96 protein-coding genes and 1 pseudogene (2 of these 97 cut by a window edge) are annotated in these 115343 nt (G+C 58.4%); 43 read left to right on the top strand and 54 right to left on the bottom strand.

All coding sequences use genetic code 11. The features are described from left to right. The 4 genes from WM40_RS07365 to WM40_RS07350 all read left to right on the top strand — a co-directional run. Window positions 1–536: the end of an FUSC family protein gene (locus WM40_RS07365; protein WP_024904430.1), read on the top strand. 1684 nt of this gene lie to the left of the window's left edge; the window shows 536 of its 2220 coding nt (coding positions 1685–2220); its start codon lies beyond the left edge, outside the window; it ends in the stop codon at window positions 534–536. Continuing rightward, on the top strand, window positions 533–745 hold the full coding sequence (locus tag WM40_RS07360; RefSeq protein WP_024904431.1) for a DUF1656 domain-containing protein: 213 nt from the start codon (window positions 533–535) through the stop codon (window positions 743–745). Before WM40_RS07365 ends, WM40_RS07360 begins: the two co-directional genes overlap by 4 nt. Before the next feature lie 48 nt (window positions 746–793). Continuing rightward, on the top strand, window positions 794–1933 hold the full coding sequence (locus tag WM40_RS07355) for an efflux RND transporter periplasmic adaptor subunit (protein WP_082102490.1): 1140 nt from the start codon (window positions 794–796) through the stop codon (window positions 1931–1933). Window positions 1934–2016: 83 nt separating this feature from the next. Then, window positions 2017–3582, top strand: a complete 1566-nt coding sequence (locus tag WM40_RS07350; RefSeq protein WP_046152534.1) for an efflux transporter outer membrane subunit — start codon at window positions 2017–2019, stop codon at window positions 3580–3582. Window positions 3583–3617: 35 nt separating this feature from the next. On the opposite strand, the gene WM40_RS07345 is transcribed toward WM40_RS07350, so the two are convergent. Then, window positions 3618–5189 carry a hypothetical protein gene (locus WM40_RS07345; protein ID WP_157685745.1) on the bottom strand — a complete coding sequence of 524 codons (1572 nt, stop codon included), beginning with the start codon at window positions 5187–5189 and terminating at the stop codon, window positions 3618–3620. Between the two features lie 356 nt (window positions 5190–5545). After that, window positions 5546–7687 (bottom strand): phosphocholine-specific phospholipase C, encoded by a 2142-nt coding sequence (locus WM40_RS07335; protein ID WP_046152590.1) that lies wholly within the window; start codon window positions 7685–7687, stop codon window positions 5546–5548. Between the two features lie 224 nt (window positions 7688–7911). Here WM40_RS07335 and sugE point away from each other — a divergent pair, with 224 nt between their 5' ends. Next, window positions 7912–8226 (top strand): quaternary ammonium compound efflux SMR transporter SugE, encoded by a 315-nt coding sequence (gene sugE / locus WM40_RS07330; protein ID WP_024904437.1) that lies wholly within the window; start codon window positions 7912–7914, stop codon window positions 8224–8226. 77 nt (window positions 8227–8303) lie between these two features. On the opposite strand, the gene WM40_RS27760 is transcribed toward sugE, so the two are convergent. The 3 genes and pseudogenes from WM40_RS27760 to WM40_RS07315 all read right to left on the bottom strand — a co-directional run bounded on the left by WM40_RS27760 (window position 8304) and on the right by WM40_RS07315 (window position 10883). After that, window positions 8304–9314 carry a LysO family transporter gene (locus WM40_RS27760; RefSeq protein WP_052738215.1) on the bottom strand — a complete coding sequence of 337 codons (1011 nt, stop codon included), beginning with the start codon at window positions 9312–9314 and terminating at the stop codon, window positions 8304–8306. Between the two features lie 89 nt (window positions 9315–9403). Beyond that, a pseudogene (locus tag WM40_RS07320) lies at window positions 9404–9817 on the bottom strand (PGDYG domain-containing protein); the annotation flags it as partial. Between the two features lie 352 nt (window positions 9818–10169). Next, window positions 10170–10883, bottom strand: a complete 714-nt coding sequence (locus WM40_RS07315) for a DUF1345 domain-containing protein (protein WP_024904440.1) — start codon at window positions 10881–10883, stop codon at window positions 10170–10172. Between the two features lie 458 nt (window positions 10884–11341). On the opposite strand from WM40_RS07315, the gene WM40_RS07310 reads away from it, so the two are divergent. Both WM40_RS07310 and WM40_RS07305 read left to right on the top strand, forming a co-directional pair. Then, window positions 11342–12211, top strand: a complete 870-nt coding sequence (locus tag WM40_RS07310; protein WP_082102487.1) for a response regulator — start codon at window positions 11342–11344, stop codon at window positions 12209–12211. Between the two features lie 356 nt (window positions 12212–12567). Next, window positions 12568–13134 (top strand): hypothetical protein, encoded by a 567-nt coding sequence (locus WM40_RS07305; RefSeq protein WP_052738213.1) that lies wholly within the window; start codon window positions 12568–12570, stop codon window positions 13132–13134. A gap of 20 nt (window positions 13135–13154) precedes the next feature. On the opposite strand, the gene ugpQ is transcribed toward WM40_RS07305, so the two are convergent. The 5 genes from ugpQ to ugpB form a co-directional block, all read right to left on the bottom strand. Beyond that, entirely contained in the window at window positions 13155–13955 is an 801-nt protein-coding gene (gene ugpQ, locus WM40_RS07300) for a glycerophosphodiester phosphodiesterase (RefSeq protein WP_081764994.1), read from the bottom strand. Window positions 13956–14014: 59 nt separating this feature from the next. Then, window positions 14015–15196: a sn-glycerol-3-phosphate import ATP-binding protein UgpC gene (locus WM40_RS07295; protein WP_046152531.1), complete on the bottom strand. Its 1182-nt coding sequence runs from the start codon at window positions 15194–15196 to the stop codon at window positions 14015–14017. A gap of 30 nt (window positions 15197–15226) precedes the next feature. After that, window positions 15227–16072, bottom strand: a complete 846-nt coding sequence (ugpE, locus tag WM40_RS07290; protein ID WP_024904159.1) for a sn-glycerol-3-phosphate ABC transporter permease UgpE — start codon at window positions 16070–16072, stop codon at window positions 15227–15229. Continuing rightward, window positions 16069–16956 (bottom strand): sn-glycerol-3-phosphate ABC transporter permease UgpA, encoded by an 888-nt coding sequence (gene ugpA / locus WM40_RS07285; RefSeq protein ID WP_036010844.1) that lies wholly within the window; start codon window positions 16954–16956, stop codon window positions 16069–16071. The genes ugpE and ugpA overlap by 4 nt, the downstream gene beginning before the upstream one ends. Before the next feature lie 106 nt (window positions 16957–17062). After that, a complete protein-coding gene (gene ugpB, locus WM40_RS07280; protein ID WP_024904157.1) occupies window positions 17063–18403 on the bottom strand; it encodes a sn-glycerol-3-phosphate ABC transporter substrate-binding protein UgpB in 1341 nt (446 codons plus the stop codon). Window positions 18404–18662: 259 nt separating this feature from the next. Here ugpB and imuA point away from each other — a divergent pair, with 259 nt between their 5' ends. The 3 genes from imuA (at window position 18663) to WM40_RS07265 (ending at window position 24627) form a co-directional block, all read left to right on the top strand. Next, window positions 18663–19373: a translesion DNA synthesis-associated protein ImuA gene (gene imuA, locus WM40_RS07275; protein ID WP_024904156.1), complete on the top strand. Its 711-nt coding sequence runs from the start codon at window positions 18663–18665 to the stop codon at window positions 19371–19373. Next, complete coding sequence (locus tag WM40_RS07270; protein WP_236693418.1) at window positions 19303–21306, top strand: Y-family DNA polymerase; 2004 nt, start codon at window positions 19303–19305, stop codon at window positions 21304–21306. The genes imuA and WM40_RS07270 overlap by 71 nt, the downstream gene beginning before the upstream one ends. 69 nt (window positions 21307–21375) lie before the next feature. Continuing rightward, entirely contained in the window at window positions 21376–24627 is a 3252-nt protein-coding gene (locus tag WM40_RS07265) for an error-prone DNA polymerase (protein ID WP_046152585.1), read from the top strand. 80 nt (window positions 24628–24707) lie between these two features. On the opposite strand, the gene WM40_RS07260 is transcribed toward WM40_RS07265, so the two are convergent. Beyond that, window positions 24708–25190 (bottom strand): hypothetical protein, encoded by a 483-nt coding sequence (locus WM40_RS07260; protein WP_024904153.1) that lies wholly within the window; start codon window positions 25188–25190, stop codon window positions 24708–24710. 423 nt (window positions 25191–25613) lie between these two features. On the opposite strand from WM40_RS07260, the gene WM40_RS07255 reads away from it, so the two are divergent. The 3 genes from WM40_RS07255 to yghU all read left to right on the top strand — a co-directional run bounded on the left by WM40_RS07255 (window position 25614) and on the right by yghU (window position 28945). Continuing rightward, the gene (locus WM40_RS07255; RefSeq protein ID WP_157685744.1) at window positions 25614–26186 is read left to right on the top strand and encodes a phosphatase PAP2 family protein; all 573 of its coding nucleotides are present in this window, start codon (window positions 25614–25616) and stop codon (window positions 26184–26186) included. A gap of 539 nt (window positions 26187–26725) precedes the next feature. Continuing rightward, a complete protein-coding gene (locus WM40_RS07250) occupies window positions 26726–27826 on the top strand; it encodes a porin (RefSeq protein WP_024904151.1) in 1101 nt (366 codons plus the stop codon). Between the two features lie 279 nt (window positions 27827–28105). Further along, the gene (gene yghU, locus WM40_RS07245; protein ID WP_024904150.1) at window positions 28106–28945 is read left to right on the top strand and encodes a glutathione-dependent disulfide-bond oxidoreductase; all 840 of its coding nucleotides are present in this window, start codon (window positions 28106–28108) and stop codon (window positions 28943–28945) included. A gap of 115 nt (window positions 28946–29060) precedes the next feature. On the opposite strand, the gene WM40_RS07240 is transcribed toward yghU, so the two are convergent. The 6 genes from WM40_RS07240 to WM40_RS07215 all read right to left on the bottom strand — a co-directional run bounded on the left by WM40_RS07240 (window position 29061) and on the right by WM40_RS07215 (window position 35267). Next, window positions 29061–29891, bottom strand: a complete 831-nt coding sequence (locus WM40_RS07240) for an SDR family oxidoreductase (RefSeq protein ID WP_024904149.1) — start codon at window positions 29889–29891, stop codon at window positions 29061–29063. A gap of 172 nt (window positions 29892–30063) precedes the next feature. Beyond that, complete coding sequence (gene hydA / locus WM40_RS07235; RefSeq protein ID WP_024904148.1) at window positions 30064–31566, bottom strand: dihydropyrimidinase; 1503 nt, start codon at window positions 31564–31566, stop codon at window positions 30064–30066. Next, window positions 31563–32291, bottom strand: a complete 729-nt coding sequence (locus WM40_RS07230; protein WP_024904147.1) for a maleate cis-trans isomerase family protein — start codon at window positions 32289–32291, stop codon at window positions 31563–31565. The genes hydA and WM40_RS07230 overlap by 4 nt, the downstream gene beginning before the upstream one ends. A gap of 18 nt (window positions 32292–32309) precedes the next feature. Continuing rightward, complete coding sequence (locus WM40_RS07225; protein WP_024904146.1) at window positions 32310–33155, bottom strand: ABC transporter ATP-binding protein; 846 nt, start codon at window positions 33153–33155, stop codon at window positions 32310–32312. Between the two features lie 169 nt (window positions 33156–33324). After that, window positions 33325–34221: an ABC transporter permease gene (locus WM40_RS07220; protein WP_082102500.1), complete on the bottom strand. Its 897-nt coding sequence runs from the start codon at window positions 34219–34221 to the stop codon at window positions 33325–33327. A gap of 26 nt (window positions 34222–34247) precedes the next feature. Further along, complete coding sequence (locus tag WM40_RS07215) at window positions 34248–35267, bottom strand: ABC transporter substrate-binding protein (protein ID WP_036010826.1); 1020 nt, start codon at window positions 35265–35267, stop codon at window positions 34248–34250. Window positions 35268–35549: 282 nt separating this feature from the next. Between WM40_RS07215 and WM40_RS07210 the strand changes: the two genes are divergently transcribed. Next, window positions 35550–36272, top strand: coding sequence for a GntR family transcriptional regulator (locus WM40_RS07210; RefSeq protein ID WP_046152529.1), 723 nt, complete (start codon window positions 35550–35552; stop codon window positions 36270–36272). Window positions 36273–36301: 29 nt separating this feature from the next. Here WM40_RS07210 and WM40_RS07205 read toward each other — a convergent pair whose 3' ends face one another. Further along, window positions 36302–38623, bottom strand: coding sequence for an FdhF/YdeP family oxidoreductase (locus WM40_RS07205; protein WP_046152580.1), 2322 nt, complete (start codon window positions 38621–38623; stop codon window positions 36302–36304). Between the two features lie 112 nt (window positions 38624–38735). Next, window positions 38736–39002, bottom strand: a complete 267-nt coding sequence (locus WM40_RS07200) for a catalase family protein (protein WP_024904141.1) — start codon at window positions 39000–39002, stop codon at window positions 38736–38738. Window positions 39003–39242: 240 nt separating this feature from the next. Between WM40_RS07200 and WM40_RS07195 the strand changes: the two genes are divergently transcribed. Continuing rightward, entirely contained in the window at window positions 39243–40589 is a 1347-nt protein-coding gene (locus WM40_RS07195; protein ID WP_046152528.1) for a putative DNA modification/repair radical SAM protein, read from the top strand. Window positions 40590–40596: 7 nt separating this feature from the next. Then, window positions 40597–42153 carry a UdgX family uracil-DNA binding protein gene (locus tag WM40_RS07190; RefSeq protein ID WP_046152527.1) on the top strand — a complete coding sequence of 519 codons (1557 nt, stop codon included), beginning with the start codon at window positions 40597–40599 and terminating at the stop codon, window positions 42151–42153. On the opposite strand, the gene WM40_RS07185 is transcribed toward WM40_RS07190, so the two are convergent. The 7 genes from WM40_RS07185 to WM40_RS07155 all read right to left on the bottom strand — a co-directional run bounded on the left by WM40_RS07185 (window position 42150) and on the right by WM40_RS07155 (window position 50368). Continuing rightward, the gene (locus WM40_RS07185) at window positions 42150–43817 is read right to left on the bottom strand and encodes a rhodanese-related sulfurtransferase (protein WP_046152526.1); all 1668 of its coding nucleotides are present in this window, start codon (window positions 43815–43817) and stop codon (window positions 42150–42152) included. The genes WM40_RS07190 and WM40_RS07185 overlap by 4 nt on opposite strands. 90 nt (window positions 43818–43907) lie before the next feature. Continuing rightward, complete coding sequence (locus tag WM40_RS07180; protein WP_024904137.1) at window positions 43908–45152, bottom strand: acyl-CoA dehydrogenase family protein; 1245 nt, start codon at window positions 45150–45152, stop codon at window positions 43908–43910. Window positions 45153–45203: 51 nt separating this feature from the next. Continuing rightward, window positions 45204–46583 (bottom strand): NtaA/DmoA family FMN-dependent monooxygenase, encoded by a 1380-nt coding sequence (locus tag WM40_RS07175; RefSeq protein WP_046152525.1) that lies wholly within the window; start codon window positions 46581–46583, stop codon window positions 45204–45206. Between the two features lie 55 nt (window positions 46584–46638). After that, entirely contained in the window at window positions 46639–47664 is a 1026-nt protein-coding gene (locus tag WM40_RS07170; RefSeq protein WP_024904135.1) for an NrtA/SsuA/CpmA family ABC transporter substrate-binding protein, read from the bottom strand. 52 nt (window positions 47665–47716) lie between these two features. Continuing rightward, a complete protein-coding gene (locus WM40_RS07165; RefSeq protein ID WP_036010815.1) occupies window positions 47717–48484 on the bottom strand; it encodes an ABC transporter ATP-binding protein in 768 nt (255 codons plus the stop codon). A 56-nt stretch (window positions 48485–48540) separates the two neighbouring features. Then, window positions 48541–49380, bottom strand: a complete 840-nt coding sequence (locus tag WM40_RS07160) for an ABC transporter permease subunit (RefSeq protein ID WP_024904133.1) — start codon at window positions 49378–49380, stop codon at window positions 48541–48543. Between the two features lie 268 nt (window positions 49381–49648). Then, the gene (locus WM40_RS07155) at window positions 49649–50368 is read right to left on the bottom strand and encodes an RBBP9/YdeN family alpha/beta hydrolase (protein ID WP_082102486.1); all 720 of its coding nucleotides are present in this window, start codon (window positions 50366–50368) and stop codon (window positions 49649–49651) included. A 204-nt stretch (window positions 50369–50572) separates the two neighbouring features. Here WM40_RS07155 and WM40_RS07145 point away from each other — a divergent pair, with 204 nt between their 5' ends. The 4 genes from WM40_RS07145 to WM40_RS07130 are packed head-to-tail and all read left to right on the top strand — an operon-like array spanning window position 50573 to window position 53935. Continuing rightward, window positions 50573–51721 (top strand): acyl-CoA dehydrogenase family protein, encoded by a 1149-nt coding sequence (locus WM40_RS07145; RefSeq protein WP_052738211.1) that lies wholly within the window; start codon window positions 50573–50575, stop codon window positions 51719–51721. Beyond that, window positions 51709–52350: a class I SAM-dependent DNA methyltransferase gene (locus tag WM40_RS07140; protein WP_024904130.1), complete on the top strand. Its 642-nt coding sequence runs from the start codon at window positions 51709–51711 to the stop codon at window positions 52348–52350. The genes WM40_RS07145 and WM40_RS07140 overlap by 13 nt, the downstream gene beginning before the upstream one ends. Continuing rightward, window positions 52350–53132, top strand: coding sequence for a glycosyltransferase family 2 protein (locus WM40_RS07135; protein WP_024904129.1), 783 nt, complete (start codon window positions 52350–52352; stop codon window positions 53130–53132). Before WM40_RS07140 ends, WM40_RS07135 begins: the two co-directional genes overlap by 1 nt. Then, the gene (locus WM40_RS07130; RefSeq protein ID WP_024904128.1) at window positions 53132–53935 is read left to right on the top strand and encodes a PIG-L deacetylase family protein; all 804 of its coding nucleotides are present in this window, start codon (window positions 53132–53134) and stop codon (window positions 53933–53935) included. Before WM40_RS07135 ends, WM40_RS07130 begins: the two co-directional genes overlap by 1 nt. Before the next feature lie 5 nt (window positions 53936–53940). Here WM40_RS07130 and WM40_RS07125 read toward each other — a convergent pair whose 3' ends face one another. The 3 genes from WM40_RS07125 to WM40_RS07115 all read right to left on the bottom strand — a co-directional run bounded on the left by WM40_RS07125 (window position 53941) and on the right by WM40_RS07115 (window position 57084). After that, on the bottom strand, window positions 53941–55008 hold the full coding sequence (locus WM40_RS07125) for an SDR family oxidoreductase (protein WP_024904127.1): 1068 nt from the start codon (window positions 55006–55008) through the stop codon (window positions 53941–53943). Window positions 55009–55148: 140 nt separating this feature from the next. Continuing rightward, window positions 55149–55715, bottom strand: a complete 567-nt coding sequence (locus WM40_RS07120; RefSeq protein WP_201779127.1) for a DsbA family protein — start codon at window positions 55713–55715, stop codon at window positions 55149–55151. 139 nt (window positions 55716–55854) lie between these two features. After that, window positions 55855–57084, bottom strand: a complete 1230-nt coding sequence (locus WM40_RS07115) for a GGDEF domain-containing protein (protein WP_024904125.1) — start codon at window positions 57082–57084, stop codon at window positions 55855–55857. A 631-nt stretch (window positions 57085–57715) separates the two neighbouring features. On the opposite strand from WM40_RS07115, the gene WM40_RS07110 reads away from it, so the two are divergent. After that, window positions 57716–58924, top strand: coding sequence for a DUF2252 family protein (locus WM40_RS07110; protein ID WP_024904124.1), 1209 nt, complete (start codon window positions 57716–57718; stop codon window positions 58922–58924). 45 nt (window positions 58925–58969) lie between these two features. Here WM40_RS07110 and WM40_RS07105 read toward each other — a convergent pair whose 3' ends face one another. Beyond that, the gene (locus WM40_RS07105; protein ID WP_046152522.1) at window positions 58970–60139 is read right to left on the bottom strand and encodes a GAF domain-containing protein; all 1170 of its coding nucleotides are present in this window, start codon (window positions 60137–60139) and stop codon (window positions 58970–58972) included. Here WM40_RS07105 and WM40_RS07100 point away from each other — a divergent pair. Beyond that, window positions 60138–60317, top strand: coding sequence for a hypothetical protein (locus tag WM40_RS07100; protein ID WP_024904122.1), 180 nt, complete (start codon window positions 60138–60140; stop codon window positions 60315–60317). The genes WM40_RS07105 and WM40_RS07100 overlap by 2 nt on opposite strands. A gap of 86 nt (window positions 60318–60403) precedes the next feature. Here the strand turns inward: WM40_RS07100 and WM40_RS07095 are convergent, their stop codons facing one another. Both WM40_RS07095 and WM40_RS07090 read right to left on the bottom strand, forming a co-directional pair. After that, the gene (locus tag WM40_RS07095; protein WP_162199046.1) at window positions 60404–62899 is read right to left on the bottom strand and encodes a polysaccharide biosynthesis/export family protein; all 2496 of its coding nucleotides are present in this window, start codon (window positions 62897–62899) and stop codon (window positions 60404–60406) included. 654 nt (window positions 62900–63553) lie between these two features. Beyond that, window positions 63554–63979 (bottom strand): hypothetical protein, encoded by a 426-nt coding sequence (locus WM40_RS07090; protein ID WP_024904120.1) that lies wholly within the window; start codon window positions 63977–63979, stop codon window positions 63554–63556. Between the two features lie 517 nt (window positions 63980–64496). On the opposite strand from WM40_RS07090, the gene WM40_RS07080 reads away from it, so the two are divergent. Together WM40_RS07080 and WM40_RS07075 are read left to right on the top strand one after the other, a co-directional pair. Beyond that, window positions 64497–65222, top strand: coding sequence for a class II aldolase/adducin family protein (locus WM40_RS07080; RefSeq protein ID WP_024904118.1), 726 nt, complete (start codon window positions 64497–64499; stop codon window positions 65220–65222). A 56-nt stretch (window positions 65223–65278) separates the two neighbouring features. Further along, complete coding sequence (locus WM40_RS07075; RefSeq protein WP_024904117.1) at window positions 65279–66205, top strand: LysR family transcriptional regulator; 927 nt, start codon at window positions 65279–65281, stop codon at window positions 66203–66205. 122 nt (window positions 66206–66327) lie between these two features. On the opposite strand, the gene WM40_RS07070 is transcribed toward WM40_RS07075, so the two are convergent. The 5 genes from WM40_RS07070 to WM40_RS07045 all read right to left on the bottom strand — a co-directional run bounded on the left by WM40_RS07070 (window position 66328) and on the right by WM40_RS07045 (window position 72240). Further along, a complete protein-coding gene (locus WM40_RS07070; protein ID WP_046152520.1) occupies window positions 66328–67005 on the bottom strand; it encodes a DUF1028 domain-containing protein in 678 nt (225 codons plus the stop codon). Window positions 67006–67014: 9 nt separating this feature from the next. After that, complete coding sequence (locus tag WM40_RS07065) at window positions 67015–67452, bottom strand: RidA family protein (RefSeq protein ID WP_046152519.1); 438 nt, start codon at window positions 67450–67452, stop codon at window positions 67015–67017. 111 nt (window positions 67453–67563) lie between these two features. Then, window positions 67564–68853, bottom strand: coding sequence for a flavin-containing monooxygenase (locus WM40_RS07060; protein ID WP_036010753.1), 1290 nt, complete (start codon window positions 68851–68853; stop codon window positions 67564–67566). Window positions 68854–69110: 257 nt separating this feature from the next. Further along, the gene (locus tag WM40_RS07055) at window positions 69111–70733 is read right to left on the bottom strand and encodes a methyl-accepting chemotaxis protein (protein WP_024904114.1); all 1623 of its coding nucleotides are present in this window, start codon (window positions 70731–70733) and stop codon (window positions 69111–69113) included. A 277-nt stretch (window positions 70734–71010) separates the two neighbouring features. After that, window positions 71011–72240 (bottom strand): ROK family protein, encoded by a 1230-nt coding sequence (locus tag WM40_RS07045; RefSeq protein WP_036010792.1) that lies wholly within the window; start codon window positions 72238–72240, stop codon window positions 71011–71013. Between the two features lie 139 nt (window positions 72241–72379). Here WM40_RS07045 and WM40_RS07040 point away from each other — a divergent pair, with 139 nt between their 5' ends. From WM40_RS07040 to WM40_RS07030, 3 genes are all read left to right on the top strand, one after another. Further along, on the top strand, window positions 72380–73252 hold the full coding sequence (locus WM40_RS07040) for a sugar phosphate isomerase/epimerase family protein (protein ID WP_024904111.1): 873 nt from the start codon (window positions 72380–72382) through the stop codon (window positions 73250–73252). A gap of 163 nt (window positions 73253–73415) precedes the next feature. After that, window positions 73416–75113, top strand: a complete 1698-nt coding sequence (locus WM40_RS07035; RefSeq protein ID WP_024904110.1) for a sodium:solute symporter family protein — start codon at window positions 73416–73418, stop codon at window positions 75111–75113. Next, a complete protein-coding gene (locus WM40_RS07030) occupies window positions 75110–75385 on the top strand; it encodes a hypothetical protein (RefSeq protein ID WP_024904109.1) in 276 nt (91 codons plus the stop codon). The genes WM40_RS07035 and WM40_RS07030 overlap by 4 nt, the downstream gene beginning before the upstream one ends. 169 nt (window positions 75386–75554) lie before the next feature. Here WM40_RS07030 and WM40_RS07025 read toward each other — a convergent pair whose 3' ends face one another. The 6 genes from WM40_RS07025 to WM40_RS07000 form a co-directional block, all read right to left on the bottom strand. Beyond that, window positions 75555–76409, bottom strand: coding sequence for a PA4780 family RIO1-like protein kinase (locus WM40_RS07025; protein ID WP_024904108.1), 855 nt, complete (start codon window positions 76407–76409; stop codon window positions 75555–75557). Between the two features lie 383 nt (window positions 76410–76792). Then, the gene (locus WM40_RS07020) at window positions 76793–77008 is read right to left on the bottom strand and encodes a hypothetical protein (protein WP_024904107.1); all 216 of its coding nucleotides are present in this window, start codon (window positions 77006–77008) and stop codon (window positions 76793–76795) included. A 246-nt stretch (window positions 77009–77254) separates the two neighbouring features. Then, entirely contained in the window at window positions 77255–77836 is a 582-nt protein-coding gene (locus tag WM40_RS07015) for a PqiC family protein (RefSeq protein WP_036010747.1), read from the bottom strand. Continuing rightward, window positions 77833–79485: a PqiB family protein gene (locus WM40_RS07010; protein WP_046152518.1), complete on the bottom strand. Its 1653-nt coding sequence runs from the start codon at window positions 79483–79485 to the stop codon at window positions 77833–77835. Before WM40_RS07010 ends, WM40_RS07015 begins: the two co-directional genes overlap by 4 nt. Continuing rightward, entirely contained in the window at window positions 79478–80101 is a 624-nt protein-coding gene (locus tag WM40_RS07005; protein ID WP_413783796.1) for a paraquat-inducible protein A, read from the bottom strand. The genes WM40_RS07010 and WM40_RS07005 overlap by 8 nt, the downstream gene beginning before the upstream one ends. 2 nt (window positions 80102–80103) lie before the next feature. Next, window positions 80104–80733 carry a paraquat-inducible protein A gene (locus tag WM40_RS07000; RefSeq protein WP_024904104.1) on the bottom strand — a complete coding sequence of 210 codons (630 nt, stop codon included), beginning with the start codon at window positions 80731–80733 and terminating at the stop codon, window positions 80104–80106. Between the two features lie 289 nt (window positions 80734–81022). On the opposite strand from WM40_RS07000, the gene WM40_RS06995 reads away from it, so the two are divergent. Next, a complete protein-coding gene (locus WM40_RS06995) occupies window positions 81023–81700 on the top strand; it encodes a TetR/AcrR family transcriptional regulator (protein ID WP_024904103.1) in 678 nt (225 codons plus the stop codon). 106 nt (window positions 81701–81806) lie between these two features. On the opposite strand, the gene WM40_RS06990 is transcribed toward WM40_RS06995, so the two are convergent. From WM40_RS06990 to WM40_RS06980, 3 genes are all read right to left on the bottom strand, one after another. After that, complete coding sequence (locus WM40_RS06990; protein ID WP_024904102.1) at window positions 81807–82010, bottom strand: hypothetical protein; 204 nt, start codon at window positions 82008–82010, stop codon at window positions 81807–81809. Between the two features lie 104 nt (window positions 82011–82114). Next, a complete protein-coding gene (cydB, locus tag WM40_RS06985; protein ID WP_024904101.1) occupies window positions 82115–83116 on the bottom strand; it encodes a cytochrome d ubiquinol oxidase subunit II in 1002 nt (333 codons plus the stop codon). A gap of 30 nt (window positions 83117–83146) precedes the next feature. Beyond that, the gene (locus WM40_RS06980; RefSeq protein WP_024904100.1) at window positions 83147–84577 is read right to left on the bottom strand and encodes a cytochrome ubiquinol oxidase subunit I; all 1431 of its coding nucleotides are present in this window, start codon (window positions 84575–84577) and stop codon (window positions 83147–83149) included. A 653-nt stretch (window positions 84578–85230) separates the two neighbouring features. Between WM40_RS06980 and epsC the strand changes: the two genes are divergently transcribed. Continuing rightward, on the top strand, window positions 85231–86238 hold the full coding sequence (gene epsC, locus WM40_RS06975) for a serine O-acetyltransferase EpsC (RefSeq protein ID WP_082102485.1): 1008 nt from the start codon (window positions 85231–85233) through the stop codon (window positions 86236–86238). Continuing rightward, a complete protein-coding gene (locus tag WM40_RS06970; protein ID WP_082102484.1) occupies window positions 86231–87130 on the top strand; it encodes an NAD-dependent protein deacetylase in 900 nt (299 codons plus the stop codon). Before epsC ends, WM40_RS06970 begins: the two co-directional genes overlap by 8 nt. On the opposite strand, the gene WM40_RS06965 is transcribed toward WM40_RS06970, so the two are convergent. The 5 genes from WM40_RS06965 to WM40_RS06945 all read right to left on the bottom strand — a co-directional run bounded on the left by WM40_RS06965 (window position 87114) and on the right by WM40_RS06945 (window position 91016). Beyond that, the gene (locus WM40_RS06965) at window positions 87114–88298 is read right to left on the bottom strand and encodes an SAM-dependent methyltransferase (RefSeq protein ID WP_046152572.1); all 1185 of its coding nucleotides are present in this window, start codon (window positions 88296–88298) and stop codon (window positions 87114–87116) included. The two genes, WM40_RS06970 and WM40_RS06965, sit on opposite strands and share 17 nt — an antisense overlap. Window positions 88299–88431: 133 nt before the next feature. Continuing rightward, window positions 88432–89265 (bottom strand): DUF1295 domain-containing protein, encoded by an 834-nt coding sequence (locus WM40_RS06960; RefSeq protein ID WP_036010743.1) that lies wholly within the window; start codon window positions 89263–89265, stop codon window positions 88432–88434. Between the two features lie 62 nt (window positions 89266–89327). Continuing rightward, window positions 89328–90086: a ChrR family anti-sigma-E factor gene (locus WM40_RS06955; RefSeq protein ID WP_157685743.1), complete on the bottom strand. Its 759-nt coding sequence runs from the start codon at window positions 90084–90086 to the stop codon at window positions 89328–89330. Window positions 90087–90222: 136 nt separating this feature from the next. Continuing rightward, window positions 90223–90831 carry a sigma-70 family RNA polymerase sigma factor gene (locus WM40_RS06950; RefSeq protein ID WP_024904094.1) on the bottom strand — a complete coding sequence of 203 codons (609 nt, stop codon included), beginning with the start codon at window positions 90829–90831 and terminating at the stop codon, window positions 90223–90225. After that, complete coding sequence (locus WM40_RS06945; RefSeq protein WP_046152516.1) at window positions 90828–91016, bottom strand: hypothetical protein; 189 nt, start codon at window positions 91014–91016, stop codon at window positions 90828–90830. The genes WM40_RS06950 and WM40_RS06945 overlap by 4 nt, the downstream gene beginning before the upstream one ends. Before the next feature lie 346 nt (window positions 91017–91362). Between WM40_RS06945 and WM40_RS06940 the strand changes: the two genes are divergently transcribed. From WM40_RS06940 to WM40_RS06930, 3 genes are read left to right on the top strand one after another with little or no spacing between them, the layout of a single operon-like run. Next, complete coding sequence (locus tag WM40_RS06940; RefSeq protein ID WP_082102482.1) at window positions 91363–92877, top strand: NAD(P)/FAD-dependent oxidoreductase; 1515 nt, start codon at window positions 91363–91365, stop codon at window positions 92875–92877. After that, window positions 92874–93722 (top strand): DUF1365 domain-containing protein, encoded by an 849-nt coding sequence (locus WM40_RS06935; protein WP_024904091.1) that lies wholly within the window; start codon window positions 92874–92876, stop codon window positions 93720–93722. The genes WM40_RS06940 and WM40_RS06935 overlap by 4 nt, the downstream gene beginning before the upstream one ends. A 16-nt stretch (window positions 93723–93738) precedes the next feature. Further along, entirely contained in the window at window positions 93739–95151 is a 1413-nt protein-coding gene (locus WM40_RS06930) for an SAM-dependent methyltransferase (protein WP_082102481.1), read from the top strand. Window positions 95152–95167: 16 nt separating this feature from the next. On the opposite strand, the gene WM40_RS06925 is transcribed toward WM40_RS06930, so the two are convergent. Next, complete coding sequence (locus WM40_RS06925) at window positions 95168–97648, bottom strand: sensor domain-containing phosphodiesterase (protein ID WP_024904089.1); 2481 nt, start codon at window positions 97646–97648, stop codon at window positions 95168–95170. Between the two features lie 502 nt (window positions 97649–98150). Between WM40_RS06925 and WM40_RS06920 the strand changes: the two genes are divergently transcribed. The 6 genes from WM40_RS06920 (at window position 98151) to WM40_RS06895 (ending at window position 107552) form a co-directional block, all read left to right on the top strand. Beyond that, window positions 98151–100715, top strand: coding sequence for an amylo-alpha-1,6-glucosidase (locus WM40_RS06920; protein WP_024904088.1), 2565 nt, complete (start codon window positions 98151–98153; stop codon window positions 100713–100715). Window positions 100716–100748: 33 nt separating this feature from the next. Next, window positions 100749–103433 (top strand): MGH1-like glycoside hydrolase domain-containing protein, encoded by a 2685-nt coding sequence (locus tag WM40_RS06915; protein ID WP_024904087.1) that lies wholly within the window; start codon window positions 100749–100751, stop codon window positions 103431–103433. Between the two features lie 95 nt (window positions 103434–103528). Beyond that, window positions 103529–103969 carry a type III secretion system chaperone gene (locus tag WM40_RS06910; RefSeq protein WP_046152515.1) on the top strand — a complete coding sequence of 147 codons (441 nt, stop codon included), beginning with the start codon at window positions 103529–103531 and terminating at the stop codon, window positions 103967–103969. A gap of 10 nt (window positions 103970–103979) precedes the next feature. Beyond that, window positions 103980–104441, top strand: a complete 462-nt coding sequence (locus WM40_RS06905; protein ID WP_024904085.1) for a type III secretion system chaperone — start codon at window positions 103980–103982, stop codon at window positions 104439–104441. Continuing rightward, the gene (locus WM40_RS06900) at window positions 104438–104866 is read left to right on the top strand and encodes a type III secretion system chaperone (protein WP_046152514.1); all 429 of its coding nucleotides are present in this window, start codon (window positions 104438–104440) and stop codon (window positions 104864–104866) included. Before WM40_RS06905 ends, WM40_RS06900 begins: the two co-directional genes overlap by 4 nt. A 10-nt stretch (window positions 104867–104876) precedes the next feature. Continuing rightward, window positions 104877–107552 carry a hypothetical protein gene (locus WM40_RS06895; RefSeq protein ID WP_157685742.1) on the top strand — a complete coding sequence of 892 codons (2676 nt, stop codon included), beginning with the start codon at window positions 104877–104879 and terminating at the stop codon, window positions 107550–107552. A 107-nt stretch (window positions 107553–107659) separates the two neighbouring features. Here the strand turns inward: WM40_RS06895 and WM40_RS06890 are convergent, their stop codons facing one another. Then, window positions 107660–109717 (bottom strand): tetratricopeptide repeat-containing glycosyltransferase family protein, encoded by a 2058-nt coding sequence (locus tag WM40_RS06890; protein WP_046152512.1) that lies wholly within the window; start codon window positions 109715–109717, stop codon window positions 107660–107662. A gap of 768 nt (window positions 109718–110485) precedes the next feature. Between WM40_RS06890 and WM40_RS27755 the strand changes: the two genes are divergently transcribed. The 3 genes from WM40_RS27755 (at window position 110486) to WM40_RS06875 (ending at window position 114349) form a co-directional block, all read left to right on the top strand. Beyond that, window positions 110486–111376, top strand: coding sequence for a sensor histidine kinase (locus WM40_RS27755; RefSeq protein ID WP_157685083.1), 891 nt, complete (start codon window positions 110486–110488; stop codon window positions 111374–111376). A 280-nt stretch (window positions 111377–111656) separates the two neighbouring features. Continuing rightward, entirely contained in the window at window positions 111657–112316 is a 660-nt protein-coding gene (locus WM40_RS06880; RefSeq protein ID WP_024904080.1) for a response regulator, read from the top strand. A gap of 569 nt (window positions 112317–112885) precedes the next feature. Beyond that, window positions 112886–114349 carry a flagellin N-terminal helical domain-containing protein gene (locus WM40_RS06875; protein ID WP_024904079.1) on the top strand — a complete coding sequence of 488 codons (1464 nt, stop codon included), beginning with the start codon at window positions 112886–112888 and terminating at the stop codon, window positions 114347–114349. Here WM40_RS06875 and WM40_RS30615 read toward each other — a convergent pair. Beyond that, window positions 114339–114713, bottom strand: coding sequence for a hypothetical protein (locus WM40_RS30615; protein WP_052738207.1), 375 nt, complete (start codon window positions 114711–114713; stop codon window positions 114339–114341). The two genes, WM40_RS06875 and WM40_RS30615, sit on opposite strands and share 11 nt — an antisense overlap. On the opposite strand from WM40_RS30615, the gene fliD reads away from it, so the two are divergent. Continuing rightward, window positions 114712–115343, top strand: the 5' end (the start) of a protein-coding gene (gene fliD, locus WM40_RS06870) for a flagellar filament capping protein FliD (RefSeq protein WP_260843849.1). It continues 1426 nt past the right edge of the window; the window shows 632 of its 2058 coding nt (coding positions 1–632); it begins with the start codon at window positions 114712–114714; the stop codon falls past the right edge of the window. The two genes, WM40_RS30615 and fliD, sit on opposite strands and share 2 nt — an antisense overlap.

Raw genomic sequence — 115343 nt, 5'->3', positions numbered from 1 at the left:
GCGCCGAGTTGGCGGCCGCACGACTTACGCGCTCCGGATGGGCGGACGTGGTCATTGCCGCCTCTCCCCATGCGATCGTGGCGCAGAACAACATGGCATCCCGGATGCTGGATCGTTTGATGCAATTGCTGCCGCGGTTGAGCGCGACCGACGATGATCACCATCCGTCGATCGAGAGTTTCCGTGACCTGCGTGTGGGTTTGAATACGCTGGACCTGCAACAGATTCGCCGGACTTTGCGCGACGAATGGCGGCAGCCGATCGATGGCGTGCTGTCCGGTGTTCGTCAGTATTTTCAGGAATGTATCCAACAGCGTCGGCGTCTCCCGCCGCCTCCCGAACTGGCCGCGCGGATCGACGCGGCATTGGCGGCCAACCCGAACGTGTCGACACGCGCGAACGCCTTGGACACTGCCCATTTGAGCGATGCGGAGCAAACGCTCGGTGCATTGCACGCGCTGGTGGGGCTGCGCTTGTCACTGTTTCCGGCCGCGCTGGCACCGCGGGCGGCGATTACCATCGAGAAATCCGCATGATCGGCGAATTCGATATCTACGGGGTGTTCATCCCGGAATTGCTGGTGTGGATGCTGCTCGCCTATGGCCTGTTGCGCCTTGTCACGATGGGATTCGCGCGATGGCGCTTCTATCGCCATGTATGGCATCGCTCGATGTTCGATTTGGGAATCTACGTGATTCTGCTCGGGCTCGTCGTCTTTGTTTCGTATCTGTTTCGAACCGGTTGATCAATTGAAACTCAAACTCGCTACCGTCGGTCGGGGGTCCTGACCATCATGGTTGTCGTCATCGCCGCCTTGGTGATCTGGCGTCTGGTCCGCTATTACATGTTCGCGCCGTGGACGCGGGACGGCCACGTGCAAGCCGACATCGTTCAAGTCGCACCGGACGTCACGGGCCTGATCGACAAGGTCACGGTGACCGACAACCAGACGGTTCGTAAGGGTCAAGTCTTGTTCGTCATCGACCAGGCCCGCTTCAAGCTGGCATTGGCGCAAGCAGAATCGGCCGTCGCGCAGCAACGCGCCGCGGTGGCTGAGCGGAACGCGACATTGACGCAGCTTCGCAGGGAGTCGAGTCGAAACCGCGCGCTGGGTGATTTGGTGTCCCGGGAAGTGTACGAAGAAAGCCAATCGAAGGTCCAGGCCGCGGATGCCGCGTTGCAAGCGGCGCAAGCGGCCCTCTCCGCGGCAGAAGTCGCCGTTCGAACGGCGCGATTGAACCTGGAACGCACCGTCATCGTCAGTCCGGTCGACGGTTTTATGAATGATCGCGCACCACGTGCCGGCGAATTTGTCACGGCCGGGCATGCGGTTCTATCTCTCGTCGATGCCCATTCGTATCATGTAGACGGATATTTCGAAGAAACCAAGATGCCGAGCATTGCCATCGGCCAGCCGGTGACCATTCACCTGATGGGCCAGAGCACACGCCTGCACGGTCACGTGACCAGTATCGCCGCCGCCATAGCGGACCGGGACCGCTCGGTAGGGGCGAATCTGCTGCCGAACGTCAACCCGTCGTTCAGTTGGGTTCGACTGGCGCAGCGGATTCCGGTCCGGATACAGATCGATGACGTGCCGGCGAACGTCCGGCTGATTGCAGGACGCACCGCCACGGTTTCAATTGATGCAGCCGATATCGGCCATAATTCACCGCAGCCCCCGTCGGCGGCTTCATCCGTTGGGGCATCGCCTTCCGGCCAGTGGACTGTCGCCCCCGAAACCGGCGTGGCCCGCGCGCAAACAACGGCAGCCGCCTCCGATGATGTGGTTCTGCCGCCAGGGTCGCTGCGTTCCGACATGTCGGTGCTGCCCACGCCGACGCGCGCCGGCACGGATGCCAACGCGCTTGCCGGCAATGAGGAAACGGGGGCGGGCAGCACAGGCAATGCGGCACGGACAGGTGCCCGATGAGATCGCAAGCGCACCATACGCACCAGGTGGGACGCACCAATGCGAGTGCTTCGGAGCGGGAGGTAGGACGTTGGGCGCGGCGCATGGGGTCCGCAGCCTTGACCATGGCGGTACTCGGGGCCTGTACGGTCGGCCCGAATTACCGCGTGCCCGACACGGCGTTGATCAAGCAGCCGGTGGCGAATCGGACCCTGGTGGAAACGGAGCACGATATCCATGCGTCGGGCAGCGTCGCGCGCGCGGCCAATGCGGACCCGGTCCCAGACCAGTGGTGGAAACTGTACGACGATCCCGTATTGAACGGATTGATCGAAGAAGCATTGCGGCGTAATGTCGATTTGCGCGTGGCTACCGCCAATCTGGCAAGAGCCGGCGCGGTGCTCGACGTGGCGCAAGCGCAGGGCGGTTTTGGCGGCAATCTCGAACTCTCAGCGAAACGCGCACAGGAATCCGCCCAACAGTTCTTGTTGACGGACAAACTTCCCGTCACGAACGAAAGCAATTTCGGGCTTTCGGTCTCCTATCAGTTCGACTTGTTCGGTGTATTGAAACGCGGCGTGGAAGCGGCGAGCGCAAACTTTGATGCGGTACGCGCCGCTGGCGATACCGCGCGGATCACCGTGGTCTCGCAAGTCGTGCAAGCCTATCTGGCATCATGCGATGCGGCCGAACAAGAAGACATCGCGCTGAAATCGCTGGATCTCCAGGATCAGTCTACCCAGCTCGCCCGTCGGCTACGCGATGCGGGACGCGGTGCACAACCCAATGTGACGCAGTCGGTCACGCAACAGGAAACACTGCGGGCACAGTTGCCGAAATTAGCGGCGCAACGGCGGATTGCGCACTATACCTTGGCCGCCCTCCTGGGGGAGTCCCCCGACGCTTTGCCGAAGGCGATCGATGCGTGTCATGAAACGCCCCGTATCCTGACGCCGTTACCGGTGGGCGACGGTGCCGCGCTGCTGCGCCGTCGCCCCGATGTGCGTCGTGCCGAACGTGAACTGGCTGCCGCAACCGCAAAGATAGGGGTGGCGATCGGCGGTCTGTATCCAAACATTTCCTTTGGTGCGAGCGCAGGTGTTACAGGCATCCTCGAGGACTCGTTCCGCTCACCGACGCAGCGGTGGGGCTTCGGACCATTGATAAGTTGGGAATTACCAGCGAATGGCGCGCGCGCACGTATCCGGGAAGCCCGTGCCGGTGCGGATGTCGCCTTGGCCGAATTCGATAAAGTCGTGCTGAACGCATTGCGCGAAACGCAAACCAGACTTGCAACCTATGCGGGCGACCTCGGCCGTCTGCAAGCGCTGGAGGACGCACTGGCATCGGCACGCCAGTCGCGAGACCAGACGCACCGCTTCTATCTCGCCGGCCGGGGATCGTTCCTGTCTGACCTGGACGCCACGCGGACGCTGACATCCGTCGAATCGCAAGTAGCGGCCGCGCGAGGCAAGGTCGCACAAGACCAGGTGGCGGTATTCCTGGCACTCGGTGGAGGCTGGCAAGCAAATCAAGGCATGCCGTTGGCAGGCCAAGAGGTTCAAACGCCACCGACGTCGCAGACAGCGCCAACGAAGGGGGCCGCTACCGCGGGCGTGACAGCCACGCCGGTCTCCGCGATATCGTCGGCCATCGCGACCGCGCCGTGACATCGTGTGCAGCTGACGAGCGTCACACCCCGTTTTCAAGCTTGAACCGACACTTCGAAGCCGAAATCTTTCACGCCGGATTCCGGGATGTTTTCGGCAACCCAGAGCCTGTTTTTGATGCGTCTAAATAGCGCATGCGGTTTAGCGGAAGAAAGCGCCCTAGTGAGGGGGCTCGGATGATCGAACGCATCGAAATTCAACTCAGGCGAGTCGATGGCTGTTTTCGCTTTCAGCATATCGACGCCTCCTTCCGCCACGCTGGAAATGATACTGCCGGGTATCCTTATGGAAACCGGAATGGGTACCAGCGTTGGTGCGGGCACGACGACGCTGGATGGATCGACTGGTCTCGAAGGCGCCAGTATGCCCGAAGCGGAAACATTCATGACGTTCGTAATCCACAGTGCAATCGCGCCATATCCCTGCTTTGTCATGGCGTTGTAAAAGCTAGGGGGAAAGGCGTGATACCCAAGAGTCAGCGTTTCCCAACTGGGTTGCTCCGCGTGTTGCTCTGAAAAAGCATATTCGGCCCCCCACAAATACCGCGAGATTGCCTTCGCCGCCGGGGTTGTCAACAACGCCGCGCCGGAATCGACGATTGAATCCACTATAGTTTCGATCATGCCTTTTAGATAATCGGGCTTTGACTGAATCCACGATAGTAATACACCTTTTTTTAGAAAATGCTTCAGCTCGGCTTTACTGAATGATTCGCTCGACGAAATGGAAAAATCGGTGAGCAATGTCGTCCAATCCGACTCCTTCACGGAGAACTTCGTCGTCAACGCGGGAAACGTTGCCTCGAAAGTGCTTTTCACTAGTGCATAGATCCGTTTCGGAAGCCCTGGTGCCGGGTCAAACCCCGCCACCACGCCGACAGCCAAAGCACCGATGATGATAAACGCTTTCGCTTTGTATCCTAGCGAATCATCGGCCTTGAGACCACCAAGTCTGCGACAGGCGTCGTGCAGTGCCCAGCCCGCTTCCAGGGCGGCTAGGACGCCATCGGCCGTCCTAGCCGCCGGATGGTTCCACAACGATCTGTACGCCGTATTCACGGAGCCCACGGCCGTACCGAAGAGTGTGGTTACGGAATGATAAATCGCATTCTGCTTCATAAATGCGCTATATTTTTCCCACTCGCCCATCTTTTCCCAGTCAGTACGGTTGTCCAGTGCAATCACCGTCGCATCTCCATACGCCGGCTTCGCCGGTGTGCTCGGTGATGCCATAGCGGCGATAGGGGGATCTTCGTACATGGCCTCCATTGCCTCGAAAGCGCTACCGTTATCCACCGCCGGGTGCAGCTTATTACCTGGGCCCCTGCGCTCCCCCCTCCGGTACCACGCTGATCGATCAAAGTGACTGGCCGTCGGCTGCAGACCAGAAGACGTTACTCTCAATGCCTCCAAGGCAGCATAAACATGATTCGTATCACTTATAATTTCATTACCCTCTTCATTCAGGGTATTTACGTCAGCACCGGAATACGACGCAGCGACCGAATGATCTACGGCATCGCGCGTCATAACCACGATGGCACTACTATGTTGATGCGTCTGCATTGAATGCTCCAAAACGAGATAGTCACCAGTGCCAATGGTCATCCTTATCCTCAGGCATGCATGAAATCACGCCGACATCGGGAAATGAGCGAATAGACCATCAAGCACCGTCTTAGCATTGCATCGCTTAGTGACCGGCGACATGCGACAAATCGACAACCAAACGCCTAAAAAGTGGAATCAACACGTCTTGGCTGATTGGTAGAAGTTCACCCATCCCTTTACAACGGCATAATGCATGCGGTGCATTATGGCCATTGTTAATGGGATGCAATGTCGAAGACTTTATGGAGCAATAAGATGACTTGCAATTGGACGCATCTTGCAGGAACATTGCGCCACCGCCGTCGACGATGGCGCGACATGGCACCTCGGGCCACGCCTTCATGCATGGCCGCTTAGCTTAGTGAGCGTATCGGCGTCGTGGCAGCGGGGTCCGTTACGGTATGATGACCCGTCTCGACGTGCCCGGCCACGCGGCGCAGGAAACTGGATTCGTCGCGATCAGTAACGCTCAGGTCGTACCAGTGGTGACTGTCCGACAGATCCCATGGTACGGCCGTCATCGCGCCAGGCGGCAACTCGAGGCTACGCGACCGTGCGCCGTAGGCGTTGTCCGTGACAAAGAGTCGTGCCACGCCTCCCCCTGTATTGCACAGCCGCAGAATCACGCTGCCTTCACGATTGTCATATTCTACCTGTAGTGCGATGTGGCCTAGCCCCCAAACATGACCTCGGGCGGCCGATGTCGCCGACCCCAATGCCAGCCCGTTGAATTGCCGTACGAAGCCATTGGGACCATACACCATGAAGTGATAGGCGCCGCCAGTCACGCTCAAGTCAAATGTCTCGCTAAGCGATTTCCCTGCTTCCACCGTGTAACGCCACGGACCGTCGCTACGATTCGGCGCATAGACATAGAAATGCGCGCCCACTTTGCCAGTGTTGACGAACTGTAATGTCAGGTGATTGTCCCGTGCCGACACGTCGCCATGCACGTGTAGTTCGTACGGCAGCGCACGGGCGTAACGCACGCCCGGTTCTTGCGGGTCGATCGCGCCCGCCGTCGTCGGTACCGTCGGCGCCGGTTGCGAAGCGCACTGCTGATCGGCCATCGTCATGTATTGGCTGGTATCGGGCAATGACGGGATTGACGCATCCGGTGTACGGAAGTCGAACGCCGACGTCAGGTCGCCGCAGACCGCACGACGCCACGGCGTGATATTCGGTTCGCGTACGCCAAAGCGTTGTTCAATAAAACGGATTACGGAGGTGTGATCGAACACCTCGGAACAGACGAAACCGCCCTTGGTCCAAGGTGAAACGATCGTCATCGGCACGCGCGGCCCCAGCCCGTAAGGCAGACCATCGGCGGTGAAACCACTGCCGCGTCCTGGATTGACGACCGTATGCAATTCTCCGTCAGTGCTCACCGTCGACAACCCTTGCGCGCGCGACGTCGGTGGCTGTGGCGGCACGATATGATCGAAGAAACCGTCGTTCTCGTCATACATGATGAACAGAACCGTCTTGCTCCAGACGTCTGGATTCGACGTGAGCGCATCCAGCACCTTCGATGTATATTCGGCGCCGTATGCTGGCGTGTATTTCGGGTGCTCGGAGTAGGCGGCCGGCGGCAGCAGCCAGGACACTTGTGGCAGCTTGCCTGCCTGCACGTCGGCTTTCAGATCGTCCAAGGTCCGCACGCTGTTCGCACGCTGCTGTAATGACGAGCCTTGCGGCGCATTGATGACGTTGGCGAAGTTTTGCAGAATGTTGGTGCCGTAATTACCGTTTAACGGATCGTTACCGGTCAGCCCTTGCTGGTAGATTTGCCAGTTGATTCCCGCTGCCTCAAGTCGCTCAGGATACGTCGTCCACGACAGCAATTGATACTGCGGTGGAACGTCGCCATCGACGTAGTCGTTGTTGTTCAACAGCGGGCCGCCGTACTTCCCTGTCGGATCGACGGTCCCACTCATCAGATAGGCACGATTGGGATGGGTCGGCCCGGGCAGCGAGCAAAAATACGCATCGCAGACAGTAAAGGCATCGGCAAGGGCGTAATGGAACGGTATGTCCGAACGCAAGTGATAGCCCATGGTCATGTCGGTCTTGTTGGCCGGCCACTGGTCATACTTTCCGCCATCGATCGCATAATGGGTCTTGTACCAGCTGTGATCGAGATCGCCAACGCACTGCGCGCTGGTGGTATGCGTATTCAGGTGAAACGGCAATACCGGCTGCGTCGAATCCGATTGCGACGGCTGGTACCAGACCGGCTTGCCATTCGGCAAGGGAATGGGAAAGCGATCGTTGTAACCCCGGACGCCGCGCAGATGGCCGAAGTAATGGTCAAACGATCTGTTCTCCTGCATGAAGACGACGATATGTTCGACGTCTTTGATCGTCCCGGTATGCGAGGCCGCAGGAATCGCCAATGCATTACGGATTGATTCGGGAAATACGGAAAGGGCCGCAGCGGCGCTCGCGGAACCCGCAAGCGATTGTAGAAAGCGGCGACGGCTGTTACCTGACATCGGGGAGGTCGTCATCGTAATGTCTGCCATTTTTTTGAAGGAGGCCAGAAAGGGGATGAAAGATCTGGCGCGGCTGAGTGTGCCGCTGTAAAAAGGCATTTCGATGAAAGGCATGCTACTTGTCTCGACGGCTTCACATTTGCCGCGTTTTGTCTTTCGTTTTCATTACGATATAATGCGTTTTCGCCGTGAAAACGGTCCAAATCGGTAGTGAAGACGCGGTCATGAATTGGTTGATCCTACTTTGCGCGGGCGTGCTCGAGATGGCCTGGGCCATCGGACTGAAATACACGGAAGGCTTCAGTCGCTTATGGCCAAGCGTCGGTACGGGCATCGCTGCGATCGGAAGTTTCTATCTACTGAGCGTGGCACTGAAAACGCTACCGGTTGGGACGGCCTATGCGATATGGGTGGGCATTGGCGCGGTGGGAACGGCCGTGCTTGGTATCCTGCTATTCAATGAGGCAGTGACAGCAGGCCGGATTCTCAGCCTTGCCCTGCTTGTCGCTGGCATCATTGGGCTCAAGCTCGCATCGTAAAAGTCGGTCCTGCGATTGCCCCCAATAAGGTGTACCCGCGGCGTCGATAGGCAGCGGAAGACCGCACACCGAAAAGGTCACCACAAAAATACCGTCATTAACAACGGCGCCGCTAGGCTGAGGACAAACCCGCTGACCAGCGCCGTTGGCCAATGCGCCGGAGCGCAGTTTTGTTTAATGATCGGCAATGTCGAGTCCAACGCAGTGGCTGCGCTCGCGCCAATGCACGCGCGCGCGAAACGGCGACCGAACAGATAAAGCAACACGACGGACATCAATTCGCGAAACAGGTCGGTCAACAAAGCGATCGCGCCCCACTGCGCCCCCAGATGTCGACCGATCATCACGCCGGACAACGTAAACCAGCCAAAGCCGCTAGATAGTGCCCACGCGATCGGCAGCGGCATCCGGGCAAGTGCACCGGCAATCGTTCCGCCGATCAATGAACCGATGATGACCAATAAAGGTATGGCCAAAACGCGCCTCGACCACCATCGTGCATCTATCGCTAGGCCCGCCAACTCCATGCCGACAATGCTTACAAGTACAAGCAGCAACGCACCGGTCAAGCCAGTGGGTATCGGAATGCCATATCGGCTACACAGTCCATTCCCCAGCGTACCCAAGACCACCATCACCAATGCGATCAAGCATTCCTTCGCTGGCCCCCACCACCCTGAGCCGCCAGACGTCGCGGCAAGATGTGCGGACGATGTCGTTGGTGCAAGAAACGGTTGGGGAAAGGATGTGAATGAAGAAGGTGTCGGGCGCAAGAGCGGCTCGGGCGCAAGCGGTGGAATGGCGGGACGTATGCGCCGGGCGATCATGATCGAGAGCGTGATGAGCGCCCATGATGCCATGGTGGTCCATATCGCAAGCCATATCGCGGTACCCAACACCGCACGTGCGTGACTGCCGGAGCGCAGCACGGCCCCGAAGGTCAGTCCGATGGAAAAAAGCAGCGCCAAGACCAACGGCCCGAGCAATGCGCCTACTCGTCGCCGCCAGGCGGAGGGCATCAAGCGCCCTGCGCCGTAGCCTAAGATCAGGACCAGCAGAATGGGCGCGATCGCCACGACACCGCTCATGTGGCGCTGCCACAATCGCCTTCGCGGGGCGGCTGCGCATCATTAACTACTATGCCTGACGGGTCGGGTGACAGCGAAACGGACACCGGCCGATAAACTCTCGCAAATCGCGCCTGTTGCACCACGCCATAGTCGGACGGTGCGTATTGGAGAAGCCAATCTCCGGCGCCGCCTTGCAGACGATCGCCGCCGGCACTGCGTGCAATGGTAAAAGGCGCGTCCATGCGTCTGGCCAACACCGGCGTGGGCAGGTTGCGATACGCACCATCGGCGCCATGTATGAGCACTGGATCTGCTGGCACGTATTTGGGATCGAAACGCGCGCGCGAGACGACCCAACGCTCACCGGTGGCCGCCTCTATCAAGGCATCGTTGACCTGGTAGGCATTCGGACCTTCCAAGCTGAGCAATGCGCCGGAATGAGTGGCGAAAACGACGCTGACTACCTCGTCCTTCACATACACGGCGGCTTGCGGATCGATGCGCAGATCGACATCCGTCAGGTGAACGTGTGACACATGACTCGACGATACTGCCGCGTTGTCGCGGCGAGCATCCGCAGGCGTCGGGGATACAACGTCGATTTTGGAACGAGGCAAGTCAGCAGAGGCCATTGCGATCAGCGGAAAATTGGAGAGCAGTTCGCATTCTAACTGCCTGCGCGATCACGCGTTGCCATGACGTCGCGCAGCATGCCGTGCGTGGACCACGAACATGACGAAGATGGCCTGCCCTTGGCGAAGCAACACGCAGCCTTGATGATGCCGACTGGCGCATCCAGTCGCAAGAATTGATCCTATTATCACGCGCCAGAGGCTTTTTTTCAGTCTTTGTATGGGCATGGCATCGAGCGGTTCAATTGAATAAACTCGCGGCGATATTGACGGAAAGTCCAAGAATAGCAAGGTTAAAAAAGAACGCTAAAACCGACTGAATCAGCGTAAAGCGCCGTGTGGCGGAGTCCGCGACCGCGACGTCGGAAGTTTGTGCCGCTACAGCGATCGTGAAAGCAAAGTAGGCAAAATCAACATAATCGGGATGCAGTTTGTCATCTGGAAAACGCAGCGGCAGTGACGATTTCGCAAGCGAAGCGACACGATCGTCTGATCTTGGCATTGGTGCATCAGTCCAACTATGATGCATGTAGAACAAGCGGGCGTAGTACACGGTGAAAACCGTTGGCAGCAGAGTCCATGCGCCGATCAATGCAAAACCCGAGAGGAGCAGATGCAATGCCTTCTGACTACTGCTTCCCGCGGCATGTGCGGTACCCAGTTCAAAAACAATGGCGGCGATACTGGCCAATGCAGCCACACAGGTGGTGATCAGAATGGTAGAGGCGCTTTCGTCTTCACTGTCGAGCGCGACGCGCCAACGGGCGGACTCCGCACGATACATCATCGTCCATAACAGGATCAGATAAAGCCATAGACCGACATTCCAGCCGAATAAAAACCTCTCGAATACGTGCCATTTCGAAGGTGCCAGCGCAGCGGCAATGACACCTATGACAAGCGCCCCGTAAAGGCGGTGATGAAAGCGTATCAGGCTACGAATGTAGGTCTGCATGAAAAATATGCCTAGTAGGAAGCGGCAAGGCGTTAGGGTTCCCGGCCAATAAGGGAGGGTCTCGCTTTTTGATGACCTGACGTTTCATACCCTATCACAGGCTGGTGCAACGCATGTGTGGCCGCATAAGGAAACTCGGCGTAAGCGATTGTTCCTTGGGTCGATTGCGGGACCGGTGGTACTCGCGATGTTAAGCAACAGGGTTGGTCCCGCAACGGCAAGCATCCGCACAGGTATTGAGACCAGTCACGTTTCGGCATCTTCGCAAAATGGGCACCATGCCGTAATTGAGACATTCCCCAAAGCCCGTGTTGCATGACAAAAATCGGGATGATCTATTTTGCCGACGGTGCCTTTCACTTGTTGCCCTGTCGCCGTTGTGATCATCAACGACGCAGGTCCTGTTTTTACGCGGGTTTTCCGCGCTCTTCGAGCGCCTTTTCCATGATGGAGCAGTCATGACTTGTCGAGTGATAGTAGCTGACGACCACCCGTTTTTCCTTAGTGGCGTGGAGCACGTCTGCGCCACGATGCCGAACATCGATATCATAGGGACAGCCACCAGCTGCGATGAATTGATGGCCTGCCTGAAAACGCAGGAAGAGAATAGCCAACCGCCGTGCGACGTTCTGGTTACGGACTTCTCGATGCCGGGAAGTCGGCAACAGGATGGCCTGCGACTCCTCTCGACATTACGACGGCAGCATCCGAGCATGCGGATCATCGTGCTGACGATGCACGACAATGCCGGCGTACTGGGATCGATCGCACGGATGGAGGTCTCCGGATTGGTCAGCAAAGCCGATGCCTCCGGAGAGCTGATCAACGCGATCCAGACCGTCATGGAAGGACGCTGCTATTTGTCGCGCACCATCCGCCAGACCATCGGCTGCGAGGCGATGTCCCGACTGCCCACGAAGACCCGGTTGTCGCCGCGCGAAGCGGAAGTGCTGCGGCTGTTCTCGTCGGGCCTGACTGGCAATGAAATCGCGGCGACACTTCATCGCAGCAAGAAAACCATCAGCCGTCAGAAAGTCAGTGCGTTTCACAAGCTCGGTGTATCGAGCAATGTCGAGTTCTTTGTCTATCTGCGAGAAATGCGTGGTCAGGCGGAATGGCTCTCCTCTCCAAATCGCGCGGGGACGGAAGGTGGTGTGGCGCCTTTGTCTTCGGACGCGCCGGATGCAAGTAGCACGGAAGAAGCAAGCGATGCATCAAGAGACCCTCATGGGGCAACGGAGAATGTCGCGACAAGCCCCGCGACAGGCTTGCGGGAAAGCAGCCCCAGCCTTCCGGTATGGGGCGCTCCCACCAGCGTATTGCGTTAAGGTGCGTTGCTGAACGCGGTCTTGTATTTCTCGATGGTGGTGCTGGCAATGCCGGCCCTATCTAGAGAAATGCGTGCGGGATGGCACGCATGCCTTTCTATTCACATCAAGAGCATTATTCTTTGACTCGCTCATACTTCATGATGGCCACGCCGAAGCATGCACCCCGTAAAGCAATTCTATAGGACGCCATTTCCTTCCAATTTCGAACGGCGTCGGTATGCATAGGCAAGTTCATCTCGGCACGGCGCAAACAATACACGCGCATCGGAATTACCAATCTTCATAATCGCAAAAGATCTTTATCTATATAAAATTATCAAGATTTACCATGCCCATTTCAAGAATTATAAAAAATGCGGAAAGCAAAAAACTTTTTGATGGCAATGACGATTTATTTAAAAATGTTATTACATCCACAGAAAATTATACCGAATGCGGATGCGGCATCAGCACCATCTGGGTCGCAAAAAAATACCAAAGCAAGCATATTAAGCATCAACTCCAGCCAGGAGTGGATCGTTTCAACTAAAAAGAAACTTGGCGATAGATTAGTCAGTTTTCACTGGATCGATTGTGGAGCACTCGAAAGCTGGCGAACACCTCTGAATTTTCAGAATAGACATAATTTTAAAAACTATGCGCTGGCCGCTTGGTCCAGCGATATACATCCCGACAATTTTTTTATCGACGGAAGATTTCGGGTGTACTGTTTTCTAACTTCCTTGAAATACGCAAAAGAAGGTACCAGGATTATTTTTGATGATTATACAAATCGACCGCATTATCATATCGCGGAAGAATTTTTACCACGATCCGAGACGGGTGGCAGGCAATGTCTGTTTCTCGTTCCGCCGAAAGAAAAGATAGATTCCACGCATCTGGAGCAGATGCTCGAGAAGTTTGAGTATGTTATGGCGTAATCGCGCTGTACTGCCTGATCTCACACCGTGCGAAAATGCGGCCCGATAAGGTCGATACGATCGGTACAAATCGTGTCAACACCCCACGCCAGCAGCTCTGCCGCACGTAATGGCTCGTTAACGGTGTACGCGAGTACGAACAAGCCCGCCTCCTTGATCTCGGCAATGCGCGCCTGTGTCAACTCGGTATGGTGAATATGCAACGAGACGCAAGACAGGGCCTGCGTCTGCTCGCGCCACGGATCAGACCAGTTCTCGCAAAGCATGCCACGGGGCAGTTGCGGTGCCACTTCGGCTGCCGCTGCAAGTGCCTCGTACGAAAAAGACGACAGTAACGGCGCGGCCGGACTTCCCTTCCAATGCCTTAACACCTCCCGCGCCACCGCCTGCCCGGTGTGCCGCTCCAGGCCCGGACCCGGCTTGATCTCGACGTTCGCATGCAAACCCAGCGCCAGACAGCGCTCGGCGACATCAGCCAACGTGGGAATGCGCGCGCCCGAGAAGCGGGTGTCGAACCAACTACCGGCGTCCAAGGCCTGCAAGCGATGCCACGGCATCGTGGATGCGTCGCCGGAGCCGTTCGTCGTGCGCTCGACATGATCGTCATGCAACAGGAATACGATATCGTCGGCACCGCACCGTGCGTCGAACTCGATCATCTGATGCCCGAGACGCGCACCGGTGTCGATGGCCTCCAGCGTATTCTCCGGCGCCAGCGTGCCGCCACCGCGATGCGCGGCAACAGTCGGGTAAGGCCAGCGATAACGCCCCACAGATGAGGAGGCAGACGAGTCAGGGTGGAAAACGGGTGACGAAGTCATGGCGATAAGATCGTACGACAGTGAATACGACTATGGGTTCCGTCAGCGAGGCACCGCCCCTAGCCTTCCAGCCGACGCCGACTGTCGGGGTCGAAGAAATGCAATCGATGCACCGGCAGCATCACCGGCAGCAGTGCACCCGGTGCCGGCACGACGTCATGCGGTAAACGTACGGCGATATCATGACTGCCCCAACGGCCACGTGCCAAATTATCGGCCCCCGTACGTTCGCATACGTCCACGGGCAGTGTCGCACCTGCCTGCCCGACCGTCGTTGTTGCATCCCGTCCGCGGACAATACCATGATCACCATCGCTTTGCGCAAGCGCCATATGTTCCGGTCTGATACCTAAAATGCAATGACGCCCGGCCAAACGGTTCGGCAACAGCGGGACCGGACCTGTCGAGGACATCGATGCCCGGGATGGCATGCTGTCAAATGCGTCAAGGAACAGAACCGGGCCGCCATCCTGTACTTCAAAAGCGCGTCCGTCGTCGGTCACCCTTCCCTCTATCAGATTCATCGCCGGCGAGCCGATGAAACCCGCCACGAAAACACTGGCCGGCCGATCATACACGTCAGCGGGCGTGCCGATCTGCTCGGCACGCCCTTTGTACATCACAATCACACGCTGCGCCAACGTCATGGCCTCGATCTGGTCATGCGTGACATACACGCTGGTGGTTTTCAGCCGGGCGTGCAAGCGTTGCATCTCGAGGCGCATTTGCACACGAAGCCTTGCGTCCAGGTTCGACAACGGCTCGTCAAACAGAAATACCGATGGCTCACGCACGATCGCGCGCCCCATGGCTACCCGTTGCCGCTGGCCACCGGACAACTCCCTAGGCTTTCGCGCCAGTAGTGATTCCAGTTCGAGCGTGCGCGCCGCGGTTTGCACCCGCCGGTCGATGTCGCTACGGGATACGCCGCCAATCTTCAACGCATACCCCATATTCTGCGCCACGGTCATATGGGGATACAACGCGTAGTTCTGGAACACCATCGCGATACCGCGATCCTTCGGCTCATGTTGGTTGACGACCTTCCCCCCAATCATGATCTCGCCTTCAGAGACACTTTCAAGACCGGCGATCATCCGCAGCAATGTCGATTTTCCACAGCCAGACGGCCCGACGAGCACCACGAATTCGCCATCGGCGACCTCGACATCTATACCATGCAGCACATACTGCTGGCCGTCATAGGTCTTGCGTACGCCACTCAGTGTCAATGCGGCCATTTATCGTTCCTTGAATTGTCTGGTGTGCCGTTACTTCTCGGTGTCAACCAGGCCGCGTACAAACCACCGCTGCATCGTAATCACGACCAGCAAGGGCGGCAACATCGCCAACAGGGTTGCGGTCATCACGAGATGCCACTCGGTGGCCGTGTCGCCCGTGCCGATCATCTGCTTGATACCCACCACGGCCGTCTGCCATCCACTCTGGTTGATCACCAGGATCGGCCACAGATATTGGTTCCAACCATAAATAAACGTGATGACGAACAGCGCCGCAATCGTCGTCTTCGTCAGAGGCAAGACGATGTCGATAAAGCAACGCATCGGACCCGCGCCATCGATGCGGGCCGCTTCCAGCAGTTCCGCCGGCAGCGTCATGAAGAACTGCCGGAACAGGAAAGTCGCCGTGGCCGAGGCAATCAACGGCAACGTCAGGCCCGCATAACTGTTCGTCAAGTGCAGCGTGGAGACCACCTGCACCGTCGGGAAGATGCGTACCTCCACCGGCAACATCAACGTGATGAAGATCAGCCAGAATGCGGTATTCCGGAACGGAAAGCGGAAAAACACGATGGCATAGGCGGACAGGATCGATACGACGATCTTGCCGAAGGTGATGCCCAACGCCATTGCCAGGCTGTTCAGCAGCAACGTCCCGAACGGAGCCGCGGCGTTACCGGTGCCATGCGTCCAGACATGCGCGATGTTCTCGAAAAGATGTGTGCTGGGAATCAGCGACATCGGCACGGTGAACACCTCGCTTTCGCTCATCGTTGCCGCCGCGAAGGCGATATACAACGGAAAAGCAATCACCACGAGACCGGCTATCAGCACGGCATGACAGAAGCAATCAAATCCACGCCGATGCTCGATCATACGTATTGCACCTTGCGCTCGATGAAACGGAACTGGAAGACGGTAAGCGCGATGACGATGACCATCAAGACCACCGACTGCGCACCGGCGCTGCCGATATCCAGTCCCCGAAAACCATCGGCATAGATTTTATAAATCAAGGTACGGGTAGATTGCGCGGGCCCCCCTGCCGTCGTGGCATCGATGACCGGAAAGGTATCGAAGAACGCGTACACGACGTTCACGACAAGCAGGAAAAAGGTTGTTGGTGCGATCAGGGGGAAGGCAATGCCGAAGAATCGGCGCACGGGACCGGCGCCGTCAATGGCGGCCGCCTCGATCAACGAACGCGGGATCGCCTGCAATCCGGCGTAGAAAAACAGGAAGTTATAGCTGACCTGCTGCCAGACGGATGCCAATACCACCAGGAACATCGCTTGACCGCCATTCAGTGCATGGTTCCAGATGATGCCGTGCGTTTGCAGTGCATGGGCGATCACGCCAAGGCTGGGATTGAACAGGAACACCCACAAGATACCTGCCAGCGCCGGTGCGACCGCGTACGGCCAGATCAGCAATGCGCGATAGAAACGGCCACCGCGCACGACCCGGTCCGCACACACCGCCAGCAGCAAGCCGATGACGAGTCCCGCGACGGTGACCATCGCACAAAACCAAAGCGTTGTCTTGAAAGACGCCAGGTACAACGGGTCCGCGAACAGCTCGGTGAAATTCTGCAAGCCGACGAAATTGCTGGAAAGGCCAAATGCGTCCTGGGTCTGCGTGGATTGCCAGAGCGCCTCACCCGCCGGCCACAAAAAGAAGATGGCGGTGATCGCCAATTGCGGCAGAATCAGCAGGTACGGCAACCAGGAAGTGCCGAACGGCGCATGCCCGGCACCGATCCGGGCGCGTACGCTTGCAAGCGCCCTTTTACCTGGCGGGACCGGCGCCGCCTGTACCGATGGCGCATCGGCACCGCCCGTTGGGGGCACGTTCAACGGCGTCACGTCAGCTACCGGATTTCTGGAAGCGGCGCAGCAAGTCGTTGCCGCGCGCCACCGCCGAATCCAATGCACCTTGCGGCGTCTTCGTGCCGCCCCAGACTTGCTCCAGTTCCTCGTCGATCACTACGCGAATCTGCGGCATATTCCCCAGACGCAGGCCTTTCGTGAACGGCAACGGCGGCTTGTTCATCATCTGCTTGATCGCCGTTTCGCTGTCCGGGTGCGTCTTGTAGAAGCCTTGCGCCTTCGTCAGGTCATAGGCAGCCTTTGTCACCGGCAGGTATCCGGTGTCCTGGTGCCACTTGGCGGCAACCTCTGGTTTGGTCAGGTAAGCGAGGAACTCGGCAACGCCCTTGTAGGTTTGCTTGTCCTTGCCCCCCATCACCCACAGGCTCGCGCCGCCGATGATCGCATTCTGTGGTGCGCCTTTGACACTCGGATCGTACGGCAGACTACCGGAGCCGAAGTCGAACTTTGCATACTTCCTGATATTGGCCAACGCTGCCGACGAATTCGTCGTCATGCCGCAATCGCCACTATAGAACTTGGCGTTTGGCTCGTCCTGACGACCGACATAGCTGAAAGCGCCTTCATTCTGCATCTTTTTCAGGAAAGCGATATGCGCGACCTGCAGCGGTTTGTTGAATTCCAGCACCGCGTCATCGCCATCGAAACCATTATTGCGCGAAGCAAACGGCACGGCATGCCAGGCGCTGTAGTTTTCCAATTGGATCCAGCTTTGCCACCCGGACGCGTAACCGCAGGACAGACCGGCCTTGCGCAGTGCAAGTGCGTCCTGTTCCACTTCCGGCCAGGTGCGCGGCGGCTGATTCGGGTCCAGGCCGGCCTTGCGGAACGCATCCTTGTTATAAAACAGTACCGGTGTCGAACTGTTGAACGGCATGGACACCAGATGACCGGTCTTTGCATCGCTGTAATAACCGGAGATCGTGGGAATAAACGCACTTTCGTCCAACGGTACGCCGGCATTCTTGAAGACATCATAGACCGGCACGATCGCACTCTTCGCACGCATCATCGTGGCCGTTCCCACTTCGTAGACCTGCAGGATCGCCGGAGCGTTGCCGCTGCGGAACGCCGCGATACCGGCGGCCAGCGTCTGGTCATAGGTACCCTTGAATACCGGCGTGATGTGGTACTCGCTCTGGGACGCGTTGAAATCCTTGGCTATATCGTTGACGCGCTCGCCCAATGCGGCGTCCATCGCGTGCCAGAACGGGATGTCGGTCACCGCATAGGCGGAAGCGCTTGCCAGTGCCCCCCACGTCATTGCCGCTGCGGTGCATATCGTCTTAACCGCTCGGGCCAGAGGCACGTGTTGCATCGGGCGTTCTCCTGTCGTCTACATGAATGGAATCGCGATCGTATGACGCATTTGTTGCAACAACGTGACGTCATCGAAATGACATGATTGCTTGCTGCGACAATACCGTGCATTCGCCGTTACCGCGATAAGCGTTAGTCCGGGTAAGGAACGTAATCGGCGGATGGCTTGGCCGTCGTTGTCGCTCCTGCATCCCTTTCTGGCATTTTCTGGCGAGCACGCTATACTGCTGTACATTCATACAGTGTTCAGGTGAGCCATGCAGCATGCCACGCTCCAGCATCCGGAAACCATTCACCCCTCTTTGTGGCGTGCCTCCCAGCTCGCTCAGGCAAAGCTATCCTGCATAGCGCCAGGGGATAGCCGTCTGGCGGTCGAATTACCAGGCGGCGGCTGGCCTGTGGGCAGCCTGACTGAATTGTTGTTACCGCAAGCCGGCATCGGGGAATTCCGGTTACTGCGGCCGGCGCTACAGAACGTGGCGGCACGGCCCTTGATGATGCTGTGCCCGCCGCACATTCCCAATCAGCAAGCCTTTCAGTACTGGGGGCTGCCAATTGCGCAGTGGCAGTGGGTGCGCGCGAATCGTACGGCGGACGCGTTGTGGGCAGCAGAGCAGATCCTCCGTACGGGGGGCTGTGGCGCCTTGCTTTTCTGGCAGGACCCGATTCGGCCAGAAGCCTTGCGTCGACTGCATCTGGCCGCTCAAGCCTCGTCTTCGCTGTTCTTCCTGTTTCGACCGTTGAACGCCGCCCACCGGACATCCCCGGCCCCGTTGCGGCTGGCGTTGCAACCGGCGCCGGACGGATTGTCGGTGACCTTTGTCAAGCGGCGCGGTCCGACCACAGAGCAGTCCCTCGTCTTGTCTTTATCGCCATCTCCTATTTTATTAAATCGCCATGCGTCTCTGGATCGGCGTCTTTCTGCCGCACCTGCCTCTAGAAGTATTTCGGCCGACTTGGTCCAGTGAGACGCGTGCATATTGCTCCCAACCCTTTGGTGCATCGAGCCTTGCATCGACCGTACTGGACGCGCCCAAGGCACCTGACTCACCGAACACGCGTGCCGCGCCAGGGACACCGATGCCATTGGTCGTTCTCGAACAAGGCCGAGTCGTGGCGATGAGCCGGGCCGCACGCGAGGCCGGTGTCCGTCTGGGAATGAAGCGCGGTGGGGTGTTGACCGTCGCGGAGCAGGCCGTGCTGCACGACCGGGACCTGTTGCGTGAAGCCGATGCATGGCAAGGCGTCGCCTTGGCCTTGATGCAATACACGCCACAGGTCGCGCTGCTGGACTGGGCACGCGCCTCACGGCAAACCATGACAGGTGATCCGCAGCGCCAGACGTCGACGCCGATGCAGGGCCAGACATGGGGGCAGGCTGGCACACGAATCGACGCACCGATCATCGTGGCCGATATCTCGGCCAGCTTGCGGCTGTTCGGCGGCATCCGTGCCTTGCGCAAACGCATTCGTGCGACGTTGGCCAGCAGCGGCCTGACGGCCCGGCTCAGTCTTGCACCCACTGGTACCGCCGCTGCCTTGCTGGCCCGTGCCGGAGGTGCCACGGTATTGCATCCGGCTGATCTGTCGGAAAAGACGCGTTTACCAGCTGGTAGCCACCGCCACCGTACACCGCGTACGTTGGATCGGATACTGGGCCCACTGCCGTTGCCCCTTTTGCCGGAAGCCCGGACATATGTGGAAAGCTTGAACAGCCTGGGGTGCCCGACATTGGACGATCTGCGCCGCCTCCCGCGCGCGGGCGTCAAACAACGTTGCGGCGAAGCTCTGGTCGATGCGCTGGATCGTGCGCTGGGTATGGCAGAGGAAGGGTTTGAATGGCTCACAACCCCGGAGCGGTTCGAGCAGCAGCAAGCCTTGCCCGATCGTGCCGACGATACCCCCCTGATTCTCGCGAGCGCAACCATGCTGATTAGTCGATTGACTGGATGGCTGGCCGCTCGCCAATGGGCGGTGACGCGTTTCACGCTGTTGCTCGAACACGAGCGAGGTCGAGAAGCACGGCCCCCCACACTGATCGATATCGCTTTAGCCGACCCTGCCTGGCATGACAGCTATCTACTACGTCTGGTCCGCGAACGACTGGTCAAGACCACACTGGATGCACACGTGATCGCGGTACGATTGCACGCCACCGCGGTCGAGCCGGCCACGCCACTGAGCACCAATCTGTTTCCGGAACCCGGCGGCAGTCCGGCCGATCACCGTCGACTGATCGAATTGCTACAGGCGCGGCTCGGCGTCGATAATGTCCTGCAATGCCTGATACGGGAAGATCATCGGCCGGAGCTGGCGAATCATTGGGGTCGAGACGAGACCCGTGGCGTGCCCAAACATCGCACCAAAGGCCGAGCCGACCATCCTGATTCACCCGACTCCCACGGCACGCGTAGCCTCAGTGAAGGCGCTCCATCCATCGTCAAGGCCGGCAGTCTCTCTCATGCCGCACGAGCACGCATTGCCCGACTCACGCCGCGTCCCGTGTGGTTGCTGGATGCGCCGCTGCCACTACAGACGCGTCAGCATCGGCCATTCTATCGCGGTTCATTACGACTAATGTCGCCGGGTGAGCGTATCGAATCAGGCTGGTGGGACGATGCTGTCGTGACACGCGACTACTTTGTCGCGCAAGCCGAGGACCACACCTGTTATTGGATCTTTCGAGAGCGCTTTGGGAAAAAAGCCGGGATGCTTGAAAATAAGCATACCGAAGCAAATATTGAGACATATGATGGTATAAAAACCGATCCACAAGCGGACGACCATATCAATGCCGCGTTGCAGAAGCCCCCTGCTCAACCGGGACAGAATGGCAGTGCGCCGAAAAAAAACCCACCAGAGGAAGACGCACATTGGTTTCTACATGGTTTTTTTGGGTGAATGCGTATGGTCGATCGCCTCGCACCGACGTCGCCCGATGCTTCCCTGCCCGTATCCGGCTTGACACCAATGCCCGCTTACGCGGAGTTGCAATGCTTCTCGAATTTTTCCTTTTTAAGGGGGGCTTCCCATGCCGAAGAATTAGCGCAACGCGCGGCGCAACTGGGCTACAGCGCGCTTGCGATCACCGATGAGTGTTCTTTGGCTGGCATCGTGCGCGCGCATGTGGAGGCAGAGAAAGCCGGGCTGCCGCTCATCATCGGCGCAACTTTCACCTTGGTCAGTAACGATGTCCAGAGCCCATCGCTCGAACTGGTGCTGCTTGCATGCAATATCGAAGGCTATGGCAACCTGTCCGAACTGATCACGCTAGCCCGCACCCGCACCGGCAAAGGCCATTACCGCCTGACCCTTGAGGATCTCGCGACACCGTCGCCCAAGCATGCCGCGCTGCGCGGCATGCCTGATTGTCTTGCCATTCTCGTGCCATCCTATCCGGCCTTACCTGCCGACGATGTGCTGCTGACGCAGGCCCACTGGGTTGCGCGCACCTTTCCCGGGCGTGCCTGGCTGGGCCTGACACTGCACGCGCGGGCGATGGACGATCTGCATCGCGGCACGGTGGAACGCGCCGCGGCGGCCGCAGCCATTCCGATGGTCGCCCTGGGCAGCGTGACGATGCATGTACGTTCGCGCAAGCCGCTGCACGATGTATTGAGCGCGATCCATGTCGGCCGGCCGTTATCCGAATGCGGCTATGCCTTGTCTTCGAATGCCGAATCGCACCTGCGCTCCCGGCTACGCCTGGCCAATCTCTACCCGGCGCGGGCACTGGCGGAAACCATACGCATTGCACAGGCTTGCACCTTTTGTCTGAAACAACTGAAATATGAATACCCGGACGAACTGGTGCCAGCCGGTGTCACGCCCACTGCCTATTTGCGACAGGAAACGTATGTTGGTGCGAAACGACGTTTTCCGCACGGTATTCCGCTAAAAATTCAGGAACAACTCGAACACGAGCTGGCCTTGATCGCGGATCTGAAATACGAAGCGTATTTCCTGACGGTCTACGATCTCGTGCGGTTCGCACGGAGTGAAAACATTCTGTGCCAAGGCCGTGGTTCCGCCGCGAACTCCGCGGTCTGCTACTGCCTGGGCATCACCGAAGTCGACCCCGACCGCAGCAGCATGTTGTTCGAGCGTTTTATCAGCAAGGAGCGTAACGAACCACCGGACATCGACGTCGACTTCGAACACCAGCGGCGCGAAGAGGTGATCCAATACGTCTATCGCAAATATGGCCGTGACCGTGCCGCGATTGCCGCCGCCATCTCGACCTATCGGCCGCGCGGCGCATTACGCGATGCCGGCAAGGCACTGGGTATCGATCCGGCGCTGGTCGATCGCGTGGCGAAAAACCACCAATGGTTCGATTCCAGCCGGGAATTGCTGGAACGCTTCAAGGATTCAGGGTTGGACCCGGAGGCCGCCATCATTCGGCAATGGGCACATTTCACCACCCTGTTGCTAGGGTTTCCAAGGCATTTGTCGCAGCACAGTGGTGGTTTCGTGATCAGCCGCGGCAAGCTGTCGCGACTTGTCCCGATCGAAAACGCGGCCATGCCGGATCGCAGTGTGATTCAGTGGGACAAGGACGATCTGGAGTCGCTGGGTCTGCTCAAGATCGACATCCTGGCGCTCGGCATGCTATCCGCGATACGACGTACGTTGGCACTGGTGTCCGACCGACGCGGTGAGCCTTTCACGCTGCAGGATATTCCCGACGGGGATGATGAAACATACGACATGATTTGCAAGGCGGATACGATCGGTGTCTTCCAGATCGAGTCACGGGCGCAGATGAGCATGTTACCCCGCCTTCAGCCGCGCGTGTTCTATGACCTTGTCATCGAGGTCGCCATCGTGCGTCCTGGCCCGGTACAAGGTGGGATGGTGCATCCCTACTTGCGTCGACGCCAGAAGCTGGAGCCGGTCACCTATCCCAGCACCGACATGGAAACGGCACTGTCGCGCACATTGGGTGTCCCCATTTTCCAAGAGCAGGTGATGCAAGTGGCCATGCTGGCGGCGGGCTTCAGCGCCGGTGAAGCGGACAGTCTGCGGCGGGCAATGGCGGCATGGAAACGTAAGGGCGGCCTTGAGCATTATTACGAACGCATTGTCAGCGGCATGCTCAAACGCAAATACGATCGCGCGTTTGCCGAAGCGCTGTTTGCACAGATCAAGGGATTTGGCGAATACGGCTTCCCGGAAAGCCATGCCGCCAGTTTCGCATTGCTGGTCTACGCCAGTTCCTGGCTCAAATGCCATGAGCCCGAGGCCTTTCTCTGCGCCATGCTGAACAGCCAACCGATGGGATTTTACTCGCCGTCGCAACTGGTCCAGGATGCGCATCGGCATGGCGTGGTAATCCGCGGCGCGGATGTGATGCTCAGCGACTGGGACAGTACATTGGAAGCCATCGATGCCCATACCGTCCCCCGCTCCAGGGCAGACGTTCATGGCCCTCGGCCCGCGGTGCGGCTCGGTTTGTCGCTGATTCGTGGCCTTGGACAAACCAGTGCGAGACGCATCAAGACGGCGCGTGCGATAAGGCCTTTCACCGATATCGCCGATCTGGCATATCGCGCGACGCTCGATCGGCGTGAACTGCACCTACTGGCCTCCGCTAACGCCTTGTTGCCGCTGGTAGGAAATCGACGGCAGGCGCTATGGCAAGCGATGGGGGCAGACAGCCAACCCGAGGCCGTTCGGGCATCAAGCATGCCAAACACCGATATAGCCTGCGCCGCCCACATGCCGCGCTCCAGCGGCCGGACAGGCGACCTGCTGCGTCAGGCACTTAGCGATGACGCCACTCCGGCATTTTCCCCACCCAGTGAAGGGGAGCATATCGTCGCGGATTACCGCGCGACAGGACTGACCCTGGGTCGCCATCCCCTTGCGCTGTTGCGACCGCAATTGCGCAAGCGCAAGCTGCTCGCCGCCAATGAATTGTTTCTGCTGAAAAACGGTCGTGCCGCGCGCGGTTGCGGCATTGTTACCGTCAGGCAGCGCCCTGGTACCGCCAAGGGCGTGATGTTCATGACGCTGGAGGACGAGACCGGATCGATCAATGTCATCGTATGGCCCGGTCTGCTTGAAAAACAGCGGCGCGAGGCGTTGCATGCCTCGCTGATCGCCGTCTACGGCACCTGGCAATGCGAAGGTGAAGTCCGGCATCTGGTAGCGCACCGGCTTGTCGACTTGTCCAATTTATTGGGAGGGCTGCCAACGGTAAGTCGGAATTTTTGTTGAGTGCAACGTGCGCGGCTACATAACACGTGGCGGCGCTTTCCTTTTTGGTACACGCAATCCATTTGAACACTGATCAAGCGTTAAAAGGTCACCGTGACAAACGCTTGTTGGCTCTGTTCGACATCGCCAGAGCCTTCATAATGCGACCTTTGATCCGGTTCCGGTATTGCCGCCGGGCTTTTAGGAGGTGCCGTTGCTTTTGCCGTTACCTTGCCGTCGACTCCCACCTCCTTCCCGCTACGCCATAAAACCGCCTTGCCATTGATCGTGAAAAAATCGCACCGTGAAATCTCACCTCGTTTTACATGCAAGACTAACTTCCCAGCAATACCAGGTGGAACGCCAAACTGCCCGCTTTGATAAACAGCCTCCGCGCTTGCCGATGTCTCCACACCATCCACGCAAATTAGCGCGCCGTCTATCTTGACAAACTCCTGGCCGCTGCCCGCTGTATGGGCAGTGAGCTTGCCCACTGGTCGGCTAGGTACAAGCGATACCGTGCGATCATTGATCGCCATCACTACGCGATCACCATTTACCAGCACTTCTCCAACGTCATTCATATTCTTCCCTATCAAAACCCTGACCACGCAATAGCGACAGCGTACCTTTTGATCGACCCGCAAAATAGTTGGCCAATCGATCTAATCTACCTTGCCCGAACAAACGTAACGGCCTCTCTGAGGAAGCCAGAATGCGTATCAGCATTTCTGAATGAGTTTTATAAAATGCCTGTTAGTTGCATTTATTGTTGCGTTAAAAATTGTTGTCAACAACCTCTCCACATTCTTAGCCCCCTCTCGGAACACCCATGAACACCGATATGACCACCTGCTGCTGGATCACGGAACAATGCTTTTCATTCAGCTATACTGCCAGCCATTTGCACGCATCAAGATAGACACGCCTCGACGACGCGCTCACGTTTTGGTCAATGTCACCCGTCAACTCATTTGCGCGATCCGCGCCGTTTGCATAAGGCTTCGATGAACAGCCTGCTGGATGTCACAAATCTCGGCGACACCGCCTTGCTATTGCCACTCGCACTGGTACTTGCCATCTGGATCAGCACCCGCTTTCCTGGACGCGCCTTGACTTGGTTCGGAACGATGCTCGCCGCCATGGCGCTCACCGCGCTCTCCAAGGTCTATTACGGCGTGACCAACATGCCGTTGGAACCCATTCATTTCCGGATGATCAGCGGGCATATGGTGTTTTCGTTCTCGGTATGGCCGATCCTCGCTTTTGTCGTCGGTAACACGATCAGCCAGCGCCTAGGCTATCTCCTCGCTGCGCTCGCCGCGATAGGATGTCTCTTCATCGGCTACTCCCGATTATTCGGTTACCACACGCTCTCGGAAGTGGTCGTCGGAACACTTCTCGGAGGCGCCGTCGCCTTCACAACGTTGCGACGCTGGCGTTCTCCACCAATCGCGTTGCCCCATGCCGCCGTCTTCCTCCCGCTGCTATGCGTAACCGGCTGGATCTGCTACGGCTATCAAGCACCGTCGAACGATATTATTGATACAGTTAGTCACTGGGTCCGCATGCACATCTGATCAACGTTCTCGTGGGCTGGCACAGGCGTATCGAGGTTGTGTCGATACGACCCTGGCACAGTCCAGCCAGACCTTCTCCGCTGCAGCAGACTACCCAATCTCCATCCTGTCACATAGCCGCCGGAAACAAGGCCGCGCGCCGATTAGCCCCGGGCATTTTGATTATCCCTGTGCGTGCGCATATTGCTCGCCTAACATATTAAAAACCTATTACGGGAATGCCTCGCTATGCATTCTCTCAAACCTCCCATCCCTCCTCTTCATCCGTTACTCGCGACCAGTCTTTCCAGGCACAATGCGGTCCCCTTAGTTGATTTGCATGCATTGTCAATAGAAAATCCAGGCCGCTTTATAGAGGAACCATACTATCCTTACGAATCATTAATTTATAGGTTTTTGTGTACGAAAAACATCACATTTTGGCTTCTCAATTATTATCCGGATTATTGAAACAATAAGATGCGTCCCGTTGGAGACATTTATGCAATCCGCGCAATGGCGTGACAAATGCTCCTCATAAAAATGATGAAAGGAAAATCGTGAATAAATCGATCCTGGCACGCGCACTCGGTGGTGCCATTCTGGCACTGGCCGCACAACATTCGTTCGCACAGTCATCGGTAACGCTGTATGGCATCGTGGATACCAGCATCCGTTATTTGACGAATGCCAATGCAGCCAACGATAGCCAAACATCGATGGGCGTCGGTCCGATCACCGGCAGCCGCTGGGGCTTGAAGGGCAGCGAGGATCTGGGTGGCGGCTTATCGGCGATCTTCCGTCTCGAAAACGGATTCAACCTGTGGAATGGCGCGTATGCCAGCTCCGGCACCGAATTCAATCGGATGTCCTACGTTGGTTTGGCAAGCAAGCAATACGGCACGTTGACCTTCGGTCGCCAGAACACCCCGCTGTTCGACCAATTGGGCGGTGCGTATGATCCGCTGACCGTGGGTAACTACGACCAGGACGGCTGGTTGCCAGGCGCATTGGGCTATGGACTGCGCGCGAACAATTCGGTCAAGTACAACGGCACATTCGGTGGCTTGAACCTGGACGGCATGTACGCCTTCGGCAACACAGCGGGCAGTACCGGCGCAAACAATATGTATGGCTTCACGGCCACCTACACGCTGGCCTCTCTCTCGATGCTCGCCGGCTACCAGCAAAACAGTGACGCGGCAAACCGCAAGTACCGCGTCGTCAACGTGGGTGCCACATACGCATTCACCACGGACGTGAAGGCATACGCCGGCTGGCTGCATTCGCAGGACAATACCGGCATGGTCGACATCTACATGGCGTCGTCCGGCTCGGCCGCAGCCTCGCTAGCGGTACGCCCGAACACCAACCGGATCGACGACGGCTTCTATGTCGGCGCGACGTACCAGGTGACCGCGCCGTTGATGCTGTCTCTGGCCGGCTACTACGATCACGCACGTAACGCGCAGTACGCCAATGCGACGCTGGGCCGCGCGGTGCGCTACTCGGCGGTGCTGTTGGCTGAATACTCGCTGTCCAAGCGCACCGAAGTGTACGCCACCGTTGACTTCCAACGCGGTACCGGTGCGGCAAAAACCGATTTCCCGGGTCGTAACAACCAGACCGGCGTCGCGATCGGCCTGCGTAACGTGTTCTAAAAAAATCTCAAAAAAGGTTTATCGGACGACATGCGCTACCCTCCCGGTAGCGCATGTCGTCCGCATCACGGCGTGGTCGCTCCTGGATCAAGCAATACCAGATCCGGAGTCGACCACGCCGTTTTTCTTTTGCGTGCCCGTTGACCACCTCCGCTCGACGCCGAGCGGCGTGACATATATCACCCCATGGCGTTCCGGAGTGCACCGCCGGTGAGAAAATCGATTAAACGCTAGAATTCACCGGTGCGTATTCAGTGCATACCAACCGGAGCCGCAAGAATGAGCGATTCGAATCCATATCAACCGCCGAAAGTCTGGACCCCCGCCACTTCCGGCGGCACTTTCGCCAGTATCAATCGACCTGTCGCCGGCCCGACTCATGAAAAGTCCCTGCCCGTAGGAAAGCATCCACTACAACTCTATTCCTTGGCCACACCCAATGGCGTGAAAGTCTCGATCATGCTCGAAGAGCTGCTCGCATTGGGTCACGACGGTGCCGAATATGATGCATGGCTCATCCGCATCTCAGAAGGTGAGCAATTTTCCAGCGGCTTCGTCAATATCAATCCGAACTCCAAGATACCCGCGTTAGTCGACCACAGTGGCGCTACCCCAGTGCGTGTCTTCGAATCCGGCTCGATCCTGACCTACCTCGCGGACAAATTCGGCGCGTTGCTGCCCACCACGCAGCCAGCGCGTGCGGAAACAATGAACTGGTTATTCTGGCAGATGGGTTCCGCACCCTATCTCGGTGGCGGCTTTGGCCATTTCTATGCGTATGCGCCGGAAAAGTTGGAGTACCCGATCAATCGCTTTGCGATGGAAGCAAAGCGCCAACTGGATGTGCTGGACCGCCAATTGGCGCAGCATCGCTATATTGCGGGGAATGAATACTCCATCGCCGATATTGCTATCTGGCCATGGTATGGCGGTCTCGTGCTAGGTGCCGTATATAATGCCGCGGAGTTTCTAGCGGTTCATGAGTACACCCACGTGTTGCGCTGGGCCAAGGAGATCGCCGAGCGCCCCGCCGTCAAACGCGGTCGTAAAGTGAACAGCATACGCGGTGACGTGTCGGAGCAGGTTCACGAGCGGCATCACGCATCCGACCTGGACTGACATTTCACACAAAGTGCATGCAACACCGGCGAGCGGAGACGGCCTAGCAGTCCACCGCGCTGGTGCTACGCAACTACAGCATCGCGCGCCACCGCCGCCGCGGTAACGCGCAACGCTAGCCGCGACCGACAAATGGCATATTGCTGGCCATCACCGTCATATTCAAGACATTCGTCGTCAGCGGCAGGTTGGCAACATAACTCACCGCATCCGCCACATCGCCCACGTCGCACATAGGCTCGGCCGCTGTCGTGCCATTGGCCTGCAGCACGCCTTTCCGCATTCGCGCCGACAGTTCCGTAAGCGCATTACCGATATCAATCTGACTCGCGACGATATTGAAAGCACGTCCATCCAACGCGATGCTTTTCGTCAGGCCAGATACCGCATGCTTGCTCGCCGTGTATGGTGAGGAAAACGGTCGCGGGGCGTGCGCCGAAATCGATCCGTTGTTGATGATCCGTCCCCCTTGCGGCGACTGCCGGCGCATCAAACCAAATGCCGCGCGAGCACACAGAAACACGCCGGTCACATTGGTGTCGATGACATCGCGCCATTTCTCCACGCTCAGTTCATCCATCGGCACTGCCGGAGCGTTGATTCCCGCGTTATTAAAAACCACATCCACACGCCCATATGTGTTCTCGATCGTCCCGAATAACGCGTCGACACTGGTCTCATCGCGAACATCAGCGGTCACTGCCAACGCGTCGCCACCTTGCATGCGCGCCTCTTCCACAAAGCCGTGCAGCAGCTCCGCTCTCCGTCCGGCCACGACGACCGTAAAGCCATCTCGTAATAATCGCCTGGCCGTCGCGCGTCCAATACCACTCCCCGCGCCGGTAACCAATGCAATACGACGCGCACCGTCCGGGCGAACTGGACCGTCAGAGGCCGCTTGCGTCACTCCGACTAGAATGCCGTGCTTGTTGCTGTTGTCACCCATGTTGTCTCACTCCTCGACGCTGTTTTATTATGATCTACATGGTAGCGCAATCAGTGGTACACGATGGCGTCCGATATAGTGCATCCATCCGGCGAAGCTGCCAGCCCAAACCAGATGATGCAACCCGATACTCACGACCATCGATTAAAAGGCCAGGACCGGTCCATGACGCCTAAAGGCCGATATCTGCAAGCCAAGGAAACAACCGATCTCGCCCCGGACGTTGTTGCCGGTGATAGGCAACCGGCCGATCACACTTGAGAAACTGTCCGCGCCCGAGCGCAGTACTGAAGGTACCGCTACCCCGATCCCAGACCACGTCACCGCGCGACAGCGTCAGCGCTGGCCAGGCGCGAACCGCACGCCCTTCATAGGGCGTGTAATCCACGGCATGATGCAATGCACTGTTCCGGATCGGCATGGGATCGAAGGTATCCCAGATAACCAGATCGGCATCGCAACCAATTGCAACGCTTCCCTTGCGAGGATAAAGACCGTACATCTTGGCAGGGCCGGTAGCGGTAACGTCCACGAAACGGTGGATATCGATCCGTCCGGTCATGACCCCTTCCGAAAACAGCAATGGCAAACGCGTTTCCACCCCTGGGATACCATTCGGCACGCGATCGAATGATGCATCAACGCCATGCATCTGCTTGCCGCCCTCACCTGCATATTTGTACGGTGCGTGATCCGAAGAGAACACGGTAAAGATCCCGCTGTCCAGCGCCTGCCAGACTTCGTCCTGATTCGCCGCATCGCGCGGCGGTGGACTGCAGATGCATTTTGCGCCGTTGAAGAGGTCGCCCTCGCAACCTTCCAGATCGTCCGCGGTTAGAAACAGATACTGCGGGCAGGTTTCCGCGAAAATTGGCGCGCCACGCTGCTGTGCCTGACGAATCTGTTCGATGGCTTGCTTTCCCGAGACATGGACGATCAATACCGGCGTATCCAGCATTTCGGCAAGCGAGATCGCACGATGCGTGGCTTCCCGTTCGACCAACGGTACGCGTGACACCCCATGAAACGATGGCGCCCGACTGCCGCGTGCTAATAACCGTTCTGTCAGCCACGCGATGCAGTCGGCGTTTTCCGCGTGGATCATCGTCATCGCCTTTTCTTTACGAGCGATTTCCAGCACGTCCAGAATATGACGATCCTCCAGCTTCAGCGAATCATACGTCATGTAGAGCTTGAATGACGTATAGCCTTCCTCGATGAGCCCCGGCAGTGTTTCAGGCAACTTACCGGCTTCCGCATCGGCGATGATCAAGTGAAACGCGTAGTCGATGATGGATTTGCCCTCCGCACGCCGATGGTAATCATCGATTGCCTCGCGTAGCGAGCGGCCTTTTTGCTGCGCTGCAAACGGTATGATGGTGGTCGTGCCACCGCAGGCGGCAGAACGGCTTCCCGTTTCGAAATCGTCGGCATTGATCGAACCGTCCGAGCTTGGCTGGTCCAGATGCACATGGGCATCCACGCCGCCAGGAAGAACCCAGCGACCGGCGGCATTAATCTCCCGCGTGCCATTCGCCAACCCACGTCCCATCGCAGTGATCGTACCGTCCACGATACCGATATCGGTATCGAAAACATCTGCCGCCGTCGCAACGCGTGCATGGCGGATGACCAAGTCAAATGCCGCTTTCGATGTCATTGCCTGCTCACTCATATCACCTCCCGAAAAAGCCGGCCCCAGCCCCGCACCCGCTTTGGATCTGTTCCCGACAGTAACAGGGATTTCCAGACCACCGTGGAAATCGTGTCGTAGATTGGAATGCCTGTTTCCTGCTCCAACGCCTCCACCAGTGGTGCGCCCCGCAGATTCGTGCAGAAAATCGAAATGGCATCCGGCTTCGCTTCGGCCACTTCATGCACCATACGCCGAATCGTGTCCGCATTCACTTCGGAAAACGAGAAATTATCGCGCTTGTTCAAATGCCTTTCTGCAACACAATCCCACCCGGCACCACGATACGTTTCGATGACCTTGGCCTGAACGTCATCCGTGTAAGGTGTCACCAGGCCAAAGCGCCTGACACCCGTCTTTGTAAATATCTCATTGAGCGCCAACACCGATGTACATGCCGCAATACCGGTACGTTCAGTGATACGGGCGCAAAGACGTTCGTCTGCATCAAAACCAAGCCAGCCGGACGACGTGCCGTTCCAGCCAATGACGTCGAGCTTCGCATGCGATAACAACTCGGCAGCCGCAAGAATCGGTTCATCGTCGAATTGCGCGAGCGCGTTATCGGATAGCGCGATCTCCGTCACCTTGAAGCGACCGAAATGAGCACTGGTGTCTTCAAGGCCGTCGATCATCGCGGACGTGACCGGCTCCAGCGTGGTGTTGGAAGACGGCGTCAACATGCCGAGTAGATAGCGTCGCTTCATGATTTCATCCAGTTTACATCAAGCCATTTGTTCTTCACGCAGCAGTTGCCTTGCCGCCGACGCTTCTTCCCGGATCAGTGCATGCACATGGCGCTTGAGATCGTTGAATGCAGGCGACGTGATGTCCCGCGGCCGCGGCAGATCGACCGAAATCAATTCTCGAATGCGACCGGGACGATGCGTCATGACGGCTACTTTTGTCCCCAGTAGCAACGCTTCGTCTATGCTGTGGGTGACGAACACGATCGTCGAGCGTGACTGTTGCCAGATGGTCACTAACGCTTCCTGGATCTCCTCCTTCGTCTGTGCGTCAAGCGCGGCAAAAGGCTCGTCCATCAACACGACATCCGGATTCATCAACAAAGCCCGGGCAATGCCCACGCGTTGGCTCATGCCGCCGGACAATTCGGTCGGGTAATGATTTTCGAAACCGCGCAAGCCGACCATATCGATAAACGTTTGCGATAGTTCACGCCGTTGCGCGGCAGACTTCCCTTTGAGTTTGTAATGGAAAGCAATGTTGTCCCATACGGGTAACCACGGCATCAGTGTAGGTTGCTGGAACACCATGCCGCGCTCCGCACCAGGCTTGCTCACCTGTTTTTCGCCCACACGCACGCTACCGGACGTGGCCGTCTCGAAACCGGCGATCATGTTCAACAACGTCGACTTGCCGCATCCCGATGGGCCGAGCAGGCAGAGAAATTCCTGCTGCGCCAAATCAAGATTGATACCGTCCAGTGTTGTAAGCGCGGTACCGCGCTTCTGGTCTGTAAAGACCTTACTGACATTTTTTATTTCAAGATACGCTACACCGGATGACTGCACGGTGCCTGCGGCACCTTTGTCGCAATGTTGCTGCATGAAACACTCCGATTCATCGAGCCCGTGTGCCGAGTACGACACGCAAGGGCAATAATTCTGCAATCATGGTCCGGTCGTCATTCACCACACAGGCTATCGATTTTCCAGCACCCACCAGATGTTCCCGCCCGTCGCCATCACAGGGATAGCTGCCTGACATACGGCGACGTCAATGTTGCCGCACCGCGCCGCGACGTTGCCAATGCAGAACGCGCGCCATCACTTCTCGCATCAACACATCCGACAGATAGCCAAGGACACCAATGCTGATCATCGCGCCGATGACCAGGTCATAACGCAAAAAGTAATACGAATCCCACAATGCATAGCCAAGACCGCTTTTAACGGCGACCATTTCGGCCGTTACCGTCAGCATCCACGCCGAGCCGATGGCAATCCGCAAACCGGCAAAGATACTCGGAAGCGATGCCGGCAACACCACGAAGCGCAACATCTGCGATTGCGACGCACCCATCATGGACGCAGCACGAATCAACTGGCGATCCGTGTTTTTCACACCGTGAATCGTATTCATCAGGATTGGGAAGAACGCCCCGAGGAACACCAGGAAGATCGCCGGTTTGTTCGCGATACCAAACCAGATGATCGCCAATGGTATCCACGACACCGGTGGCACCGGCCGCAGCAACTGCAATGTCGGCTCCATGGTTCGCTCGATCCAACGCCACCACCCTATTGCAACGCCCAGCACGACTCCGGAAACGGCTGCGATGACATAGCCCGCCAACACGCGCCCAAGGCTCGCAACCGCATTCGGTCCCCAGGTACCACCATAGCTACCCGAGATGCCATTCGTCCCGAAAATCCAGTCGATCAACGTCACGATTACCCGCGACGGCGCCGGAAGCAGGGACTGCGGAATAGCGCCCGAGCGCGAGAATGCCTCCCATCCGGCAATCAGCACCGCCGGAACGATAAGGCGCGTCAACCACGTCGCGCCAGCGTGAATCGCGCCTCGCCCCGTCTTCAGTCGCGCCGGCCGTGCCGCCTCTACCGGCGTGGCGACGGGTTGTCGGGACCCTTGCGCGCGTTGCGTCGTATTCATTGTTTGCATGCTCGTTCAGTACGGAATCAAAAGCCGAGCGCGGTCTTGGGTTGACCGGTCGCCTTGCTTAGGAAGTCGTAATCCATATTCGCCGAAATCTTTGGTGTGACGTCGGTAGATACGTAGTGCAAGTCACGCATCATCTTGGCGATGGCATCGGTCTTCAGGCGATACATCTTGTAATCAGGGAACGCATTTTTCAGTGACTCGGCCGCAACAGACTTGTCCAACGCGGTGTATTTGTCGATGGCACCCAGCCAGCCGGCATTGCTTTGTTTTAAACCATCTACCATCTTCACCACCGCATCCACCGTCTGCTGTACCTGTTCTGGATGCGCATTGATGTAGTCGCGACGCGTAACAATCAGATTCGTCAAGTTGCCGGCCGCCTGATCGTACGGCAGGTTGAACAGATCGCCGGCGCCGGAGAGACGTATCTGTGACGCAAACGGTTCCACCGCGCACACGATGTCGATCTCGCCACGCTGCAATGCACCGATGTCATCGGCAGGATTCGGGATGTTAATGAATTGCACGTCCTTGTCGGGGTTGATGCCATGCATCAGCAATTCGCCGCGCATATGAATATCCTGCGCGTTGCCGCGGGATGCGGCCACCTTGAGCGGCTTGCCGGCCGCTTTCGCCGCCGCCACCTTCTGCTTCATGCCGTCCCAATCGTTTTCCTTCAAGCCAAAACCCTTGCGTGTCAGGATGGCCGAACCGCCATTGACTTGCCCCGACACGGCTACGACATCGAAGCCACGGTCCAACGCCGTGACGAAGTGCAAATAGGTGACTTGTGCAATATCCACGCTGTGCGATATCAATGCGGTCAGCACGTCATTGCCGGACGTGAAGTTGATCGCATCGATCTTCGTCTTGCTGTACTGCGGCACCAGTGCCATCGACAGGCATTGCGCGCATTTCGCAAAGCCCAGTTTCACCATATCGCCAGCCGGTGCCTGCGCGTGCGCAGCCGACATCGTCCCAAGCCCGGTGAAAGCCGACGTCACCACCGCCACGAAATATTGCTTGAACGTCGTCACTCCTGGCTCCTCAGTGAAATTGAAATGAAAATCCGTGTCCTTGCCTTGGACCGACGCAAAACGAGCTGACCACCGCTCCAGCCCTTTCACCGGCACCCGGAACATTCAGTACAGAACGTCGTCATGCGAACATTTACGAGTCAGATTGTATGCAATCAAAAAAACAATCAATGACGGTTTCAAAATAAACTTTCGATGCCAGTTTTCAGGAAAACTGCCGACAATCGCGACCGTTTTTGTCATATCATCGCGGCAGCACATCCCGATGTCTTACGCGCAGTCATGGATCAAAACGCCTCGCTCGAACCTTCGCGCAACGCGGCCTCCACCGCGGAGCGGCCGCCGTTTTCAAACGACGAAATTTATCGCCGTATTCAAAATGCGGTACTGGAACATCGCCTGCCACCGGGGACACGATTGGTGGAGGAACGGTTGGCGGAAGTATCCGGCGTCAGCCGAACAAAGATTAGGGAAGTATTGAATAAGCTCGCGCACGAAGGGCTAGTGACAATAGTGCCGAACAAAGGCGCGTGCATCGCCAGTCCAACCGTGGAGCAAGCACGAGACGTGTTCGTTACCCGGCGAATGATCGAGCCGGAAATGGCGCGGCTCCTGACCCGCGCCATTACCTCGCCGCAAATCAAGGCGTTGCGCCGGCATGTGAAACAGGAGAGCGATGCGCGCAAGCGCAACGACATGCATGCGGTGATCCGCCTGTCAGGCGAGTTTCATATTCTGATTGCAGAGATGGTGGGCAATGAAATCCTGCTGCGCATGATGCGCGAGCTGGCGCCGCTGACGTGCTTGATCATCCTGCTTTATGACAAGCCGAACGCGCCGGCTTGCCCACACCATGAGCACGATCATTTCATCGACGCCGTGGAAGCGCGGGACCCCGACCGTGCGGCGCAATCGATGCTGACGCACCTGCAGCACATCGAGGCCACTATTAGCCTCACCAGCCCGCCAGCCACGCAACCCGATATCGAAGCGATCTTCAATTGATACGAGCGGCACGTCCGCGCCGTACACTGCTAGTCTGCCGTTACCTCGTCTTTCAAGACCCGCACGGAAATAGACTTTGCCGCAGGTACATGGCTGCGCTCCGCGTGATGCCAAAGCGGTAGCAATGCATTCAGTTCCGGGTAGTAACCCGCCGCACAGCCGAGAGGGATGTCAAAAGCACGCACCGACAGCCCCGTGACGCGTCGTATCACGTTATCGCCCGCGACTGTTTCCACCGCAACACGATCTCCCGGTATCAGTCCTCGCGCCGCGATATCGGCCTCATGCATCAATAGCACCTCGCGTGTGCCATGCACGCCTCGGAAACGATCGTCCAGTCCGTAAATCGTTGTGTTGAATTGGCTATCGCCGCGTGTTGTCATCAACTGCAAAATCGATGGGTCCGCCAGCGCCGGCAAATCAGGATCTGCCGCCAATTGCGAGACCACGGTGAAATTGGCTTTACCGTTAGGGGTCTTCCAGACGCGTTCACGCGCGGGCAGCGGCCTTTGAAAGACACCAGGTTGCCAAAGGCGCTTATTGAAGTCGCCGAAAATAGTAGGGAAGGTTTTCGCAATGGCATCGCGAACAAGTCCGTAATCCCCAACCCACTTATCCCAATCGACGGTCTGTCTACCAAGCGTCGCTTTCGCCATCCCCGCGACAATGGCTGGCTCGGACAGCAAATATTCGCTTGCCGGTTCGACCATGCCGCGCGATCCGTGAAAACATCCCGTGGAATCCTCGATCGATACCGCCTGCTCCCCACTTTCCTGGCGATCGATCTCGATCCGCCCGAGGCAAGGCAAGATGTATGACACCTCGCCGTGCATCAAGCAACTGCGATTCAGTTTTGTCACGATATTGACCGTCAACCGCAATTTCTTCCATGCCGCCTCCATGCGCGTGGTGTCAGGAATGGCGCGAACGAAGTTGCCACCCAGCATGATGAACGCTTTCAAGCGACCATCCAGGGCCGCCTGGCAAGTCGCCACCGTGTCCATTCCTTTATCTCGCGGCGGCGCGAAATCATATTGCTTGGCGAGGACATCCAATGGCGCCAGTTCAGGCTTCTCCGTGATGCCAACCGTCCGCTGACCTTGCACGTTCGAATGTCCTCGCACGGGGCATATTCCGGCTCCTGGCTTTCCGATGTTGCCACGCAATAGCAGCAAATTAACCAGCAATTGAATCGTATCAACGCCTTTCCGATGCTGCGTCAGGCCCATCCCATAAAACGCCATCGCAGTGCGAGCATGCATATAGGTGTGAGCCGCTTTCTCGATTTCAGCGCGCGTCACGCCACTACGATGCACGATCTCGTCCCAGTTGGCGGCGCGGGCCTGCGCTGAAAACGCTTCGAAGCCGTGGGTGTGCAATTGAATAAAGTCGGTATCGATGAGCCGCTCGCCGCCGTCGCGTATCGCCGTGTCATCTGCTTCGATAATGACCTTGCACATCCCGAGTATCACCGCTGCATCGCCGCCTATCTTCAACTGAATGTATTGGGAGCTGATGCGCGTATCCATTCCTGGCACCAGCATTTCCATTGGCGACTGCGGATTGACAAATCGCATCAGCCCAGGCTCACGCACCGGGTTAAACGCGATCAGCGGCACACCTCGTTTACGCGCGTCTTGCAATGGATGCAGCATTCGCGGTGCATTCGTCCCGACGTTGTGTCCGAAATAAAGCACGCAATCTGTTTTCTCGAAATCATCGAGTGCCACCGTACCTACCGGGACGCCAATGACAGGCGGCAACGCCACGGACGTCGTCTCGTGACACATGTTTGAACTGTCAGGCAAATTATTCGTGCCGTACATTCGTGCGAACAATTGATACATATAGGACGTTTCAAGCGATGCGCGCCCTGACGCGTAGAAAACCGCCTCGTTCGGCGCAATCGCACGGAGTTCACGCCCGATCTCCTCGAATGCACTCTCCCACGATACGGCAACGTATTTGTCGGTGGCCGGGTCCCAACGCATGGGCTGCGTCAAGCGCCCTGCTTCTTCCAATGCCATATCACGCCACTGCTCGAGGTCGGCGCAGGTATGTTCGGCGAACAAGGCAGGCGTGGCGCGACGATCTGTGATCTCCCATGCGGTGGCTTTCGCGCCGTTCTCACAAAATTCAGCAACGTGCGGGTCGGAGGGCTTGGCCCACGAACAACTGACACATTGAAAGCCGTCCAGCTTATTCTGCTTCATCAGAACCCGCGCCCCCCGCACGAGAACGCGCTCCTGGCGAAGAATCTGTGCGACAGCTTTCATCGATCCCCAACCACCCGCTTTGGTAACGCCGTTTGCACTGGCATCGCGCGAAACATCTGGTTGATCGATGGTCATTACCGTCCCTGGGGTCTCGCCGTTCCCGCCTATGCTCGGCAATGTCGCGTCGCCTCGCGGTTGTCCGTCCTCATGCATCGCGCCTTCTCCTATCGATTCTCAATACAACGCGCTATTTCACGGCGGTCACGCCACCGGCTTTTTCAATCAATGCCTCGGTGCTACGGTGTACCTTCGAGAACGCAATCTTCACGCTTTCTACCTTATCGGTCGCCTTTGCCAGCCATTTAAAATTTCCGAGAAACGCTTTTAGCGTGGCGACCGTGAATTTCGGCGCGTTCTGCATTACAAAACCCTGTCTGCGTTGACCGTCCAGTCCAATAGCAGCGCCGCGTACGTCCATGTCCGGCTGAAAACGGAGAGGCTGCGCTATCACCATGGGAATACCTGCTTGTCTTTATGTAAGAAAACGAATGGCAAAACAGATGCCATGCCTGAGCAATTAACGTTCCTCGGCAACAAGGCTGATTACGCTGCCTATGCACACGGCGCTGATCGCCTACAAGGCACACATTGCCGTTTTTAGCGTGCGATTTCGGGCCGATAAAAGAAAAGACACTTGCGTGCCGCTTGCTTTGATCCGATACTGTACATATATACAGTATCGGATCAAACGATAATGGATCGACTGAAAAAGCTGGAAATCCTTGCAGATGCGGCGAAATATGATGCCTCTTGCGCTAGCAGCGGCGCGGCAGGCCGTGATTCGCGTGGCAAGGAAGGCATGGGCGTTACCACCGGTCAGGGCATTTGCCACAGCTATACACCCGATGGTCGATGCGTATCCTTGCTAAAGATCCTGCTGACAAATTTTTGCCTTTATGACTGCCAGTACTGCGTCAACCGCCGTAGCAGCGATGTGCAGCGGGCGCGCTTTACCCCCCAGGATGTCGTCGCGCTGACGCTGGATTTCTATCGACGCAATTACGTGGAAGGATTGTTCCTCAGCTCCGGGGTCATTCGTTCATCCGACTACACAATGGAACTCCTGGTGGAGGTCGCTCGCGCCTTGCGCGAGGACCACCAATTCCGAGGTTATATCCATTTAAAAACCATTCCCGATGCGGCGCCGGAATTGATCGATCTGGCAGGACACTACGCCGACCGCCTGAGTGTCAACATCGAACTGCCGACAGCGGTTTCGATCGCCCGGCTGGCGCCCGAAAAAAACCTCGGTACGATCCGCAAGGCCATGGCGCGCATTCGGCATCGGCAGTTGGCGAGCGAAGACGAAGGGACGTATGCCAATGCACACGCCGCCGTGCCAGACGGTGGCGCACCAACGAGTGCAACGAGCCGGGCGGAGACATATGCCTCCATCGCTCGTTCAGGTCCAGGGTTTGGCACCATGCAACGAGCACGGCCGCCACGCTTTGCGCCGGGCGGACAAAGCACGCAGATGATCGTCGGCGCTGATGATGCCAATGATCGTACGATCCTGGGAACCGCAGAGACGTTGTATCAATCCTATCGTTTGCGCCGTGTCTATTATTCCGCTTTCAGTCCCATCCCCAACAGCCCGGGTACCGTTCCGCTCGCACCACCGCCGCTACAGCGAGAACATCGCTTATATCAAGCAGATTTTCTGATTCGGCAATATGGCTTCTCATCGAGGGAGATTCTTGGGCAAGCAATGGATTTGGCACTTGATATCGATCCCAAAATGGCCTGGGCGCTAGCGCATCGCGATTTATTCCCGGTCGACCTCAATCGTGCTGAGCCTGGCATGATTGCGCGGGTTCCCGGTATCGGTCTACGCAATGCCGGACGTATCATTGCGCTACGCAAACAGAGACGGCTACGGTACGATGACCTTGTCCGATTACGCTGCGGACTAAAAAATGCGCGCGCCTTTATCGTGGTGGATGACTGGCGTCCTGGAAATAGCGAACAAAGCAGCGCCGCGCTACGGCAAGCGGTAGCGGTGGCGGCAAAACCGCTCCCCGCTCAAGCAACTTTGTGGTGATGCGACGATGCATATCGTCACCATTGATAACGACTTTGGCAGTTGGCGTACGGCGGCACGGAAGTTGATAGTGGCCGGTAGGGATCCATCGTTGATCGAATGGAGAACGACAGATGGCGTTGATGGCATACCCATGACATCAGGCATGGCCCCATCGATAAATCGAACATTATTCGAGGATGCCGACACGTTCGATGAGGGCAATGACGCCAACGCATCGTCCGAAGGCGACGTCGACCGCGCGATAGGCGCCGACACCAACCCGGCAATCGATGCTAGCGGCAATCCTCACGCGGGCGCTAGCCCATCCGTTGGATTTGCGGTACCGCATGACGTACTAAAACGGCTGCGCACGGCCGCGCGGGCGTCCGACCCGCAGCGCTGGGCTTTTTTATATCGTGTTGTCTGGCGTTATGCGCATGGCGATCATGCATCGGTATTGCCTGGCGATATCGACGGTGCGAGGTTATCGCGCCTCGCACGCGATGTTTCTCGCGAATATCATCACTGGCGCGCCTTCTTGCGATTCCAGGAAACATTCGAATCGGATAACACGCCGGTCTTGATGGCGTGGTTCGCCCCGGAACACGATGTTCTCGAACCGCTCGCGGAATATTTCGAGAAACGCCTGGGCCGGTCGCGGTGGGTCATCGCGTCGCCGGATGGGCTGGCGCATCACAATGGTAAGCACGTTGTCTATGATAGGAGGGCACGCCTGGAGCCACCTCGCCCTGGCGACGATACCGAAGCGCTGTGGCGTACTTATTACCAAAGCATCTTCAATCCGGCACGGGTCAATCTGGACTTGACAAGGCAACATATGCCGGCGCGCTTTTGGAAGCATCTACCGGAAGGTGATCTGATTCAACGCCTGGCCATTGCCGCCGCGACCGGCCAACGCCGTCATGGGCAAGCGGATGCGCTACGCGGTGCGGGTGGCAAGGTGATCACGGTTTCCGCCGAAGCCGCACAGCCGCAACGGGACGTCCCACATGATATCGACGCGTGCCGACGTTGCCCGTTGTGGGAGCGTGCAACACAACCGGTAAGGGGTACCGGGCCGGCAGGTGCCGCGATCATGTTGCTTGGCGAACAACCGGGAGATCATGAAGACCTTGCCGGAGTACCGTTTATTGGCCCTGCAGGCGAACTGCTCGATCGCGCGCTGGCCAGCGCCGGCATTCAACGCCAGACCCTTTATCTAACCAATGCCGTCAAACACTTTAAATGGGCGCCGCGTGGCAAGCGACGAATGCACAAGACGCCAGCGCAACGCGAGGTGGAAGCGTGCCACGTGTGGCTCGAACAAGAAATTGCCGCGCACCAGCCACGCGTCATCGTGACGCTCGGCACCACGGCCTTATCGTCACTTACCGGTATGCGTCTTACCTTGACGTCTATGTTGAACAAACCATTTGAGCACGCAGGTGTCTGGATCGTGCCAACGTATCATCCGTCCTATGCGCTACGCGCGATAGACGCGGCCGCGCGCGACGATGCGGAACAAAAACTGACCGCCGCGCTCACGATTGCGCATCAGTTGGCGCAAGGCGTGCGTTATTAGATCACCGTGAAGAAGTGCGTGGCATCTTGCTCCAATTGCGCCACGAGACCATACTCCCATTCAAGATACGCTTCCATCGCCGCACGGGGTGCTTCCGTACCCTCGTAGGGCCGACGATAGCGATCCGTCCGCGCCGACACAAGATATGCCTCCCCCGTTTCCACTGGAAAGTTGGCCTCACGCCATGCCTGGTTGCCCCCTTCCAATACGAATACCTCCTTGCCGGAAATAGCCTGCACATCCGGCGCGGCATGGCGCGCCAATGCGCTCGTTCCGCATGTGACGACAAAACGCTCAGGCTCCGCCCCCCGCTGCGCCAACGTACGCAACGCCCCATCGAGTTGTGCCCGCAAGACAAACCAGGCACCGGGGATATGTCCCTTTACATAATTCGCCGAGGTGGTCACGTCAAGCACCATGGTGCCGCCATCGTTCCGCGCCAGCAGATCCGACAGCGCTTGCGGGCTGATGAGCTTGACATCCGACGGCGGGATCGTCTCCGACGCGCCGTCGCCCGTTTCGGTCCGTTGCGCCGGGTCGAGCGGATCGATAACGTAGACCTCCCAGCCCATCTGCGCCAACCACGACGCGGACATATCGGCACGCACGCCGTCATCGTCGGCCAGAAAAATCAGCGCACCACGTACAGCCGCGGTGTGATCGGTTTCCTGAACCAATTGACCGCCCGGTACGTTGATAAAGCCCGGCAAATGGCCATCACGGTATTCCTCGGCGGTACGCACATCCACTCGGTACACGGTCCGCGTGGAAGCGCCCCCCGGAGCGGCCAGGGACGCCGCCTCGTCGAGCGACACACGACGCACGCCCGCCCGTTCCGCCACCCTGCGCGCGTCCGCTTGCGCCTTGCGGCGTGCATCGGGGCGCGCTTCAGGAAATCGGCGGGTTGCTCCGTTGTCCAGCTTCAACCCTGCCAATAGCCACCCGATCGTGCCGTTACGCAGCCCCACCACAGGATTCGGAATACCGGCATTGATCAGTGATTGCGTGCCGATGATAGAGCGGGTGCGGCCGGCACAATTGACGACGACCGTCGTTTCCGGATCCGGCGCCAACTCACGCACACGCAGGACCAGCTCCGCACCGGGAACGGAAATCCCGGTGGGAATGCTCATCGTATGGTATTCGTCGTAGCGGCGGACATCCAGGATGACCGGCGGCTTGTCCGAATCAATCAGGCGATGCACATCTTCAGCTGGTAAAAGCGGCGTATGCCGGAGCGACTCGACCCATTCGCCAAATGCCTTCGATGGCACATTGACGTCGATAAACATTTGGTATCCCTGTCGCTCCCACGCCTGCAGCCCCCCTTCCAACAGGTGCACATTCGTATAACCCCATGTACGCAACTTGGCGGCGGCAAGCGGCGCGAGATCGCGATAGTCGTCCTCCCCATACAGCACGATCAATACATCGCGACGCGGCACGCGGCGAAGCACGTCGAGCTCGAGGCGACCAAACGGAAAATTGGCGGCCCAAAGTGGATGCCCTTTTGCATAAGGGTCTTCTTCGCGCAAATCCGCGAAGAGCATCTCGTCGCGTGCGAGCAGGCGTGCACGCACGGCTTCAGGATGCAACGTCGGGAAGGGCGACGTTGCCACGGGGGTGGTGTGCGTGGCGGTAGACGATTGAAGCGTATCGGTCATGGCAAGGAGAGCACCGGGAACGTGATCATCGACAACCCTGCTTGAGGAACGCCGATGCACTGGATAGACGAAATAAGCGACACAATGTGGTCAGAAAAAAGCACCCGTCGGCGGCATCCGGCCGTCAAGCCGGTTTTGTCCGAGGAAACGTTCCTTATATAGACGCGGATTATGGGATGCGATGACTTTGATATTACGCCAATGGCGATCCAACCCGGCGCGACGCGATACGGCTGAGCCGGAACCAAGGTCAATCAACCAACTGGCAACCTGCGGCGCAAGATCGTCGATCACGACTTTGGCTTCCGCGGCGGACAGCGATGCCGCCAGCACCGCCTCGTATTCCGCATCGGTACCGATTGCATTCCACCCCGCTTGCAGTGCAGCGACCGCGCGATCAATCGTCGCTTCGATACTTGCAGCATAGGCGCGAATCCGTCCAAGTTGCGCCTGCAATACCGCCTCATCCATCGGATGATCCGCATCGCCATGATAGTAGTTCCGGCCACGACCACGCAAGACATGCTCCGCGTCCAGCGCCACCCGCCGTACGATACCGGCAATGCAATTGGTGAGATAGACCTGATGAAAGGTGAATTTCCATGGTGCAGCGCCTTCGCGGTCCGGGGGATCTGGCGGATAGACTTGGGACGCCGGCACCGTCACGGCATCGAAACGTGCCGTACCGGACCCGGTGCCCCGCTGGCCGAAACCCTGCCAGTCGTCCTCGGTGCCCACGCCCGGACCGCGATCCAGCACATACTGGACCGTCTTGCCCGCACGTCCTTCAATCGCGCTACCAACAAAAGCATCATTATAGAGATTACCGGTTGCATAGACTTTCACACCGGTACCAACATAGCTGCCGCGCGCATCGTTCCATTCAAGACGAGACAAAACACGTGTGGGGCGCGCGCCTGCGGCCGGCGAATCTGTGACCGTATAGCTCAGACCTACCGTTTTTTTCTCGCCGGCCAGTGCCAGCACCCTGGCGTGGAACGGGTGATCAGGATGACGCAACGCCACCTCTACCTGAAAGAGATGATTGCGAAACGCGTGTGCGATGTTGGAGTCGGCGGCGGCGATATCGCGCGCCAACGTGAAGAGGTCAGCCAGAGAACATCCCTTCCCGCCAGCATTCGAAGGAAGGCGAATAGCCCCAAAGCCAGCCGCCTTTAACTCGGCGATTTCCTCATGCGGCAAGCGATTCGCGTACTCACGTTCGGCGGCACCGGCAGCAATCCGTTCGAGCAATCCGGACAGGCCGAGCGATACGGACAACGCCGACACAAGACCTGGACGGGCATCGTTACTAGATAATGGGGTATTCAGCATGACATTGGAAGAAGTGGGTGGCAATGCATCAGACCGTGCCTTCGCGATCGATCAAGCCGCACCAGCGAGTTCTCGCGCGAAAAACACTGGATCGATACCGAGACGATCACGCGCCTCATAGTGCGGAAGCCCCAGGTTATCGCGTAACGTTTGACCTTCATATGCCGTACGGAAACGGCCACGCCGCTGGAGGATCGGGATCAGTTCGTCCGCGATCAGATCGAGGCCCGTTGGTTGCACATCGATATTCAGATTGAAACCGTCGGCACCTTTCGTATCGATCCAGTGCAGCATGTCGTCGGCAAACCCTTCCGGCGTGCCGACGAAAACCCGATGTCCACCCGTGATGTTCGAAAATAGCAATGCACGAATGTTCCAACCATTTGCCTTCGCCTCTTTCAGCATCTCTTTGCGATGCCATCGCGATGCCGTGGGGACCAGATGTTCGTTCGCTTCGGTTTCCTTGTAGGGAATCGGTGCGTCGAGATCCGCCAGCAACGCTGGATCCACCGCCAGGTGACGCGCGAGTTCCTCACGCAAGGCCGTGGCGTCCAGAAGATCGTCGAGTTGACGCTTATGACGCCGCGCCTCCTCATCCGTGGATGCGAGAATCGGGAACAGGCCTGGCATCACCAGCAAGTGATCCGGGTTCCGCCCGTAGCGCGCCGCCAGGCCCTTGACTTCAGAATAAAAGCTTCGCCCGCCTTCGACGACGCGTTGTCCCGTGAAAAGCGCATCGGCATAGCGCGCGCCAAATGCGCGGCTATCCGCGGACTGGCCGGCTTGAAAGATCACTGGCCGTCCTTGCGGCGTTTCCGGTACCGACGATGCGCCTCGTGCACGGAAATGGCGCCCTGCATAATCCAGGCGGCGAACACGCGACGGATCAAGATACACCGTTCGATCTGCGTCGGCGACAACCGTGCCGTCCGGCACGCTGTCCCAAAATTGGGTAACGATCTGAACGAACTCCTCCGCACGTTCATAACGCTCCGCCTGATCCCAACCGGCGTCCACGCCATAAGCGTTTAGCGCTGGTGGATTTTGAGATGTGATGATGTTCCATGCCGCACGCCCCCTGCTGAGATGATCGATGGACGCAATCTGTCGCGCGATGGTGTAGGGATGACCGAATAGCGACGTGGTCGTACACACGAGACCAATGTTTTGCGTATGGGCGGCGAGGTGCGCGACAAGCACAGCCGGATCGAGTGCACGCCAAGGTCGGGTGTACGACTCCGACACGAGGCCGCCTGGATTGTCTGCTAGAAAAATTGCGTCGAGCAACCCACGCTCGGCAGCTTTCGCAATGGCGACAAAGTGGTCGACGTCCGTCGACAACCCATCCTTTTTCTCAAGGGTCTTCCACGCGGCATCATGCCTGCCCGATGCAAGCACGTTGACGCCGAGACGAATAGGGGGCTTCGACATCGATCTTCTCCGTTATGTCCGCTTTTTATCTATCTTTGTGAATATGAGATGGTGCTTAGACCTGGTAGCAATAGTCGGCAACCTTCACGTGCGAGCGAATGATGTTTCGATCCGACAGCCAATCCGCAGCGCGCTGAAATTGCTTGTTGAAATCCGCACTGTCCGCTTCATAGAAGTTATTGACACGCTTAAGACTCGTCAGGTATTCGCGCACGGGATCGGGATACTTGCCTTCCTGCTGCGCGATCTTCTCCGCTTCCGCCGGATGCGTCGACTGCCATTGCCCCACGGTGTAATACGCATCGATTACAGCACGGACCAAGGCCGAATTCTCCTCGCTGAACTTACGCAACGTGACCAGGGAATTAAAATCGATCAGGAACTTCAGATCACGCCCCTCATTAAAGATGTCTTTCGCATCATTGCCGTACCGGGCGATATCGACCGCCGGAGACCACATCGACCAGGCGTCGATCTTGCCTTGCGCGAATGCCGGTGCGGCGTCTGGAGGATTCAGATACAGGACCTCCACCTTCGAACGATCGATCCCATTCTGTTCCAACGCCGCCACCAGCAGGAATTCGCCTAAACCAGAACGATTCACCGCCACCTTGCGCCCTACCAGATCCTTCACCCCGTTGATGCCACTCGACTTCTTGACAATGATGGCCGTCGATCTGGGTGAATAGATATTAAACGCGTTGAATACAAGTGGCGAGCCCGCCAACATCGCGGCCAATGCCGGTGTTGTCGATCCCCAGAAACCGAAGTCCGCGCTCCCGCCTACCACGGCCTGCATGGACGGTGCATGGTTCGGGAAGGGTCCTACCCATTCAACCTTGATGCCCTTGTCCGCAAGCGTCTTCTTGAATGAATCGCTTTGCATCGCCAGCATCGACAAACTGCCATGCCCCCAGCCAATACGCACCGTATCGGTATTGCGTGTGAGCTTGACTCGCGTCGCCGCGCCAGCAGGCATTAGGCCACCCGCAATCAAACCGCTTCCGGCTGCTGCCGCACCGGCCAACAGTCCGCCGGCCGTGCGCAACATGCGGCGCCGACCAAGAATAAAGTCCTGCATTGTCGTTGCATCCTTTTCTTATTGGCACGCACACGATGTGCGTGCGGTATTGCTAGTGCGTCAGTGGGAGGTCGACATGCACGCCCAGCGCGTCGAGCAACGCCTGCCGCAACGCTTGCCGATGTCCTTCTCCCTGATACGCGGCGGGATGGTAGGTCGCCGCAATGCGCCCTGCCCGCATGATGAGAATGCGATCGGCAACCGTGATAGCCTCGTCCACATCGTGCGTGACGATCAGCGCACCGGGCTGGTGGCGCGCCACGAGTTCCTTGACGAGACCGTGCATTTTGATGCGCGTCAACGCGTCGAGTGCGGCGAACGGCTCATCAAGTAATAGCAATGCAGGATGGCGGACCAGTGCCCGCGCCAACGCGACACGCTGCAATTGACCACCAGACAAGTTACGCGGCCAGTCATCGGCTCGCCCTTCCAGGCCCACTTCGGCAAGTGCTTGCTCCGCTCCGGCACGACCGACCTTTCGTTCGTTGCCGAGCGCCACGTTTTCCCACAACCGTGCCCAAGGCAACAAACGGTGTTCCTGAAACACGACCGATGGTCGATCGGTTGCCCGGATCTGTCCGGCGTCCGGACGATCCAGTCCCGCTAGGGCACGCAACAACGTGGTCTTGCCACAACCGCTTTCACCAAGCAAGGCAACGAACTCGCCTTGATGAATCTGCAAATTCAATCCGCGGATGACAACACGATCGCCGTAATCACGCCGCAGCCCGCTGACGGAGACCGCCAATGGCGTATCGACGAAACGATCATCCACACGATCCGCAGCGTGAGTTGCACCCCGCCTATCGGTCGACTGCATGCGCAAGGTGTGCGTGCACTGCGCGGATGTTCCATCTGACAACAAAGGAGACTGGCTCATCGACGCACCCCCTTCGCGAAATTCGGATGCCAACCCAGCAGCCGCGTTTCCAGCAGTCTCGCGAATCCGTCCGCCACCACGCCAATTACGGCGTAAATAACGATCGTCAACACGATCACATCGGTTTGCAGGAACTCTCGCGCATCCATGGCAAGGAAGCCAATGCCCTGTTGCGTGGCAAGCGTCTCGGCAATCACGAGGGCGAGCCAGGCGTGGGCCAGCGCGTAACGCACGCCTGTCAGGATCGACGGCATGGCGCCCGGCAGGATGATTCGTCTGACGACAGCAAACCAGTGCAAATTGCTGACCTTTGCCAATTCCATCAACTTCGGATCGATCTGACGTATACCGAGAACCGTGTTGATATAAATCGGGAACAAAACGGCAAGGGCCACAAGAAACACCTTGGCAACTTCACCCACCCCAAACCAGACGATAACCAGCGGCAACATCGCCAAAAACGGAATGGATCGCACCATCTGCACCGTGCGGTCGAATAACGCGAAGGCAAAAGGCGAAAAACCCACGGCCACGCCGAGAATGAAACCAGCGGCACCACCAATGGCAAAACCGGTAACGGCCCGTATCAGTGAAACGCCCAGGTGAACGAACAATGCTCCCGTCTTGGCCAGGCCCCAAGCAGTTTCAAATACACGACTGGGTGCAGGCAACGCCTGAGGAGATAACCAGCCCGTCCGCGACGCGGCCTCCCATAAAAGAACCAGGACGATGGGCGTGGCCCAGGACAACAGCCAATACATCGTGTGACGCGAAGGCCCCTTGTGGCTGACCGCTTCCGGGGCATAGTCGCGCAGCGAGGTGGTGAGATCAGGCATGAGTTTTCCGCTTGCAGAACGTAAAGGACGCGACACGTCCTTCGCCCGTTGGAGGGCAAACCATATTTTTGAGATAAGGGATTGGTCAGCTGCGCGCGTCGTACGCCTTGCATGCCAACGGCAAATCGCGCTGAGACTCGATTACAACGCGCTTGCCCGACAATGGCAAATGGTCGTTTTCGATTTGCTATCCCGAAATACTGGAATACCACCGGCAGTGGAATGCGTTACGCGTCATAAGCTGGCCCAACTGCAGGATGCGATTGCGTCAGGCCGCATGCGACCATGCGTCGGTCAACGTAAGCACCTCACGTGGCACGACATCCATACGTGCAGACCAGCAGAGCATTTCCGTCAATTCGCGGCCGAGACGCCAAGGCCCAAATCCCGATGCAACATTGATATGTCCCGCATTACCAAGATTGATCAGGCTGCTGCCCCAAACCTGCGCGAGATCCTGCACTGCCTTGAAAGCCATCCACGGATCATTCTCGCTCCCCACCGTCACGGATGTCATCGGCAACCGATGCTGCAAGCGGGCCGGATCGATGTCGAATCGAACCGGGTTGGCTGGGGCCACCAACAAGGCACCAGCGACGCGATCAGCAACCGATCGCAGTGCCTCCGCAATCGCCAGGCATCCGAAACTATGCCCGACCAATACGACTGGCACTGTGCTGGCCTCGATCGAATCGCGCACACACGCGCTCCATTCCAGAAGCGATGGTTGCGCCCAATCGCGCTGCACCACACGCCGCGCCGAGGGCAGGGATCGCTCTAGCCACGTCTGCCAATGATCATCACCGCTACCGTGGAGGCCAGGCACGATCAGCACCGTGACCGCTTCGCGGCTGCTTGCCCTTGTGCGCGACGACGATCTTACCGGATCGCGGCGCGGGCACTCGCGTGTTGCCAGCTCCGCCGCGATGGCCTGCGAACTGGGCGAACTATCGCCGCATGGATTCGACCCGACCGATAACCCTGACATCGCTAGCCTCCGCGTTTCGCTCGATGTACGTGAGACTGCCGCGTTTTATGTCGATGTGGAAGGAATCAATTGTGATTAGCTAATGAACACGTATCGGGACCGCTTCTTGCTGACAGAGCGCGTAGGGCCCATCCGCCGCTGGAGCGCGCACCATATGCCCTGCTGTATTCAACCACGGTGCACGAATTTGGGGTACTGATGACAATGCGAAGCTCGTTCGGAGACGCCCGACTTGATACCGGCGCGGCCACCGTTGACGCAGGCACGATCCCGTCCTGGCGTGAAAGCCACACGCGACCTGCGTCCGGTGCAAGAAAAGAATGTGCCGGCAAGCTGGCTGGGACTTTACACGCCTACACTGATAACACCGGCGCAGCCTTGCAGAATCCGCCCACTGCACCAGACGTTGACGTGGCAACCTGGATCCGGGATGGATTGGATCAGATCCCTTTTCCGGGAAAGGGCGAAACGGTGGCGCGCTGGCGCGCACTAGCGGCGACGGGCGCCTATGACTTGTCTGCCGCAAAACTTTATGAAAGCCATACCGATGCATTAGCCATTCTCGCCGAACTCGCGCCCGACAGGGTAGCCCCCTCCGGCATGGGGGCAGTCTGGGCAGCCGAAAACGGTATCGACCGCCTGCATTTCGATGGGCATCGTTTATCGGGCCGCAAACCCTGGTGTTCCGGCGCGCATGCCACGCAATGGGCACTTGTCACGGCGTGGCCCGAGCATGAAAGCGATCACGCGCCGGGTAGACGATTGCTGGTATTGGTCGACATGCGCTTAAACGGCATCAGCCACGATACCAGTGCATGGTCTGCCGTCGGGATGACACACACCCGCACCGCGGTACTGTCGTTCGATCATGTCGAGGCAGTGCCAATCGGCGATCCGGACAGTTATATTTCACGTCCTGGTTTCTGGCACGGAGGCATCGGTATTGCCGCGGTTTGGTATGGCGCGGCGTGTGCCATTGGCGCACGCGTTGCCGCCGCGTCGCCCGGCGATGTCCACAAGTCGATGCACCTCGGGGCCATCGATGGTTACCTTACAGCATCTCGTGCGCTGCTAGTTGAAGCGGCAACGGCAATCGACGCGGCACCACTCGCCTCTTCTTATCTCTGGGCCTTGCGCACACGAACGGTCATCGATGACGCGGCACGTCGCGTCATCGACCATGCGGGGCGTGCACTGGGTGCCGCGCCGTTCTGCCAGGAGCCGGCATTCGCACGGCGCATGGCGGATCTACCGGTGTTTCTGCGCCAAAGCCATGCGGAGAAAGACTTGATCGCCTTGGGCACCCGGCTAACCGAGGCAGATTCACACGGAATATCGCCATGGCAACTTTGATTACCGATATGCAAGAGGCGGAACATCAGTCACCCTTCGATAGTCACTATTTCGCGGCATGCTACGCCGCCAGTGCCGACCCGTGGAAAATTGAGAAAGGGTGGTATGAAGAAAGGAAGCGCGCCGTATTGTTGGCCAGCTTGCCGAAACCGCGATACCACCGGGCGTATGAACCCGGTTGCGGTACCGGTGTGCTGACCCGCTCGCTCGCCGCCCGATGCGACCGATTGCTTGCCAGCGATGGTGCACAAGCGGCCCTGGATATCGCACGCACGCACCCGGAGGCCCCGCCGCACGTTGACTGGCAATCGATGACCCTGGGACAAGAATGGCCAGAGGGACGTTTCGATCTGATCGTGTTAAGCGAGGTGGCCTATTACCTGAGTAATGACGCCCTGACCTCAGTGATCGGCATGCTGAAAGACGCCTTGCTTCCCGAGGCAACAGTGGCCTGTTGCCACTGGTGCCATCCGTTCCAGGGCGCGCCGACAGTGGGCGTCGATCTGCATCGGCATATCGGCAAACTGCTTGGCCTACCCATTTCAGGTGAATATCTCGACACCGATTTCTGTCTGTCCATCTGGACCACAGAGGCCAAGTCGGTCGCACAACACGAGGGAATACGATGATGACCGCAAGACCGGAAAAAGAACCCAGGAAGATCGGCGCCGTGGAAATCACCGTTCCCGCCATGAGGACGGCCACATCGCTTTCAGGGTTGTCGACTGGGCCTGCGGCCTTCGCGGTCATCGTACCGGCACATAACGAAGCACGTCTATTGCCCCGTTGCCTGGACAGCATTCGCGAAGCCGTGCAGCATGGCACGCTCGCGCACGCAACCGTGGAGGTAATCGTCGTGTTGGATTGCTGCAATGACGCGTCCGAGTCGATCGTAGCGTCATATGGCTATCGCGCATTGCGCTCGGCACACCGGAACGTCGGTCTGGCCCGCAGCATGGGCGCCGCGTTCGCGCTGGGGCGCGGCGCGCAATGGCTCTCCTTTACCGATGCGGATTCCGCAGTACCGGTTGATTGGCTTGCCAGTCAGTATCGATTGGCCAATGCGGGGAGTGATGCGGTCTGCGGCACCATCGTCGTCGATGACTGGTCGCAACGCAGCAGTGCATGCATGTCGCGGCACGAAGCGGCCTATCAGCGTATCGACGGGCACCGGCATGTCCATGGCGCAAACCTCGGGCTCTCGGCCGCTGCCTATCTCGCCGTAGGCGGCTTCGCCCCACTTCGCACGGGCGAAGATGCCGCGCTCCTGGCCGCCCTGGAAGGTATCGGCGTGGCTATCGCCCGCCCGGGCAATCCGTCCGTGGTCACGAGCGCGCGTGAAGAAGCGCGCGCGCCGGATGGATTCGCCGCATTCCTCAACGCCATCGAACACACATCGGGTATCACGTGATGGGTATCGAGATCGCGCCCACACTGCTGGAAACCGATCAACACGTTGTCGTCATCTCGCCGCATCTGGATGACGGGGTATTGAGTTGCGGCGCGCTGATTTCGACCTGCCGCAACGCAACGGTCGTCACGTTGTTCACGGGTATGCCGACCGCGCTCGATATCAGTACGGCGTGGGACCGGGAATGCGGATTCGATAGTGCGGAACAAGCAGTCATCGCGCGAAGAGACGAGGATCGCCTCGCCATGACAGCGCTCGGCGCGCGAGTACGTCACCTTGATTGCCTCGACGGCCAATATCTTGGAACTATCGATGTTGGCACTGACGAAGCACAATTGGCATCGGCTTTATCCGTCGCACTGACGGAATTGGCACCAGACGTCTTGGTCGTGCCGATGGGCCTGTTCCATTCCGACCACATCCGTGCCAGGCGGGCATGGATACGTTGCTCCCGATCCGGCGTGGCAGCAACGTCGCGTTGGGTTGCATATGAGGATGTACCCTATCGGAACATCGATGCTTCGCTGCAATCGGCACTGCACGCCTTATATGAGGCCGGCTTCAGCGCCACGCCCGCGCAATGGCACACTATTCCAAAAACCGGCGCTTTGCCATTGCCGGAAAAAATCCCGTCGCATTCTCGAGGAAATGGTCTGCCACGACCACGCGTGCAGGATATTGCGGCATTTCAGTGCAAGCACACCGCTCTGCACGCGTACCAAAGCCAGCTCGCCGCGCTCGGTGCGGCTGCCCTCGCGGACGCATTCGAACCAGAGCGATTTTGGGCGATCGGCACGCGCTAATACTGTCACGGACGCGGAATCAGTCTATCCGCGCACAGCCTTTCGAACAGCGCAATAAACGCATCGTCTGTCGGCTGATACTCCTTGAAACCCAGGCGACGACTCTTTGACATATCCGTGACGACCTCAATGGGTCGCCCGAGATCTGCGTCAGTATGCCACGGTGAAGCGAGACGGCTCAAATCCGGCTCCACGAGATCATAGCGAGCGGCAATCTCGCGCCACTGGTCCGCGTCTCCCGCCATTTGCTGTTCGAGCGGTCTTACGGTACCGTCGAACGGCACGGCATCGACGCCAAACCATGCACCAATCCGACGCCACATCCAACTCCAGCGAAACACATCACCGTTCACGACGTTGAAATCCTGATTGGCAGCGGCAGGTGTCGTGGCCGCCCACAGTAATTGCTTCGCCAACAGGCCTGCATCGGTCATGTCGGTCAAACTATTCCATTGCGTGGCAGATCCTGGAAAAACGAAAGGACGGCCCATTTCCCGACATAGCGTGGCATACACGGCCAGTGTCGTACCCATGTTCATCGCGTTACCCACAGCCTTCCCAATCACCGTATGCGGACGATGCACGCTCCAGGTAAAGCCATCTTTTTTCGCTGCGGCAAATACTTCGTCTTCTTGCGCATAATAAAAGTTCTCGACATCGAGCCGTCCCTGGTCTTCGCGAAACGGCGTTTGCGGCAGCATGCCCTTGCCATACGCCTCAAACGGCCCGAGATAATGCTTCAGCCCCGTGACCAAGGCAACATGACGCGGACGGCTGTTCGCCCGCAGGCTATCCAATAGATTGCGCACCATCGCGGCGTTGACCCGAATGTTCTCCGCCTCGCTGTCCTGCCGAAGCCACGTCGTGATAAATACCGCATCGCATTTCACGCCTGCCAGGGCCTGCTCGGTGGCGGCCGGATCCTGCAAATCGGCCGAGAGCGGCACTACGCCGTCCTGGGCCGTCGCACGACGGGCCAAACCATATACCGACCAACCCTGTGCTACGAGCAATGCTGCCGTAGCGCTACCGACAATACCGCTTGCGCCTACCACCAATGCTGATCTCGTCATTCATTACGCTCCGTTCTCCACACGCCCGCAATACGGGTCGCGCAGAATAAAATTGCTTTTTCGAATACCACCGAAACACGCGGTGATGCCGGACGGATTCAATGGCAACGTCCGGTACTCGACCGTGCTCGATGCAAACATCATGTCGTCAACCGGGTAGCCCAGGCTTCCATGTCTTCTCCGCTACTGAACGCCGGATCAACGAGACCGTCCACCATAAACGTCGGCGACACATGAATGCCATTCTGACGTGCGTATTTGCAGTGCCATTTGACCACTTTATCAAGATCGGGCAGCGCGAATGCCGCCGCCAGCGGTACACCACTTTCCTGCTCCAGTCGCGCGATCAATTGGTGTGGCGTCACGTCCATATTGGCACCGCCCCCATGCTTCTCGAATTCATAGGCATCACGATTCGCGGCAACGGCGGCAAGCACGGCTTTCGCAGCGTCCTTACCGCCCGGTGTCGTCGACGCTGCCAGAACACAACGCACGACAACGCCTGAATAAAGATGCCAAGGTTGCGACTGCAGACGTATCTTTACCGTCAACTGCTTTTCACCAACACGATCGATCAGCGGCCAGATTTTGTTGAAGGCTTTTACAGAGAATGCGCATGTAGGCTCAAGAAAGAGTTCAAACACCGTAGGGCCATTCCCCCAAACCAACGGGTCGGCGTGCCATGTGCTGCTTGCAATCTGGCTCATGCATACGCTCCAGGTCCAAGACCATGATGAAGTCAATTACCTATTATAAGGAAATTGCCGCATCAGCTCAGGCAAGGGCCGGATATCGAAATCAACCAGGGATGCATAGGTGTCTCAGGATGAAACACCGAGAAAACGCTTACGAAAAGCCTCGAGAAATGGACAGTTCGTCATCTGAATGACGTAGTACCTGTAAAGACTGCGCGACCTCCAGTCGATTTCGACCGAGTGACTTTGCACTGTACAACGCGCGATCCGCAGCGGCCAGCAAATCCGAAAGCGTCGGCACGTCCTCTCCAAACTGTGCCAGGCCAATACTCACCGTTGCTGCAAGGCCTAGTGCATGCATCTGAGCGGAAACGGACTCGGCAAAGCGCCGTGCGACAGATTCGCCTACCTCTCTCGCCCGGAACGTTTCATACCCAGGCAACAACATGGCGAATTCTTCGCCACCGATTCGCGCAAGCACGGTACGCGAAGGCGCAACCTCCTGCACCGTCTCGGCAAACGCTCGCAAGACTTCATCGCCCGTCTTATGACCAAACTGGTCATTGATCCCTTTGAAATGGTCGAGATCGAAAACCAGCAAAGCAGTAGGTCGATCGGCTTGTCCCTTGGCCGTATGTTCACGAATGATCCGTTCACCTTCCTCGAAAAACCACCGGCGATTCCCAAGACGGGTCAGGTAGTCTGTCTGCGAATCCTGCAATAACTGGCTATGCGATTCTTCACGCACCAATCGGAGCATTGCCATCGGCAGCACCACGGAATATAGAACACCCTCATACATCGTCACCTTTCCGGCGATCGATAAGAAATGCACACCAAACGGCACAGCAAGCCACGGCAGAATACACGCCCTGAATATATAGAAAAGCGCGTGAATAGCGGTTACCACAACAACGATATATCTTGATGGTGCCAATTTGGTGCCATCGTCTCGAAGGAATTCCCGTGCCGTCAGGCCCGACGCCACCGCAATAGGGAACGCGCTGACGTATGCCCACATTACAGCCTGGCCTTGAACGCCGGCGACAGCCCACGTCAACGCCAGCAGCGCCAGCATCCCCAGGGATACAACACGATATTGGCGTCCATGCATCAATGCAACGCCATGAAGAATTAGCAAATAACCACCAACAATAAGCAGATTGCTTATCGCAGCGCCGGCGACACCCGCTTCCCCTGATAATACGCGACGCAAGACTGCGGCCGCACACCCGATCGCCAACGTCGTATAAGCGCCTGCCAGAACGCGCAACTCCTTACTGCGTTTGGGATGCGTAAGATGCTCCCAATACGTCATTCCAGCACTGGCCAGAAGCGTTCCGATCGCAAGCAAATAAAGAGTGAGGAGATCGACGTGCATCGTTGTCGTAGAACCAAAAGCGCGCTGGCAGCGCGGCGGCAGACGCATTCTACGCTGAAAATTTGCCGCTATGAAAATGTGTTGAGTGCCAAGGTTCACAATCTTATTCCGAGACATGGCAATGCATCCGCACAACGTATTTCGACAGTGGCCATATTCTATTTAATATCTCTCGCACTGAAAAATGCTTTCGCGGCCCCCCTATACCACACAGTATTGTTCGTGATTGTAATATTTAAAAATAAACAGCAAGATTATGTGGTATTTCATCTGTCATATTACTAAAAATCGCGCTCGTCATCGAAAGAAAATACCTGATTGATCAAGCAGGCATTTTATTAAAATACATCATCCTTCACGACTAACCCTCCAAATAAATAAATGAAAAACCATCATCGGCCATCCGCCGCGCGAGCAGACGAAGGCGGCGGATTGCTTTTTGAGACCCGCGTGCGCACGGCGGATAACGCGCATTTACCAGCGATGGCACACTAATTGCACAACCTAACGCACAGACGATTGAAGCAACAATTGCAATTGGTTGATCCACTACACAATGCCGCGCGTGGTGTTGCAGGCGGAGCAGTGCAACGGAAGGTGGGACGATACGAGGATTACAAGGAACCTATCAATGCCGAAACAAACAAAGCCGGGCATACGCAACCACGCAGCCCGGCAGACCATCCTCGCCCAAAAACGCAATGCCAAGATGGCCCGCTCCACCCATGCTTATGTACGCGGCAGTACCAGCAAGTTCTACGACTGGCTGAATGAGGCGGATATCCGGCGCCTGCCTCAAGGTCCGGCCATCTGGATTTGCGGCGACTGCCACACCGGCAATCTCGGACCTGTTGCAGATACACAAGGGCGTATCGAGATCCAGATACGCGACCTGGATCAAACGGTGATAGGCAATCCGGCGCACGATCTGATCCGGCTGGGTCTGTCGCTTGCAACGGCGGCACGTAGCTCCGATCTGCCGGGTATCACGACCGTGAGCATGATCGAAGCGCTATTCGACGGCTATGTCACCGCGTTCGACGCAAAACGCGCGCATGAGGGATTGGAGAAGCGGCCGGAAATGGTGCGCTTGGTCATGCGAGAGGCGGTCAGGCGCTCCTGGAAAAGTCTCGCGCTTGAACGTCTCGACGATATCGCCCCGACAATTCCACTAGGTAAACGATTTTGGCCGGTCAGTAAAACCGAGCACACCGCTATCGCTCGTCTTTTCGAGAAACGCACCGTCTCGCAATTAGCGACCAGCCTGCGGGGCCGGGCCGACAACGGCAGGACGACGGTACTCGATGCGGCATACTGGGTGAAAGGATGCAGTTCCCTCGGCCGTCTTCGTTATGCGGTATTGCTCGACGTGGATGGAGGCGCCATAGAAGGAGACGATCTTTGCCTCATCGACATCAAGGAAGGCGTTAAAGCGGCCGCACCGCGCTACGCGGGCGCGCCGATGCCGACGGACAACGCGCGGCGCGTTGTCGAAGGCGCCCGTCATTTATCGCCTTATCTTGGTGAACGAATGCGAGCCGCTGAGCTGCAGGGGCATTCCGTGATCCTGCGGGAGTTGCTGCCACAGGATTTAAAACTGGAAATCGAGCAAATCAGCGAGGATGAAGCAATGAAGGTCGCCCGCTATCTTGCCTTGGTCGTGGGGCATGCGCATTCAAGGCAAATGGATGCGACAACGCGCCGAACTTGGCTAAGTGAACTAGGCCGCTCAAAAAACAAGTCGATCGCCGCGCCACTGTGGCTCTGGCAAAGTGTCGTCGAACTTGTCGGTAGTCACGAAGCGGGCTACCTTGAACACTGCCGACGCTTCCGTCGATAACGTGGACAATCCGCTCGCTGACGCCCTTCCTGACACGTCATGCCCTCAATCGCCAAAGGTACCACTGGGAACCGCTCGAAGCTGACGCTCTCTCAGCCGCAGATTGATCTTATCGGCAACCGCGGCGGCGATGGTGTGCAGCGCTTCCACTTGCGCAGCTCCCAGCGTCCGAGGCCGACGATCGATGACACAGAGCGCTCCGAGTGGAAAGCCGTCGACGTCCCGGATGGGAAAACCTGCATAAAAACGAATATTGGGATATCCGATGACCAATGGATTTTGCTTGAACCGTTCGTCGAGCGTGGCATCCTGGACCACGAAAATCTCATCCGCTTGAATCGTATGGTTGCAGAAGGACCATGCGCGCGGCGTTTGTGATACATCCAGCCCCCAATGTGACTTGAACCATTGCTGGTCCGACGTCAGGATGCTGAGCAGGCAAATAGGGGTTCGGAGGGTCTGGCTCGCCAGCCTTGTGAGATCGTCGAATGTGGTTTCTGGCGCGGCGCCGGCCAAGCCGCTGCGTTTCACCGCCAGCAATCGGCTTGGCTCGTTGGGCAGCGTTACAAATCCAGGCATCGGCGTGCCAGGTGCAACATCGGCCATGGACGGTGTCTTACCACCCTCCTCTCCCCCGAGTGACCATCCCAGGCACTCGTGCACGGCGGCCAGGAAGGGTGTGGCATCCACGTCGGGGGGTACCAATGTCACCCGATCCACTTTCCCTACCTCGCTTCGCAGGTCCCGCTCGCTCAATGCACTCAGCGCGATAACTTTGACGTGGGAAAGGCGTGACGACGATGTGATACGGCGCAGCATCTCGAATTTCTGCCAGTCGACATCATTCAAGTCGATGATCAACACTTCCGGCGCAACCGTGCCTACCTGGATAAGCAGGTCGAGCAGATCGCCGGTACAAAGGTGAACGGGAAAGGGCGACAGGCGCAGTTGCTCGACGCGGGCTTGCATCACGTCGCTGGCGCGATGCACAAGGATGGCTTGATGCAAACGCGGATCTGATCGCTTCGCGTCCCGCTTACGCATTGCCATCACCGCACTGCGCCGTGCCCGTCTATGCCCGCCTGGTGTTTTCCAGGAGGGGATGCCGCCTTGTTCAAACCATACCTGCGCGGTTTTCAACGATACGCCGAGCAGTTCTGCAGCCTCGCGCGTCGTAACGAACGGATCGTCGCCGGCGGGATCGGGTAGCGTCATGGAAGGCCTCTTCCGTCATGTTGTCGATATTGCGCATTTTATGGGGATAAGTGATAAAAATGGCGATATTGCCGAAGCATGGAAAGACCCTATGTGGCTGACCCACGACAAGCATTCTCTGTATTTTGCGGGCAAATGGCAAAATTACGACTCTAGTGGTAGTCTCGTCGCCCGCTGAAGAAGCGTTGCGTGGCGCTTCCCCCTCGAAGGTAACGATATGACATCGAGAGGTGTTACCTAGATCGGTGACGCCATCCCTATGGGCTAGCGATTCAGTACTCTGATGGCGGCCACGCCCAATCCAAGTTGCGAGATCACTTGCGACCAGTCTTTCAGGCCGGCCATGAACTTCGTCATTGTCGTGCGCGGGTCGATCTTTTCCGGAACGACGACCGTATCTCCCGGCATCAGCTTGACGGATTCAAATGAATTGTGCCAACTCGTTGAGTCACGCGAAAACACACTGCCATCGGCGCGCAGAACAAAGCTCCGACTGGTATCGGCAATGTCCTTCTGCACGCCTGCCACTTTCAGAACCTCGTCAACCGTGCGCCCTTCCCGCCAGATGATCGCGTTCTCGTTATTTACTGCTCCCACTACCGTAACAAACGCAGGTAACGGCGGTATATAAAGCGTATCGCCATTATCGAGGGGGAGGTCTGGCAAATCTTCAATCGTCTGCGCATCCATACGTAACTCCAAAGACACGCGGCCGCTAGGTTTAAGATTTCTGAGCCGCGCAATTTGCACCTGCTGTTGCTTTGCGAATTGCGAGATCAGTGCCTCATTGTTTCCGGATTGGTTTGTATTGGCCATCAAGCTTGCCATACGCGTGCTTGATTGTTGCTCCATTCGATTGAGCGCTTCCAGCAGGTTTGCCTCCTGCTGCTTGCGCGTCTGCTCCCGAGTAAATTCCGCACCATATAAATACGCTGCCGACGTCACCCCCCCCGCACGTACCAACAACGCTTGCATGCTCTCGCCTGGTAACAACTCATACACGCCAGCGGCACGGACTTCGCCATCCACCCTTACCAGCCGGGTATGATCCTCCCGCGGCAGACGCATGTCCTTGCTACCGAAGATCGTCACGATATCGCCGGGCTCCAACGCCAGATCCTGGGTGGGATCCGTCTTATTGACCACGGCCCCCAGATTGAACGGCAGAAGCCGCGTCGTCAACTTGAGCACATCCATCCGCTCGATCACCGCATAGCGCCAGTTCGGCTCATCGATCAACGCCTGGACATGACGCGTCTGGTCCGCGATCGATATCGACCGACGCCTATCGGGCTTGTCTATCTGCACGAGTACATTTTTTCTTTTGAAATAATCCGGTGTGAGCAGCGCGGCCGGCTCCGGGAGCAGATCCGACAAGTGCATCCCCTCCCTATACGGATAGCGCAGTGATGCCGCCACGTTGCCGCGTAGCGTCACGGCATTCTTGAAGGATGGATTGATTTTTTGCAACGAGATCACATCTCCATCCTTGATAATCGTCGCGAGCCCCGCCGCATCCAGCGCATGGCTTTCAACGCTACGCGCCGGCGTCATCAACGTGGCCGAGTCGACACGCTCGATCGTCACTTTATCCGTGCTCGTCAGCGCACTTGTGCCCCCTGCGTACCCGAGCACGTCACGCAAGGTCTCCTTTTTGTCTTTCAACTCATAGATTGCAGGCGAGTCGAGCGCGCCCAGCAAGGCCACGCGTGGACCTGATGGCGGAATCACAATCACGTCGCCGGGCAACAAGCTTCGATCACCGTCCGATTTGCCTTGTGTGATGAATTTGTACAAATCCACAATGCCGACCAAGGCGCCCCGGCGACGCAGCTCCACTCGACGCATCGATCCATTTGGCCCTACCCCACCGCTTTCGAACAGGGCGTTTACGATCGTCGACATGCTCGATACCGTGTATGCCCCAGGGCGGGCTGCCTGCCCGACGACATAGACTTGAATGGATCGCAGCTTGCGCAACGATGCAGACGCATCGAAACCGGAGAAATTACGCCCGATTGCCCGGCGCAATACGGCCTCCAACTGCGAAGCCCGTACGCCGGCCACTGTCACCACACCTACCTTTGGAATCGTGATCTGGCCATTGCGATCGACAGTAAGATTCAAGTCCCCCTCCACTGAACCCCAAACGCGCAACGTCACCTCATCGTCGGGTCCGATGACATAGTCGGCTGGTGCGGGGGCGCTCTGGTTCGCGGAAAAGCGGGACATGCGCGACGTATCGAACAGGCTATGGCCGAACACGGGAAGATAGGTGCCCGTGGTGTCCAGAACAAAACGCTGAAATGCGCTCGATGGCGCGCCTGGCCTTGACGACACCCACGGCTGGCGCGCTTGTGAGGGATGCAAATACTGCTGCTGATCCCAAGGAAGCGTCTCATTCGCGGCGTCGCGTGCGTCAAAGTGCGATGACCATCTCGCCGGTCTATCGCCTTGTTCGTAGCGGTCGATCTGTTGACCTTGTCTGTCCTGGTCGGCAGCGTTACTGCCGAGGCTATTGCCACCAGGCGGCGGCGTGCGTAAAACAGGCATCGTCGGCGTGGCGCTGTCTTCGCTTTTGTTCTGTACCCACTGCGGAATAGGTGGCACGTCCGGCGACGCAGAGGAGGATGTTGAACGTTGTGCCGCCGCATGTTCGGCAACGCCACCCTGGGCCGACACTTGAATCGGAGTGCACAACGCCGAGACTCCCACGGCCACACAAGCCGCCTGTGAAAACAGTATATGGACGCGATGCATCAAATCGCGTCCATATAGCAAGATACCGAAATGGGAAACGAATTTCGTTTGCTGCTCAGCATTGACATTATTTTTCACTGTCTTCCACATTCACCGTCAAATTAACGCTTATCCATGCAAACGGCACTGATTATGAGACACAACGGAAATGTCCGATTCGGCATCAGGATGCATCTCGCGTTTGGATAGATAGAATAATTCCGCAGAATAATACTTTAGGAATACAAAGCGCAGATTGTGACGGCCAGCCTCCAAGACCAATCTCATCATTCTTCAGGAAATTTTATGCTCCCGAGTCGCTGACAAAGACGATATGAGACAAATAGATAGACGTATTTCACATTGCTCAAAAACCATCCCCGTTAATTTGTTCACGCAACGTAAATATTTTTAGTTATGACGCGCAGCATTGAAAATCATTTCATTCAAGAAATGAATATTAAAATATGGAATACTGATCTTACATCGACGATAATAATATCGATTGCCCGGGAATCCGTGGCCCTTTACGTCAGATTGGCCGAACACTCAAAGCCGTTGTGCGCTCTCCGGAAGATCAAGCGAGCTTGTCGAGACAGCAGTGCCGTATTTTGCTTTTTTAAAAAAAAGCCGAACGGTTCTCATGAGAACCGTTCGGCTAGTTCCATTCACAACTTAGCCGCGGTACGTCAGCGCCCATTGGGGCGAATCGGTCCACCGCCGTCCGTGCTTGGCGGCACTCAACGCGCCGGGCGAACCAGGTCGTCGCATTTCGACCAGCGCGGCAATCGCGGCTTCGGCGCGAGCACGGGCTTGATCCGGGTCCGACGTTTCCGCGCCCCCGGCACCTGCCGCAGCGGGCTTGTCCTGTGCTGTCGTTTTAGCCAGTGTCGATAAGCTGGATGCGTACACGACGCTCTCGAAATCAATATTCCAGCTTTTTTCAAGCTCTGTGTTGTACAGCGACAGGCCGACGGTCAGTAAACTCTGAACATCTTCTTCCGCCAGTCGCTCCGCATGCGCCGCAAGCCAGTGCACAAGGTGCGCAAGCGCATCGCTACCGCTCGGCGCCTTGCCCGTACTGGCGGCGGATCTCAACATATCAAGGATTATTGCACTCTGCATGATCGCTCAACCCGCAAAATCTACTGAACATTCAAAATCGGCTACAGCGCCACCCTTGCAACACTGCAGTCAAAATCGTATCGGATGTCGCCCGCACGCGAAAGAAGTGTCTGAAGTGGCAGCGGCTTTTTCACTGCTTTCATCGGTGGTCGTTGCAAATCCGCAATAGGTAAATCTGACTTCAATAGAACGTTTACCCGATTTCGCACCGGATCGACAAAAACTACCGTAACCGCGCCGGAAATGCAATTTGTCATCGCACGATCAGCGGTCGAAAAATCCGACGGCGTGCTCGACCCGACCCAGAACGCGGCCGATTTTGATAGGAAAAAGCTATTCAGTGTATCCAAAAACAATATTTTTCTTCTAATTAAAATTGTTACAGTGCCAGGATGACAGCCGGACAACGGGAGACATACGCCTGGCTGTATCAAGACGCGCGACCCTTCGCCTCCTGCTTCGTATAGCCATTATTTATTTTGAGATTACGACAATGGATGAACATCAGCTTCGCGTGGATCTTGCGGCCGCTTTTCGGTGTTTTGCCAAGCTCGGCATGCACGAGGCCGTGGCCAACCATTTCAGCGCGGCGGTTTCTCCTGACGGTCGGCGATTCCTGATGAATCCGAAGTGGATACACTTTTCGCGTATCCGCGCGAGCGATCTCCTGCTGCTAGACGCCGACGATGGCGAGGATCTTGCTGGTCGCACAGACATCGATCCGACTGCATGGGCCATCCACGGACAAATCCATCGCCGCGCGCCGCACATTCGCGTGGCGATGCATCTGCACCCAGTTTATGCGACAGCGATCGCCTGCCTGGCCGATCCCGAGATCAAGCCCATCGAGCAGAACACGGCGCGTTATTTCCGTCGCGTCTCACTTGACAGTGATTTTGGCGGCATGGCCGACACGGCGCACGAAGGCGCGCGCCTGCTTGCGGCATTGGGTGCGCATTCACGGCTGATGATGGGCAATCATGGCGTGCTGGTGACGGCGCCGACGATCGGCGAAGCATTCGACGATATGTACACGCTGGAACGCGCCTGTCAGATCCTGAGCGTCGCCTACGCGACGGGACAACCGTTAAAGGTTCTGTCCGCCGAGGTTGCGGAGAAGACGGCGCGCGACTGGGAAGGCATCCGCGACTTCTCCTTAGCACACTTCGACGAGATGAAACGCGTTCTCGACAAGGAAGATCGCTCCTATGCGGATTGAAAGGCGATTCACAATGCAGGTGTTAACTCTGAAAACGCCTGCCATGAGACACGTCGATGGATAATCAGCCGCTACGTTATTCCCTGCGGCAACTGCGTTATTTCGTGGTCACGGCCGAAACGCTGTCTTTCACCGCCGCCGCGCGACGGCTGCACATCTCACAACCTTCCATCTCGACAGCACTGGCGGATCTTGAAACCTCGTTTGGCGTTCAATTATTTATCCGCCACCATGCAAGTGGCCTTTCACTTACGCAGGCCGGGCGCGATTTGCTTGGACACGCGCGTAATCTCCTCAAGATCGCGGAGGAGTTGCAGGCCACCGCCACGGAGATGGACGGCGGCATGACCGGCGTTATTGCCTTGGGCTGCCTGTCTTCCATCGCACCTCCCCTGTTGCCCGGACTGATCGCCCACTTCGCCGCCGAGCATGCCGGCATATCGTTTCGCACGATCGAGGGCCACCAGGACGATCTGCTGCGTGGCCTGCAAGATGGCTCGCTCGATCTCGCGCTCACGTATAGTCTCGATCTCACCGAAGACACTGAATTCACGCCACTCCTGTCGCTACCGCCGTACGCCTTACTCCCGAAGAACCACCGGCTTGCACGCGCACGCCAGGTCGCGCTCGCCGATTTGCTGGAAGAGCCCTATGTCATGCTGGATTTGCCACACAGCAGGGAATATTTCGCGGCACTCTTTGATGCGGTGGGCAATCGTCCAGTGCCGGCGTATCGCTCCGCACAGCCAGAGGTCGTCAGAGGAATGGTAGCAAACGGCCTGGGTTACAGCCTCCTCAATTTCCCATTGAAATCTACACGGACCGTCGACGGCGAAGACTTTGTCATCAAGCGTTTCAAGGATACCGTCACGGCAACCACCCTCGGCATTGCCCGATCACGAACGATGCGGACGCGGCGCGTGGTGAACCACTTTATTGCATTCAGCGAGCACTATATCCGCCGCTTGCAGTTGGAGGCCTGAACGAACCCGTCCCTGCCATCGGCGTGACGGACGGAGGGCCAACTCGTAACGATTACAACGCAACGCTGGTACGGAACATGGTGTTGTCTGAACACCCGACCGCGCGCATTATGTCGACACCATCACTCGTTGCCCGGTACGCCATAGCTGGGGGCCGCGGTGGGGTTCAACGCCCGTGTCATGTAATCCTGCATCTGTGGCTTATAGACGGTCCAAAGACTCGCCAACCTGCCGACGGGATCATCGTCGGCCCAATCGACGCGAAGGTCGACCAAGGGCCAACATAACGCTCCCTGAACCGTCAATGCCGCCGAATGTACCGGCCCCGCCTCGCCGCCCTTTTCCATCCCGGCGTGCAGTGCGCGGAGCAGGCGATCGGGCAACAGGCCGTTCGCATTCTCGAACGCCGGGATCATGGCATCGATGACTTCGGTTCGTGCCAGCATATTTCCCCCGGCGATACACTGGACGCCTTCGCGTACTTGATGGATGCCCAGCGTCTCCGCACCACTAAAAGAAGCGGTACGACCTTGCGCATCGATGCACATCACCTGCCGATATTCATGCCATTCAGATGATGCGAGCGCGAAACTAAGCGCGTCCGCCGGCAGCATGCGTGCGTGCTCCAATTGATCGAGAATCCGCGGTCCGAGCGCGGGTAGCGTGACGTTCTGCGTTGCTACCGCACCGACGTTCGAACGGACCCAGGGACATCGTGCTCCCACCGCAATGCTCGATGAGCTGATCGCGATGCCAAGCTGTCCCGTTTCGGCGCATCGGCCGATAATCGAAAAAGTCATTGCTACCCCTTAAAGCCGCGGCGGCGTCCAGCCATCCGGTATTACCGCGACCACATCGATTTCCATCAACCATTCCGGCTGCCCGAGCGCCACCACGACAAGCCCCGTGGAAATTGGGAACACCCCTTTTAACCACGCGCCCACTTCGCGATAAACTGGCTCCCGGTAACGCACATCGGTCAAATACGTCACCGTCTTGACGATATGCATCATGTCGCTGCCTGCTTCCTCAAGCAATTGCTTGACGTTTTTCATCGCCTGCTCGGCTTGCGCGCGCGGATCACCAAGTCCTACGAGGCGACCCTCGAAATCCGTACCGACCTGACCGCGTACATAGACGGTATTGCCGGCGCGTACCGCCTGGCACAAATCGTTGTCGAGGGTCTGGTTCGGATAGGTATCCTTGGTATTGAACATTCGGATACGGGTATGGGTAGGTTGGCTCATCGTATAACCTTGTACATGCGAATGGAATGTTCATCGTCGCGCGCTGGAAACATCAATATTATCGATTTCGCAGACCTCAGGCGAAGACGATGTATCAATCGGAAGCCCGTCCTAGGCCTGACCGGACTTTGTCATACACACAGCGTTGGTATCGTAATACGCGAGGTAGTTGCGCTGGGTCACGATGTGATCGGCGATATGCCTGGCGTCGTGCCATGCTCCCCAGATAAACGCCGATCCCCGCCTGGAAAGCCAGGGCAATCCCACGAAATAAATGCCTGCTTCAGTCGATACGCCGCGCTGATGCCGCGGTTTGCCGTTTTCGTCGAAGGCATTGACTTGGAGCCACTTGAAGTCGGTCGCATAGCCGGTTGCCCAGATAATGGAGGTCACGCCAGCGTTGACGAGGTGCAATGTATCCAACGGATGCGTCATGCAATCTGGATCCGGGAGCATGTCACGTGCCTCCGGTTCCAGGGGCAGATCGAGACCATTGCACTCGGCGTAGGCATCGGCCCGCGCCAGCATGGACAGATAGTTTTCGTCACCACGGCGTATGTTGTCCGCCAGATCGGCCTCAAATCGCACAAGACCGTCCTCGAACGACTTTGTCACACCCGTAAGGATGATGCCTTGGTGCGCGAGGCGTCTGAAATCCACGGTATGGCCGCCCCGGGCACCACTGACGGCGATCGTTACATGTTCGCGGCCAGGCACCCGCATCTCGGAATCCCATTCACCCAGCACGCCGAGCCACCAACAAAAGTCGCGTGTGCGATAGGCACGCGGCGGGCGATCATGCGGTCCCACCGATAAGTAGACCTGTCGTCCGGCCCGCTGTAACTCGTCGGCAATCTGCGCCCCGGAAGATCCCGCGCCCACGACCAAAACAGCGCCGGCGGGCAACTGCGATGGATTACGATAATCCGCCGAATGAATCTGCGTGAACCTGGTATCCGATGGCGCGATCGCAGGGATCACCGGGCGATGAAACGGTCCGGTTGCCACCACGACGCGTTGCGCCATGATGACGCCATCCGACGTCTCTACCGTAAAGCCTGGACGACGAACGTTGCGAACCACCTTCGTCACTTCCACGCCAGTGCGGATGGGCGCATCGAACTTTCTGGCATAAGCGGCAAAGTAGTCCGCTATTTGCTCCTTCGATGCAAAACCGTCCGGGTCGACGCCCGGGATGCGCATATTCGGAAAACGATCATGCCAGGCGGGGCCGTTTGCAACCAGGGAGTCCCAGCGGCCGGTGCGCCATCGCTCAGCAATTCGCGCCCGTTCCAATACCAGATGCGGCACGCCGTGCCGCGTCAAATGCTCGCTGACGGCAACGCCAGCCTGGCCGGCGCCTACCACCAGGGTGTCGATTGACCTGGCCTCTTCTGTCATCGCGAATTCTTCCTTGAGGCGTGGTGAACACTTCAGCAAAATCTACGCCGCTTTCAAGAATCCGAAAAATATATTTAAAAAATGCCTTGCATTGCATTTTCCTATTCAACCATCACGCAATTATCGTATGTCGATGAAAAATACGTGATCTCGACGAGAGGCGTCTATCCGATAAGGACGGCACGCCTTCGGAGCGATAGCGCCAGGGATACTTTCCTGAACGCATCGTCGGGCAGTCTCCGGCTAAGGCCTTCCGGTCATGCAAGCACGGCGCGAGGTGCCGCCCCGCGCGCCCGCGTTGCATCCGCTTGCCGACGACTTTGCGGCTTCGCATCAAGCACGAACACCGAGACCGCATCGCGCATGGCATGACTGCTTTCAGCAAGTGCCTGCGCGGCGGCTGACGTTTGCTCGACGAGCGCGGCGTTTTGCTGCGTCACCGAGTCCATCTGGTTCAGCGCGACATTGACCTGCTCCGCGCCTGCGCTTTGCTCCGTCGATCCCGTTGCGACGTCACGCATGATGATCACGAGCTTGTCCACCGAAGACAACAAGGCATCCATTGTCTGACCGGCTTGGCCGACGCGTTCGGCTCCGTAAGATACCCGATCTGCCGATTCATCGATCAATGCCTTGATCTCCTTCGATGCCGAAGCGCTGCGCTGTGCGAGCGCCCTGACTTCAGAAGCCACCACGGCAAAGCCGCGACCTTGCTCGCCCGCACGCGCCGCTTCCACTGCGGCGTTCAGCGCCAATATATTTGTCTGGAATGCAATGCCTTCGATCACGCCGATGATCTGGACCATCTTTTGCGAGCTGGCGCTGATGCCGTTCATCGTCTCGACCACTTCGGCTACCATTAGGCCATTTTCCCGCGCGGTTTCCGAGACAGCCGAGGCGACGCTGTTTCCATGTTCTGCATTTTCCGCATTCTGCCGCGCCGTCATCGCGATCTGATTCATGCTGGCGGCGGTCTCTTCGAGCGAGGCGGCTTGTTCTTCGGTACGTTGCGCCAAATCGGTCGAGCCTTGTGCGATCTCGCTTGATGCGGCGTTGATTGTCTCGCCCGACCGTTGAATATCCCTGACGATGTCGTTTAACCGCGATCGCATGCGTTCAAGCGAGGCCATTAAACTGCCCTCGTCCGTCGCGACAACGTCGACCTTGTGTGACAAATCCCCTTCGGCGATCGATCGTGCCAAACGCACCGCAGCAGCTGGCTCTCCGCCCAATTGCCCTAATAGACTACGCGACGTGAGCAACGACGCAGCGATACCAAGCAGCACCGCGATCGATCCCGCAACGGCGATGGCGACCGTCAAATTCGATGCGGCTCGATTCGCGTCGGCCGAGACCTCGCCATTTTGCTTGCTTTCGATATCCACCAAGCTGGCGAGATTCGCTACCCATGCGCGTTGCTGCTGACGAAGGTCGTGACCGATGATCAACACCGCACCGTTGGTGTCTCCGCCATTCACCAATGAAATGATCTTTTCAAATATGGGCAACGTGTCCGCCTCGTTTTTACGCAGAGCGTTGACGACCGCCAGTTCGTCCGGGGCGGCGCCGTACTGTTGGAACATCTGGTTCAGCTTTGCATACGTCTCTCTATACTTCGCGATCTGGCTGTTGATGCGCTCTATCTCGATTTGCTTCTCGTTCTCTGATTCGAACAGCACGACATTGCGAATGGCGATCACCATGTCGATAACCGCGGCGCGAAGATCCACTGCGGCTTCCTTTTCCTTGTTATTGACCTCGGTGATCTCCAATACTTTTTTCTGCAGCGAATGAATACCGACGAGACTCGTCACGGCAATCGCGGTCAACAGAACAAGGACAAGCCCAAAGCCTAGTGCGAATTTATAAGCGATCTTCATCTTGGCGCTCGTGTAAAACGACGATGTCGGAGTGCGCCATGGCGAAATGACCAGGCGCGCTTCCTAACCTAACGGCGCGATACGAACCTGACTTTACCGAAATAAAAGAGTAATTATGCAAAACAGTCGTTTTAATGAACCAAATGTTTGCAATGAGGAAGAAATCGATCTCAAAAATGATACAGAACATACCACCTTGCAGCACGCCAACGGGCACCGCCAATACGGGCAACGGTCAGATCGCGGTCCTCACACGGATTGCAAAAGGTCATACCGCTTACGGACGCACGGCGCCATGCTGCCCACTCTCTCCAATTCGTCGATCCACGACCGACGGATCAAACAGGGTGTCCACCATCATTTGCGCAACACCATGCAACGCCGCCGTGTCGCCAAGCGAACTCGTGACAATCTGCAATTGACGAGTAGCCAAAGGCGGCGCCCGGCGATAAACCGCTTGCCGCAGGGACGCAAGGAAATGCTCCTGGACGATTTCACCACCCACGACGATCACGTCCGGATTCAACAAGCTGACCGCCAGCGTCAACGCATCGCCGAGTCGTTCGCCGGCGACGGCCAGTTTCTCCAATACAACCGGATCTCCCCGATCAGCCAGGGTCCTGACATCGCGCACGTCGCGCAGCGTTGACATGCCCCCCTGCTGAAGATCTCGCAGTATCGCCCAACCGGATGTATAAGCCTCCAGACACCCCACATTGCCGCATCGACATCGGCGCGGCAGCGCCGTTCCGCCTGTCGGCGGCATGAACCAGTGTCCGAGGTCTCCGGCCGCGCCCAAGGCACCCCGTTGCAATGCACCGGACATGATCAGCCCCGATCCCACGCCGGAACCCACCGTCAGGTACAGCAGATGATCGACTTTCGGGAAATGCAAACGATGCTCGCCAAGCGCCATTAAATTGGCATCGTTATCCACCGTCACCACTGCGTCATAGCGCGCGGCGAAATAGTCAGGGATGCGATAATTGTCCCATCCCGGCATGATCGGCGGCCGGACGATACGCCCCTCACGAAATGCCACGGGTCCCGGCACCCCGACCCCAATCCCACGGACATCCGCCATACCGTAGCCCAAAAGGGCCAATATCCGATCGAAGCTCGCACAAAGGATGGCAAGTACCTTCTCTGGTCCATCCGAGATGTCGATCACTTCGTGATAACTGTGCAAAATAGTCCCGGATGCATCGGCCAAGCCGACGTGCATACCGTTGGCGCTGGTTGCCGCGAGCAACAGCACACCCAATTTCGCATTCAGACAAAATGTACCGGGGCGACGGCCGCCGCTGGACTCGACCGGGGCCGCGGTGGCCAGATAACCAGCGGCCAGCAGCACATCCAGACGTTGTGCGATGGTCGAACGTGACAATCCCGTAAGCGCGATAAGTGCCTGGCGCGTCACGGCGCGCCCGGAGCGCACCAATGCCAAAACGGCCCCTGGTCCGTCTGGGGACGCCAACGCATGACCCTCACTGCTCCGTTGCTCCAATGTCACCTCCTACGCGACTCCGACTTTTGCGTAATAATAAAGCAAAAGTTGTCGCAAAAAGCACAAAATACGGTGTGCGCGCATTGGTGGAGGGTGCCGATCCGGCCCGATTCAACAACATGGAGGAGCAATGACAAAAATGAATACCTTGGGAGTGCATGCATTGGTGTGGGCCGGTGATTTGACCGCCCCATCAGTCGAGAAAATTGTCAAGGGAAGCAAGGCGGCAGGCTACGGTCTCGTCGAATTTTCCTTACACGACACGTCGGTTCTTGACGTTGCGGCAACGCGAGCCTTGATGGAACGTGAATGCATCGAAGTAGCATGCTCGCGCGGCCTCGCGTTCGATGCCGATGTGTCCAGCGATGATCACGAAGTTGTCGCGCGCGGGGTGGCGTTGCTCGAGAGTAGTCTCGACATCGCCCACAGCTTGGGTTCGAAATATTTTTGCGGCGGTTTGTACAGCGCATTCGGCAAATACACTCGACCTGTCAGCGCGCAAGGTCGGCGCAACGTCGTGTCATCGCTGAAGCGCGTGGCGGACAAGGCGGCGGGCCTCGGCATCACGCTTGGATTGGAGGTGGTGAATCGCTACGAAAGCAACGTGGTCAATACGACGGAGCAAGCACTTGAAGTGATTGCGCAGGTCGGCGCCGACAATCTCAAGGTACATCTCGATATCTATCACATGAATATCGAAGAGGCCGATTTTTTCTCGCCGGTCATCGCCTGCGGTGACAAGCTTGGGTATGTCCATATCGGCGAAAATCATCGTGGCTTTCTCGGCTCGGGGCATCTTGATTTCGCGACGTTCTTTCATGCCCTGGCGACAATCGGCTATCGCGGCCCGATCACCTTCGAAAGCTTCTCGTCGGCCGTAGTATCGAAGGGCCTATCGGTCGACCTCGCGATCTGGCGCAACTTATGGGATGACAGCGCGACACTCGCCACGCACGCGCGCGATTTCATGGCATTGCATGCAAGCGCCGCCGGCCTCGGCAAGGCGGCCTGATCACACCATCACACGATCTGGTTCGGTCCAAAACGACCCCTGATCCGCGTGGCATAGTGAAATATCGTTACCGGCCGTACATGATCATACGTGCCGAGGTAACGGCGTGGCTGAACCATCGATCCACAACCGGCCGCGATCGCTTATAACAGGAGGGGCATTCATGTCCTCAAGTCATATCGGCATTTTGCATCTCAATTTTCTCGACTACACGATTCTCGCCATCTATTTTGTGGTGATCGTCGTCATTGGCCTGCTGGCAAATCGCGCCACCAAGACGTCGAGCGACTTCTTTTTATCCGCGCGGTCGATGCCCGCATGGATTACAGGTATCGCTTTCATTTCGGCAAACATGGGCGCGCTCGAAATTCTTGGAAACGCCGCCAACGGTGCGCAGTATGGGGCAGCAGCCGTTCATTTCTTCTGGCTCGGCGCCATCCCGGCGATGGTGTTCCTGGGCGTGGTGATGATGCCTTTCTACTATTCGTCACGTGTGCATAGCGTGCCGGAATATCTGCGACGACGCTTCAATGCGTCCACCCACCTGCTGAATGCCCTGATATTCGCTGTGGGCCAGATATTGATTGCCGGCATCAACTTGTACGCGCTTGCGTTGATTATCGAGCGTCTACTTGGATGGCCTCTGATCGTATCGGTTGCGCTGGGTGCCGCGTTCGTTTTGTTGTATATCCTGCTCGGCGGTTTGTCCGCCGCAATGTACGGCGAGGTCCTGCAGTTCTTTGTGATCCTGGCAGGCCTCGCCCCAATCGTTGCATTGGGCCTGCACCATGTCGGCGGCTGGCACGCCGTGGCGGCGGCAATGCCGAGCCCCGAGCATACGATGACCTGGGAGGGCACGCAGGTCGGACATTGGCGCAACCCCCTGGGTGACTGGATAGGTCTGGCGATGGGCGAAGGCTTTCTGCTCGCCTTTGGCTATTGGACGACAAACTTCGCCGAGGTGCAGCGTGCCCTTTCCGCGAGTAGCTTAAACGCGGCAAGACGCACGCCGATCATTGGCGCATTTCCAAAGCTCATCTTGCCTCTATTCACGGTGGTCCCTGGAATGGTCGCGTTGGCGATGATTCCAGGATTGGGTACGCCGAGCGGGCCGTCTTTCAATCAGGCCATTCCAGAACTGATGCAACGCTTGTTACCCAACGGCGTCCTTGGTCTGGCGGTCACGGCGCTGCTGGCCGGCTTCATGGCCGGCATGGCCGCCAATATCAGCGGCTTCAATACGGTATTCACCTACGATCTCTGGAAACCTTACATTGCCAAGGCGCGAAGCGATCACTACTACTTGCAGGTCGGGCGTGTGGCAACCGCAGGCGGCATTATCGTCACGATGGGCACCGCCTTTATCGCGGCGAGCTACAACAACATCCAGAATTACATGCAGATGCTGTTTTCATTTTTCAATACGCCACTTTTCACGGCGTTTATCATCGGTTTGTTTTGGCGAAGAACGTCTGGGATGGGGGCGTTCTGGGGTATGTTGGCCGGCACTGCCGGTGCCGCGCTGGCCCACATCGCGGCACCGCATATTGCCTACTTCCATCAAGGCGGCGTTATTGATGCGGCGCATTTCAGCGAGCAGATGGCCAACTTCTATGGCGCCATCGCGGCATTCATCTGCACGTCGGTTGTCACCGTGGCGGTGAGTCTGTTCACACGGCCGCGCCCGCTCTCGGAGTTAAAGGGCCTGGTATGGGGGCTCCCCGATCCGAATTCGCCTGACGCAGCCGAGGCGATGCACATGACCACGTGGTATCGCTCCCCGCCGGTACTCGGCGCAATTGTCTTGGCGATGGCACTCGCGGCCTCACTGATACTGATCTACTGGAGAGCTACATTATGAACAAGCCAATACGCAATCCGGTTCACGTGGCACAACCCCGCGCCGACGATGCTGACGGCGGCAGCGGCTCCCGTGGCCTGTTCGATCTACGAATACTCGTCGCGGGATTATTGTTCGTGTACGGTGCGCTGCTGTTAGGCGCTGGCCTGTTCGATACCGCGTCGACGCTCGCCAAGGCGGACGGCGTACGCATCAATCTTTGGGAGGGCGTCGCACTGCTTGCCGTGTCCGCGTGTTTTGCCACATGGCGGTTGCTGGACCGCCGGAAGTAGCCTCCCGGCGGCACGTCGCACGGATGGATCTCCAACATACTGAAACATGATCGTGTGGCGTGCGTCTTCTAGGTCGCAAGCTTGAACGGCACCGCTAGGTGAGCCAACTGGCAAAGCACTTGATGCCATGACGCGCGTCGTCGGACAACCGGCTTGCGCTGCCCCTCAGTCAACCGGCGCGCAGCGCATCCTCGTGTCGAATCCGGGCTTCCTCTTCCAATCGGGTTTCTTCCAGCTCTTCCATCAAGCCTTCCAGATCCACTGGCGTCGTATCCGCCTCGACCTTGCCGGTCAACGGTACGTCCGGCGTCAACTGGCCGGCCTCGAACAATGCCCAGATTTCCTTACCGTATTCGGTGGCAAGCAGTGACGGCGCAAACCGGCCGAAATAGTCGGCGAGGTTCGCAACATCACGCTCCAGCATGGGCCCCGCCTCATTATTGCCCGCCGCATTGACCGCCTGGGGCAAGTCGATGATGACCGGACCGTCTGCCGCCAGCAGAATATTGTATTCAGACAGATCGCCATGAACGATGCCCGCACACAGCATGCGAATTACCTGCCTGAGCAACATCATGTGCAAGTCGATCGCACGCGCTTCCGTCATATCGACATCGTTAAGACGGGGCGCGACATTACCATCGGCGTCGACAACCAACTCCATCAACAATACGCCATCGCTGCAGATATAGGGTTGTGGGACACGTACCCCTGCGTTGGCGAGTTGAAACAGCGCGTCGACTTCGGCACTTTGCCAAGCCTCTTCCTGCATTTGGCGACCATACCGGGACCCTTTTTCCATCGCACGGGCCTGGCGGCTATTTTGTACTTTCCGGCCGTCGCGGTAGGACGAAGCCTGCCGGAAACTACGCTGCTTGGCGTCTTTATACACTTTTGCGCACCGGATCGAATCGCCGCTACGTACCACGTATACGATCGCTTCCTTGCCGCTCATCAATTGGCTGAGCACTTCGTCTATCAGGCCTTCCTCGACCAGCGGAACGAGACGTTTTGGGGGTTTCATGCGCTGACCACCTTCACCGAAGGCAGCGCGACGGCGCGCGTGTACTGTCCGCCGATATTGGCGCAGTGGGAAAAACAGAAATAATATGGGGTCATCCCCGAATTCTACGCGATTCGTCAGATCCTGTTACCAAACGCGGGATGGAAGGACACGTTTTACACGATTCGTGTGGCAATATTCGACGTGTTTCCGCGCGGTCCCCGATCTTGCCGACGAACGAACGCACGCGGCTTCTTCCTCACGGCATTTCAACCATACCGTTGGATTGCAGCGCCAAACGTTGCAAGGCAGCGATTGGGCGCCGGGCATACCATGCAAAAAGCGATACGAGTGCGTATGCGCCATGGGTCATAGGCCAGGCAAATGCCAATCGCTGATGCGCGTCACACGCTTTTATTTACCAGCAGCCCACGGCGATCCAGCGACAGATCCACCCGATCAAGCGACGCATACGCCTTCGCCGCTGTTGATCTCGATACGGCGAAAAACCCCGCCGTCGCTGGCGACGACCGCTTCGCCAGCGACGGCGGGAAGTTCAGCAACCAGTCTACTAACGAGGATTTGCCATCATTGTCACCAGTTGACTCGACAGTATTCATTTGCGCCACCGTTTAGGAGGAGAACCTCGCGCGCAACTCAGCGTCTTTTCAATCCCGCATGCGCACGTTCGGGTCCGGCTTGTCGCCTGGGAAAGCAGGCCTTTACTGGACAAAATTGTCCAATTAAATATTAGACAATTTTGTCCAGTAAAGCAATGCCTCGCACACTCTTTTTTGCGGCGAGGTCCGCGTTCACGACGACCACCGCATCGGCCGGAATGAAGCGGGATCACCCGGCAACGAAGCTCACCAACGCGCCGCGACAATATCGTCTGCTATCCGCAACGCCACATCATGAACCGCCTGTTGCTCAGCACGGACCAGACCGTCATAACTTCCGGGGGCGGATTTTTCGATCAAGGCATGCCCGAGAATCGGTGTATCGCGCCCTTTTTGAGATGACGTCACGCTCCAGCTGGCGTCGAGCTGCACCTCACGCCCCACCCAGGCATCCAAGCGCTGAATACGTACTGTCACCGAAATGACCGGCACACCTTGTGGGTATCGCAACCCCGTCACATCGGGCGAGCCAAGACGGGCGCCTAGCAGCGTCGCGAACGCCTGCCGTAGTTCATCGGCGAAAGGCGCGGCCCACTGTTCATCTTCCAGAATCCGGACGCCACTGGCACCCGTGCGTACGACAAAATTGCTTTGATCCAATTGTCGCGGCACGATGACGGGCAACACCGTCAATAGCAGATTGGCGTTTTTGTTCACGCTGTTTTCAGTCGACGTTGGTGCAAGCAACGTGTGGTAATGGACCGGCGCTGACGCGCAGGCACCCAACCCGATGCACAACGACGCTGCGATTGGCGAGAGGTATCTCATTTATCGGCTCCCTTTGCAGCGGCGGATATCCTGTCGCTCGCGGATGCGTCGTCTGTGTCGCCGCGGCGGCCTCGAAGCAAGGATTCCGGATGACGATTCAAGTAATCGACAAGGCTGCGTACAGACTGCGCCGAGCGCTGTACCTCTTCCAATGCTTGATTGATGTTTTGCTGCAATCGCGAATCCGGCGAGAGGAATTGTTGCGCATTACCCAAGGCCCCCTGTGCTTGCTGCATCGTGCGCGTGGTTTCCGGCAACAACTGCCCGTTGACTTGCTTCAATGTGGCATCCAGGCTCGACAAGTTGGCACTCAATTGCAAGCCGATGGTGTCGAAAGGAATCTTGTCGATCTTATCCACGACGTGATTCAGTTTTTCTTCGAGTTGGTCCACCCCGGCGGTTGAAATCGTCGGAAGATATAACGGCTGCATCTGAGGATTGAAGCTTACCGGTGCGGCGTTCTGCACGAAATCCAGCGAGATATAGAGTTGCCCCGTCAGCAAATTACCCGCCTTGGCCTGCGCCCTCAGCCCATGCTGCACCCAGATGCTCAGGAAATGCAGCGCCTGCTGGTCGGCAGCGCCGTCGAATTTTGGCAGTTTCGCCAGTACACGTCCCAGTTTTTTAGGATAAACGTCGATACCAACCAATGTCGGGAACCGCTTTTTCGATGCGTCGTAGTCGAGATCGACCGACGTGACAACGCCGAGTTCCCTACCCGAAAAGACGACCGGCGCACCAACGACAAGCCCCCGCAGTGATTGCGCGAAAAGCAGATCGAAATGTACGGGTGGTCCGTGGGGCGGCTCCATCGCGGCTTGCTGATCCTTGGCCAGGAAATACATTGGCTTCGGACTGCCACCGCCGTCGTCGGGTGTTGCAAAAGCGATGCCGCCGGTCACGACGGTTGCAAGCGATTGCGTATTGACTTTCAGGCCGGTCGCATTCAATGAGATATCGACACCGCTGGCGTTCCAGAATCGTGTATTTTCCGTAACGAATCGGTCGTACGGAGCATCGATGAAGAGCTGGAGGCTGACGTGTTTCCCATCGTCATCGAGCTGATAGGACGCGACGCGGCCGACTTGAATATGTCGATAGTAAACCGGCGAGTTGACGTCAATGGAGCCCAATTCATCTGTCCGTAGCGAGAACGAGCGCCCAGGGGTGCCGTTGATCACCGAGGGTGGCGTTTCGAGACCCACAAAATCGGTTTGATGTTCACTGGATGTCCCTTTATCAACGCCTATATAGGAACCGGATAACAGCGTATCGATGCCCGATGCCCCGCCGGCACCAATGCGCGGCCGTACAACCCAGAAACGCGTCTCCGCATTTGCCAGGCTACGCGCACTATTGGTGAGCGCGACTTTCGCAATCACATGGGTTCCACCATCGCTGAGATCCACCGATGACACCGTGCCGACCGTCACATCTTTGTACTTCACGGCGGTCTTCCCTTCCGTTAATCCAGCCGCCGTGCGAAACGAGATGGTGATAACCGGGCCTTTCGTCATCAAACCGTGAACGAGCATCGATATGCCAATCAATACGGCAATTGCCGGAACGAGCCAGACAACCGATACTGGAATGCGGTGTCGAGACGCGGGTAATGGAGGTTCCGGTGTGCCGTTCAAAGGGTCATTCATTACGTTGACGGTCCCAAATTAAGCGAGGATCAAAACTGATGGCGGAAAGAATCGTCAGCAACACAACCAGACCAAAAAAGAGAATGCCGATTCTGGGCGCGGCCGCGCTCAATGCGCCGAAATTGCCAATGGCAGCGCCCCAGCCCACGACGAAAACATCGAGCATCGACCAATAACCAATCAATTCGAGGAGTCGATACAGCGTGGTCCGCTCCTTCAGCGCATGCGAACTGCCTCCGCGAGTGCTCACTAGCAACAAGCCCAACACCAGGAACTTTCCGCATGGCACCGCAACGCTGGCAATAAAAATCAATAAAGCCAGCGCGTGCGACCCGGACGTCCAGAAATCGATGATTCCACCGAGGATGGTATTTTCGGTCCCTTCTCCCAGCAGTTCCGTGTACACCACCGGGTAAAGGTTTGCAGGAATGTAGAAAACCATCGCCGCCAAAAGAAAGGCCGTTGCCCGCGCCACACTGGCCGGCTTGCGGCGGTGCAAGGTCGCACCGCACCGTGGACAGGCCGCCGAAGGCGTGTGATCCAACACGTCCTCACACACAAGGCCACAGCCATGGCATGCCACTACGCCGAATGCTTGCGCGCGTGCGAGAGACACCATCACGCTCCGTCATCAAGAGGCCGCGAGCGTTGCTCCGCCAGCGACCACACTGCGTGCATGTCCCGATTTGCAATAACGGTCAAACCGATCATCGACATGGTCAGTGCCCAGACGCCAGAAAGCGGCTGGACATGCAGCGTGGCGGAAAGCTTGATCATCGTCACGAACACGCCGAGCAAGGCCACTTCAACCATGCTCCAATGACGCATGGCCGCGATAACGCGCATCGCACGCGCAAAACCAGGGGCGAGCCGGCCCTGCCGCGCGTGAAAAAGCACCCATGTCAAAAGAGCGATCTGGGTGGCAGGCGCGACAATGGCGGCAAACGCCGCCGGAATCGCGATCACGCCCGTATAGTCCTGGCAGAGCGCCCAGACGGCAGCCCCGAGCGTGGCATCATTGAATGCGCCTTGGAACCCGATGCGGACTACCGGACAGACGTTGGCGATAAAAAAAGCGACGGCGGTTGCAACAGACAGCGCCAGCCACGCATCCATCGAAATGCCCGGCCGCCGAAACAACGGCGCATTACACGACTGACACACGTATGACTCGCCATGCCGCAGCACCGGGCGGCGATATACCGTGTCACAACACCCGCATACGATCAGATCAGGAAAAGTTTTCAAGGCATGCTCGCGATGCGTGTCGTAGCGTCGACAGCGGCGCATTAGTTGATATTTTTGTCTATTATGTTATTTCTAGATAAATTTGTCTAATACAATTCGATAAAGAGGGCGACTGGCGAAAAAACGACAGAACGCCGGCGGACCACGGCGCCGTAACCGCTTTGTCCATATCCACGCCACGTCTGGGCCAAACATCCGTCGACGCAGTCGAAATCGCGGATAATTGTTGCTGGCATCGACGTTCGAGCACGTCGTCCAATCGGCACGATCAAGACATCGGGAAGGGAAAATGGTTGAAAAAGCAGCAGTGCCCAGTACGCAAGCGGAAGACGTCAAGCCGGCCACAGCGGCGCGTATACCGCAGCGCGCGCGCGGCAAGGCACGATTCGAGACAATATTGGATGCTGCGGCGGAGTTGATCGTCGAATCCGGCGTATCGGGTGTGACGATGCACAAGGTCGCAAAGCGCGCGGCAACCCCCACTGGATCGATGTACCACTTTTTCCCGGATCGAGAAGCGCTGGTGCTGGCCTTACGCGATCGTCACGATGCGGCTTTGGAGGAAATCCACGCCACGACGTTGCAAATCACAACCGCGCAATGGCGGGCATTCTCCACTGCCGAAGTGATCAACGCGTTGGTCAGCCCTGTAATTGACTACTTCGAGAGAAATCCGGACTGTCTGGTCATCTTCGTGGAATGCCCAAAGGATGATAAGGATCACGAAGAAGGTATTCGCAATTTGCGGGCGGTGATCGATGCCAGGGTACCGGATGCGAAACCGGCCGAACGTCAAGTCTATGCCGAGATGATCAATGCGCTCGCGGTAGGCAGCCTCAAGATCCGACTCGGCGCGGCAAAGGGCAACCTGCAAAAAGCGAGCGTGTATCTACGAGAGATTAAGCGCGCGCTGACAGCGTATCTGCACGCCATCGAATCGAATTATGCGATAGGGACGACGCGATAAGCGACAAGGTGGAGAATGCCCGCGGGCCTGTGTGCCGCCCTCCCGGGCGACTTGCCACGCGTTGTACGGTTATCGTCACCTCTTATCGATGACTTTGCCCTGGTGCTCAAGCAGCGGAAAAAACCAGGACATGGAAAATCATCGCCACCACCAGGGTCACGCCAACGCCACCGCCATACAGCATCACGAACCACAGCATCGGATGCTTGGCACGCGGTGCCTTCCCATCCGCCGCCCGCGGACCCCGCGTACCCACATCCGCTTGGAACGGTCTACGAATGGCCACCAGCCAAGGCATGTTACGGTTCATGGCATCACCTGTCAGCGAAAGAGAATAGTGAATCTGTAGAGAGCACGCCAGGCGTCGAACACCACAGGGTAACGGACGGCGTCACGTCCGACATCACGTCTGGATCAGTGATAACCGGGGTCATCGTGGCGCACCTTGCCGCGGAACACCCAATATCCCATGGTCGTATAGACAAGAATGATCGGCAACACGATGACCACGCCGATCAACGCAAATAGCTGGCTCGAATGCGGCGAGGCGGCATCCCATATCGAGACCGACGGCGGAATGATATTCGGCCACAGACTCAGAATGAACCCTGTGTAGCACAGGAAGATCAACGCCAGGCCCCAGACAAACGGCATGCGGTCGTGACGCTTCTTGACCGATATGCGCATTGCCCACACGCACAGCAGCGTCAAGATCGGCACCGGAGAGAAGTACAGCAATGTCGGCATCGCAAACCAGCGGTTGGCGATCAGATCGTTGCCCAACGGGGTCCAGATACTGACAATGATGATCGCGCCCAACAACAGCACCGTCAGCGGCAACATCAGGCGATACATCTTGCGCTGCAAATCGCCATCGGTCTTCGCGATAAGCCAAGCGCAGCCCAATACCGCATACGCGATCAGCAAAGCGAAACCACAGAACAGGCTGAACGGGGTGAACCAATCCAGCGCCCCACCGGCAAACGCGCCGTTCTCCATCTTGATGCCGGACAGATAGCCGCCCAGCGCAATACCTTGAAAGAACGTCGCACCCGCCGAGCCCAGTATGAATGCCAGATCCCAGAGGTTACGCGTACGGCGCGACTTGGCACGCAGCTCGAAGGCGACACCGCGGAAGATCAGGCAGATCAACATGAAGATCAGCGGCAGGTACAGCGCCGACAGAATGCCCGAGTACGCTTCCGGAAACGCGGCAAACAGGCCCGCTCCCCCCAGCACCAGCCAGGTCTCGTTGCCGTCCCACACTGGCGCGACGGTATTCATCAGCACGTCGCGGTCGTGGTGCTCCGGAAAGAACGGGAACAGAATGCCAATCCCCAGATCGAAGCCATCCAGCACCACATACATGAATACGCCAAGCGCGATGATCGCCGCCCAGATAAAAGTGATATCCATTTGCTTGCTCTTTATTCGCGAGGGCTGCGATCAGTGCGCTTCAATCGACTCGTTAGAGCCGGACAGTGGCCGGCGGGCAGTCTGGGCATGATCTCCCCGGCCATCATCGCCCCACTGGTGCGACTTCTCACGGTCACTGGCCATCGGCAATGCCGGACCGGTGCGGATCAATTTCAGGATGTAGTAGATACCCGTACCGAATACGAGGAAGTAGACGATCACGAACATCATCAACGATATGCCCATCGCCTGGACATTGTTTGGCGATGCCGCATTCACGGTACGCATCACGCCATACACGACCCAGGGCTGGCGACCGGCTTCGGTCGTGATCCAGCCGCCCAACAACGCCAGAAAGCCAGTAGGGCCCATCCACAGCACCCAGCGCTGGAACCAGCGCGCCGCATAAATCTTGCCGCCCTTGCGCATCGCCAGGCCAACGATCGACATCAGAATCATCAGCATCCCGAGACCGGCCATGATGCGGAACGTCCAGAAGATCAATGTCGAGTTCGGACGGTCTTCCTTCGGGAAGCTCTTCAGGCCGCGGATTTCGCCGTTCCACTCATGCGTCAGAATCAGGCTGCCCAGGTGCGGGACCGCAATGCGGTACCGGGTCTCTTCGTTTTCCATGTCCGGAATACCAAAGAGGTTCAGCGCGACACCCCGCTCCGTATCCCATATCCCCTCGATTGCCGCGATCTTCGCCGGCTGGTACTGACGCGTGTTCAAACCGTGCGCATCACCAACGACCGCTTGAATCGGCGTCAGGATCAACAACAGCCATAGCGCCATCGAGAAAGACTTGCGGATTGCCGGGTCCTGGCGGCCCCGCAGCATGTGCCAGGCGGCACTGGCTGCCACGACCAGGCCCGCCACGATGAATGCCGCGATCGCCATGTGGAACAGGCGGTATGGGAACGACGGATTGAAGACGATCTTGAACCAGTCCGTCGGGACTACACGGCCGTTGATGATCTCGTAGCCCTGCGGCGTCTGCATCCAGCTGTTGGACGCCAGAATCCAGAATGTCGAGATCAGCGTGCCGATGGCCACCATCAGCGTGGCGGCGTAATGCGCCTTTGGGCCGACCTTATGCCAGCCGAACAACATCACGCCGAGGAAGCCCGCCTCGAGAAAGAAGGCCGTCAGCACTTCATAACTCAGCAACGGCCCGGTAACCGGCCCGGCGAATGTTGAAAATCCGCCCCAGTTCGTTCCAAACTGGTAGCTCATCACCACTCCCGAAACCACACCCATGCCGAAACCCACCGCAAATACCTTCGACCAGAACATGAACATGTCCTTGTAGATCGGGTTGCGGGTTTTCAGCCAGACCCCCTCCAGCACCGCGAGAAAGCTCGCCAGGCCAATACTGAGCGCGGGGAAAATGATGTGAAACGAAACCGTGAATGCGAACTGGAAGCGGGCGAGATCCACCGCACTGAAATTCACCGACATGATGCGTCCTTAGGGCCTGTCACTGACAATCGGGCAACCCTTGTAAGATAGAGCCGTTTGTTGTACGGGGAAACCCGGGTTCGATCGCCCGGCAAGTCGTGCGTCATGCATGCCCGGACTGCCGCGCTAGAACGCAGGCCCCCACTTGCACGTCTGTTATTTTTCTGGCGTGGGAAAGCTATCAACATCATCCCAGATGTCGCGCACCAGGACGACGCGACAGGCCGCCGCACGTCACGTTACCTTTGCCAGCACAAAATTCCCGCCTAAACCCCGTTACAACACCATAACAATATGATTCTTTTGAAAGAAACAAATACTTTCGCATCACAAGGATAACGCAAGATACACGCCTGGTGCGTCAATGCGCCGCACGTTATACGCGCCGCGTAACGCGAGGTCGGATCGCTGCCTTCACGAAACTTGATATTGGTGCAACCGACGACGAAGCGGCTGTGGAGCAATGGTCCGGCACGACTTGTCGGCCGGCAGTAAAATGATCGAAAGCACCGGATGATGCGGCCCATTCCCCATGGCCGCTGGACACGTTCGCGTAAAGGGTTGGACCCGAATAAGTGGGGCTACGTACGCAACAGGTCCCGTGCCGCCCGCGCCGATGACAACGCATTACCACCTTTCCTTATGCAACACGTATGAAAGAAAGTGTCAAAACCACGTCGCTCCTACCCGGCGGATTGCTGGCCCGTGACGGTGATTCGCCAACGCCGGAGGAGCCGCTCATCGGCACGGGGACGCGAGACACCTCCGAGCGAAGGGACGATCGCTTGCCGCTCGACCATATCGTTGCCGCACTGCGCAATTCGAGGGAGTCGACGCATAACGTCCGACATCGCGGCAGCGTACGCGAATTGCCGTCGCGGACCGCCATTGGCGATACGATGGAAGCCCTCGCCGCCGCATTGTTCCCGACGCACTATGGACGCACCGACCTCACCGATCGCGATATCGATTTTTTTGTTGGCGCGACATTGAGTAATGCTTTGCGCGTGCTGAATGAGCAGATCCGTCGTGGCTTGCTCTTTACCGAAGATGCGCAGCCAGACCCGGAAACCTGTCGCATCCGCGCGGGTGAGATCACCGAGACGTTCGCGGAGCAGTTGGCCACCATCCGCGCGTTGCTGGTCAGCGATGTACGGGCCGCTTATGCCGGCGACCCGGCCGCCGCCAGTATTTCGGAAGTTTTGCTGTGTTATCCTGGCACGATTGCGATCATCTACCACCGGATCGCGCATGCACTATGGAACCTCGGGGCCCATTTCATCGCACGCCTGATCTCACGAATCTCGCATTCGACGACCGGCATCGATATTCACCCGGGGGCGCGGATTGGCGGCAGTTTTTTCATCGACCACGGCACGGGCGTCGTCATCGGTCAGACTGCCATCATCGGGGAACACGTCCGGCTTTATCAGCATGTGACCCTCGGCGCGAAACGCTTCCCCGAGGATGACAGCGGCGCCTTGATCAAGGGTATTCCGCGACACCCGATTGTCGAGGACGGCGTCGTGATCTACGCCGGTGCGACCATTCTCGGGCGCATCACGATCGGCCGGAATTCGACCATCGGCGGGAATGTCTGGCTTACGCACTCGGTGCCGGAAAACAGCAATATCGCGCAGGCACGGATGCGCAATGACTGATACCCCTCCGATCGGCACGCCCGCCATTGAAGCGCTTGCACCCGATGCGCCCTCCGCGACGGCGCTGGAAACCATGCGCGAACAATTGCGCGTATTCATGCGGGCGCATCGCCGCGTCTTCGTCATTACCGGCGCGGGATGCAGCACCGAATCGGGTATTGCCGATTATCGTGACCGCCATGGCGCGTGGAAACGGCCGATGCCCATTACGTTGCAAGCGTTCACGGCAGAACCGGCCACGCGGCGGCGATACTGGGCACGCGCCATGATCGGATGGCGTCATTTGGCCGCGGCGGTTCCCAATGACACCCACCGCACGCTGGCGCGTTGGGAGCAGGACGATAGGTTATCCTTACTGGTCACGCAGAATGTGGATGGCCTGCATCAAGCTGCCGGAAGCACGCACGTGGTGGATTTGCATGGACGCCTGGACGGCGTGCGCTGCCTGAAATGCGGGCAGCGACTGCCCCGCGCCGACGTGCAGGACGAGCTGGCGCGACGCAACCCGCATTTCGCGACCCTGGACGCGCCCGGCGCACCGGACGGCGATGCCGATCTCGAGCTTGCCACTTTTGCGCAATTCGATGTGCCAGATCATGCCGGATGCGGTGGCCTGCTCAAACCCGACGTGGTGTTCTTTGGTGAAAGCGTTCCCCCGGAACGTGTCCGTGAAGCCAGGACGGCGCTGGACGCGTCCGACGCACTGCTCATCATCGGATCGTCGTTGATGGTGTACTCGGGCTATCGGTTCGCCGTTGCCGCGGCCGAGCGCCGTATCCCCCTCGCGGCGCTCAATGTGGGTCACACGCGCGCCGATGCGTTGCTATCGCTGAAAATCGAGGGCCAGGCCGGCGCCGTGTTGCGCGATCTCGCGATCACCCTTCCCGTCTGACCAGGCGATAGTGCGACACGCCCCACTGGCTACCATTGCGATGCCCGAACAAGCCCATCGTCGACAACAGGAATAAGCGCCAGCGACGTTTCCACAGCGCCGCATCGGTGCCATACACATCACGCAATACGCCGTCGATCGCATCACTGTTCCGATCAAAGTTCGCCAACCAGTCACGCGCCGTGCGCTCGTAATGCGTACCATCCCAGCGCCACTGCTTTTCCAACTCGAACAAGTCATCGAACTGGACGATCATCGTGTGACTGGGCATGATTCCCCCGGTGAAGAAATGTTGCGCGATCCAATCCTTCTGGTCCGTGTGATCGAAGCGGTACGGCGCGCCCTGATTCGTGAAAACATGAAGGAACAACTTGCCTCCTGGCACGAGCCATTGTCGCACTTGTTCGAGCAGCCCACGCCAATTGGCCATATGCTCGAACATCTCGACCGAAACCACGCGATCGAACCGCGGCACCTGCTCGTCTACCTGAAAATCGTTCATATCCGCGGTGATGACCTCCACGTTCAGCAAACCCTGCGTCGCCAATACGGATTCGATATACTCACGCTGCGATGCCGAATGCGATACTGCGGTGATGCGCGCGTCAGGATAGTGCTGCGCCATCCAGATCGTCAGTGAACCCCAGCCACATCCCAGTTCGAGAATGCGCTGGCCGTTCGCCAATTCGGCATGCGCGCAACTGCGCGCCAACGCTTCCTCCTCCGCTTGCGGCAGCGCCGTGTCGTCGCGTTCCAGGGCCCGTTCGTGCGCAGTCTCGGATGCCGGCGCTTCTGAATCAAGCGCGCCGGCATGGTTGCCCGGTGTGGTCGCCCATGAACCGCCTATGCGATCCGCGTGCACCGGTGCATGAGTCGCCTGCTGTAATGGGTAATAGCCGCAAGAGTATTTCCGGCGCGGCCCTAGCATAAGAGCGAAAAAAACCGGAGGGAGCTCGTAGTGCTGCTCGCGCGATGCGTCGGTATGCACCGCGATCGGGAAACGTTTCATCTCCGCCGCGAACGCCGCATCGCGCTCAGCCGGGTCTACCAACCGGTCCGCGGTCTTCCGTGCGGTTTTATCGACAAGGTAGGCGATACCGGCAAGCGTCACCGCATCCGGCAGCGGAAAACGTTCCGCAACATTGATAAGTGACGCTATCGGATTCATAGGTGCCCTCGACTGGCCGTCGTGCAGTGAACGTTCGAACGAATGTGATACGGAAGCTTGCGACAAAGCGCGTGGGAAACACGGTAGCGTGATGTGGCGCACCACCCCCATCCGCAGCAACCCGAAGGGCCCATCAAGATGCCGGACGACGCGGCCAAAATGCCGATGTCCTCGCCGCGTAGGCATTCCAGACAGCACCACGTGACCGTGCCATATGGGCCTCAAGCGGCGGAATGCCTGATACATGGGCCAACAACACGTACATCAGAAGCGGCGCCAGCAGGGTCAACACCGACCACGGCGCGGTCAGCGGTGCGCAGGCAATCAGGGGCCACACACACCACAAAAGGCATTCGAAGAAATAATTGGGATGTCTGGACCAACGCCACAGGCCGACATCGCATACAGATCCCGCCGCGTGCGCACCACGGCTGAATTGCCGCAGTTGAAAATCGGCGATGGCTTCGCCGCGCCATGCAATAAGAAATACGACAACCCCCACGCCGTCACGCCAATCGGCGAATGGCACGGCCCGTCCGGCGGTCAACATCACCGCGACGACAAGCGGGACACCGGCAAGCGCCTGAATCTGCAAAAAACCAAATAGATGCATGCGGTAGCGAGCGCCCCATTCCTTCCGCAGTTGCGCGTACCGTGGATCATCCTTGCCACGCAAGGACCGGCGCGCGATGTGCGTGCCCAGCCGGATGGCCCATACAGCGACCATCGCCGCGGCGAGCGCGGCACGCGGCCATGCATCCACCGTCGTGGAAGGGCTTGCCATAGCGTACATAACGGGCACGAAGGATGCACCGACGCCAACGATACCAATACCATATGACCAGAACACGTCGATCCAGCCATGATTTCCGGTGCGTACCGCCGCGATCCAGGCCACCCCCATGACACCGGCCAACACGGCCCACGCCATGAGCGCATTCCATCCGATTTGCGCCCCCGTCAGCATATCGCACTCCTTATCATTACTCGATTATTGAAGACACGCTTCAATTTGCCTCACCACCGTGTCTAAAGTCCGACGATATGTTGCGCCAATCGCGCAAGCCACCCATCCATCACCAGAGAGCCTTCCACCGCCAGCACGCAAACACAAGGGATGCCCGAATTCACCATTGGTCGGTGTTGTTCGGTTTCATCGCACTCGGACAAATCCCCTAGCTGCATGTGGCGCGCGCCATCCTGAAATGCGCCTTGGAGAATACAGGTATATTCCGTGCCCGTGTGAGTATGCTGCGGCAAGCCGGTCCCGGGCTCCGCACGCAGCAGCAGCACTTTCGCCGATGTGTCCTCCGGAATCAATACGCGCGCCCAATGAATACCAGGTCCGACCATGCGCCAAGGCGATGCCTCGTAAGCAGAAAGCGGTGAAGGCAATGTCAGGCCGTCCCACGCGCTTCGACGACGCGTCGCAACATTACCGCGCCAGGCATTCGCAACCACTGAACGCAACGCGGATGGCGCCCCCCCTGCCTTGATCGCGGCCCCCGATCCCGCGGAACGTTGACCGCGCCGCCCCCCTTCCGCGCCAACCAAGCGCTGCCGGGCCGCGTGCTCCGGATCGGCCAGCAACGCCGACACATCCGAGGTCAACGGCATCGGTTCACCCTCATCGAGCGCCGCGCCGCCCACCCCTTCGAGTACGCGCATCACCTTACGGCAATGTGGGCACTGCGCGATATGCGTCGCCACAACCAACGCCGGACCGGCCTCCAGGTCGCCCGCCGATAATCGCGTCAATGTCTCGTCGCTAGGATGATGCTCGATCATCACAATGTCCTCTGAAACCGCCTGATTATAAAAATGCACGCCAAACACCATTTTTCGTTTCCGCGACACGGCACAACGTACATCGCACACATCGTCCGTCATCCTTCCAGGCAACAGGTACGACCAACGCGGTGCGTTACTCCGCCCACGTTTCCAACATACCCCGCAACTTCTGAGTCGCCAGCCGCAACCGCGACTTGACCGTGCCCAAGGGCAAAGCCAACTCGCGCGCCACATCGGCATGTGCCCGACCGTGGAAGAACGCCATCATGACCACTTTCAACTGCTCGTCCGGCAGCCGCTGCACGGCCTCACGAACCCGTGCGTCGCGCTGGCTCGCCTCCGCCCATCGGCTCACGTCGTCCACCGCGCCATGTTCGGCCGCCTGTCCTTCGGCCTGCTCGAGCGCGTCGTCGCTAATCGTCTCGAGCACCCCGCGTCTACCCGCGTCAATCCGCAGATTTCGTGCGATCGTATAGATCCACGTTGCGGCCCCAGCGCGCGCCGGATCGAACTGCGCCGCCTTGCGCCAGACCATCAGCATGGCTTCCTGACTCAAATCGTCGGCATTCTCCGGCGGGCTGCCGCCACGCATCAGGAAACCTTTCAAGCGCGGCGCGAAATAGTCAAACAATTCCGCAAATGCCGCCCGATCGGCGCTTTCCGCAATCCGCAGGATCAACCACGCATGACGTTCAGGCGAGCCCGGTGGCCTGCCCGGCGCAATGTTTAGCGCGTCGTTCAAGACATCACCTCGCCCACACCGGCCGTGGTCACGATAACGTTGAATGCAGAGCCCGTGATAGCCGAACAACTCGGGCCGCGCACCCGCGATCCGGTGAACGCCACCCAGACATCGGTCATGCGTCTGCGTCCCCACAGAATGCCGTCGACCAGCCGCAGCGGAATTTGCGCACGCTGAAATTGCATAGTCTTCTTCTATTACGTAATGGACGCGCGAGTGGATCACCCGCACGATGTTTTTCCCTTGATGTGATCCGCGCTCGCAATGCGAACGTATACATAGAGAGAAGCGTAGCAGTTTCTGACCCGGTCGATTGCAAATTCAGCCAAGCCGTTGTTACACCAACCGCAGTGAGACGGCACTTCGCGACTGCAGGACGTCGCGCAAAACGACTTTCCCGGCCTTCGGATCAACTTTACCGACCCTACGTGAAGCTTACCGTTTATGTAAGATAGTGACAGGGTCAAGCGAGAACGTCACGTGCCATACGCCGATTCAACCGCCATATCGTCCAACCATCCTGTTGCAAAAATGCCCGGCCAGTCGGCCATGCATCGCCCGTTGCGGGTCGCCGTGATTGGCTCAGGCATTAGCGGTATGAGCGCGGCATGGCTGCTGTCGGAACGTCATCGGGTGACGGTCTACGAGTGCGCTACCCTCGGCGGACACAGCCATACCGTCGAGGTCGCGGATGCGCACGGAGCGCAGTTGCCGGTAGACATGGGTTTCATTGTCTACAACACGCCTTGTTATCCCAATTTGACGGCACTGTTCGCGCACCTCGATGTCCCGACACAGGCAACCGACATGTCGCTATCGGTGTCATTCGATGATGGTGCGCTGGAATATGGCGGCGATAATCTGAACACGTTGTTCGCGCAACGCCGAAACCTGGTATCGCCCCAATTCTGGTCCATGCTCCGTGACCTACTGCGCTTTTATCACGAAGCGCCCCGTCATCTCGGCCGCTTTAACGACATGAGCATTGGCGATTGGCTGAAAAGCCAGGGTTACGGAGACGCCTTTCTGAATCATCATCTGCTGCCGATGGCCGCCGCGATCTGGTCGGCATCGGCGGCGCAATTGCTCGACTATCCGGCTCAGGCGTTCGTCACCTTTTGTGAAAACCATGGCTTGCTCCGGCTGCGGAATCGGCCGCAATGGCGCACGGTACGGGGAGGCAGCCGTGAATATGTGAAACGATTGACCGCCGGTTATGGCTCGCGCATCGCTCAATGGGGCGCGGCCGCGCACGTCTCCAGGCACGACTTCACGCGGACCGGCCAGGTCTGGATCCAAGGCACGGACGGGCATAGTGCGTCGTATGATGCCGTTGTCATGGCTTCACATGCCGATGAGACGCTCGCCATGCTCGACGACCCCGATGCGGCGGAAACACGTATTCTGGGCCCATTTCACTACGCCGATAACACTGTCGTGCTGCACGGCGACGCAACGCTGATGCCGCGACGGCGTGCCGTGTGGTCGAGCTGGAATTATCTGGGGCGGTCCGAGAACAGCAAGCACGCCGATGGCCCCGAGACCGTTTGCCTGACCTATTGGATGAACCGTCTTCAGCACCTCGACCCGGCCTGCCCCTTGTTTGTCACGTTGAACCCGCAACGCGCACCGGCGGATGCGTTGCGGTACCAGGAACGCCGCTTCAGTCATCCGATATTCAATCAGGCGACCGCTCGGGCGCAACCCGCGTTATGGTCCTTGCAGGGACATCGCGGCACCTGGTATTGCGGTGCGTATTTCGGGGCTGGATTTCATGAGGACGGCTTGCAAGCCGGCCTGGCCGTGGCCGAACAATTGGGAGGCGTTCGTCGCCCCTGGACGGTGGCGAACGAATCCGGCCGCATCCCGCTAGGCGCTGTCACCGGAATCCCTAAACCCGGTACCACGAACACCATCGGGCCGTCGATCATCGATCCGGCGAGTGCCGCCTTGCCCGCTTCCGTTCCCAGCGCGCCGAGCTGCGTCCTATCGCCCCCTGGGGCCCCCGCCCCTGCTACGGCGCCTTCCGAAAAGGCCCTGCCATGAGACAGGATGCCGCGCTCTATACAGGCATCGTCACACATCATCGGCATGCGCCCAAGGTACACAACTTGCGCTATCGGGTGTATTCGGTGTTCCTCGATCTGGATCGCTTGGACGAAACGGCCCGCCGTTGCCGTTTTTTCTCCCGTAACCGCTTCAATGTGTTTGCATTTCATGACCGGGATCATGGCGATGGCAGCGCCCTGCCGTTGCGTGATCAGGCCATCGCGCGGGTCATGCTCGCGCACCCAGACACAGCAAGCCGCATCCATCGTATTGGACTGTTATGCATGCCGCGCGTCCTCGGTTACGCGTTCAATCCCCTATCCGTCTATTACTGCTACGATGACGCCGACGTCGTCATTGCGATCATCTACGAGGTCAACAACACATTTGGCCAACGACACACCTATGTGATCCCCGTTGATGCCACGCATCGCCATGGCGCCGATCAACTGATCCGTCAGACATGTGACAAACGCTTCCATGTCTCGCCGTTTCTGCCGCTCGGAATGCGGTATATCTTCCGGGTGACGCCACCGGCGGCACGCTTGTCGATTGCAATCGACACCCGCCTGCAGGGGCGTGAAGGCCAACGCCCCGATGGCAAGCCGATGCTCGACGCCGCCTACGTCGCGCACCGTCGGACGTTCAGTGACGCCACGTTGCTCCGGACGTTCTTCACACACCCCTTGCTGACGTTGAAGGTAGTGGCCGGCATCCACTGGGAAGCCCTGTTCATCTGGCGCAAGGGTGCAACGTTCCATCCGCTGCCAGGCATACCTGCACCATTGAGTGTCGTGGCCGCGGACGGCACCACGCGCGACATGCCCGATATTCATCACTAGCCGGATTCCATCCACCATGTGCGCAACCCGATATAAATCACTGGAACCGCGGCAGGTCACGCTCTCCCGCGAAGAGGATGCGGGGCCTTCCCCGCGATCACGGCGCGGCGGCCTATTGCAACGCGTGGGTACCGCCGTCCTGCAACGCCTGTTGGCGCGTCTGGAATGGGGAAACTTGCGAGTGATTACTCCGGAAGGCGTAGTAGTAGCGCATAGCCCCGCATCCGAGCGGTATGGGGAGGAGCGAAAAGCAGACGCCGATGCCGACCCGCAGACGCCCGGCGCGCACGCCACGTTGGTGTTACATCGGTGGCGCATGCTGCTGCGCCTGCTACGCGACGGCGATATCGGGTTTGCCGAAAGTTACATCGACGGCGACTGGTCGAGTCCCGACATTGCTGCCTTGATCGCCTTGGCGGCGCGTAACCGTGATGCGCTGGACGGCACGCTTTCCGGCACCTGGTGGCGGCGCCTCGCCGACCACCGCAAGCACAAGCGACGTGAAAACACGCGGTGCGGCAGCCGACGCAACATTGCTGAACACTATGATCTTGGAAACGCCTTTTACGAAGCGTGGCTGGATGCATCGATGTGCTACTCGTCCGGCATCTATCCATGCGACCTGCCACCCGGGCAGTCAGCAGACATGCGGCAGACACTAGAGGCCGCGCAGGCGCGCAAACTTGACGAAATAGAACGTCTGCTGATGTTGCAGGGCGGGGAGAGCGTACTCGAAATCGGTTGCGGATGGGGAGCGTTGGCGATTCGGCTCGCGCAACGCGGCTGCCATGTGGTGGCATTGACGTTGTCGCAAGCGCAGTTCGATGAAACCACCGCGCGCGTGATGGCCGCCGGATTGATGGACCAAGTGACGGTTCGACTTCAGGACTATCGCGACGTGCAGGGTACGTTCGATCGTGTCGTGTCAATCGAAATGTTCGAAGCCGTTGGAGAAACGTATTGGTCGACGTACTACCACGCGCTGTCGCGATGCCTCCGCCCAGGCGGCGTCGCTGTGCTCCAGGTGATCACGATCGCCGAATCGCGCTTTGATGCTTACCGCGATGATGTCGACTTCATTCAACGCTACGTCTTCCCAGGCGGCATGCTGCCGGCGCCATCGCATCTTCATTCGCTGGGTGACGCGGTATCCTTGCCGCTCTTGCGAGAACGCTGTTTCGGCCTCAGCTACGCAGCCACGCTTGCCGAATGGCGTAAGCGTTTCCTGGACAAATGGCCCGTCATCCGAACGATGGGTTTCGACGAGCGCTTTCGCCGACTCTGGGAATATTATCTTGCCTATTGCGAGGGAGGATTCGCCGCGGGTGCGATCAATGTCGGGTTGTATCAATATCGACGTGGCGGCGCAATGCCCGACGGAGAAAGCGTGCCCACCCGCGCAATCGACATCATCGGGACCGCCGGCTGAACGCCGCGCCCCGTCGCTACACAGTCAGGATATGCTGCGGCTCGCTAGGGAATGCGTGTGGCATCCGCAGATGCCGCAATTCAAACTCCTCAGCGCTAACCGGCTTGCCGTACAGATAGCCTTGCGCCTGCGGGCAATCGAACTGGCGCAGGCGCACGGCTTGCTCTTCGGTTTCGACCCCTTCCGCAATGACGTGCAAGCCAAAATGCTTGGCAAGAAAGATGATCGCCTGCACCACGGCGGCGTCCGCCGCATCATGCACAAGGTTTGTCACGAAAGCGCGGTCGATCTTCAAACGCGTCAGCGGGAAATCCTTGAGGAGACTCAATGAGGCATAGCCCGTCCCATAATCATCGAATGCAATCCGTACGCCGGCATTGCGAAGTTCACGAAGCGGCTCGAGCGTGACGCTGTCACGCCGCAGAATGGTCGACTCGGTCAACTCGATCTCGATCGCATCCGGAGGCAAGTTGAAGCGTGCGAGCGGCGTCATGACCTGCGACACCAGATTGCCACTGGTCACTTGCCGACCGAACAAATTGACGCTCATCCGGAACTGCGGAAAGCCGCGATTGCGCCAGCGCGCCGCTTGCTCGCAAGCCGTGGCGATAATCCGTTCCCCGACCGTTGCGGCCAGGGCGGTGGATTCGAGGACATCCAGAAAATCGATTGGCGCGAGCAGCCCCCGTGAAGGATGCCGCCAGCGCAGCAAGGCTTCCGCGCCGAGCACCTCCCCCGTTGCAAGATCGACCTGCGGCTGATAGAACAATTCCAACTGCCCGTTTTCCACCGCTTCGCCGAGTTCGTATTCCAGAATGCGACGTCGCAGCACCGTTTCGCGTAACGACGGGACGAAAAACCGGTAGGTCGCTGGATCAGACGCTTTCGCCTGAAACAAAGCCAGGTCCGCGTTGGACAACCACTCATTCGCATCTTTCGCATCGGCCGGAAAAGAGGCCGAACCGATACACGCACTGATGGATACGCTGTGCCCCTGGACACTTGCGGGCCGTCCAATCGCGGCAATCAAGCGATCACACAAAGGGCCGATACGTACTTGCGCCAGGAAATCCTGTCCCATCATCGTCGCCTTCTCCGCGACGTTGGTTGTCGAGCGTCCGGGATGTTGCTGCGCCGATACGGTCTTATCCCCCTCGGGGACCGGCCATAACAAGATGCCAAACGCGTTCTCACCAACCCGTCCAGCCATGCACTGCGCATGATCGACCGCCTCGGGATTACACGTGATTTCCCGTACACGGTTGGCGATCACTTGCATCAATTGATCGCCTATCGTCGGCCCCCACGAGTCAGCCACCATGCGAAACTCATGCAAATCGATCAGCAGCAGGTCGCTTGGCGCGCGTCGTTCCGAGATGATGTCGTTTAAACGATCGAGAAACGCATCGCGGTTTGCCATTTCGGTCAGGCGATCGAGACGCGCCAGACGATACAAGTCCGATTCGAGCTTGCGACGGCGCGCCGGATCGCGAATCACCAAACCATATCCATCGAAGCGCTGCACGTCTACCGCTGTCGCCAGGGCCGCATCGCGATGCGGGTCGACCGTATCGGAATGAGCTACCCAACCCATCCGACCATTCCGCTCCGACGGCTGATCCGGGGCCATCGCACTGAACGGTATCGGCACGGTCTGCACCGGCAGAGACGCGACGAACATCTCGACCGCCAGCGACGTACCGTCACTCCGTGTAGCACGCAAATCGCGGGTCTGCGTCGGTGAGACGGCCGGCGCCATCTCACCGACGCAGGTGGTGTCCATGCGCAACACCATCACCGCCTGCCAGGCGTGATTGATCAGCGCGTCGATCCGCTTACCCAGCAACGCATCCGTGTCGTAACCAAACGTGGCCGCGCTGCGCGCATTGGCGTCGATCACCCTGCCGTGGGTGTCGAGTATCAAAACCGCATGGTTGGAACGGGCCGCGCGCGCGGTAAAGACCGCACCGCCATCCGATGCCGCGCGTTGCAGGCGGCGCAATTCGAACTCGTCCATCACCAAGCTGGCGAGATCACGCAGCACGCCCTTTTCAAGGTCCGATAGCGGACCTCGCGGTTGCGCATCCAGCACGCAGAGCGTCCCCAACGTATGACCAGCAGGCGCCCGCAACGGCGCGCCGGCATAGAAACGCACCGGTGCAGGGTGCGTGAACGGCGCGTTCTGCGTGACGAATGGATGATGACGGAAAGTCGGGTCGTCGTACGTATCGGATATCACCAGGACGTCGGGCTGGCGCAATAGGTGGGCGCAAAACGACATCTCCCGGGGCGTCTCCATCACGGTGAACCCGGTACAGGCCTTTAGATACTGCCGATTCTCAGCTACCAGTGTGATCAGGGCCGTCGATGTATTGAAGATGCGGGCGGTCAACCGCGTAATGCGATCGAACGCCTCCTCTTGCGGCGTATCCAGCAGGCCATACTCCCGCAACGCCGCTAATCGTGCATTCTCGTCATCAGGTATCGGATGGACCATCGGATGTCGTGCAAGCAGGATCGATTTTCAGGAGAAGACACATTCTGTACTACTTTAGAAGATACTGAACGCACAAACATTGTAAACCGCCATAGCATTCTCGCGAAACGTTATTTAAACGTGTTTTTATTGATCGCACGGTAGACGTTTCTTTACAGCTCCCGTTTCATCTTAAAAACTTGCCGCGCATCTTATCTTTTATTCGACGGGCAGGCATACAGTAAAACGTGTCGCAGCTTCATGGCAGCTTATCAGCGATGCCTATAAGATGCTATCCAGAGGAAATTAAGACAAACGATTGATTCGTCGCGCACGGCGGGTATTCCGATGGTCTTGCCGTGATACGGTAAGCCTCTGACTCCACCAGAGCGTCAAGCGGAACGATGGCGTCCGGCAAATTAACCTGCTCCATCCTGCCATTGATCGACCGTTCGTTCGTTTGGCGACATCGGGGTACAAGCTCGGATATCCTTTTACAAAGAGACGAGGACAGGATTGGCGAATGAAGACAGAGACGGAGTCCCGGCAACGCAAGACGTCGCGGAAACGCGCCAGTGATACCGCGCCGGCAGCGGATGGCGCATCCGCCGCCGTTCCGACCGCGGACGACAGCAGTGGCGCAAAGGGTGCAAAAAGTGCGAGCAGAAAGCGTAAAACGCCCCTCGCCGCCTCAAGCACGGCGCAGGTCGTAAAGGCACCAGACGTGGCAGCGGATCCGATACAGTCTGAGCAAACCGGCACGCAAGCATGGGAACTCCTGCGGCCCGATGCGGGGGATCCCCGCGCATCGGGTGACGAATGGCTGGAAGCGGATGGTCTCGGCGGTTTTGCGTCGGGTACCCGCTACGGTGTGCGTACAAGGCGCTATCACGCACTGTTGTTGTGCGCATCGCTCCCGCCGTCCGGGCGTCTGGTGCTGATGAACGGCGTCGAGGCATGGATCGAGACCGCGCAAGGCGACGTCATTGCCCTGACGACCCAGGCCTATGCGCCGGATACGCTACACCCCGACGGTTGGCGCCGGCTCCGGGCATTTTCCGCAACCCCCTGGCCAACATGGCGCTACGCGCTGGGCCCTGTCGCGTCGACGGCTACCGCCAAGCCGGGGGCAAAGGGGGGCCGCCTTCCAGACGACGGCGACAGCGTCATCTTCGAGGTATGCAGCGCGGGGCAAAGCGGCGATGTCATTTTAAGATGGTCGGCGCACGATCGAACCGGCGTGCTTGCCGGTGCCCGGTTGCGCGTGCGCCCGCTCTTGAGCATACGCGATTATCACGCGCTGCATAAACGCAACGACACATTCGATTTCACACCGTCCGGCCAGGCCGGCCGCATCAGTTGGCGACCATACAAAGACCGGCCGGCGGTATCGGTGCTCAGCAATGGCACCTACCAGCATGATCCGGAATGGTTCGATCGGTTCCGTTACCATGACGAATCGTTACGTGGCTTGGACGATACCGAGGATCTGGCTTCGCCGGGTATTTTCACGTTTGCATTTGGCGATCCGGGCGACCAAGCTTTGATGGTGCTACGCGCCGGGGACAGCCGTGACGTGCGTGTGCGAGAGTATGTACAGCGAGCCCTCTTTCTCGAACAAACGGCGCGGGCAGAGCAAGCCAGCCGCATTACCGATGTTTTGTCCCAAACGCCGCGACAAACGCCTCCCGTCGCCAAGAACGATGTATTCACCGCGAGTCCTTATCCCCTTGGCGACCCGCTCGCCGCGCTATCGCGCGCGGTCCACCACTACATTGTCGAGCGTGGCGGTGGCGCCACGGTTATCGCGGGCTACCCGTGGTTCACCGACTGGGGGCGCGACACGTTCATCGCCTTGCGCGGCATCGCGTTGGCTACCGGCAATGTCACGCTCGCGGGAGAAATATTGCGCGAATGGGCTGCCGTGGTCGATCACGGGATGCTGCCGAATCGCTTCACGGATGACGCCAATCCTGATGCGCCCGCGGAATACAATGCCGTGGATGCGTCGCTTTGGTTCATCGTTGCCGCACATGCTTTCCTGAATCACCATCCAGATGGCGGTACGCAAGACGGGCAGGCTTGGGCAATGCTCACCAACAAGGGTTCACGTTCGTCACAGGCGGCCCCCGGTCCCAGCGCCGCGGCAACCGGGACAACCCATCCGTCGGTGCATCCGCTACAGCCGGTCCTGCATCGGGCGATGGAGCAGATCGTCGAAGGCTATGCCGCCGGCACACGCTTCGGCATCCACGCCGACACCGATGGCCTGTTGTTCGCGGGCGTACCCGGCTCGCAACTGACCTGGATGGACGCACGCATAGGCGTTCGCCCCGTTACCCCGCGGATCGGCAAACCGGTGGAAATCCAGGCGTTATGGATCAACGCCTTACGCATCGTCGGCGTATGGGTCCCAAAATGGCGCGCGTTGGCCGCGCAAGCACAGGCGAGTTTCACGCGACGTTTCATCCCGGCACCGGACGCGCCAGAGGCCACCTCCCAGGTCGCTGGAATTTTGGACGACGTGCAAGACCGGGGACTATACGATAGCGTTGATGCGGACGGCGAAGCCGGCCGGGTCGACGCCAGTCTCCGACCCAATCAAATCTTCGCGGTGGGTGGACTACCTTATCCGGTTGTCGACTTACCGACGGCGCGCGCGATCGTGGCGCATGTCGAACGGCATTTGTGGACCCCGATGGGATTACGCACCTTGGCCGCGTCTGATCCGCGCTACATCGGCCGCTACGAGGGCCCGCCGGATCGGCGTGACAACGCTTACCATCAGGGCACGGTCTGGCCCTGGCTGACCGGTCCTTTTGTCGAAGCCTGGCTACGCGTGCATGCGCATGGCCATGCGCAGTTGGACCTCGATCGCGTGGCGGACGAGGCGCGCCGGCGCTTCATCGCCCCGCTCGACGCCCATTTGGCGTCGGCCGGGATCGGGCACATCAGCGAGATCGCCGATGGCGATGCGCCGCATACGCCACGCGGCGCGCCGTTCCAGGCCTGGTCGCTCGCGGAGCGCCTGCGGCTGGAAGTATTGCTGCGTCACCCCTCGGCCGCGAGTACCGTCCAGTTTATCTAGTCTTGTCTTGTCGTTTTTGCCAGAGGAGTGAAGATGTCCGCCGCACCACCACAGACCATACTGGATACCACCGAAGGACAACGCCTGCACGCCGCCTCCCCGGCGACATGGCGGCGCTGGGGCCCCTATCTCAGCGAGCGGCAGTGGGGTACGGTGCGAGAAGACTACAGCCCGGGCGGCACGGCCTGGGATAGCTTTCCCCATGACCACGCGCGCAGCCGCGCCTACCGCTGGGGCGAAGACGGCCTTGGCGGGTTTGCCGACGAGCAGATGAATTGGTGCCTGTCCGTCGCGCTGTGGAACGGTCAAGACCCCATCCTGAAAGAGCGTCTGTTCGGGCTGACAAACGAACAAGGCAATCATGGCGAGGACGTCAAGGAACTGTACTTCTTCCTCGACGCCACGCCCACGCACTCGTACATGAAGATGCTGTACAAGTATCCGCATGCGACGTTTCCCTATGCGGATCTGGTCGACGAGAATCGCCGGCGAGGTCCGACGCAACCTGAATACGAGATATTGGACACCGGCGTCTTCGAAGACGACGCCTACTTCGATGTCACGATCGAATACGCGAAAGCCACGCCGGAAGACATCCTGATGCGGGTGACGGTGGAGAACCGCAGTCCGCGGCCAGCGGTGCTGCATGTCCTGCCCCATTTCTGGGCACGCAATACGTGGTCATGGGACACCGCTCGTGCAAAGCCGGAAATCCGCCTCGATGGCGATTCCGTTATCGCACGCAATCCGGAATTGCCGCACCGCTACCGGTGGTCGGTGCAACCCCAGACCGGGAACGCATCCGGTGCACCGCCACAATGGTTGTTCTGCGAAAACGAAACCAATATCGAGCGACTGTTCGGCGATGCTGGCGAGGGACCGTTCAAAGACGGCATCAACGATTTCGTGATCGACGGCAAGACCGAGGCGGTGCGGCGAGGTGCCGACGCGTTTGGCAGCAAGGTGGCCTCGCACTGGCGCCTGGACATGCCGGGACACGAAAAACGCACGATCGGCATGCGACTGAAGCGAGAGACGAACAGCTTCGCTCCCGCCCAGTCCTTCGACGAGGTTTTCACGCAGCGCATCGCGGAAGCCGATGCATTCTATGCGGCGTTGCAAAGGAATGTGCCCGATGCCGATGGCAAGGTGATCCATCGGCAGGCGCTGGCCGGGCTGATCTGGTCGAAGCAGTTTTATCATTTCGACGTCAAACGGTGGTTGAACGGCGACGCCTCGCAACCCACCCCGCCCGCCGAGCGGCAGCAAGGTCGCAACAGCGACTGGCGGCATCTCTCGAACGCCGACATCATTTCAATGCCGGATACCTGGGAATATCCATGGTATGCCTCGTGGGATCTGGCGTTCCAGGCAGTCGCGTTCGCCGTCGTCGATCCGGATTTCGCGAAGAAGCAACTGATTTTGCTGACGCAAGATCGTTTCATGCATCCAAACGGCCAGTTGCCGGCGTACGAATGGGCATTCGGCGATGCGAACCCACCCGTGCATGCCTGGGCGGCCTGGCGCGTGTACGAAATGGATATGAAGCTCACCGGGCGGCCGGATCGACTGTTCCTGGAGCGGACCTTCCACAAGTTATTGTTGAATTTTGGATGGTGGGTCAATCGAAAAGACGCCGAAGGTCACAACTTGTTTCAGGGGGGCTTCCTTGGCCTCGATAATATCCAGATCTTCGATCGATCGGCGCCGTTGCCTACCGGCGGCCGGATCGATCAATCGGACGGCACGGCCTGGATGGCGGCCTATGCGCTGGATATGATGCGAATCGGCCTTGAACTGGCAACGACCAACGAGGCGTATGTTGACATCTCGGTCAAGTTCTTTGAGCATTTTTTATATATCTCGGAAGCCATCAACGGCGCCGCGAGTGGCCATATCAGTTTGTGGGACGATCGTGATCAGTTCTTCTACGATGCGTTGAAATTACCGGATGGCAATTCTCTGCCGTTGCGCGTGCGCTCGATTGTCGGACTGAGCCCATTGTTTGCGGTACATGTTCTAGATGCTTCAACTGTCAACAAACTGCCGCGTCTGGAAGAACGGCTGCGATGGTTTCTGCGTCACCGCCCCGATCTCGCCAAATTGGTATCACGCTGGTATGAGCCGGGGCGCGGGAATACGTTACTGCTATCGCTGCTGCGTGGCCATCGCATGAAACGCCTTCTGGTGCGCATGCTTGACGAGACGGAATTCTTGTCCGACTACGGTATCCGTTCACTATCGCGCTTTCATGAGCATGCGCCGTTCGCGCTCGATCATAATGGTGAGTCGTTCGGCATCGAGTACACACCGGCGGAATCGGTGACGCGGACGTTTGGCGGCAATTCGAATTGGCGCGGGCCAATCTGGATGCCGGTAAACTACCTTCTGGTGGAGTCGCTATATGAGTTCCACCGCTATTACGGCGACGATTTCCGTGTCGAATATCCAACCGGCTCAGGCAAGATGCTCTCGCTAAGGGAAATCGCGAACGCGCTGGCTGACCGGCTCTGTCGTTTGTTCCGAAAAGACGAAACCGGATCAAGGCCCGTGATGCAGGCCTATCCGGGCCTCAGCCTCGATCCGCGAGCGGCGGATTTAGTGCTGTTTCACGAGTATTTCCATGGCGACAACGGTCGCGGACTTGGCGCGGCCCATCAAAGCGGCTGGACAAGCCTCGTGGCATTGCTGCTCGAGGAACGGCCGAAGAAGGACTAAAGCCGCCAGTCAGGATACAAGGGAACCATAAGTAAAAACCCGTTCCTTACGAAGGAGGCGCGTCAGGTCGGCGTGCCCCATCGTAGGAGACTCCCTTGGTCCACACGCCCTATCTTGCCCTCTTAGAGGCATTGGCGCACCACTTACCCGGCATCGATCCATCGTCCCTTGTTCAAGCGCAAAGCTTGACGATCGACGGGCGCCGCATCGACTTTGCTCTTGAAGCCGATCCTCAAAACGACACCGAAAACCGCATGGTCGTGCGATGCGAAGTGGTTCGCTTGCCGGCACCAGCATCGGAAGCCGTATGTCGTCTGCTACTGCACGCCAATAACCTCTGGGCAGGTACACGGGGCGCCACCCTCGGCTTGCGCGGCGATCGTATCGTCATCGCCAGCGAGACCGCGCGCCTGGCCTCGCTGGACCCCGATCGCGTAGTCGCGATGTTGGCCGGCTTGCGCGAACAAGCGCAAGCCTGGGCCGCGGAACTGACGGGAATGTTCGAGCATAACGAACGACTGGAACCGCACGCCTGAGGACCCTTTCATGTCATTAGACCCGAAATACGTTGGCGCGCTAAAGGCGCTCGCACTGGAAATTGGTGCGGATGCCGAAGCGCTGACCGCATGCCAGACCTTGGTTGTTGGCAACGTCATATTGACGTTTTCGCCGACCGAAGACGCAGGGGCCACCACCATCCAATGTGCTTGCAAGATCGGCCCACTACCGCCCGAACCGTCGATCGACCTGCTGCGCCTGCTTTTGCAAGCAAACACATTAGGGCCTGCCACCGCTGGAGCGACATTCGCGCTTCAACTCGGCGCCGATGAACTCGTGCTGGAACAGCGGCATTCCGTGGATACGCCGCCGGCAATGCTGGCACGCGCTTGCCGCAACCAGGCCGAGGCCGCACTGGCTTGGGCACCCGCGTTGACACACGGCACGCAACGCGTGTCACGATCCAGCGCTGCCAACCTCTACGACATGCTTTCAGGAATACAGTCATGACGCGTTATCAGCAACTCCTCAAAGACTATGCGCTGTTGGTTGGCCTGGAGCCCGCAGCGGACCTCGTACTCAACCAGGAACTACGCGCGCTCGGTCTGTCGATCGGCTTGAGCGCCGAAGGCGATAAAGACAAAGGCAATGTGGTGCTCTTCACCAGCCTGGGCCAGCTCGACCCGCAACTGCCCAAAGACCGCTTGCTGCTTCTGATGCTCGAAGCAAACGCATTGTGGGCCGGAACGGGTGGATGCACGCTGGGCGTGCAATCCGGCACGGGGGCGGTGTTGCTGTGCGTCCGCGTACCACTCGCCGGATGTGACGCGGGCTCGCTCGCCGTCACGATCGATGCTTTCATCGATGTGGCAGTGCTGTGGCGAGAGATCGTTCAAGGCCGTCACACCGTCAATTTGCCAGCTATTAACGTATAAGGAATGTATTGTGGCTAGTTTTTCAGGATTACCTGGCGTCACCGACAGTACGACGTCGATTGTGTCCTCGGACGCGACGACATCGCCGGCTTACTCATCGCATTCAACCTCGCCAGGAACAGGCGCCATGCAGGGCACGATGGTGGGCGTCGGCGACGGCGGAACCCGCACGGCATTGTTGAACGATAGCAGCAACGCGCGCGGCATGTTTGGCAACGTATTGGGGCTCATGGGCAACGTCTGGGGCGCGGCAGGTGCATTGACGGGTTTCGGAAGCACGCCGAAGCACGCCGTGGCGCAGGACCCGGCACCGACGTCCAACGCCAAAGCCCATGCCGAAGTCGACGGATGGACGCTGCTGGCGTCCGCCATCCACGATAACGATACCGCCGTGAGCGCCGACTCGCAACTCGACGGGTGGACGCTCGTCTCGACAGAAGACAAGAACAAAGGCGCCGCGGTACTGACCAAGCAAGAAGCAGCCGACACCATTGCGCCGGAAGCGGACAGCGACGGCGACGTGTTTCACGACTTCCCGGATGATGATGAAGAGATTTTCGAGGACTTCCCGGACGATGACGAAACCGCTACGCCGGTGTACCAAAACATCGATGGCGGCAAACCCGGTGTGAATGGCGTACCGCAAAACGTCATTGGCGGGCTGCCGGCATCTGATGGTGCACAAAACGTCAGGCCGGTCGTGCTGCAACTCGACGACGAACTGGATATCCCGTTGATGTCGTTAAGCACCTTCATGAGGCCGGATGAAACACCAACGCTGGCACTGGGTGACAAGGGCGCGCGTGATGCCTCCGAAAACCAGATACAGGAACAGCAAGCCGGGCTGATGGCGCGGGCACTTGGTTTCGGTGGCTGGATGCTGGGTGGTGCCGCCGGTGTCATGGGCGGGGTCGTCGGTATGGCAGGCGGTGTAGTCGGCAGTGTGGCCACCGTTGCAAAAGATGCCTTGGTAGACGCATTGCCGGCAGCGCTCACCGGTCAAGAAACGGTGCAATCCTCGACCGATGCCACCCCGGCCGCCCCCGTTTCCCTGGCCAACCGAAATCTCGAGGAAGCCGAAAAAGTGTCCTCGGGTATCCGGGACAAGATGCACAAGCTGAACCTGCAACTTACCGCGTTAGGGTACGATCTCGCGACGAAGTCCGGTAAGCAACCCAAGGAACTGCTGGACGCACCGCAACTAAACTACACCGATACCGGCGTGCGCTGGTACCACCAGGCCCGCGGTGCCTTATCGGCCGTCATGCCGACCTTGGGAATCGCCGCGGCAGGCGCGGGCGTCGCGGTCGTCGGGGATGCCGTGGGCACGGTCACCGCATCATTACCGTTAAAGGCTCTGGCGTTGTTGGGCGGTGGATACTTGGGCTTGAGCGCGTTGGCCGATTATCCGGAACTCGCCACCGACCATGCCGCGCGCACGTTGATCAAGGCTACGCTGACCGACGTCCAGAAAGACATGGCGCGGTTCGATGATCTCGTAGGTCAGGAACGCGCACGGTTCACCGCCGAGGCGCGTGCGCTGGTCGTGTCGGACGCCCGCACCCCGCGCTTGCAAGCACTGCAGGCCGAGCTGTCCAACGTCACCGAAGCACTCGAGAAAATCGAGAGCGGCGAAGTCAGCCCGGTTGCACCTGTACTGCACCAAGTCGAGATCAGTGACGGCGCGGCACGCACGCAGACGCTGGGCTTGGCGGATCGCGCTCGCGCCGCATTCTCGTCCGCCTTTGCGTCGATCGCACGTGGTCTGGAAAACATCGGCCGCTTTGTCGAGGACCTCTCGAACGTCTTCGAACGCCGCGCCGCGGACAAGGCGGAGCAAGCCTATGCGCACAACGCACGGGATATGCTGAGAGCGCTGCAAAAAGCACCTCCACACACGCTGTTGAGCGGGGGTATCGACGTCCGTGCCCGGGAACGTGCGGAAGCGCACGGTGCCAGAATCGACACATTGGAAGTGCGCAAGCAATTTCACATGGGCGAAAACCTGGCGCTTGCGTTGATCAACCAGGAAGGGCAAGCGTTTGGCGCGGTAAAGATAGGTACAGAGGGCAACGCCTACGCGGCAGCAGCCACGCTGACGACCGCGCGCGCCCTCGCCTGGTACCTGGAGTCGATCGCACCGACCGGACACGCGAACGATCCAACGAGGACCGTGCCCCAAGTGACGCGCAATGCTGACGGCAGCCTTACCATCAACGATCCTGATCGCAAGCTTTACAGCTTCTTGATGAATGTGCCCTCCGCACACACCAGCGCCATGGACAGCACGGAAGGCCGGCAGTCGGTCGGCTTCACGATCGACGACCATCGCCAAGGCATGCCGCAAGGTATGCATGGCATGCGGTTTGAAATCCGGTTGGGCACCGACGGAACGGAACAATTGCACATGTCGTTCATCGAGAAGCATGCCGCGCCGGTATTCGCGGCGCTGGGTGACGAGTCGGACATGCTGATGCAGATGCACAACGCCATCCATAGCTCCGAACCGCAACCTGTAACACAGGGACAGGACCGGTCCACGTGGCCGGAGGAACGTCTGCGACTGCGGCAAGCCGAGCTGGTGAACGAATTGCAACGCGAAATAACGTTGTATAAAGGTGATCAGGCGCAGGTAGCGGCACTGGGAAATTGGCAAAACCCGACCTTCTTCTCAGGTCGCGTCTGATCGATGCGTTTATCCTGACTCATAGGCGCTGATATCGCCTGACATGCTTGATTCGGACGCCCGTTGCCACGCGTTCCGACGTACGGGGCACGGTACTAAGGGCCCGTTCAACCATCCAGCCGCTGCATCAATGCAGCGGCGACCTCGGCGATCACGGCTGGCCAATCCTGCAATGCCGGTTGCCGAAACAAGCGCGCGCTCGGATACCAGGGACTATCGCTTCGGTTGCTAAGCCAGCGCCAGTCGGCGACAAATGGCAACAGAATCCACACCGGCACACCGAGCGCCCCAGTCAAATGGGCGATCGCCGTGTCGACGCTGATCACCAGGTCGAGCGTTTCTATCAGCCCGGCGGTATCGGCAAAATCCCCTTGTTGCCTCTCCAGTAGCCCGGGACGCCAGTGCAAGGCGTGCCCGGCTTCTCGTTGTCCGTCGATCCATTGCCGATCGGCGTCGCGCAACGCGGGCTGCAACATGATCCATTCCACCCCGTCCAACGCGAACAGCGGCGCGCACATCGATAGGGGCATCGAGCGAAATGCATCGTTGCGATACTCCGGATTGCCGGACACAACCAGTCCAACGCGCAACCGGCGCACCCCATCCGGCACGACCTCGAACGGCATGTCTTCTAAAGGGCCCGAACCGTCAGGCTGCCTCGGCCGCGATAGACTCAAAGCAGGTGCGGCGGCAAAATAGCGCCCGCTGGACGGTATCGTCGACAGCGTCGTTTGCATTGCATACGGCAGGCTCATCAGCAAGGTGAATCGATCACAATCGGGCAACGGCTCGCCGCGCGGAATCACGCGCACGCCCCATGCGTCCGCACAGGCGGCAACCAGGCGCCATAGCGGAACCGGCACCTCGACGATCACGTCCCGCGCCAGAGGCCGAACCAACGGGATATAACGCAGAAATTGAATAGCGTCGCCCAGCCCTTGCTCGGCGGCGACCAGCAAAGACCGTCCAGTCAAGACGTCGTCACCATTCCAATACGCATCGCTGCGGCGGGCAGCCAGTCGCGCGCCATCGCGCCATTCATATGCGGCAAACCCACGCCGCAATTGGCCAAGACGCAAGCGGATACCGGCTTCATCGAGCCACACCTCGGGAAAATCAGGCCGAATGTCCCGCGCGGCACGTAAGCAAACAAGCGCCGCGTCATCACTTTTCTGCATGGCGAGCGCACTTGCCATATACCGATACGCCGGCGCAAAACGCGGCATCGCGCGTAACGCGGCCTCGAAGCGATCCACCGCGAAGGCGTACTCGCCGAGCGCGGACATGGCCTGCCCATACAAAACGAGCGCCGCCGGATCGTCCGGCCGCGTGACGAAAATCGTCTCCAAAGGCGCCACCGCCTGCATTGGCTTGTCCAGTGACAGGAACGCCGCCGCGCGTAACAACGCCACCTGCCCTGCCATCGCATCGACTGGCTTGCCCGGATCACCATGAGACGCCACGTCGCCTGGCAAATCCGGTGTCGGCATCATTACCTCGACTTGCTCCAGCACGCGTAATGCCTCGAGCGGCCGATGCAAGGCGAGCAGCATCCGCACTTGCGCCAAGCCGAAACGCAGCATCAGCATCCGTGCGTCCTGCTCGAGCGCACCATCGTGTCCCGCGGTGATCCACGTCTGCAAACGCGGCAGTACACTGTCCAGCGTTCGGCGCGCCTCCAGGCCGCGGCCGAGCGTGGCCTGGCACAAGGCTGCCCCGATGCCTGCCTCCATCTGCCACCGCGTGATATCTTCCACGGCACTTTCCCGCCCCTCAACCGCCTGGAACGCATCCGCCGCCTCGTCGAAGCGTTCCGCTTGCGCCAGCATGCATGCGCGCAAATAAGCGGCGCGCTGTTGCGTAACATGCAGCGCCGCGTCCCGTGACTCGCCCGCTTGCGTCGCTTTTTCAATCCCATCGCCGGCTAGCTCACCAGCAAGCGCGCAGTGTGCGACGGCGTCGGCATGGCGAGCAGCCGCGGCATACGCCAACGCCAGGTCAAGCAGTGCGTTTGCGATCGTGTCGACGCCACCATCCGGAGACAGCAAGCGCAGTCTCGCACCGGCAAGACGACTTGCTTCCGTAACCACCGTGCGCCACGACGGTGACGTCGGCGGGGCAGACACCGCCAGCGGCAGAGGTAGCACGGAAAGATCAGGAAGCATCACATTCTCTCGATGACAGACTCAAGCCGTGACGATACCGGATCAAGGCGTTAAGTGCATTGATCGCCATGCGCACGCCCGTGAATCGCAAGAAATGACCCATCGTGCTTACGTTTCGTTCCTGTTGTCGTCCTGACGCCGAGCCAAGCGCATTGCCACCGTTTACATCAGGATGTCATCAATATCCGGCAGAATCCGCACCTTTCACGACACCCTGAATACTAATCGTTGCGCGTGCGCGTAAACCGTTCATTTTCGATCGCTGTGCATCTTACTTTTTCAATAGGAATTATTCCGACAAAACGCTTGTATTAATCGAACGCATTTTACGCGGCGCATATCCTGGGAACACCCTTTGAAAATATAACTGCCGCGTCCAGTCAATCACACTTCGCGCGCTCTAAAATGATGGGATATAGGGAACACTGTCGAAGTGGCCTGTCCGGCGGGCCTGCGCCTTGCATGTTGCGTACACCGCACAACCGCGCGGCTTCGTAATTTGAGCAGTCATATTAGTCTCAAAAATACGCTATGATCCGGTCTGCCGTCGGAATTTCAGGAACAGAAAGCGAGGTTTTTTCCTACACGCCTCACTGCCTGAATGCGGTATCTTATAAATAACGGCATTCATCGGTGGCAGGATGCGCAAACGGTGGATGTCAGGTGCCTCACCGGCATGTCGTATCCGATTCACCGATATCTGCTGGAACGAACCGTAAGGATCACGTGGCAGACGCATCGATCGTGTTGTCCTCGAAAAATCAACGCATGGCGGGTTCTTTGCGCGCTAAGTTGCCCGCATCGGATGTTGCCGAACAAGCCGCCTCCGGCGCTCCCGTTGCCCCCGGCATGATGGGCGTCGTGTTGCGTGACGAAGAACGCGTGCGTCTGGCGCGCGATATCCATGACGATCTCGGCGCCGAACTTACCGCGTTGCGCATTTCACTCAGCAGGGTGGCGGTATCGGATGGTTTTGTCCCCAATTCCCAGGCCGCCCGAGCACTTACCGACGCGGAAACGGCATTGGATGCGGCATTCGCGGCAATGCGGCGCCTGATAGACGATCGACACACGCTGCCCCCGGCCACGGACCTCGTTGCCCGTCTCCAGGATTGGGTGGAGAGCTTCAGTCAGCGTAGCGGACTACACATTACTTTTGACTGCAAGACCGACCCCCGACTTGCACCAATGGACGAGGCGTCGGCTACTGCGGTATGGCGAATCTGCCAGGAAGCCTTGCATAACGTGGTCAAGCACGCGCAGGCGACATCTGCGACGGTCGCGCTGTCCGTGCTAGCAACGGGCGTACGCCTGATGGTCTCGGACAATGGTCGCGGCATCGCCGCGGCACGCAGGGCCCGTGCCGAGCGCGCGGCACAGGAAGCGTTCGATGACGTCGACGTAAAGAAAACGGCAAGTGCATCACCCAGCGACAAAACGGAAATAGTGCGACATCACACAGACGGCGTCGGCCTGGAAAGCATGCGGCAACGCTGCGAGGCGTTGGGCGGCCGGTTTTCGTTGATCGACCAGGTTGTGGCGGACGCGCCCCAGCCTGAAGCACTGCATGCCGGCAAACCGGACGTGACCGGTACGATCGTGGAAGCAGCATTGCCGTGGATCGGGCCGCAACCGAAGGAACGCCGCTCGCCACGCTGAAAACAGCAGGAACACCCAGGCGGAACGTGAGCATGTCGCGCCATCGAGCCCCGCGACAAGAGCACGGCAGTATCCTGGTACGTTTTTCTGACAAAATTGGTGAACTCTTTTACGGCGTGATACGTATAACAGGAATCGAACCACTCATGTCGCAGTGGTCGCGCAAGCGACGCGCATGCAAACAGTGAGCTGGCAAATGGGCATGTTTTCAGGACGGCCATCCATGAAGCCGTCCGGGCTATAAGCTGAATCAAACCACACACTCCACGGGGAGTCAGGTATGTCACGGATTCTGTTGATCGACGATCACTCCGCGATCAGACAGGGGATTGCCCAACTGCTGTTGGCACGCAATCTTTTTACGGAAGCAGTGGAGGCTTCCACCGGCGCGGAAGCACTCGCCCTGGCGGAACGCGGCCCCTGGGCCATGGTGTTGCTGGATATTTCACTGCCAGACATGAGCGGCGTTGAAGTCCTCCGGCGCATCAAGCGCCATTCACCTACCCTGCCCGTCCTGATATTTTCGATGTATCGCGAAGACCAGTACGCGGTACGGGCGCTCAAGGCCGGTGCATCGGGTTATCTGTCGAAAACCGCGAACGCGCATGAACTGACCTCCGCGCTTCAGCAAATCTGCGCGGGCCGGAAGTACGTGAGCGCGTCGCTTGCTGAAGCGCTTGCCGAATATGTGTCGGCCGACGCCGCGCAGATGCCACACGAAAAACTGTCGAACCGGGAATACCAGACGCTCTGCATGCTCGGGTCAGGCAAACGTTTGACTGACGTCGCGGACGTACTCTCGTTATCGGTCAAGACGGTCAGCGTATATCGCGCGCGCTTGCTGGAAAAGCTAGGCCTGGCGAACAATGCGGAACTCACTTATTACGTGATGCGTAATCAGTTGGTCGATCTCGGCGCGAACCGCACGAACGCCGCCTGAGACCACGGACGGTCGGTGCGGACAGCCATTCGCAGCCGCCGCCCCCGCATCCGTCATCGCGGCACTCGCGTCCTGCGTTGCCCGCTCCGCTCTCGACGAGCCCCCATGGGCTGCTGATCATTTCGCCGCCGCGCCAGGGTGGCGTGGTCATGTAAATAGACCGATCTTCCCCCGTTATTCCCCCTATTGCCTAAGCGCCGCCTCGGTATGATTCGGCAGTGACGGTACAGATGCATGAACGTTAGTCTATAAGCGCCGGACTCGCACGATATGGTAGTGCAAAGGTGCCTTGAGGCGGCGAGAGATTGGCAGGCCAATGTGGCAGGGCAAAAAGGATTATCGAAAAAGACTGAAGTTTTGGCATAAACAGCCGTATTCCTAGGGTACAAGGTGACGGAACTCAGGTTGTCAAGAAAAAATGTGTGCGACAACCCTCAAGCTTTTGAACAGGGTTCCGATAACCAAGACAACGGCGGCGCTGATCGGCAAAACAACGGTTACCGGTACTGCCTCCCGGATGTGGCAAACCCGCCCAACGGTCCAAATTTCGGAATTATTAGGAGCCTCTCATGCCCCAGATCATCAGCAGCAACTCGGCCTCGTTGGTTGCACAAAACAACCTGAACAAGGCATCGTCGACGTACTCGCATGCGATCAACCAATTGTCCTCGGGCAAGAAGGTTGCCAGCGCCGCAGATAACTCCGCTGCACTGGCCATTTCCGGCCGGATGCAATCGCAAATCAACGGTAGCACGCAGGCTATCGCTAACTCGAACGACGGTATCGCACTGGCACAAACGGCCGACTCGGCGCTGTCTCAGATCACGTCGAACCTGCAACAAGTGCGTACGCTGGCTGTGCAGTCCGCCAACTCGACGTACTCTGCTTCGGACCGTGCATCGCTGAATCAACAAGCGCAACAGTTGCTGACGCAGGTCAACACGGTGGCCACGCAGACGCAGTACAACGGCCAGACGTTGCTGGATGGCAGCTTCGGCACCGCTGTGTTCCAAACCGGCGCGAATGCCGGCCAAACCTCGACGGTCAACCTGAGCCAGGGCGTGAAGACATCGCAAATCGGCCAAACCGCCGCGGCGACGAACAACATCACGGGCCAGGGCCTGGCAGGCAAGACCCTGACGGTCCAAGTGGGTGCCGGCCGGACGTACGAAGTGGGTTCCGCGATCGCAGGCGACAGCGCCGGCCAAGACGCAAACAGCGCGTACGCCGCCGTGACCGCGATCAACAGCGCGAACATCTCGGGGCTGACTGCAACGGCGACGAACACGCAAATGTTCAAGCTGAACGGCGAAGCCGGTGGCGCACTGAAGGGCAGCGCGGGTGACTCCGTCAACCTGACCGTCAATGGCGTGAAGGTGTTCGGTGACCAAGGCTACACGTTCGGCACCGCCAACGACAACCGTCTGTCTGCAGGTGATTTGGTCAGCCAGATCAACTCGGTGTCGGGCCAGACCGGTGTGTCGGCTTCGCTGAACAAGGATGGCACGCTGCAGATGACGGCGACCGACGGCCGTAACATCACGGTCTCGCAAACCGGTGGCAAGGACATCATCAACGAGCACAGCGGTAGCGGTCGTCACCTGGGTGAAGCACTGCAAGGCACGATCTCGCTGTCGGCTGCGAGCGAGATTCAACTGGGTGGCACGGGCGCGCAAGCGATCGACGGCGGTGCGCCGCGTATCGGACTGGGCTCGAACACGCTGGCCAAGCTGGACCTGTCGACGGCTGACAGCGCGGTGAAGGCACTGCAATCGCTGGACTCCGCACTGTCCACGGTGTCGACGCTGCAAGGTAACGTGGGTGCGATTCAGAACCGGTTCGATTCGACCATCTCGAACTTGAACTCGGTAACGCAAAACGTGACGTCGGCGCAATCGACGATCACCGATGCGGACTACTCGTCGGTGGCCTCCGCGCTGTCGACCGCTGACGTGCTGCAACAAGCGGGCGTGTCGATGGTCAGCAAGGCCAACCAAATCCCGCAAGAAATCCTGAAGCTCGTCACGGGCTAATCAGGTTCAAGCGGTAATCGACGACGCGGCGCCCGGTATCGGGCGCCGCGTCGTCTAGCAGGTAACGCACATGCCGTTTGACGACAGGAATGGGCCGCGAATCTCGCCCCCCCCTCTCCTGTCGCGAAACGGTGGAGGCGGCAGACTGAGCAATGGTAACCATTTCCAACGCCAACAACCCGGTGCCGAGCAGCATACCGAGTGCGGCGACTTCGGCGAGAGCCAGCGGCAACAACGCAAGCGGCAACGCTTCGCGTAATGGTGCGTCCGCGTCCAACGCCGACAACGGAAACAGCACCAACGCGTCTTCTGGCAATAGCGCAAGCAGTAAAGGCGCCGAGAAGCGTGACGCTTCGTCCGTCATCTCTTCACTCGGGATTGGTACCTCCCTGTCGCTTTCCTCGTTGCTGACAGGCCTGATGCAGGTCGCCAGCATTCCGCTGACCCAGTATCAGCGCCAGCAAGACGGCGTAAAGACCGAATTGTCGGCTTTCGCGCAATTAAAGAACGCGCTGACGACATTCCAGTCATCGTTGAGCAACCTGACGCTCGCGTCGAATTTCAAGACATTGAACGCAACGTCCACGGACAAGACCGTGGCGGACGCGGATGTGTTCACCGGTGCACAGCCCGGCAACTACAACGTCGACGTTACGCAGTTGGCCCAGTCCCAGACGATGGTAAGCGCCGGACAGGCCAGCGTCAATTCCGCCATCGGATCGGGTACGCCAACCACGTTGACGTTCAATTTCGGTACCATCGGCGGCACGAATAAATCCACCGAGGATGCCGACGGCAAGTCGACGGCCCAGACCACTGGTGGCACGCCCGACGCGGAAGGTCACTACGGTGAAGGCACGACGTTCACGCCATCGACCGGCACGACAAAAACGATCACGATCAATAGCGGCAACAATACGTTAGGCGGCATTCGCGACGCGATCAACAACGCGCGGATGGGGGTCACCGCATCGATCGTCAATGACGGCGCCGA

Source organism: Robbsia andropogonis (genome assembly GCF_000970345.1).
In the GTDB taxonomy this organism is placed as follows: Bacteria; Pseudomonadota; Gammaproteobacteria; order Burkholderiales; family Burkholderiaceae; genus Robbsia; species Robbsia andropogonis.
This window is presented reverse-complemented; position numbering and strand designations above follow the sequence as displayed.

Excerpts from the sequence above, each read along its gene's own strand:
- WM40_RS07360 (WP_024904431.1), top strand. The coding sequence starts at position 533 with ATGATCGGCGAATTCGATATCTACGGGGTGTTCATCCCGGAATTGCTG.
- WM40_RS07355 (WP_082102490.1), top strand. The coding sequence starts at position 794 with ATGGTTGTCGTCATCGCCGCCTTGGTGATCTGGCGTCTGGTCCGCTAT.
- WM40_RS07350 (WP_046152534.1), top strand. The coding sequence starts at position 2,017 with ATGGGGTCCGCAGCCTTGACCATGGCGGTACTCGGGGCCTGTACGGTC.
- WM40_RS07345 (WP_157685745.1), bottom strand. The coding sequence starts at position 5,189 with ATGACCATTGGCACTGGTGACTATCTCGTTTTGGAGCATTCAATGCAG.
- WM40_RS07335 (WP_046152590.1), bottom strand. The coding sequence starts at position 7,687 with ATGTCAGGTAACAGCCGTCGCCGCTTTCTACAATCGCTTGCGGGTTCC.
- sugE (WP_024904437.1), top strand. The coding sequence starts at position 7,912 with ATGAATTGGTTGATCCTACTTTGCGCGGGCGTGCTCGAGATGGCCTGG.
- WM40_RS27760 (WP_052738215.1), bottom strand. The coding sequence starts at position 9,314 with ATGAGCGGTGTCGTGGCGATCGCGCCCATTCTGCTGGTCCTGATCTTA.
- WM40_RS07315 (WP_024904440.1), bottom strand. The coding sequence starts at position 10,883 with ATGCAGACCTACATTCGTAGCCTGATACGCTTTCATCACCGCCTTTAC.
- WM40_RS07310 (WP_082102487.1), top strand. The coding sequence starts at position 11,342 with ATGACTTGTCGAGTGATAGTAGCTGACGACCACCCGTTTTTCCTTAGT.
- WM40_RS07305 (WP_052738213.1), top strand. The coding sequence starts at position 12,568 with ATGCGGAAAGCAAAAAACTTTTTGATGGCAATGACGATTTATTTAAAA.
- ugpQ (WP_081764994.1), bottom strand. The coding sequence starts at position 13,955 with ATGACTTCGTCACCCGTTTTCCACCCTGACTCGTCTGCCTCCTCATCT.
- WM40_RS07295 (WP_046152531.1), bottom strand. The coding sequence starts at position 15,196 with ATGGCCGCATTGACACTGAGTGGCGTACGCAAGACCTATGACGGCCAG.
- ugpE (WP_024904159.1), bottom strand. The coding sequence starts at position 16,072 with ATGATCGAGCATCGGCGTGGATTTGATTGCTTCTGTCATGCCGTGCTG.
- ugpB (WP_024904157.1), bottom strand. The coding sequence starts at position 18,403 with ATGCAACACGTGCCTCTGGCCCGAGCGGTTAAGACGATATGCACCGCA.
- imuA (WP_024904156.1), top strand. The coding sequence starts at position 18,663 with ATGCAGCATGCCACGCTCCAGCATCCGGAAACCATTCACCCCTCTTTG.
- WM40_RS07270 (WP_236693418.1), top strand. The coding sequence starts at position 19,303 with ATGCGTCTCTGGATCGGCGTCTTTCTGCCGCACCTGCCTCTAGAAGTA.
- WM40_RS07265 (WP_046152585.1), top strand. The coding sequence starts at position 21,376 with ATGCCCGCTTACGCGGAGTTGCAATGCTTCTCGAATTTTTCCTTTTTA.
- WM40_RS07260 (WP_024904153.1), bottom strand. The coding sequence starts at position 25,190 with ATGAATGACGTTGGAGAAGTGCTGGTAAATGGTGATCGCGTAGTGATG.
- WM40_RS07255 (WP_157685744.1), top strand. The coding sequence starts at position 25,614 with ATGAACAGCCTGCTGGATGTCACAAATCTCGGCGACACCGCCTTGCTA.
- yghU (WP_024904150.1), top strand. The coding sequence starts at position 28,106 with ATGAGCGATTCGAATCCATATCAACCGCCGAAAGTCTGGACCCCCGCC.
- WM40_RS07240 (WP_024904149.1), bottom strand. The coding sequence starts at position 29,891 with ATGGGTGACAACAGCAACAAGCACGGCATTCTAGTCGGAGTGACGCAA.
- hydA (WP_024904148.1), bottom strand. The coding sequence starts at position 31,566 with ATGAGTGAGCAGGCAATGACATCGAAAGCGGCATTTGACTTGGTCATC.
- WM40_RS07230 (WP_024904147.1), bottom strand. The coding sequence starts at position 32,291 with ATGAAGCGACGCTATCTACTCGGCATGTTGACGCCGTCTTCCAACACC.
- WM40_RS07225 (WP_024904146.1), bottom strand. The coding sequence starts at position 33,155 with ATGCAGCAACATTGCGACAAAGGTGCCGCAGGCACCGTGCAGTCATCC.
- WM40_RS07220 (WP_082102500.1), bottom strand. The coding sequence starts at position 34,221 with ATGAATACGACGCAACGCGCGCAAGGGTCCCGACAACCCGTCGCCACG.
- WM40_RS07210 (WP_046152529.1), top strand. The coding sequence starts at position 35,550 with ATGGATCAAAACGCCTCGCTCGAACCTTCGCGCAACGCGGCCTCCACC.
- WM40_RS07205 (WP_046152580.1), bottom strand. The coding sequence starts at position 38,623 with ATGACCATCGATCAACCAGATGTTTCGCGCGATGCCAGTGCAAACGGC.
- WM40_RS07200 (WP_024904141.1), bottom strand. The coding sequence starts at position 39,002 with ATGGTGATAGCGCAGCCTCTCCGTTTTCAGCCGGACATGGACGTACGC.
- WM40_RS07195 (WP_046152528.1), top strand. The coding sequence starts at position 39,243 with ATGGATCGACTGAAAAAGCTGGAAATCCTTGCAGATGCGGCGAAATAT.
- WM40_RS07190 (WP_046152527.1), top strand. The coding sequence starts at position 40,597 with ATGCATATCGTCACCATTGATAACGACTTTGGCAGTTGGCGTACGGCG.
- WM40_RS07185 (WP_046152526.1), bottom strand. The coding sequence starts at position 43,817 with ATGACCGATACGCTTCAATCGTCTACCGCCACGCACACCACCCCCGTG.
- WM40_RS07180 (WP_024904137.1), bottom strand. The coding sequence starts at position 45,152 with ATGCTGAATACCCCATTATCTAGTAACGATGCCCGTCCAGGTCTTGTG.
- WM40_RS07175 (WP_046152525.1), bottom strand. The coding sequence starts at position 46,583 with ATGTCGAAGCCCCCTATTCGTCTCGGCGTCAACGTGCTTGCATCGGGC.
- WM40_RS07170 (WP_024904135.1), bottom strand. The coding sequence starts at position 47,664 with ATGCAGGACTTTATTCTTGGTCGGCGCCGCATGTTGCGCACGGCCGGC.
- WM40_RS07165 (WP_036010815.1), bottom strand. The coding sequence starts at position 48,484 with ATGCAGTCGACCGATAGGCGGGGTGCAACTCACGCTGCGGATCGTGTG.
- WM40_RS07160 (WP_024904133.1), bottom strand. The coding sequence starts at position 49,380 with ATGCCTGATCTCACCACCTCGCTGCGCGACTATGCCCCGGAAGCGGTC.
- WM40_RS07155 (WP_082102486.1), bottom strand. The coding sequence starts at position 50,368 with ATGTCAGGGTTATCGGTCGGGTCGAATCCATGCGGCGATAGTTCGCCC.
- WM40_RS07145 (WP_052738211.1), top strand. The coding sequence starts at position 50,573 with ATGCGAAGCTCGTTCGGAGACGCCCGACTTGATACCGGCGCGGCCACC.
- WM40_RS07140 (WP_024904130.1), top strand. The coding sequence starts at position 51,709 with ATGGCAACTTTGATTACCGATATGCAAGAGGCGGAACATCAGTCACCC.
- WM40_RS07135 (WP_024904129.1), top strand. The coding sequence starts at position 52,350 with ATGACCGCAAGACCGGAAAAAGAACCCAGGAAGATCGGCGCCGTGGAA.
- WM40_RS07130 (WP_024904128.1), top strand. The coding sequence starts at position 53,132 with ATGGGTATCGAGATCGCGCCCACACTGCTGGAAACCGATCAACACGTT.
- WM40_RS07125 (WP_024904127.1), bottom strand. The coding sequence starts at position 55,008 with ATGACGAGATCAGCATTGGTGGTAGGCGCAAGCGGTATTGTCGGTAGC.
- WM40_RS07120 (WP_201779127.1), bottom strand. The coding sequence starts at position 55,715 with ATGAGCCAGATTGCAAGCAGCACATGGCACGCCGACCCGTTGGTTTGG.
- WM40_RS07115 (WP_024904125.1), bottom strand. The coding sequence starts at position 57,084 with ATGCACGTCGATCTCCTCACTCTTTATTTGCTTGCGATCGGAACGCTT.
- WM40_RS07110 (WP_024904124.1), top strand. The coding sequence starts at position 57,716 with ATGCCGAAACAAACAAAGCCGGGCATACGCAACCACGCAGCCCGGCAG.
- WM40_RS07100 (WP_024904122.1), top strand. The coding sequence starts at position 60,138 with ATGGAAGGCCTCTTCCGTCATGTTGTCGATATTGCGCATTTTATGGGG.
- WM40_RS07105 (WP_046152522.1), bottom strand. The coding sequence starts at position 60,139 with ATGACGCTACCCGATCCCGCCGGCGACGATCCGTTCGTTACGACGCGC.
- WM40_RS07095 (WP_162199046.1), bottom strand. The coding sequence starts at position 62,899 with ATGCATCGCGTCCATATACTGTTTTCACAGGCGGCTTGTGTGGCCGTG.
- WM40_RS07090 (WP_024904120.1), bottom strand. The coding sequence starts at position 63,979 with ATGTTGAGATCCGCCGCCAGTACGGGCAAGGCGCCGAGCGGTAGCGAT.
- WM40_RS07080 (WP_024904118.1), top strand. The coding sequence starts at position 64,497 with ATGGATGAACATCAGCTTCGCGTGGATCTTGCGGCCGCTTTTCGGTGT.
- WM40_RS07075 (WP_024904117.1), top strand. The coding sequence starts at position 65,279 with ATGGATAATCAGCCGCTACGTTATTCCCTGCGGCAACTGCGTTATTTC.
- WM40_RS07070 (WP_046152520.1), bottom strand. The coding sequence starts at position 67,005 with ATGACTTTTTCGATTATCGGCCGATGCGCCGAAACGGGACAGCTTGGC.
- WM40_RS07065 (WP_046152519.1), bottom strand. The coding sequence starts at position 67,452 with ATGAGCCAACCTACCCATACCCGTATCCGAATGTTCAATACCAAGGAT.
- WM40_RS07060 (WP_036010753.1), bottom strand. The coding sequence starts at position 68,853 with ATGACAGAAGAGGCCAGGTCAATCGACACCCTGGTGGTAGGCGCCGGC.
- WM40_RS07055 (WP_024904114.1), bottom strand. The coding sequence starts at position 70,733 with ATGAAGATCGCTTATAAATTCGCACTAGGCTTTGGGCTTGTCCTTGTT.
- WM40_RS07040 (WP_024904111.1), top strand. The coding sequence starts at position 72,380 with ATGAATACCTTGGGAGTGCATGCATTGGTGTGGGCCGGTGATTTGACC.
- WM40_RS07035 (WP_024904110.1), top strand. The coding sequence starts at position 73,416 with ATGTCCTCAAGTCATATCGGCATTTTGCATCTCAATTTTCTCGACTAC.
- WM40_RS07030 (WP_024904109.1), top strand. The coding sequence starts at position 75,110 with ATGAACAAGCCAATACGCAATCCGGTTCACGTGGCACAACCCCGCGCC.
- WM40_RS07025 (WP_024904108.1), bottom strand. The coding sequence starts at position 76,409 with ATGAAACCCCCAAAACGTCTCGTTCCGCTGGTCGAGGAAGGCCTGATA.
- WM40_RS07020 (WP_024904107.1), bottom strand. The coding sequence starts at position 77,008 with ATGAATACTGTCGAGTCAACTGGTGACAATGATGGCAAATCCTCGTTA.
- WM40_RS07015 (WP_036010747.1), bottom strand. The coding sequence starts at position 77,836 with ATGAGATACCTCTCGCCAATCGCAGCGTCGTTGTGCATCGGGTTGGGT.
- WM40_RS07010 (WP_046152518.1), bottom strand. The coding sequence starts at position 79,485 with ATGAATGACCCTTTGAACGGCACACCGGAACCTCCATTACCCGCGTCT.
- WM40_RS06995 (WP_024904103.1), top strand. The coding sequence starts at position 81,023 with ATGGTTGAAAAAGCAGCAGTGCCCAGTACGCAAGCGGAAGACGTCAAG.
- WM40_RS06990 (WP_024904102.1), bottom strand. The coding sequence starts at position 82,010 with ATGAACCGTAACATGCCTTGGCTGGTGGCCATTCGTAGACCGTTCCAA.
- cydB (WP_024904101.1), bottom strand. The coding sequence starts at position 83,116 with ATGGATATCACTTTTATCTGGGCGGCGATCATCGCGCTTGGCGTATTC.
- WM40_RS06980 (WP_024904100.1), bottom strand. The coding sequence starts at position 84,577 with ATGTCGGTGAATTTCAGTGCGGTGGATCTCGCCCGCTTCCAGTTCGCA.
- epsC (WP_082102485.1), top strand. The coding sequence starts at position 85,231 with ATGAAAGAAAGTGTCAAAACCACGTCGCTCCTACCCGGCGGATTGCTG.
- WM40_RS06970 (WP_082102484.1), top strand. The coding sequence starts at position 86,231 with ATGACTGATACCCCTCCGATCGGCACGCCCGCCATTGAAGCGCTTGCA.
- WM40_RS06965 (WP_046152572.1), bottom strand. The coding sequence starts at position 88,298 with ATGAATCCGATAGCGTCACTTATCAATGTTGCGGAACGTTTTCCGCTG.
- WM40_RS06960 (WP_036010743.1), bottom strand. The coding sequence starts at position 89,265 with ATGCTGACGGGGGCGCAAATCGGATGGAATGCGCTCATGGCGTGGGCC.
- WM40_RS06955 (WP_157685743.1), bottom strand. The coding sequence starts at position 90,086 with ATGATCGAGCATCATCCTAGCGACGAGACATTGACGCGATTATCGGCG.
- WM40_RS06945 (WP_046152516.1), bottom strand. The coding sequence starts at position 91,016 with ATGCAATTTCAGCGTGCGCAAATTCCGCTGCGGCTGGTCGACGGCATT.
- WM40_RS06940 (WP_082102482.1), top strand. The coding sequence starts at position 91,363 with ATGCCCGGCCAGTCGGCCATGCATCGCCCGTTGCGGGTCGCCGTGATT.
- WM40_RS06935 (WP_024904091.1), top strand. The coding sequence starts at position 92,874 with ATGAGACAGGATGCCGCGCTCTATACAGGCATCGTCACACATCATCGG.
- WM40_RS06930 (WP_082102481.1), top strand. The coding sequence starts at position 93,739 with ATGTGCGCAACCCGATATAAATCACTGGAACCGCGGCAGGTCACGCTC.
- WM40_RS06925 (WP_024904089.1), bottom strand. The coding sequence starts at position 97,648 with ATGGTCCATCCGATACCTGATGACGAGAATGCACGATTAGCGGCGTTG.
- WM40_RS06920 (WP_024904088.1), top strand. The coding sequence starts at position 98,151 with ATGAAGACAGAGACGGAGTCCCGGCAACGCAAGACGTCGCGGAAACGC.
- WM40_RS06915 (WP_024904087.1), top strand. The coding sequence starts at position 100,749 with ATGTCCGCCGCACCACCACAGACCATACTGGATACCACCGAAGGACAA.
- WM40_RS06905 (WP_024904085.1), top strand. The coding sequence starts at position 103,980 with ATGTCATTAGACCCGAAATACGTTGGCGCGCTAAAGGCGCTCGCACTG.
- WM40_RS06900 (WP_046152514.1), top strand. The coding sequence starts at position 104,438 with ATGACGCGTTATCAGCAACTCCTCAAAGACTATGCGCTGTTGGTTGGC.
- WM40_RS06890 (WP_046152512.1), bottom strand. The coding sequence starts at position 109,717 with ATGCTTCCTGATCTTTCCGTGCTACCTCTGCCGCTGGCGGTGTCTGCC.
- WM40_RS27755 (WP_157685083.1), top strand. The coding sequence starts at position 110,486 with ATGGCGGGTTCTTTGCGCGCTAAGTTGCCCGCATCGGATGTTGCCGAA.
- WM40_RS06880 (WP_024904080.1), top strand. The coding sequence starts at position 111,657 with ATGTCACGGATTCTGTTGATCGACGATCACTCCGCGATCAGACAGGGG.
- WM40_RS06875 (WP_024904079.1), top strand. The coding sequence starts at position 112,886 with ATGCCCCAGATCATCAGCAGCAACTCGGCCTCGTTGGTTGCACAAAAC.
- WM40_RS30615 (WP_052738207.1), bottom strand. The coding sequence starts at position 114,713 with ATGACGGACGAAGCGTCACGCTTCTCGGCGCCTTTACTGCTTGCGCTA.